This is a genomic window from Staphylococcus sp. Mo2-1, from assembly GCF_046721385.1.
In the GTDB taxonomy this organism is placed as follows: Bacteria; Bacillota; Bacilli; order Staphylococcales; family Staphylococcaceae; genus Staphylococcus; species Staphylococcus equorum_A.
Genome location: NZ_JBEUUK010000001.1, coordinates 1,614,802 through 1,730,144, shown reverse-complemented (window position 1 = coordinate 1,730,144; position 115,343 = coordinate 1,614,802). Strand labels below are relative to the sequence as shown.

Here is a 115,343-nt window from a genome sequence, read left to right as displayed (position 1 = left end):
AAGCCGCTAAAAACGCCACCGATACTGATTGTAGCATTGATGACAGATACTAAACCGTCAGAAACAAAACCAGCTAATGGCATAAAGATAAATATAGTTAATAAACCGATGATAAATAACGTAATAGTAGGTGTGACAATAATATCTACTGCATTAGGGACAATTTTATGTAATCGTTTTTCAACGATACTAAGAAGCCAAACTGCAAAAATAACGCCAATAATACCACCTTGACCAGGTTGTAGTGGTTCGCCTGTAAAGATATTAATAATCGCATTTTCATCAGTTAATCCTGTGAGTAATGTAGTACCACCAATAACACCACCTAATCCTGGTGTTGCGCCGAATTCTTTGGCCGCATTAATACCTGTAAAGATAGCTAGATAAGCTAACATACCATCTTTAATTACATTGAACACTGTGACAAGTTGTGTAACCCAGTCACCTGAAATTTGACCAGCAGCTAAAAGGTTACTTAATACTGCCGCAATACCACCAATTAATCCGGCACCAATAAAGGCTGGAATTAACGGAATAAAGATATTGGCAATTGTTTTTAATAATTTATTAAAGGCGCCGCGCTTTTGTTTACTTTGAATTGCTGTTTTATTTTCTTGTGCTTTTGCTTCAGCATCAGCTTTATAATTCGTTGAATTATGAGGGATTGTTTCCCCTAGACGTACACCGCTTAATTGAGATATATGATCCGCTACTTTATTAACAGTACCTGGACCAACTACTACTTGCACGCGTTCGTCTTTTACGACGCCCATAACACCTTGAGTTGCTTTTAATTTATCATAATCTACTTTGTTTTCATCAATCACTTTAATTCTTACACGTGTCATACAATTAATAACATTATCCATATTATCAAGACCACCAACAGCGTCTATAATATGTTCTGCGAGTTTTTGTTCTTTTGTCATCCTATATACCTCCTTATTGCATCATAGTTATATGGTTCATGTGGCAACGTGACATTGCTATTCAAATCAGTGTAAATTAATTTTTTATTGCTTGTTTAATAATATTGTCATTTTGACGTAATTTTGTTTCTGCTTCAGCTTTTGAAACATCACATAGATACATAACGACTGCTTGTTTAAGGTTTTGGTCTGCGTCATTATAAAGCTTTTGAGCTTGTTCATATGGAATATCACAAATATCTTGAATAATGCGCACTGAACGATCAACTAATTTATGGTTTGTGGCTTTTACATCTACCATGAGGTTGCCATAAACTTTTCCCACGCCAACCATCGTGATTGTGGAGATCATATTAAGAATGAGTTTCTGTGCTGTTCCTGATTTTAATCTCGTAGATCCAGTTAATACTTCGGGACCGACATTAGCTTCTACAGGGAATTCAGCTAGTTTGCTAATTTCTGTATCGACATTGCATGAAATGGCAACTGTATGGGCACCTAACTCTGTAGCGTATTTTAAACCGCCTTTGACGTAGGGCGTAGTTCCACTGGCCGCAATGCCAATAACTACATCGTTGTCTGTTAAGTCAATGTGTTTTAAATCATCATGTGCTAGTGATTCACTATCTTCAGCACCTTCGACTGCGACTGTCATAGCAGGTTGTCCACCGGCTATTAATCCGATGAATTCATCAGGTGTTGTATTAAATGTAGGCACACATTCTGCTGCATCGAGTACGCCGAGTCTTCCACTCGTGCCCGCACCCATATAGATAATACGGCCACCTTTTTTAAATTGCTTCGTTGTAACTTCAATGACTTTAGCTAAGTCAGGCAATATTTGTTTTATCTGTTGAGGTACTTTTTGATCTTCTTCATTCATAGTCTCTAAAGCTTGTTGAATAGTCATTTCGTCTAAGTGCATTGTAGCTTCATTTCTTGATTCAGTTATTAAATTACTCATCTTTACAGCTCCTTATTCTTGTACGTAAATTCAAATGTGTCATTAGGCCGCATACATTGAATTAATGGTAAATCGTTCTTTATCACTTCACCTACAACATTGATATGATCATGCGGTGGTAAATCATTTTTAATAATCTGTAATTCACCTTGATAACGTCCGTTCAGTTTATTATCCACGGTTATAGCACCGAAATTACGACCATTTGTTGAAAAGGGTTGAATCTCTGTATCACAATAAAGACGAGCTTCTTGTGATCTAATAACGTGAGTCGGATTATCAGCACGTACCGTATGAGGTTTAAATAATATTGATGATACTTGGTCATCTAAAAGCTCAATATTTAAGTTGAAATGTCTGTGGTGTAAAAAAGTAATGAGTTGTTGTGCAGTATGTGAATCAATGAGTGGATCTCCAATCATTACATGTTCGACTAAGTTATCTTTAAGTAACTGTGCACTTTGAATAGGATGCTGATATCTTGTGGATTCAATTGTTGGCAAACCTTTATATAGAGGGCCACGCAACGTTGAACCAGTGATGAAGCCAAATATATCTGCGTGTGCGTTATATTTTAAAATTAAATTATTTTGTGACGCTACGAATTGCGGCTCCAAACCGGTATCAGGTCTCGGATAATAATTATGGCAATAACAGAGATAAGTAAAATCTTTAAGTTCATGGTAAAGCTGTTGCAATAATTGCTCTGAGATGATGCTAGCATTGATACAACATTTGAATCCGTTACTGATAATATCGTTGACGACATTTAAAGAAGTACTATGATCGATACGGATCATAAATTCGGCTGTCTCATATTGATGTAAAAATTGGTAGAAATTGTGATCCGAGCAACAAAGGATTGATATCAATCATATATGTAAGCTGATCATTAGATAAATAATCTAAAAGTTCTCCCAAATAGCGATATTTAGTACTTTCGTTTTCTTCAGGAATTTGTACAGATGTAAAAATGGTGCTGTAACCTGAAGCAATCATCCGTTTGATATATGGTTTGTCGATGGGCTGTCCAAGATATATAGAAAATCCATGCATTACTATCACTCCTTATATTGCTGTAATCGTTTTCATTGTACAACACATGAAAAACTATTACAATTTTAATTTATAAAAATCTTTTAAGTGTAATATTGTTACAAAAGAGGAGTTAATAATTGGTGGATACGAAATAAACGTTGCTGAATATCACTTATATATTTCGTTGTATTACCTATAGTTAGTTCATCTATAGGTTGCTCAATTTGATCAGAAAGAAATTTAAAGTAATTGTAGTGAATAAGAGAAGTGTGATGCTTTGAGACGCTTTTTAAAGTCAGCGTATTCTTTATCGATATAATCATGAATATTTTGTTTGAAGTCGTTTTTCTTTTTATGATTGGTGACGATTGCGAATTTATATATTTCTAGTAAGTTTAATAATTTACTGATGTGTTGTTCTAAATGATGAAATTCTAAGTTATACATAAAGACTTCCTTTCATATGCTTATCGAAAAAATATAATTAATAAAAAATCCAACTGAGACAATTAGGACTCAGTTGGATTTAAAAATTGCTGATAATTATTTATTGTAATGTCTTGAGTCTTGATTGTCTTTTCAAATGAATATGAGATATCGTGTATATCAATAATAGGAATCTCATTTGTTTTACCCAAACCAATTTCAAAGACGACTGCTTTCCATAAACCTTTTTCACATAATAATCCGATAAAAATAACATTTTCAGTGCCTATATTTGTACCGTTATTGTATTCCATTGCCATAACATTTCTTTCAGTACAATAAATGAGGACTTCAGAAAATATAGGTGGTAAATTTGTATGTTGTCGGTGATCAAATTTAATATAACGATCTAGCTTTTTCAAAGCGCGTCGCATTTTTGTATAAGGTAAATTCAAACACTTTTTAATAATTGCATTAACTTCTTCTTTATAAGGTAACGTAGTGTAAGACTGACTTTCATTAAGCACTAAGAACAAAGCGGATAGTTGATTCTCAGTCAGCTCAATCTCATAACTATTTGGTGTTTCTTGAAGTTGGTAGCCACCTAGTTTACCGTGCTTTGCTAAAATTTTCACACCTTGATCTTCTAAATCTTGAATATCTCTTAAAATCGTTCGTTTTGATACTTCTAAATTTTTTGCTAACTCTGAAGCGGTAATTTGTCTATTCTCTTGAATAGCTAGAACAAGTTTATTTTGTCTCTCGCGTTTATTCATTAGAAAGTCACCTCCCAAATGATTACATATTACATTTATTATATCATAAAAGTGACAATGACGACATTTAGAAAAACTTTTTTTAAAAAATAAAGAAAACGCTTACATTCGTTAAAAACTTATGTTAATATGTAGTTAGTAACAAGGGGGTAGCGAGTAGATGACAAAGGGGTAGGCTATTACATATAGTTTTGTTAACATCTAATTCGTTCACGTTACTAATCAAACATCTTCAATATTTATTACTTACTTTCCTTTCTATTTAACCGACTAGCTACGCCGGTCGGTTTTATTTTTATGTCATAACGTCAATATGTGTGCCAAAATGTTTTGATGGTTATGATATATCATATATTTCATTAATATTTCTATGATAAAATATAATAAATTAAAGATAGTTGATCCTTAATAAGGAACATAATAATTTATAAATATAAAGAGGTGCCTATACATGGAAAAAGAACAATTAATTTATATCGATGATGCTGTGAGAGCTTGGCTTGAAACATTGGATGAGATCATCCCGAAGTTAATTGAAGATATGGTTACAAGTACGAAACAAAATAGATTTGATTTAGTGACAAATGTTGATAAATCAATACAAAACAACTTTGAACAATTTTTAAACCAAAACTTCCCGGAACATCAGTTGTTTGCTGAAGAAAAGTCAAATGAGGAAGTGCGTCCTAAAGAAGGGCATGTATGGGTTATGGACCCTATTGATGGAACGACGAATTTAGTTAAACAACAAGAAGATTACTGCATTATTCTAGGTTATTTTGTTGATGGTGAACCAGTGCTGTCATATATTTATGACTACCCACATGGTCAACTGTACAAAGCAGCTAAAGGATACGGTGCATATGTGAATGGTAAACCATTAGAAAAACCTGAAAGTATTGATTTACAAGACGCGATTATTTCATTTAATACATTAGTTATGAATGATGAAACGATTCATGGTTTAAATGATGCTTCATTTAGTCATCGTTTTATCGGATCTTGTGGTTTAGATTCAATCCGTGTAATCAAAGGACAATTTGGTGCCCATGTTAATACAAATCCCAAACCTTGGGATATCGCAACACAATTCTTGTTTGCAAGTGAACTTGGACTTAAAATGACAACTTTAGATAATACGCCACTAGACTTTTCTAAAGCAGGTCCATTTATTATTAGTAACAATGCTTGTCATGAAAAAGTATTAGGTATACTAAATTCAGGAGATGGATACAAAATACAATAAGCAATCACTGTATTAAATATTTATTATATAAATAATAGGTCTAAAGCACTATGCCAAACCCAACTTATTAATATATAATGTATTACTAAATGAGAGAAAATTGAATACAGAAACGGAGAATGATAAGAGTGAATCGTTCTAAAAAAATAAAAAAATGGGATTACCAACAAAATTAATATTGTGGTTCTTTGGTATATTAGTTTTATTAGCTTTATTAGCAGTTATTTATCTAGGATTTAAAATATTTTCTGTTGGTGGATCAATTCATAATCCTTTAGACAGAGATAAATCTTCATTAAGAGATAAAGACGTAAACTTAGATGATGGTGACCCATTTACGATTGCGCTGTTTGGTGTAGATTCTGACGCTAAAAGGGATGCAGATGGTGGTGGACAACGTAGTGATACAGTAATGGTATTATCAATTAATCCGCAGAAAAAAACGACAGAAATTGTCAGCATTCCACGAGATACACAAGCAGAAATTGTCGGTAAAGGTACTACTGAAAAAATCAATCATGCATATGCGTATGGCGGACCTGACATGGCAGTGAAATCAGTAGAGAATTTATTGAATGTACCTATTGACCACTACGCAACGATAGATATGGATGGTATGCAAGATATGATAGATACTGTCGGTGGTATCAATGTAACGAGTAACGCATCATTCTCATATGATGGGTATCAGTTTAGTGAGGGCGTTCAATCCCATATGGATGGAAAAGAAGCGATGGCATTTATTAGAAGTCGTAAAGAAGATGGTGCTTGGTGGAGACTTTGGTCGTCAAGAACGTCAACAACTTGTTATCCAAGGCTTAGCTAATAAACTTACAAGTATCAGTTCAGTTACACATTTTAATTCATTAATGAATCATGTTGAAGATAATGTGAAAACGGACCTTACAGTTGGAGAATTAAACAAAATAAGAAGTAATTATAATGACGCGAACGAACAAGTCAATAGACATCAATTAGATGGACAAGGTGGCATACAAGATGATGGCTTGTACTACTTTATACCAAGTGAGAGTTCACTTAGTGAAATAGAAACAAACATTAAAGATAATTTAGGAATGTAATTTGAATGAACTATAGATTTTGGCGAATGCTAAAATCTATAGTTTTTTTATTATGCCAATATATATGAAATAATATAAAACTTATTAATTAAGAAAAATTCTATGAATATTAAGTTTTGGACTATAAAGTACATCTAATATAATAAAATGTGAAATAAGGTGGAAATCCTTAACATTTATACGAAATAGATATACAATATAGATAACATTATCTTAAAAAAGTGTGGGCTTTTTAGATGGAATGTTATTCAGCACCTAATAGATATATATAACGCGGGCATCATAAATAATAATAGGGGTGAAGAGAATGCAAGAACATTTGATTGTCTCATTGGATGGCAAAGATTATCTTGTAGAACCTGGGACGAATTTACTTGAGTTCATCAAATCTCAAGATACATTTATTCCATCAATATGCTATAACGAATCGCTAGGTCCAATACAAACTTGTGACACGTGTACTGTTGAAATAGACGGTAAAATGGCACGCGCGTGTGGCACAACAATTGATAGACCGATGATTGTTAATACGCAAAATGATAACGTACAAACAAGCCAAAAAGAAGCTTTAGACAGAATCTTAGAAAATCATATGTTGTATTGCACAGTTTGTGATTATAACAATGGCGACTGTGAAATACATAATACAATGGACCAATGGGGTTTAGAGCATCAAACTTATGAATATAAAGAAAAGCCATACGAAAAAGATTACGGTCCTTTCTATCGTTATGATCCAAATCAATGTATCTTATGTGGACGTTGTGTAGAAGTATGTCAAGATGTTCAAGTAAACGAAACACTTACAATTGATTGGGAACGTCAACAACCACGAGTGATTTGGGATAACGATACATCAATCAACGAATCATCGTGTGTAGGTTGTGGTCAATGTGCAACAGTTTGTCCATGTAATGCAATGATGGAAGTCAACATGGAAGGCAGTGCCGGATATATGACTGATTTAGAGCCAGGTTCATTAGTCGCTATGATTGATTTAACGAAAAAAGCAGAACCGGGTTATGGTCCATTGTTCGCAGTTTCTGACTCAGAAGCGAGCAATGCGTGAAGAACGCATCGAAAAAACTAAGACAGTATGTACATATTGTGGTGTTGGTTGTTCTTTCGATGTATGGACAAAAGACAGAGAAGTTATAAAAGTTCAACCTCAACAAGAATCACCAGCTAATAAAATTGCAACGTGTGTTAAAGGTAAATTCGGTTGGGATTATATTGATTCAGAAGAACGTCTTACAAAACCATTAGTACGTAAAGATGGTCAATTTGAAGAAGTTGAATGGGATGAAGCACTGAAAGTTGTCTCTGACAACTTTAATAAAGTTAAAGCAACTCATGGTTCAGATGGTTTAGCATTTATATCATCTTCAAAAGCAACAAATGAAGAGTCTTACCTTATGCAAAAGCTTGCAAGACAAGTCATTGGCACAAACAACGTAGATAATTGCTCACGTTATTGCCAAGCACCAACAACAAAAGGACTATTTAGAACGGTAGGTCATGGTGGTGACTCTGGTTCAATAGACGATCTTGAAATTGCAGATATGGTCGTGTTAATTGGTACGAACACAGCAGAAGCTCATCCAGTTATTGCTTCACGTATTAAACGTGGTCATAAGCTATATAACAATACTTTAAATGTGTTTGATATACGTAAGCATGAAATGGCTGAACGCGCAGATAATTTCTATCAGCCTAAACCAGGCACTGATTTAGTTTGGTTGTCAGCAGTTACTAAATACATTATCGATAACGATCTTCATGATAAAGCGTTTATCGACAAATGGGTGAACAGTTTTGAAGCATATCATAAATCATTAGCGCCATTTACAATGGAGTTTGCTGAAGAAACAACGGGTATCTCTAAAGAGGCCTTAATAGACTTTGCACATCAAGTTGTTGATGCAGAATCAGTATCAATCGCATGGGCAATGGGCGTAACACAACAAGACATTGGTAGTGACACTTCGACAGCGATATCTAATTTATTATTAGCAACAGGTAACTATAGAAGACCAGGCACAGGCGCTTATCCATTACGTGGTCATAATAACGTACAAGGTTGTAGTGATATGGGAAGTATGCCTGATAAATTCCCAGGATACCAAAGTGTTACTGATGAGGAAATAAGAGCGAAATTCGAAAGAGAATATGGTGAAACATTACCAAACGAAGTAGGCAAAGATAACCATCAAATGATGGAAGGTATTCATGAAGGTGAAATTGATGCTCTTTATTTATACGGTGAAGATACAGGTATTGTCGACTCAAACATCAACTATGTACAAGCCGCATTAGAGAAAGTTGGTTTCTTAGTCGTACAAGATGAATTCTTTACATTTACAGCTTCATACGCAGATGTAGTGTTACCAGCTAGTCCATCATTAGAAAAAACAGGTACATTTACAAATACAGAGCGTCGTATTCAACGTCTATATCAAGCTTTAGAACCAAAAGGCGATTCTAAGCCAGACTGGGAAATTATTCAAGCTGTAGCGAAAACGTTAGGTTATGATTGGAACTATACGCATCCAAGTCATATTATGGACGAGATTGCAAGACTCACTCCGTTATATTCAGGTGTGAACTATGATCGTTTAGAAGGATATAATAGTTTACAATGGCCAGTAGCAGAAGATGGTACAGATCAACCGACACTTTTCTTAGAAGGCTTTAACTTTGATGATGGAAAAGCGAATTTCTATCCATTAACATTTGATAATTTCTTTAAAGTAAATGAAAAATATGATTTACACGTAAATAATGGTCGTGTATTAGAGCATTTCCATGAAGGTAATATGACTTATAAAGTGCCAGGGCTTCAATACAAAATGCCAAATCCATTTGTCGAAGTGTCTCCTGAATTAGCAGAAGATAGAGGCATTCACGAAGGTGCAGAAATTAAATTGATTTCTGATACTGGTGAAGTAGAACTTGTGGCCCATGTCACAGATAGAGTTAAAGGTAAAGAAATCTATATTCCATTAAATAACAATGCTATGGAATATGGTGATCAAGGTGCCATTAACTTATTGACAAATAGTGATGTAGATAAAGACACAGACACACCATCTTATAAACGTACAAGTTGTCGTATGGAAGTGAAGACACGAAGAGGTAAATCACCACTCAATCCTACAAACTTCCGTGTAAACAAACAACGTCAACCACAATATAGCGTTCGAGTTGAAGACAAATGGAATCGTAAAGATTATACTTTCCCAGGAAGTCAGGTGGATAAATAATGGCTGAAAGAATAACAAATATTAAACGCATGCAAAAAACTGAAGCAGAGGTTAAAGAAGAAAATTTAGCTGAAGTGACCGATGCGATTGTAGCAAATAAAGACAGCATTTTAAAAGCGATTAATATCATTAGTACTTTAGATGATGCTAAATTGCTAGATGCTATGTCAGGTGCAGTTAAGAGTAGAGGTGTTATAGCCAATAAATTCTCTGTTGAATTAAATAAAGAACAATATTCAGGGTTAATTTCAAATATGGCTTCACTTGTATTTTTATTAGGCGATTTAGATGTAGATGATTTATCTGGGATGTTAAATAAAGTAAATAAAGGCTTACGCGTCGCAAATCAAGCCAATCCAAATCAAAAAACATCTATCACTGGTTTGATGGGTATGTTGAAAGATGATGAAATGAATCGTAGTTTAACATATATGATGAATATGCTTAGAGGAATGTCAAGATAAGCACTTTTAAATAAATATATAGTTAGAGGCTGGGACATAGCACATGTCTCAGTCTCATTTTTTATATTAGCAGTGGTTGACTGAATTGAAAATGCGTTTATATCAAGCTTGTATTCAACTTTACAGTCAGCTGTGCCGGGGTGGACGACGAAAATTTATTAGAAAAATTATATTTCTGTCCACTTCCTAACTGTTTATTGTTTTAAAAATGACATATTGAAACAATGGGAACTATGATACAATTTCTATTATTAGAATTAAATTTTATATATTTTTAAGGGCGAGGAGTGGAGGACTTATTAACGCGAAAATGATTAAAATCATGGCGATTATCTCAAATGTATTTCTAGTTTTGGGAATTATATTTTTAATAATGATGAATATGGTTATGGCAATTACAATGTTTGCTGTTTCATTAGTAATCAGTTTAATGATATTCAATATGTTGTTTAGAGATAAGAAAGCTATGAGGATAGCGCTTAACATTTCTTTTGTAGTTGTCTTAATTGCTATTATTATTGCTTATGTTACATTAACTAAATAAGTGTAAGCTAGGGAGTTATTATATAATGAATGGAATTTTAAAGAAAAGATTAACATTATTTATTATGCTCATTATCATCGTCATATTTGCGATTTTATTAATTATAAATGAAACACATCTATTTGATAATCAAAAGACACATTCTTTTAATGAAGCGGTAGATAAGCAACTTGGTGAAGGCACTTTAAATATGACAGAAAAAAATGGTCGATTTGTCGAGGCTTCAAAAACTGATGTTAAAAAGGCTATGGATGTAAATAATGACAAAGATAACTTAAATCATATGGATATATCTGAAAAAGTATCAATGTCAGAAAAAGAAGTAAATGATATTTTAAAAGATAAAGGTATATTGAAAAATAAAGGTGAAGCATTTTTAGAAGCACAAGATAAATATGAAGTTAATGTGTTATACCTTGTGAGTCATGCGCTTGTTGAAACTGGCAATGGTAAATCTGAATTGGCCAACGGTATAGAAGATGATGGTAAGCATTACTATAATTTTTATGGTATAGGTGCATTTGATGAAAATGCAGTACACACAGGTAGTAGTTTTGCTAAAAAGCAATCATGGACTTCACCAGAACGCGCAATTATGGGCGGAGCTAAATTTATAAGAGGCAATTACTTTGAAAATGAGCAATTATCGTTATATCAAATGCGCTTGGAATCCAAAATCACCTGGAGAACACCAATATGCTAGTGATGTAGAATGGGATGAAAACATCGCCACATTTATGAAGGTTTATTATGATAAACTGGGTATAAAGAAAGATCATATTAATAAAGACTATTATTTATAAAAGTTGAGTTATCATATATTTATAGGAAAGATAACAGGTGTTTTCATGATACGTTTGTTATCTTTTTTGTGTGATGACTTATTGCCAATACTTAAGTTAATATCAAAGGACTTATTAATATATAGTTTTGCAAAAGTGTTAATATTGAATAGACTAGGAAAATTTGGAGTGAATTGAAAATGAAAATAGCTATAGTTGGCGCGGGCATTGGTGGATTAACAACTGCGAGCATTATTAATTGAACAAGGACATGATGTCAAAGTATTTGAAAAAAATAAGGAAGTAGCTGAAATAGGCGCAGGCATCGGCATCGGTGGTAACGTTATTGAAAAATTAGGAAAGCATGATTTAGCAAAAGGCATTAAAAATGTCGGGCAAATTACTGATACGATGGAAGTGCGAGATGATAAAAATAACTTGCTATCCAAAGTGAAGTTAAAAAAGAATACGGTGAACTTAACAATGTCTCGTCAAGATTTAATAGATGTTATTCAATCTTATGTACCAGACACAGCAATCTATACAAATCATTTTGTGACTCATATTGATAATGGCGATTTAAAAGTGACTATACATTTTGATACACAACAAGAAGAAGCATTTGACTTATGTATTGGTGCAGATGGTGTACATTCTAAGATAAGAAATACGGTTGAACCTAATAGTAAGCCTGAATATCAAGGCTATACGGTATTTAGAGGATTAGTAGAAGATGTGGATATTAAAGATGCTCAAATTGCTAAAGAGTATTGGTCGCCAAAGGGTAGAGTAGGTATAGTTCCCTTATTAAACAACCAAGCCTATTGGTTTATTTCTATTAATGCGAAAGAAAAAGATAGTAAAATGAAAACCTATGGTAAACCTCATTTACAAGCCAGATTTAACCGTTTTCCAAATGAAGTAAGAGCCGTATTAGATAAACAAAGCGAAACAGATATTTTACTAAATGATATTTATGATCTAAAACCACTGAAAACCTTTGTTTATCAACGTGCTATTTTACTTGGTGATGCGACGCATGCAACGACACCAAACATGGGACAAGGGGCAGGACAAGCAATGGAAGACGCCATTGTCTTAGCAAATTGTCTTGAGTCATATTCGTTTGATGAGGCGTTACAACGCTATGATAAATTACGTGTAAAACATACTAAAAAAGTAATTAAACGTTCTAGAAAAATAGGTAAGCTCGCACAACGTAGTAATAAACTGGTTGTAACTGTAAGAAATGGCGTTGCAAAAGCTTTGCCTAATAAGTTAGTTACGAACCAAACTAAATTTTTATATAAATCCAAAAGTAAATAAACTTGGTATATTTCAATAGAAAGCACCCATCCATATTTTTAATGGATGGGTGCTTTAATTTGTACTAAGTATTTAGAACTAAACTTTTAGTAACTCATTTGTTAATTTACTAAAAACTTAGGTTTTTTATCATTTAGCTTACTAATTGTGTCATTCGCAACAATTTTAGACATCATATCACGAGATTCAAATGTCGCATTACCAATATGTGGTGTGAGTACTACATTGTCTAGTGATTTCAACTCGTCATTTATTTCTGGTTCAAATTCGAAAACATCTAAAGTCTGCGCCCTCAATTTCTTTATCTTTTAAAGCTTGTACTAAAGCTTGTTCATGGACGATAGGGCCTCTCGAAGCATTAATTAAATAACTCGTTGGCTTCATCATTTTAAATTGTTCAGTGTCAATTTGATGATGTAAATCTGGATTATATGCGGCGTTAATTGTTACAAAATCTGCATTTTTTAATAAAGTTTCTAAGTCTACATACTTGGCGCCGATTTCACGTTCTTTATCGACTTTTTGGTTAGGGCCAGTATAAAGCACATTCATATCAAATGCTTTGGCACGTCTTGCTACAGCAACACCAATTTCACCTAAGCCAATAATACCAATCGTTTTACCAGAAACTTCTCTGCCACGGAAGAACAGTGGCGCCCAGCCATCGAAGCCAGTTGTACGGCATAATTTATCACCTTCAGCGATACGTCTTGCAACTGCAAGTACGAGCGCAAAAGTTAATTCAGCTGTAGAATTTGTTGAAGCTTTTGGTGTGTTTGTAACGTCAATGTCTTTTTGACGAGCATAGGCTACATCTACGTTATTAAAACCTGCACCATAGTTTGCGACGATTTTTAAATTGCTACCGGCATCAATTACTTCTTTATCTACGTTGGTAGACAAAAGACTAATTAATGCATCAGCATCTTTAACCCCTTGCTTTAAAGTATCTTTATCAATGATACCTTCGCCTTCATACATTTCAACCTCATAACCTTGATCTTTTAACAAGTCAAAACCTACTTCGGGTACTGGACCTGCGATATAAACTTTTACCATGTATAATCCCTCCATTGTATATTTAGTATAGTAAATTTCAAAGCACTAAACAAATTATTATATTTATTAAAGAAATAGTTGGGTGAACTTTTTATATAATGCCTAAAAAGCAATAGAAAGCGATTTCTATGTTACTTATTTATATATTTTAATGTATATAAGTCAAACATAGCCATTCTCAAAAAAAGCAATAATCCATTGTTAAACAGTGGATTATTGCTTTTATTTTAATATCATGATTTAGAAAGTATCTTTTTATTATTTGTTTTTCTAACTTATAAGCTTTAAGCCTACAATTGAAAGAATAATCAAGCCAATAAAGAATATACGTTTTGCATTTTTAGATTCATTGTATATCAACATACCTACAAGTGTGCCACCGCCAGTACCGATGCCACTCCAAATTGCATAAGCAGTTCCCATAGGAATGTCATTCATTGCTACTTTGAGCGTGCTAAAACTACAGATAAAAGCAATTGCTAATAAGACTACTAAAGATTTCTTTTTAGTGCGTGTAATTTCATTTAATATGACTACACCGACTACTTCTAATAGCCCCGCAATAAGTAAAATAAACCAAGCCATTAGTTTTCAGCCTCCTCTGTAGTTAATTTTAGACCGATAATACCTATTACCAATAGTATAATTAAGATGATTTTCATAAAGTTAAAAGGATCACCGAAAAATAACATATCCACTAAAACAGTACCAACTGCGCCAATACCTACGAATACGGCGTAAACCGTGCCAACGGGTAATGATTTACACGCAGAAATAACAAGAAAGAAACTTATAATAATAATGATAATCGTACCAATCCAACTAAGTAATGAATCAGCAGTATTTAAGCCAGTGACCCATAATATTTCTATAAGCCCAGCAAGTATAACTTTAAACCATTGCATCGTTGTGCCTCCTTTTTCACCAAACGCTCTTATTTTCTCAAATATTCTATTATACTGCAATATTAAAAATAATCTAAAAATATTGAGCACTTAATACTGAATTTTTAGATTCGTTTTAATTATAGCGCGTGTTGTCTTGCTTAATTACTTTGATGTGGTGAACATTTATAAATGTTCAATCAATCGATATGTCTGAATAATTGAGTATATTGTTTTAAAAAGGCAGTGGTTTGCTTGGACGCTTGACTAGTTAATAAAGCACGAATTGAAGACTATAGGTTGAGGTAGCGTCCGCGAAAAGTGTGCATAAAAAAAGTGTCAACAAAGTTTTAGACTTTGTTGACACTCTATAATGTTCTAAATCCTGTTATTCTAATTTATATTGTAGTAGCGAATATTAGTTAACGTGGATGTAGTTATATGAACTTGCTTCACCAACAGAGATAGTACGTTCACTTACAGAGTAAGGTCCGCCGCTATAATTCATTTCTGAAACATTTACTGAACCGTCACTGTTTACATTTTCAACGTATGCAACGTGGCCCATTGGTCCTTCAGATGATTGTAAGATTGATCCAGCTTCTGGAGAGTTGTTAACTGTGTAGCCTGCAGATGAAGCTGCTGACGCCCAGTTATTTGCATTGCCCCAAGTAGAACCGATACCTCCGCCTACTTTATCAAATACATACCAAGTACATTGACCTGAAGTGTATAAGTTAGCACTTGAGCTTGCAGTTTCTTGTGTAGTAGTTTGGTTTGTTTGTTGAGTTTGTTCTGCCGCACTTGCTTCATTTCCTTGATCTAATCCTACGATTGCTGCGCCAATACCTGCTGTGATAGTTGTTGCTGTTACTAATTTATTCATAATTAAAAAATCCTCCCAAATTTGTTCGTTCTTTATATTTATTATTTATGTTATTCGTTCGATAGTCTTTAAAGTTAATGTTTTTATTTTTCGCTTTGCTTTCAACGACAAGTAATACTCTAACAGATGAATTTAGGTTTGTGTGGTTTGTTACGCTTTTGTAAAACAATTAAAAAAACCTCACATATCGTTGTAATAAACGACATGTGAGGTTACAGAAAGGTATCGGCTCGTAATAGTTTGTAAAGAGCTGTGGTATAAGGTTTTACAATAAATTAACATTCAAAATAACTAATTTGTATTACAAGAGTTGTAATAAGTCACAAAATTTAGATTCGTTTTATTTGAAAAATCTAATTGAAAGTGGTGGTAAATAGTCTTCTCCATTATATGCTTTTACAGCGACTACGATAGTAAATATGAAATTCAAAATAGCTATAATAGGGAATAAGATAAAGCCTATTATGATAAACATCGCTATTGAGCAACGATTAACCAAATCATATAAGAAAGTAAAAAGTTGAAGTAATTTTTACCAGCCTTGTCAATGAATGGTGAATCTTCACGTTTAATAAGCCAAATAATAAGTGGTGCTATTAACGAAGTGAAAAAACTTAGCACATAGATTAAAGTTCCCATTAATCTATCGTCGCTACTTGGTTCTTGATTTATTACTGTAGAAGATTGGTTTGTATTATATTGTTCATCCATATGAATCACGCCTCCCTTATTAGCATAACTATAACAAATATTATTGTTGATTGGTATTTAATTTTAAAGGCTACAATTTAATTTTACAATTAAAAAATTGGAAAAGTGAGCATTTTAAAACGTCGTACATTTAATTGGATGAAACAAATGAATATAATGCAATTAGTAAAGGTTGAATACCAGTGTTTATAAGAAATCTAAATTGGATATACATTATAGTAATGTTTAAAACACTCATACATACAAATCATTAGAGAAAGAAGGGTATTTATGAAGATAGCAATCGTAGGATCAGGGAATGGTGCTGTTACAGCGGCATTAGATATGAAGCATAAAGGACATGAGGTGAAGTTATATTGTCGAAATCAATCTATTGATAAGTTTGACAAGGCAATAGCACAAGGCGGATTTACGTTTAATAATGAAGGGGAAGAAACGTTTATCGAATTTACTGATATCAGTGATGATATGGAATATGTTGTTAGTGATGCAGAAGTCATTCAAGTCATTATACCGTCTACATTTATTGAACACTATGCGCGTACGATGGCGCCATTTATTAATGATAAGCAATTAATATTCTTTAATATGGCGGCGGCAATGGCTTCGATTCGATTTATGAACGTCTTAGAAGATATGCGTATAGAAGTTATGCCGATATTTGCTGAAGTGAACACATTAACTTATGGGACGAGAGTGAATTTTGATGAAGCTCACGTGGACTTATCATTAAATGTAAGAAAAGTACATTTTTCAACTTATGATAAAGAACATTTAAGTGACAGCTTTGACAAGATTGAATCGCTATACCCATATGTTGTCAAAGAGGAAAGTCTTTGGAAAACAAATCTTGAGAACGGGAATCCAGAAGTGCATCCAGGTCCAACATTACTCAATGTTGGACGTATCGATTATGCCGATGACTTTGCATTATATGAAGAAGGCATAACGAAACACACCGTTCGTTTACTGCACGCCGTAGAGTTGGAACGATTAACTTTAGGACGTAAGTTAGGCTTTGAATTATCTCCGGCTAAAGAAGCGCGTATTGAACGTGGTTATTTAGAAAGAAAAGACGAAGATGAACCTCTGAATAGATTGTTTAACACGAGTCCAGTATTTTCACAAATCAAAGGACCAAATCATGTGAAAAACCGTTATTTAACAGAAGATATTGCATACGGACTCGTATTATGGTCTAGTCTTGGTCGTGAAATTGAGGTTGAAACGCCAAATATTGATGCCATTATCGTGTTAGCATCTACTATTTTAGAACGTGACTTTTTTGAAGAAGGACTCACGATTAATGAATTAGGCAAAGAAAAGCTGGGGCTTAATTAATTTGAACTAACAATAGGGGGACTGTGTATGACAAGACAACCAACATTTTTAGAATCAATTTCTACTATAATAGTAATGATTATAATTGTAATCACAGGATTTGTTGTTTTTGAAATTCCAATACAAGCTTTATTAATTTTAGCGTCAGCATATGCTCGCATTTATAGCAAGACGTGTTGGGTTGAAATGGCAAGATTTGGAAGAAGGTATCACACATCGGTTAGCAACAGCAATGCCGCCTATCTTTATCATTTTAGCAGTCGGAATTATCGTAGGTACATGGATGTACTCTGGGACTGTTCCGGCTTTGATCTATTATGGCTTAGAATTTTTAAATCCTAATTTATTTTTAGTATCTGCATTTATTATATGTGCAATTACTTCAGTTGCCACAGGGACAGCATGGGGCTCTGCGTCTACTGCGGGCATAGCGTTAATGGCTATAGCGACACAATTACATATTACGCCAGGTATGGCGGCAGGTGCCATAATTGCGGGTGCGGTGTTTGGTGATAAAATGTCACCACTTTCAGATACGACAAATTTAGCAGCTTTAGTAACAAAAGTGAATATCTTTGCGCATATAAGAGCAATGATATGGACGACTGTACCAGCATCAATCATCGGCCTAATCGTTTGGTATTTTGCAGGTAGGCAATTTGGTGGAAATACTAATACATCACAAGTGAATCAAATGCTTAGCGAATTATCTCAAATTTATAATATAAATATTTTTGTATGGATTCCCTTATTAATTATTATTACGTGTTTATTATTAAAAATATCGACTGTACCTGCAATGCTTATTTCAAGTTTGAGTGCAATCATTGTTGGCGCATTTAATCATGGATTTAATATTGTAGATGGATTTAAGTCCACTTTCGATGGTTTTAATAAAGGCATGGTACCCGCAAGTGGTGGAGAATTATCGGATAGAGCCATTAATTTGGTCGAGCAAGGCGGCATGATGAGCATGACAGAAATCATTGTTACTATTTTTTGTGGGTATGCTTTCGCAGGTATTGTTGAAAAAGTCTGGTTGCTTAGATGTTATTTTGAAAACAATATCTAAAAATATTAATTCCGTTGGACAATTGATACTAGCGACTGTAATCGGTAGTCTAATAATGGTACTCGCAGTCGGTGTGGCATCTATAGTCATTATCATGGTCGGCGTGTTAATGATGGAAATGTATAATGATATGGATTTAGATCGTTCTAATTTATCAAGAACGCTAGAAGATTCAGGTACAATGATTATTCCACTTATTCCATGGGGAACATCAGGCATTTATTATACACAACAGTTAGGTGTTTCGGTGGATCAATTCTTTATTTGGGCAGTTCCTTGTTATCTATGTATCATATTCGCAATTTTTTATGGATTTTCAGGTATTGGCATTAAAAAAGCAAAAAGCTAATAAACTAAATGATTTAAAGGTATACAATTAACAGAGAAAAAACAATAAATCTTAATATAAAATATGAATTATAAGTTTAAAAATATATAATTCGGTTATATATAACTATGGATGAGGTGATTCTATGTTATACCTAGTGATAATTGTAGCGATATTACTATTGGCATCAGGAATTCATCAATATTTCAATGTAGATAAAAAATTAAAAACTCCTTCTATAATCTATTTTGCAATCGGTTTTGTATTGTATATTGTAGCGATATTACTTTATAAGACCGAATTGTTAGATAGTTCAACGATAATACATGAAATTTTACTAACTACGATATTTGGACTTATTATATTTTGGATTAATTCTCATCGAAATAAGAGTAGCGATACAATTTACTATACGGTTATTATTGTTATATTAACAATCGTATTAGCGATTTTACCGTTGGCACCGACGTCAATAATTTCATTGCAAACGATGTTTATTGTAAGACTTATTTTCTCAGTTGTTTTACTCATAGTAGGTGGATTTGTATTATATAAACGGATAAAGGCAAAGCTTCAGAAAGTTTCCCGTTACTTTATTTGATGGCCTTTATATATTGGATAGCGATAGCGTATTGGTTTTAAAAAATATAAGACTTTAGAAGTCTGAAACCTAAATAGGGACTGGCCCTATATAGTAGGAGTGGGATAGAAATCAAATTTTGATTTCTGTCTCACTCCTTTTCTTATTCCATAACATAGTGGAATAATCACTAAAATGCATGATTTTATATTATAAGTAGAATGTCATAAGAAAAAATGGCAAAAAAAAGACAACCCATAAGGATTGTCTTTTTTATTTAAATCATTTATTAGTGAATATAGTTGTAAGATGAAGCTTGGCTAGCTGAGATTGTACGTGAAGTAACAACGCCGAGCACCTTGGCCGTAGTTCATTTCAGAAACGTTAACTGAACCGTCGCTGTTTACATTTTCAACATAAGCAACGTGACCCATTGCGCCAGTTGATGATTGTAAGATTGAACCTTGAGAAGGTGAGTTGTTTACAGTGTAACCTGATGCAGCTGCAGCGCTTGCCCAGTTGTTTGCGTTACCCCAAGTAGAACCAATTTTACCGCCAACTTTATCAAATACATAATATGTACATTGACCTGAAGTGTAAAGGTTGCTTGATGAACCTGAAGTGTTAGCCATTGAGTTTGATGAACTTGATGGTGCGCTAGTAGTTGTTACTTGAACATTACTACTTGAAGTAGAAGTTGAAACAGCTCCGCCTCCACCAGTACCTTGGTTATTTGTTGTATATGATTGGTTTGAGTTATTGTTAGTAGCTGTAGAACCGTTTTGATTGTAGCTATAACCACTGTTATTGCTTTGAGCAACAGTGTTATTGCTTTGAGCATTGTTGTTGTGACCTTGGTCAGAATTGCTTGGGTTCCAGTTACCTTGCCAAGTGTAATCATAGTTACCTTGTTGGTCTATTGTATATGAATAGCTGTATGATGTTGGATCATTTGGGTTATACCCACCATTGTTATTTCCTGAAGCGTCTGCATCATTTTGTGCAAAAGCAAAAGTAGCGATTCCTGCAGTAGCGATAGTAGCTGTAGCGATTTTTTTCATTGTTAAATTTCCTCCTAATAATTGTAAATCATTTATCCCAGTCTCTTAAAGACATTATTTATAATTTTTTTCGCTGTTTTAACGACAAGAATTACTTTATCAGAAAAATGTCTGTTTGTGGGGTTTGTTATCGTTTTGTAATTTAGTTCTAATAATAAAGTGCTTAATGTAACAAAAGGAAGATGGGTGTTTAAGGCTTAAAAGCCCGTTAATATAATATTTACAAAATTTACAGTGTATAATTGCACTTCAGTTTATTACAAAGCTGTAAAATAACAGAAAATTACAAACAATAAAATATGAGAGAATTTAGTTATTTAAATATATGAAAAAACACTTTATATAAAGACTATATAAAAAGTATTGAATTAAGGTTAATGTGAATTAAAAGCCGTCTTAATAGGAAAGGAAAGAATTAGAGCATTGAAATTGACATGTTCTAAGGAAGTATTTAATATAGAGGTATAAAAATTATACTTAGTTTGTGAGGTGATTATTTGAAAATAGAACTTGGTTTGACATCATTTGCAGATAATATTGATATTCATATGGAAAGTGGACGACAAGCGGCTATAAGTAATGGACAAAGAATTAGAAATATAATAGAAGAAATAGAGACAGCTGACCAATATGGTTTAGATGTATATGGTTTGGGAGAACATCACCGAGCAGATTATGCAGTATCTGATCCCGTTACAGTGTTAGCGGCAGCGGCTCGTAATACAACGCATATAAAGTTGAGTAGTGCAGTAACAGTATTATCTTCAGATGATCCTGTTCGAGTTTACGAACGTTTCTCTACATTAAATGCAGTTTCCAATGGACGTGCAGAAATAATGGTGGGCAGAGGTTCATTTATTGAATCATTTCCATTATTTGGTTATGAGTTAAAAGACTATGAACAACTCTTTAATGAGAAAATAGATTTATTAATGACCATTAATAAACATGAAATTGTAAATTGGGAAGGGGAGTTACGACCTTCTATTGAAAACTTAAGTGTTTATCCTAAGGCGGAGCATGGGCCTTTACCAATTACGATTGCAACTGGAGGAACACCAGAATCTTCATTAAAAGCAGGAGCATTAGGATTACCTATAACTTATGCTATAATTGGCGGTGACCCAAAAAGGTTTAGAAGAAACATAGATATGTACAAATCTATTGCTAGATCTTACGGACATAATATAAATGAATTGCCTATTGCTACGCATTCATGGGGCTATATTGCTGAAACAGATGAATTGGCTAAACGTGAGTTTTTCCCATCGGTAAAAGCGAGTCATGATATATTAGCCAAAGAACGGGGTTGGTCACCATATGATGAAAACAGCTTCGATCGTGAAGCAGGTCCACATGGCGCTTTGTATGTTGGAAGTCCGGAAACCGTTGCACAAAAGATAATTGAAACAATTGAAACACTAGGTCTTACTCGTTTTATGCTTCATACACCTGTAGGTTCTATGCCACATGATAAAACAATCAATACAATTAAATTATTAGCAGAGCGAGTAAAGCCTATTGTAGATAAATATTTTGAAAACAAATAAAAGGAGCGTTTATAATGATATTACGTTATTTAACAAATTTAAAATTAGCTAAGGAATTATATGGTGCATCAAAACCTAAACTTAAAGGTGACCAGTCAATGAAAGAATCTTTTGTTGAAGTGTTTAATTTGCCATCAAATGCAGTGCCATTGGCAGGAGCACTTGAAGCATTAAGTGCTGTATTTTTCGTTTTAAGCTTTGCAAGTAAAAGATTATCACGTATTGCATCACTTTTAACAATTTCAGTTTTAGGTGTAGCGACAATTAAACACTTTGAAGCAGGACATGGTAAAGCAGGTGCTAAACATGCATTAGATTTATCAGGTTTAGCGGCATTAAGCTTCTTAGATACAATTGATATTAAGAAAAAATAATAATGGTTGAACTCAATCATTTAAAATAGCAATCGTTTAAATGCACAGCAAATGTTGGATAATAGTCTAACACGTGCTGTGCATTTTTGTATGAATTTTTATGACATATTTAAGATATCAAAATGCATTATTTTAAATAGAGATATTTGATAATTGAAATTTTTATACCTATGTCTTTTTTTAGTAATAAAAAGGGTGAATGAACCACTAAAATTTAAAAATAAAAATAAAAGATTAAAAAAAGAGTAGGAATTGTTCATATTTTTCATAGTTAAGCATATTGAATTAAAGGCGTTAAATAGGATAAAATTAAGTTATTAACATCAAGATATAACAAAAGGAGTGGTTTTGTGAATGAACAAAATTTCAAGTCACTAAATGAACTTATTGCAACTTATCAACAAGGTAGGAAATTTTTTAAAACAACGAAAAAGAACTATAAACTAAATTATGAAGAAGTACTGATATTAAATTATCTATATAATTGTAAAGAAAATGACGTCATTGCAAAAGAAATTGCTCAATACTCAGAATTGAAACCCTACTATTTAACGAAGGCTTTGCAAAAGCTTATCAAAATGGATTTTTTAAATAAAAAAAGAAGCAATATAGATGAAAGAACTGTGGTAGTATATATAAATCAAGCACAACGTGATAAAATTAATGAACTTATAGAGAACTTACAGGAACAGTTTTAAAGTGTGAAAGCTTGATGATAATAAGGTTGTGCGTAAGTCTAAAAGATTTGAATATTCTGAATAATGTAATTTTATAATTATAGTTATATATTGTACGAAAATATGATTTGAGAACCAAATTAAATGTGCTATACTAATATTTGTCGAATGAAAGCGCATACAAAATGGTTTGGAAAGGTGTTTTTATGAATTTATTAATCGGGATCATATTTTTAGGGATTGTTTTAGCATTGTTTACATTGTTCACGAGTAAAGCACCAAATGGAGGCAAGGCCATGGGGGCCCTTGCTAACGCGGCTATTGCTTCATTTCTAGTAGAGGCTTTTCACAAATATGTAGGCGGTGACTTGTTTGGTATTCCATTCTTAGGTGAGTTGGGTGATGCAGCTGGAGGACTTGGCGGTGTTGCAGCTGCAGGACTTGTAGCTTTAGCTATGGGGGTATCTCCAGTTTATGCATTTGTAATTGCTGTCTCATGTGGAAGTATGGATCTTTTACCTGGCTTTGTTGCGGCTTATATTGCGAGTTTCGGTATGAAATGGATGGAACAAAAATTACCAGATGGGCTTGATTTAATTGCTGCGATTATTGTCATCGCGCCTATTACACGTTTAATTGCTATTGGTACAACACCTTTAGTAGATGCGACGTTATTACAAATTGGAAATATCATTAAAGAATCTACGACTTCAAGTCCTATTCTTATGGGCATTGTACTTGGTGGTATTATTACTGTTGTTGCTACTGCACCTTTAAGTTCAATGGCATTAACAGCATTATTAGGATTAACTGGTACGCCAATGGCTATCGGTGCTTTAGCAGTATTTGGTTCATCGTTTATGAACTTTGTATTATTTAAGCGTATGAAATTTGGAGATCGTAAAACAACGATTTCAGTTGCAATAGAGCCTTTATCTCAAGCAGACATTGTGACAGCAAATCCAGTACCAGTATATTTAACCAATTTTGTAGGTGGTGCGCTCTCAGGTGTAATTATCTCTATGTTTGGTTTAGTAAATGAGGCGACGGGTACAGCTACACCAATTGCAGGGCTTATGGTTATGTTTGGATTTAATAATGCATTAACTGTAATAATTGTGGCACTCATGTGTGCATCAGGTAGTGCACTTTGTGGTTATATAGGCTCAGTTGTTTTTAAAAACTATCCTATAGTTACTAAAGATGAATTACAACATGGCGCAATGCCGAAAAAGGTAAAACAATATTATAAACTTAAAGCGCAATGTATGGAAAGTTTAGCTTAAATATAATAAAGTATAAAAAACTGTTTCTGAAATAACATTTCAGAAACAGTTTTTTTGTTTGATATCGTTACCTAAGAAGCATTTGCGCTTAAGTAACGCGTCGTATTACGTTCCATTTTTGCAAAGATGAACTCTAATATTATTGCTAACAACCAATAAAATATAGCCGCTACTGTATATACAGGAATAAAACGATAACCTTCATTTGCAATAACACGACTGACTGCCATAATTTCAGTTACTTGAACAGCGAATGCTAGGGAAGTACCTTTGATTAACATAATGAATTGATTTTCTATGTTAGGCAATGCATAAGCAAAAGCTTGTGGTAATACAATTTCTTTATAAATGTTGAATTTTGATAGTCCGACTGTTTGCGCAGCTTCAATTTGATTTTGGTCTACGGATTGAAGACCGCCTTTAATTGATTCAGAAAGATACGCTACGGCATGAAAAGAAAAGACGATAAAGGCAATCGTTAAAGGTGAGAATATGTCAGGATTGATTGTCCAAGAGAACTGATCATTTAAAAAAAGTATAAATGAAGGTATTCCATAATATAGTATGAACAATTGAACGATTAATGGTGTACTTCTAAAAAATGAATTATACACGATTATAAGTTGAGATAAGACAGGCACACGTTTGATACGAATAATCGCAAATAACGTTCCGATAATAAGACCTACGAACATTGCTACAATGGAAATAATAATTGTATTCGGTACGCCTTTAAGTACTTCACTTATAGTATATAAAATGAATGACAAAATGATTTTCCTCCTTAAACGCTATATGGTTTTTGTGTTCGTTTATCAATTAAAGTAAAGGTACCTTGAATAATTAGAGCAATAATCCAATATATGATGGAAATTACGATGTAAACCTCTAGCATGCCGAGTCCGTAATTATTTCCAATGATGAGTTTGACTTGTCCCATCATATCGATGATACCAATGGTGAAAGCTAACGAAGTATCTTTTACAAGTTCTATGATTTGAGTCATTAAATTCGGTATGCTATTTCGTAAAGCTTGAGGTATAATAATATCTTTTAAAATTCTAGGATAAGATAAACCAATTGTTAATCCAGCTTCAATTTGACTATAATCTACGGATTGATAACCTGCTCTGATAATTTCAGAAAGGTATGCACCTGTATGTAAAGTAAAGGCTAAGATAACAAAAAACAATCTACTGAAATGGTTAATATCTATATGAATAAGTAACAATAATTGTGGTAATGCAAAATATACTAAAAAGAGTTGTAATAATAACGGTGTACTCCGTATAAATGAAAGATAAACTCTTACAATAGGAGCAAGTACTTTTGTCTTTTTAATACGAATCATTGCTAAAATAAAACCAAGTATGATTGCGAAAAAGAGTGAAACAATTATCATCAATAAAGTTAAAGGTAATTGTTGCAACACTTGTCCAAATAAATCTAACCAATTGACTGACCCCATTAGTTTGTCACCTCCAATTTATCTTTCTGATCATTGATTTCACTTAAGTCATCAAAAACATTAATATCAAAATATTTTTTTGAAAGTGATTGTAATTTGCCTTCATCTTTAAGTTCTTGGGTTGCGCGATCCACGTCATCGTGAAGTTTTTGGTGTTTTTTATTATAAACGATATGTAATGGTTCTTTCTTCACAATACCTCCTATTTTAACGTCGGCATTTATCTGTTCTTGAATTGCTTTATATGTGTTCCAATTTAAAAACATGGCATCACGACGTCCTTGGCTGACCATTTTTAAATTGTCACCATTTGAAGGTTCTTGTATTGTATTGATGTCGATTTTGGAACTATGGTCTTTATTAAACTGTGTGAGTATAGAATATAAACCGCCACTTGGCGCCATAGGAGTAATTTTTTTACCAGGTAAATCTTGTAAACTATGTATGTCACTGTTGTCTTTGTTTACAACTAATAAAGGTAGCGCATAACTGTAAGGCTCATCTTGATAGAGAAACTGTTTTTCACGTTCTGGTGTTTTGAAAAACCAATTTATTCCCATATCAAACTTGCCTGAACCAATCCCAACTAAATTCGATTCCTCTTCACCGACTTCATATTTAAAATCATATTGAGGTAATTTCTTTTCAATTAATTTCATATAATCCATATCTAAGCCGACAAACTCATTATCTTTATTTGTATATAAATAAGGTGGATTAACTTCAGCAGAAAGTGCTACTTTAACTTCTTTTTTCTGAGATTTACTATCGGAAGCATCATTATTACCACATGCTGTTAGTACGGAAACCATCATTAACATTAATAAAAATGTGAAACTTCTTTTTAATGTCATTAAATGTCACGCTCCGTTTCAACTCTGTTTAAAAAGCGATGGATTCTTTCAGATTTTGAATCTTCCAATACTTCTTGTGGCGTTCCACGATGGATGATTTGCCCATCATCAATAAATATAACTTGATCAGCAATTGCTTTTGCAAATTGTATTTCATGTGTAACGAGTACCATCGTCATACCTTCTTGAGCAATCGATCTAATCAGAGATAAGACGCTTTGAATTGATTCAGGGTCTAAAGCAGAAGTAGGTTCATCTAGTAAAAGAACTTTTGGATTGAGCGCAAGTGCACGAATAATACCTACACGTTGGCTTTGACCTCCAGATAGCTGAATAGGGTATTTATCTTTTTGATTTAATAAATTCACGCGCTCTAAATAAGATGTGGCAATATCATTAGCTTGTTTGGTATTGTAATTTTGACCATGTATTAAACCTAAAGTGATATTTTCAAGTATTGTTTTGTTTTTAAATAAATTGTAATTTTGAAACACCATAGCTGATTTTTTACGTAATTTAGCAATATCTTTATTTGTATGATGTGCGAGCATCAAAAATTTCATCCCCGATTTCAATGGTGCCAGATTTAGGAAGTGCGAGTGCATTTAACGTTCTAAGTAAGGTTGTTTTCCCAGAACCACTTGGTCCTATAATTGCAGTAACGGTGCCTTGTTCTTGGGCAAAGCCGACATCATTAAGTATCGTGTTTTCGTTGTATTTATGTATAAGATTTTTAACTGTAATCATTCAATTTCCCCCAGTGTGTCAATAAATACAAAGTATCATATTAATTCTTATCGGTAAAGTAGGATTTATTGCTGAAAAGCTTTCTTTCAATAATGGCGAGTGTTAAACTAAGTTTAAATAGGAGTAAAGTTAATGATGAGGTGATGAAAGTGAATTATTCCGCATTAATACATACGGATATTCAAGAAAAATGGATTGCAAAACTAGATACAGTTAAAACGCAATTTAAAGAGAAAGCGGAATATAATGATATCCATTCGCGTTTTCCTTATGAAAATATTGAATGGTTAGTAAAAGAAGGGTACACACTGCTTACTTTACCTAAAGCGTACGGTGGTGAAGGAGCAACTGTTGAAGATATGGTTATAATACAAAGCTATTTAGGATCTATTGATGGAGCGACTGCACTTTCTATAGGATGGCATTTAAGTGTAGTAGGCCAGTTATATGAACAACAAATGTGGGAACCCAATATGCTAGATCGCTTTGCTAAAGCAGTGAAAAATGGGGCATTAGTAAATCGAGCAGTTAGTGAAGCTGATACTGGCAGCCCAACACGTGGGGGAAGACCTGCGACAAACGCTGTTAAAGTAGATGATGGATTTGTGGTTAATGGAGTAAAAACGTTTACTTCAATGAGTAAAGGACTGACCCATTTTGTTGTGAGTGCTTATTATGAAGACATCGATCAAGTTGGCTTTTTCTTAATCGAAAAAGATACACCTGGTGTAGAAATTGCAGATAATTGGAACATGATAGGTATGCGTGCAACTGAAAGTCATGATTTATTATTAAATGATGTACACATCCCACAAGAAAACTTTGTTGAAATAAGAGGCGCCGGTGGTAAAAAACCGAATGGCTGGATTTTACATATACCAAGTGTGTATCTTGGTATTGCTCAAGCGACAAGAGATTATGCTGTTGATTTTGCGAAAAATTATAGCCCAAATAGTATTGAAGGCACAATCGGTGATATACCAACTGTGCAACAAAATATTGGAAAGATGGAAGCGCAATTATTATCTGCGCGCCATTTCTTGTGGAGCACAGCGGCTTTATATAATCATGAGATTTCAGGTAGCCAAATATGGAATGAAACCTCAGCAAGTAAAGTGTTAGTAATGAATCAAGGCTTAGAAGTTATAGATATTGCTATGCGTATTGTTGGTGCTAAAAGCCTTCAAATGGAAAGACCATTACAACGCTATTATAGAGATATGCGCGCAGGTTTACACAATCCGCCGATGGAAGATATGGCATATACGAACATTGCACATAGTGTATTAGATCATTTTTAAAAATATATAAACAAACAGTTAAAATACATTTAGACAAATTGTCTAAATGTATTTTTTTGTTATTTAAAAAATGTGAAGATACTTATGATTACTATTGTAAATTTACTTTAGTCATTATATAATCAATTGGTAGTGATAATCATTTTCAATGGAGGAAAATTTATGAAAAAATTATTGTTTCCGTTAATTGCTTTAGTGCTTATTTTAGCAGCATGTGGCAATAATTCGGACAGTGACTCAAAAGCTGAAACAAAGTCTTATAAATTAGATAGTGGGAAAAAGATAGATATACCAAAAGATCCAAAACGTATAGCAGTAGTTGCTCCTACATATGCTTGGTGGAATTAAATATCTTGGTGGAAATATTGTTGCAGTAAATGAACAAGTCGATAGTAGTAGCCTCCTTAAAGATAAATTTAAAGATGTTGAAAAAGTTGGCGAGAATGATGTTGAGAAAGTAGCAAAAACGAAACCAGATCTAATCGTTGTATATTCTACTGACAAAAATATTAAAAAATATAAAAAAATTGCGCCGACAGTCGTATTTGATTATGGCAAACATAAATATTTAGACCAACAAAGAGAATTAGGTAAGTTACTTGGTAAAGAAGATGAAGTAAAAGAATGGGAAGACAAATGGAAAGCGCAAACTAAAAAAGACGGTAAAGAAATTAAAGATAAAATTGGTGAAGACGCAACAGTTTCAATTTTTGATGAATTCGAGAAAAAACTATATAGTTATGGTCCAAACTGGGGTCGTGGCGGAGAAGTATTGTATCAAGCATTTGGACTTAAAATGCCTGAAAAATTAAATGATTTAGTTGAAAAAGAAGGCTGGGCTGAAGTGAAACAAGAAAAAATAGCAGATTATGCTGGCGATTATATTGTTTCGACAAGTAAAGGGAAATCAACACCAGCCTATGCCAAAACCAACCTATGGAATAACTTACCGAGCAGTTCAAAATGACAATGTGCTTGAAGTGCAAGCTGAAACTTATTGGTATAATGACCCATATACTTTAGAATTTATGAGAAAAGATTTGAAAGATAAATTTTTAAATAACTAATATACATGAGTTAAATTAATAAGCATTATGATCAGCTTTAAAAAAGCGCAATTCAACGGATTAATACAGTTGAGTTGTGCTTTTTTTATTGTACATAAGATATTGTAAACTTTTTGTTTTTAATAGTTAACATTTATGGTATAATTTTTTTCATTAGGAGGATTGACTATGACGACAAAATATTTAGTATACACTGCTTTAATGACAGCAATTATTGGTGTATTAGGATTTGTGCCGACGATTCCATTACCAATTATGCCAGTACCAATCGTTTTACAAAATATAGGGATTTTCTTAGCGGGAATTTTACTTGGACGTAAATACGGTGCGCTGAGTGTAATCGTATTATTATTACTTGTAGCAACTGGATTACCATTATTATCTGGCGGACGTGGCGGTATAGGTGTATTTGCAGGCCCCTCTACTGGCTTTTTAATCATGTATCCAGTAATTGCATATCTAATTGGTTTAGTAAGAGATTTGTATTTCAAAAAAATAAACTTTACTGTATTATTAGGTACAACAATTATCTTTGGTGTTATTTTATTAGATATTGTAGGTACAATTGTTATGGGGCTTATGACTAATTTACCGATTTCAAAATCAGTGACTTTATCCCTTGTCTTCATGCCTGCGGATTTAGTCAAAGCAGTTATTGCAAGTTTGATTGGTAATATTATGCTGAATCATAGTCGGTTTAAACAATTAATAAAATAAATATATAAGGGTAGGTGATTGAATCGTGGTGATTTCGATGAATGATATATTTCAACAAGGTGATGTTTATGTCGATGATACACTAAAGACAATCTATCTAACACCTGAAGAACCCTTAGTATATGACGTGAATAAATGGGATTATAAACAAATGCCTTCTATTATATCTTGGGAACAAGATATGAAAACTCAATTAGATATGCATAAAAAACAAGCATCTCATCATTTAGCATTTACGTTTCCTGAGAATACACTTTTAGATCAACAATGGTTAGATAAAATTCAAACATATGATTTTGAACTAGGACTAATGGAACTTTATGCAATTGAGTCACAGAATATAAAAAAACATGAAAATGATCAAATTAAAGTCATGTTTGTCACTGAACAAACATTAGAAGATTATATTACAATTTATCGTCAATTTGCTGAACCCTTTGGCAAGGCGTACGCAGACGAAAGTATTGAAGTAATTCGCAATCAATTCAATAAAGATAGTAAATCTCGTGTAATCGCATATAAAGCAGATGTGCCTGTAGGGATTTTGGATTTAATCATTTCACAATGTACTGTGGAAATTGATGGCTTCGGTGTAGATGAAAGTTATCAGAAACAAGGTATTGGCAGTATGATGCAAACTTTTGTTGCGGAAATAGCTGATACGAAACCGATTATATTAATAGCTGACGGTGAAGACAGTGCTAAGGAAATGTATATTCGACAAGGTTACATATATATAAGTTACTGCTATCAGATTTTAAAAGAAAATGCTAAATACAGTTAATTAATATAATTATAGAAACTGAGACATAAATACTCAGGCTCAAAATAAAAGGACTCATCCGTATCAAATGGATGAGTCCTTTTTATATTTAAAAATTTGTTTTTGCAAAGGTCTAGATTATAAATTAATTCTCGTATGATTCAACAGGTGTTATACGTTCCGGATGACTGTAAATGTTGAAATTACCATCTCTAATAAATCCTATGGCAGTAATATTTAAATCTTGAGCAAGTGTCACTGCCAATGTCGTCGGTGCAGATTTCGATAAGATGACACCAACACCGATTTTCGCAGCTTTGATTAATATTTCTGATGAAATACGACCGCTAAATATCAACACTTTATTACGTACAGGTATATGTCTTTGTATACAATAACCATACAATTTGTCTAATGCATTATGACGACCAATATCTTGACGATGCTCAAAGAAGGTATCTCCATCACTAATTGCGGCATTGTGAAGACCACCAGTTTGTTTAAAAATTTTACTGGCGCTTTGCAAACGGGTCATCATATTGAGTACTTGAGTTGGATTTAACACAATTTTAGACATCGAAGTCTTTGCGACTGCCGCGTCATTTTGAAAATAAAACTCTCGACTTTTACCACAACAAGACGCAATCATGCGTTTCGTTGAATATTCGAAACGTTCACCGAGAGATTTGGTCAATTCAACATGAGCAAACCCTTTACTATCATCTATTTGGATAGATTTTAGGTCACCATTTTTAAAAATAGCCCCTTCAGATGCTAGGAAACCTAAGACAAGCTCTTCTAAGTGGTTCGGGCTACAAATTATAGTCGCAAATTCTTCACCATTTACCATAATTGTTAATGGAAACTCAGTAACGTAATGATCTTTTGTTTCTAATAACTTACCGTTCTCAAACCGTACAATGGGTTGATTGGTCAATATATCTTCATGCATGAGTACACCCCGTTTCATATTCACTTCTCCATTCTAGCGCATTTTTCAATGTAAAAAAAGATTCAGTTTATGAATAAAGCAAAGGATTTTTAATTTGCCCATTGTAATATTTATAACAATTTTTAAAATGGTCCAGATTGATTAAATGGATATATACAAGTAAACTTATGGTAAACAATTAAAGAGGTGAATTTCGATATGGCTAGTATAAGAGATATTGCACGCGAAGCAAAGGTAAGTCCTGGCACTGTTTCACGCGTATTAAATAATGATCCAACATTGTCAGTTTCAAAAGATACGAGAGAAAGGATTCATCGTGTTGCAAATGAACTACAATATCAAAAATCGGCTAGAAAAAACAAAAGCATTCAAATCATTACCTATGCATCTCGAGCTAAAGAAATGTCAGACCCTTATTATAGAGAAATACGCTTAGCAATAGAGGCTGAAGTTAAACGTTTGAATTTGTCTTTGAAGCGTACAATTAGAATCGATGGTAACGATAAAAATCTAGATTTATATAATGTTGACAAGGCAGGGGCAATTATCGTAGTAGGTAATTTTTCTACGGAAGCATTGAATACACTACGTGATTATAATAAAAATATAGTTGTCATTAACAATCCTAATACACCAAAATCAATAGATGCTGTCTACTCAGATTTACACTATTCTATGACCAACTTATTGAACGAAATCAAGGCATTAGGCATGACGCAAATTGCGTATATCGGTGGTAGTCATATGATTAGAGATTTAGCCGGTACGCCGTTTTCAAATCATACAGATGTTAGATATGAAGCGTATAGAGAATGGTGCTCTGAACATCAAATTAGCGAAATAACTATGATTGACGGTTGGAAAAAAGAAAATGGTGAAGAAGCTGTAAAAACATTGTTAAATGCGCATCAGTTACCTGAAGTTTTTATAGCAGGAAACGACATGATTGCTATAGGTATATTACAACAAATTCAATATGAAAAAATAGCAATTCCAAAAGATGTTAAATTGATAAGTTTTAATGATTTAGAAGTCATACAATATGCTGTGCCTTCTATAAGTAGTGTGCACATACCAGTAGATGAATTTGGTAGAACTGCAGTGCGAATGGCAGAAGAGCGCATTAATAAAACGAGACATGTTGCCATCCATGTCGTGGTAGAAGCACAGCTTAAAGAGCGGAATACTTTTAAAACAAAAAGACAATCTTAATTGACAAAACATTTAGTAAACAAGTAAACTTTAATTATGTTTACTAAAGAGAATATCATTATAGATAAAGTGATTTATATAGAAGGAGTGGGTTATTATGTTACAAGCCATGCATGATAAGTTTGAAACTTTGTTTGGCGTTAAGGCTGAAGTCAGTGCTTTTGCTCCGGGACGCATTAATTTAATAGGAGAACATACGGATTACAACGGTGGGTATGTTTTTCCAGCTGCGATTGAGTTGGGTACATATGGACTAGCTACAAAGCGAGATGATAAACTTATTCAACTTTATTCAAATAATTTTGAAGATGTTGGTATGATTACATTTACATTAGATGAATTAGAATTCGAAGCGGCACATGATTGGGCAAATTATCCTAAAGGTGTAGTTAAATATTTAAGCGAACAATTCTCTGACATAGACCATGGTTTCAACATTTTAGTTGAAGGAAATATTCCAAATGGGGCAAGTTTATCATCGTCAGCGTCTATTGAATTATTAACTGGTTGGCTCATTAAGCAGTTGTTTACTTTAGATTTAGAACGATTAGCACTTATAAAAATAGGACAGCGTGTTGAAAATAAATTTATTGGTGTCAATTCAGGCATTATGGATCAATTTATTATTGGTATGGGTAAAGCTGAACAAGCAATATTACTAGATACTGCAACTTTAGAATTTGATTATGTACCTGCTAAATTTGGAGATTATGTCATATCAATTATGAATACAAACAAGCGACGTTCCCTTACAGAAAGTAAATATAATGAACGTAGAGCACAATGTGAGTCGGCATTAGCTTCGTTGCAACAAGCACTTGATATTGCATCACTAGGGGAGCTGTCAGTAGAACAATTTGAACAGCATCAAGATCTTATTGAGGATGAAGTGAAGCGTCGTCGTGCAAGACACGCAGTTTCGGAGAACGAACGCACGAAAAAAGCACATAGAGCTTTAGCAGAAAATAACTTTAATCAATTTGGAAAGTTATTAAATGAATCTCACGCATCATTAAAAGAAGATTATGAAGTTACAGGGATAGAATTAGATACTTTAGCAGAAACAGCTCAGCAAGTTGATGGCGTATTGGGAGCTAGAATGACAGGTGCTTGGTTTCGCGAGGTTGCGCAATTGCTTTAGTGCATAAAAATAGTGTAAAACAATTGGAAAATGAAGTTTCTAAGCAATATATAGAGCACATAGGTTACGCTCCATCATTTTATCATGTGGGTATAAGTGATGGCGTTAAATCATTATAAGTTATTAATCAATGAATAGAGAAAGGATTTTGTATATGTCTGTTTTAGTTTTAGGTGGCGCTGGTTATATAGGAAGTCATGCGGTAGATCAATTAATTACAAGAGGATACAACGTTATTGTAGTAGATAATCTAGGTACAGGACATAGAGCGACTGTGCATAGCGAAGCTACATTTTATGAAGGAGATATTCGAGACAAAGTCTTTTTAGATGATGTCTTTAATAATGAAAGCATCGAAGGTGTCTTCCATTTTTGCGCCTATTCTTTAGTTGGTGAATCTGTAGAAAAACCGTTAGCCTATTTCAATAATAATGTGCACGGATTACAAGTGTTATTAGAAGTTATGTATGACCATCAAGTAGAACATATTATTTTTTCTTCGACAGCTGCAGTTTATGGTGAACCAGATTCAGTACCTATTACTGAGGAAGATTCTAAAACACCTACAAGTCCATATGGTGAAAGTAAGTTGATGATGGAGAAAATGATGCACTGGAGTCATGAAGCATATGGCGTTAATTATGCGGCGCTACGTTATTTTAATGTTGCAGGTGCTAAAGAAAATGGTGCCATTGGTGAAGACCACCGTCCTGAGACACACCTTATACCAATTGTATTAGAAGTCGCACTTGGACAAAGAGAGCACTTAACAATATTCGGTGATAATTATGATACAGAAGATGGGTCATGTATTCGCGATTATCTTCATGTCGTTGATTTAATAGATGCGCATATTTTGGCGTATCAACATTTACAAAACGGCGGAGCATCTGGTGCATTTAATTTAGGAAGTAGTCAAGGTTATTCGGTATTTGAAATTCTAGAAGCCGCAAGAACAGTAACAAATGAACCTATTAAAGCAGTGGTAGGTGAAAGAAGAGCAGGCGACCCAAGTAAATTAATCGCATCAAGTGATAAGGCGCAACAAGTGCTTGGCTGGAAACCGCAACACGATAACATTAACGATATTATTAATTCAGCGTGGCAATGGCATCATCAACATCCAAATGGATATCAAGAAAATGTGGAGGGTTAATGCATGTTATTAAATCAACAATTAGTACAACAATTTGTATCACAAGCAATTTCGTATGGTGATTATGAAGAAGAAGATAGCATTTATATTCAAAACCAACTATTGCGTAATTTAAATGCAAAAGGTATTGATGATTCAGCAGTCTCTGAATTAAATAAAGATGCAACGGCAAATGAAATTACACAATATTGGATTCGCCAAGCTATTAGTGAAAATTGTATTGAAGATGCATTATATAGTAAAGAAATTGTTGAAGCTCAAATTTTAGACTTAATTACACCACGCCCATCGGTAATTAACCGCAAGTTTAACGAGGCATATAAACAGTCACCAGAAGCGGCTACAGATTATTTTTATGACATAACTAAACGTAATCACTATGTTAAAGAAGATGCAATTGCGAATAATATTAATTATGATGTTGCTACTGAATACGGAGATATTGAAGTCACGATCAATCTATCAAAACCTGAAAAAGATGCACAGCAAATTGCAAAAGCTAAAGAAGCACCGGCTACCGCTTATCCGAAATGTGCATTATGCATAGAAAATGAAGGCTTTAAAGGATCAGTGCTACAAGCCGCAAGAACAAATCACCGTGTGATTCGCTTGAATTTAAATGGTGAACAGTGGGGCTTTCAATTTTCGCCATATGCCTATTTTGCTGAACATAGTATTGTTTTATCTGAACAACATGTCCCTATGGAAATCAATAAAAATACTTTCATTAACTTGTTAGATTTTATAGATCAATTTCCTCATTATTTCATTGGGTCTAACGCAGATATACCACTTGTGGGGGGATCAATTTTATCGCATAATCATTATCAAACTGGAAGACATGTATTTCCGATGGATAATGTTGCTGAAATAAATCAATTTACTATTGCTAATTATCCATCAGTTCAAGCTAGCACTTTAAATTGGCCAATGAGTGTGATTCGTTTGAAAGGTGACGATAGAGCGCAACTGATTGAAGCGGCTACTTATGTCATGACACAATGGAATCAATATTCGGATGATAGTGTAGATATTAAAGCATTTAGTAGTGATGGTGAACGTCATCATACGATTACGCCAATCGCAAGATATAGACAACAACAATATGAATTAGACATTGTCTTACGAGACAATCAAACTTCAGAACAATTCCCTGACGGCATCTTCCATCCACATAAAGACGTGCAACATATCAAGAAAGAAAATATAGGCCTAATTGAAGTGATGGGGACTGCTATATTACCAGGACGACTAAAACAAGAATTACAACAAGTTAAAGATTATTTACTAGATAAAACTCAAATAGATTTAGGAATACATCAACAATGGGCTGAAGAAATGAAACAATCATATGATATTAATGTAAATAATGTCGATGAAGTTGTAGATAAAGAAGTAGGATTTAAATTTAAACGTGTATTAGAAGATGCTTGGCGTATTTAAAAATACAGAACAAGGTCATCACGCGTTTAAACGCTTTATTGAACAACTATAAAATAGCACATCAAAATCATCAAAACATACGCTTACAAAAGGCCAAAATACTATCATTTAGGTCTTTTGTTTTTTTATGAATAAGAATATAATTATAAGTGATAGGAGTTGTTTTAGATGAAAATAAAATATTTAATCGTAATGTTTATGACGCTATGTCTAGTATTAACAGGATGTTCAAATGGAAATAGTGAGCGCAAAAATGATAGCAATTCTGAGGAGAATGATAAAAAACAAGAATTACATATCTCAGCAGCAACGAGTCTGACTGATACAACTAAAGAATTGAAGCGAGCGTTTGAAGCAAATCATAAAGATGCCAATGTTACATTTAACTATGGTGGGTCTGGTTCATTAAGACAACAGATTGAAAAAGGCGCACCTGTAGATGTGTTTATGTCAGCAAACAAGAAAGACGTTGATGCATTACAAGATAAAGATAAAGCACAAAATACATATGAATATGCTAAAAATAAACTCGTACTTATTGGTGCTAAGGACAGTAATTATAAATCAGTGGGAACGCTACAAGAAGGCGATAAATTAGCCATTGGTGAGGTGAACTCGGTGCCGGCGGGTAAATATGCTCAGCAATATTTAAAAGATAATAATTTATATGAACAAGTAAAACCTAATTTAGTATTTGCTAAAGACGTGCGACAAGTACTAAACTATGTTGAAAAAGGTAATGCACAATTAGGGTATGTGTATAAAACTGACTTATATCAAAGTCAGCAAAATGGCGAGAGTCATGTTAAAGAAATCAATACAGTTGATTTGAAGCAACCCATTGTTTATAAAGCGACGACAACATCTGATAAGCAATTAGCTAAAGCATGGATCGACTTTCTTAAGACAGACGAAGCTAAAGAAATATTAGAAAAATATCAATTTGAAGCATAGGAGGTTTTAGCAATGATAGATGTTACACCATTTTGGATATCACTCAAAGTAGCTGTTATTAGTACAATCATCGTTACTTTTATTGGTATCGTTATTTCGAGATGGTTGTATAAACGACATGGTTTTATTGCTAGAATCTTAGAAAGTATAATTATTTTACCTATTGTGTTACCACCAACAGTTATGGGATTTATTTTATTAATTGTGTTTTCACCTAGAAGTTTTATTGGTGCATTTTTTACGGATGTATTGCATTTACCAGTAGTTTTTACACTGACTGGAGCAGTTATTGCATCTGTGATTGTGAGTTTTCCATTGATGTATCAGCATACTGTCCAAGGCTTTCGTAGTATAGATAATAAAATGCTCAATACTGCCCGAACGATGGGTGCAAGTGAAAACAAGATATTTTTTAAATTAATTTTACCGTTGTCAAAGCGTCCAATATTATCAGGCATTATGATGAGCTTTGCCCGAGCGATAGGAGAATTTGGTGCGACACTGATGGTTGCTGGTTACATACCTAATAAAACCAATACGTTACCTTTAGAAATATACTTTTTGGTAGAACAAGGTAAAGAAAATCAAGCATGGTTGTGGGTGATCGTCCTTGTTGCATTTGCTATTACAGTAATTGGCACAATCAATGTGTTGAATAAAGACCGTTATCGGGAGGTAGATTAGTTGTTGGCATTACATTTAGAGCATGCGCTCAAAAACACACAATTACATATGAGTCTCCAAGATACTAAACCTAAAATTTATGCAGTTAAAGGCCCATCAGGCATTGGTAAAACAACAATTTTAAATATTATAGCAGGATTGAAAAGTGCAGATAAGGCACATATAGAAGTAAATGAACATATTTTAACTGATACGCATAACAATATAGATGTGAAAATTCAACAGCGTAATATTGGCTACTTATTCCAAGATTATCAATTGTTTCCTAATATGGATGTGTATCAGAATATAACTTTTATGGCGCAACCTTCCGAACATATAGAGACTTTAATGCATCAATTAAACATTACGCATTTAAAATCACAGTTTCCAATGAGACTATCTGGAGGAGAATCCCAACGTGTGGCATTAGCAAGAACGTTAAGCACTAGACCAGACCTCATATTATTAGATGAACCATTTTCAAGCTTGGATGATACAACTAAAGATGAAAGTATTCAATTAGTAAAGCGCATATTTGAAGAGTGGCAAATACCAATTATTTTTGTAACACATTCTAATTACGAAGCAGAGGCACTGGCTCATGAAGTGATTAATATTGATTGAGATCGCACACAAAAATAAATATAAATGACAAATTGAATAAGTGGCTGTTATTTTCTATATCGGAATCTAACGGTCATTTTTTAAATAAGGGGGTAAGATAATGAATATCGAGTTTTTAGGAACAGCAGGGGGTATTCCTACGCTTTATAATTCAGTATCTCAACATAAAGAATCGAGTTTGCGAACCGGCCCTGGAATATATATTCATGATATCCAATTACTAATAGATACTTCTGAGGATATATTCACTCAACTACGACGTGCTCAAATTTCTGAAATAAAACATGCTTTATACTCACATTGGCATCCTGATCATACGATGGGATTGAGGATTTGGGAGACATTAAATTATGATTTTAAAAATAAAAAACCAAATTCTAGAAAGACAAAGATATATATAACTCAGCAAGAAGTAGCAGATTTCAAAACTTATTTAGGTCATTGGAATCATTTGAATTATTTAACTCAAATTGGCGTGATAGAGTTAGAAGTGGTAGAGAATGATGCTCTATTAACAATAGATGATATTAAAATAGAATGGATTCAACTTCCTGAAAGTATTGCTTTTGGTTTTTATATCAATGCCATAGAACAGAGCATATTGATTATACCTGATGAAATGAAAGGTTTCGTACCTTCACAAAAATTCCAAAACATAGATGTTGCTATATTACCTTTTGGAAGTAATGAAGTTAATCCAATTACTGGTGAGCGTTTACTAGAAAACGGGGTACTAAAGGAATCAAATGAATTAAGTTTTGATGAAAGTGTTAAAATTGCTAGAGAAATAAATGCGACACACACTTATTTTACACATATAGAATCCACGGAAGGCCTCACTATGGATGATACTAAAGTGCTAGAACAACGACTATTACATAGTGGATTATCATGCACCATTGCTTACGACGGATTAAAAATCCAAACATAAAAAATTCAGCTTGAAACATTTAGGATTATCATGCATTCTATAGATACAAAAACGCCTCCTATCATGAAATAGGGAGGCGTTTTGTGTTGCTATCGATTATGATTTATTTTCCGGAATTGGAAAATAATCAAATATTTCTCCTGAATTGAGCGCATCAGTTAGAGTAGATAACCAAGCATAATAGAGTTTAGAATGTTCTATTTGCTCAAAAATTTCTTGTGCTTCTTCAATGATTTCAGGTGTAGCAGTTTCTGAATGAATAATGGGATTCAATAAAGATTCAGCTTTATATATTGCTTCTGAATTCAATTTGATTTCACGTTTCCATTTTTGTGAAAAGAAGTTTCCAAAAAACGTAAAAAAGTCTTTTTCAGCAGTAAAGTGTTGTTTTCTACTTCCTCGAACAAACTCTTGTTTTACGCCATCAAATTCTTGCAGTCTTTTAACACCCGCACTCATACTGGGCTTACTCATTTGTAATTCATAACGCATTTCATCTAGTGTCATACTACTTTGTTCAAAAACCATCGTGCCATATAGATTACCTACACTACGATTGACTCCATAAAGATCCATCGTTTCTCCAATTGAATTGATGACGATATCTTTTGCTTGCTCCAATAGTTGTTCATAGTCTTTTGAACGTGCCATTGATTCACCTCCATGTAATAGTTAACTTATTGTAACACGAACATATATTTAAAGGATATGCTTTATAAGTAACGTGCGCCATGATTTAGAGCGTATTAAGTGTATTAATAAAATCTTTAACCATTTCTAGTTATATCGAGCATTGTGAGTGCTCAAAATCAAAAAACTACATAGGGAATTCACTACTTTTTGTAATATTGATGGCAAACCGTTGTTACTATCGCATGCAAGATTTATAATGGATACAATGATGTATAGAGAGGGTTATTGTAGTGACAAAAGACCGCTATTCAAGACAAACGTTATTTAAACATATAGGTCCTGAAGGACAAGATAAAATCATGAATTCACACGTGCTCATTGTAGGCATGGGGGCACTTGGCACACACCTTGCTGAAAGTTTAGTTAGAGCAGGGGTTGGTACACTAACTATTGTAGACAGAGATTATATTGAATATAGTAATCTTCAAAGACAAACGTTGTTTAATGAAGCCGATGCGCTAGAAGGATTGCCCAAAGTTGTTGTCGCTAAAGAAAAATTATTAGATATTCGACAAGATTTGAAGATTCATAGTTATATTGCACATGTAAATCGTCAGTTTTTAGAGGATAATGCTGGTTCAGCTCAACTGATATTAGATGCAACAGATAACTTTGAAACGAGACAGTTGATTAATGATTTTGCTTTTCAAAAAGGCATACCGTGGATTTATGGCGGTGTAGTCCAAAGTACTTATGTAGAAACTGCTTTTATTCCAGGACACACACCATGTTTTAATTGCTTAGTGCCACAGTTACCAGCTATAAATATGACATGTGATACGGTAGGTGTAATTCAACCCGCAGTGACGATGACAACAAGTTTACAGATGAGGGATGCGCTGAAAATTTTAACAGAACAACACGTGCCGACTAAAGTAACGTATGGAGACTTATGGGAAGGGACGCACTTTACATTTGGGTTTAGTAAACTACAACGGAGCGATTGCAAAACTTGTGGCCGCAACCCTACATATCCACATTTAAATGAAACGAAACGACAGTTTGCTAGTTTGTGTGGTAGGGACACAGTGCAATACGAAAACCCTAATATTTCCCAGGAAATGCTAGAATCATTTTTAACTCAGCAAAATATTGCATACCGACGTAATCCTTATATGATTCACTTTGAATATAATGGTTATCGCATTGTTAGCTTTAAAGGCGGGAGATTACTGATTCATGGTATGACAAACCCTCAACAAGCGATTACTTTAATAAACCGATTATTCGGCTAAAGGGGTGTAAAAATGCATACAAATGTTAAGTTAGATCAAGATATAAGATGTGCAGTATTGACAGTTTCTGATACAAGAGATTATAAGACTGACAAGGGCGGTAAATTAGTAATAGAACTGTTATCGGAATTGAATGTTTCAATTGATAAGGCGCATTATAAAATAGTGAAAGATGAACAAGAAGCGATTCAAATGCAAGTTGAGCAATGGTTAAGTGAAGACATCGATGTGATTGTTACTACAGGAGGCACTGGTATTGCACAAAGAGATGTAACTATAGAAGCAGTATCCTCATTTTTCACTAAAGAAATTGAAGGATTTGGAGAGTTGTTTAGATATCTCAGTTATGCTGAGGATGTAGGTACGAGAGCATTATTGTCTCGAGCAATCGCGGGGACAGTAGGTGACAAGTTAATTTTTAGTATCCCAGGATCTACTGGAGCTGTTAAATTAGCATTGGAGAAGTTAATAAAACCAGAATTAAATCATTTAGTTAAAGAAATAACTAAATAAAAGAGGGTGACAAGAATCAAAATATGAAATTTGAAGTCTGTCCCCCTCACAAGGTTTACTAGAAAAAGGAATACAAGAGCTTGAAACAAGTACATTTAAATGTCAGACAGCTACTACAAATATAATAGTTGATGCTGAGATATGTAGTTATGCCCTAGAGACTTTATTCGAGTTGAACGCAAATATTAAATTATGCTTTACGTTGAAAATCACCAGATTTACCACCAGATTTAGAGAGTAAATAAGTTTCGCCAATGACCATACCTTTGTCTAAAGCTTTTGTCATGTCATATACAGTAAGTGCTACAGCAGTTGCGGCAGTTAATGCTTCCATTTCGACACCTGTTTTTCCAGTAGTAGACACGGTTGCTTGGATATTCAAAGTGAAAGATTGCGCATGCTTCTGCCACTGAAATTCAACATCAATACCTGTTAATGGTAAAGGATGACACATTGGAATAATATCAGCAGTGTTTTTAGCAGCCATAATACCTGCAATTTGTGCAGTGTTAAGCACATTTCCTTTTTTATTTGTATGATCAACAATTTGTTGATAGATTTCTGGGTTTACGGTAATGCTTGAATGTGCAATTGCAGTACGTTTCGTAATGTTTTTTTCAGAAACATCTACCATTTTAGCATTGCCCTGTTCATTAATATGTGTAAATTCAGACAAACATATCCCTCCTAATCGTTTTCTAGTATATCACGAAATTAATTAATATAAGGAGTAGATTTAGATGCCAGTTGAGAAAAGAAATCCAATTCCAGTCGGTGAAGCCATTGAACGTGTTGTGAGTCAAAATATTTATATGGATGAGACTACAGTGCCTCTAGATGCCGGCTTAAACCATATATTGGCTGAAGATATTGTTGCTACATACGAAATTCCACGTTTCAACAAATCACCTTATGATGGTTTTGCCATTAGAAGTAAAGATACAACGAATGCAAGTGGTGCGCACCGTCTCACTTTCAATGTGATTGACCATATTGGCGCCGGTACTGTTTCAGATAAAAAAGTTGGTGCGTTTGAAGCAGTTCGAATTATGACAGGTGCGGCGATGCCTGAAGGTGCAGACGCAGTTGTCATGTTAGAACAAACAGTAGAACAAGGACAAAGTTTCACATTACGTAAAGCATTTAAACCTAATGAGAACGTCTCTTTAAAAGGTGAAGAAACTCAAATAGGTGATGTTATTTTACAAAAAGGACAACAAATTAATCCTGGTGCCATTGCAGTATTAGCTACATATGGCTATGCACAAGTTCCTGTTTTTAAAAAACCAAGCGTAGCCGTAATTGCTACCGGCAGTGAGCTATTAGATGTAAGTGATGATTTAGAACCTGGAAAAATTAGGAATTCTAATGGACCAATGATTACTGCATTGGCTAATAAATTAGACTTACAAGTAGAGCGTTATCAAATACAACAAGATGATTTAAAAAGTAGTATCCAAGTGGTTACTGAAGCAATGCAACAACATGATATCGTCATTACTACAGGTGGTGTATCAGTGGGGGATTTTGACTATTTACCACAAATATACGAAGCATTAAATGCTGAAGTCCTTTTTAATAAAATTGCTATGCGTCCAGGAAGTGTGACGACAGTGGCAGTAGCAGAAGGTAAGTATCTATTTGGTTTATCTGGAAATCCATCAGCATGCTTTACCGGCTTTGAATTATACGTTAAGCCAGCAGTTCAACATATGATGCATGCAAATGCACTCTATCCTCAAGTCGTGCAAGCTACATTGATGGAAGATTTTACAAAAGCAAACCCATTTACGAGATTTATTCGCGCTACGGCCACTTTTAACGGGAAAGAAATGACAGCAGTTCCTTCAGGATTTAACAAATCAGGTGCAGTTGTTGCAATTGCACATAGTAATGCAATGATTATGTTACCAGGTGGAACAAGAGGATATAAAAAAGGTTATACGGTAAATGTAATATTAACTGAATCACAAGCTTATGAAACGGAATGCTTTATATGATTTTACAAATTGTTGGATTGAAAAACTCTGGGAAAACGACATTAATGGCACATACAATTCAGGTGTTAAAAGAACATCATCTCACAGTAGCAACGGTGAAACATCATGGACATCATAACTCTGAAGATTATCATGATATCACATTGCAAAATAATCATGTTGACCATATGAAACACTTTTATGCAGGTGCAGATCAAAGTATTGTTCAGGGTAATGCTTACCAACAAAGTGTCACCAGAACACAAAACAAAACGCTTGATGAAATCATAGATGAATCTGTTACAATAGACAGTAACGTAATATTAGTAGAGGGTTTTAAAGAAGCAAGTTACGATAAAGTGTTAGTCTACCGTGATGAAAATGACCGTAATGCACTAAATCATTTAACACATATTAAGTATGCCATTAATATATCAAAACCAGAGGCTTTACGTCAGTATGACCAATGGTTATTATCTTTTTTAATATCAAAGGAATGAATTAAATGAAGCAATTTGAAGTGACAAGCGAGCCAATACAGACAGAGCAATATAGATCTTATGTACTGAACGAACATCAAGGTGCAGTTGTTGTTTTTACAGGTCATGTAAGGGAATGGACAAAAGGAATTAAAACAGAGCATTTAGAGTATGAAGCCTATATACCTATGGCAGAAAAAAAGTTAGCTCAAATTGGCGATGAAATTTCACAGCAATGGCCAGGTACACAAACAGCAATCGTGCATAGAATAGGCCCGTTAGCTATTTCAGATATTGCAGTACTCATCAGTGTTTCTTCACCACATCGAAAAGATGCTTATAGAGCAAATGAATATGCAATTGAGCGTATCAAAGAAATCGTACCTATTTGGAAAAAGGAAATATGGGAAGATGGTGCACAATGGCAAGGACATCAACATGGAAGTTATGAGGATGCGATTGAAGGAGGACAATCATGAGAGTGCTTTATTTTGCAGAGATAAAAGAAATATTAGCAAAACAATCAGAAGACATCGATTTAAGTTATGATATTACTGTAGATGAATTTATTACAGATTTATTTAAACGTTATCCTAGTATTAGCGATAAAAAATTTCAAATAGCGGTAAATGAAGAATTTGTGAAAAATGATGACATTGTCCAACCTAATGACACTGTCGCATTGATTCCACCAGTTAGCGGAGGGTAAAGAAGAGATGAAAGCAATTATACTTGCCGGAGGACAGTCAGAGAGATTCGGTAAACCTAAGGCTTTTGCACAAATTGAATCGCAAGCATTTTATGAGCGAATTATAGATGTGTTAGAAGCAACGAACATGTTTAATCAAATTATTATAAGTACCAATGAAAATCTTGCGACACAATTTGATTACCCTAATATAATTATAGATGAACACCAGAATAAAGATAAAGGGCCTTTGGCAGGTATTAGATCAGTCATGAGCCAATACCTAGAGGAAGAACTATTCTTTGTTATTTCCGTTGACACACCTATGATTACTCAAAAAGCGATAAGTAAATTATACCAATTTATGGTGGAACACCTTATTGAAGACCAGTTAGATATTGCAGGTTTTCAAGAAGCGGGTAGACCGATACCTACACTTGCTTTTTACAGTCCACATACTTTAACTTACATTGATAAGGCACTGGATTCAGATGATTATAGTTTAAAGAATGTTTATACTAAAGTTGCGAGCGACTGGTTAGATGTTAACACAATTGAATCACCTGAATATTGGTATAAAAATATTAATTTCCGAGCATGATTTGGACGCTTTACAACATGAAATTATAAATAGATAAAGGGGGGCTAACGATATGGTAGAACAAATCACTGATAAACTCGGGCGTCCGATACGTGACTTAAGATTGTCAGTTACAGATCGATGCAACTTTCGTTGTGATTATTGCATGCCTAAAGAAATATTTGGCGATGATTTTGTTTTCTTACCTAAAGACGAGCTTCTTACATTTGATGAAATGGTACGTATTTCGAAAGTATACACACAATTAGGCGTGAAAAAAATACGTATTACAGGCGGTGAACCGTTACTCAGACGTGATTTATATAAATTAATTTATGAATTAAATCAGATTGATGGTGTAGAAGATATTGGTCTAACGACAAATGGCTTATTATTAAAAAAACACGGTCAAAAATTATACGATGCAGGTTTAAGACGTATTAATGTGAGTTTAGATGCAATCGAAGACAAAGTGTTTCAAGCGATTAATAATAGAAATATAAAAGCTTCTACAATATTGCAACAGATTGATTATGCAATTTCCATAGGATTCCACGTGAAAGTAAATGTGGTTATACAAAAAGGTGTAAATGACAATCAAATTTTACCTATGATTCAATATTTCAAAGAGAAAGATATTGAGATTAGATTTATAGAATTTATGGATGTTGGAAACGATAATGGATGGGATTTTAGTAAAGTGGTAACAAAAGATGAAATGCTAAATATGATAGAAAATGAATTTGATATTGAATCTGTTGAGCCAAAATATTTTGGTGAAGTTGCTAAATATTATCGACATAAAGATAATGGCGCACAGTTTGGCCTTATCACTAGTGTATCTCAATCTTTCTGCTCTACATGTACACGTGGGAGATTGTCATCAGACGGTAAGTTTTATAGTTGTTTATTTAGTACAGTAGATGGTTTTAATGTGAAATCATTTATGCGTGCTCGGAGCAACGGATGAGGAGCTATTTGAACAGTTCAAAGTACTGTGGAATGTTAGAGATGATAGATATTCAGATGAACGTACAGAACAAACCGTAGCAAATAGAAAACGCAAAAAAATTAATATGAACTATATTGGTGGTTAGTATCATTAAGTAATTGTAAATCTTACAATTAGGTTCGATATAGTTTTGACACTGATATAACATTTAATACCACGAAACGCTGAGGCAGACTTAATTAAATATGCTTTCAGCGTTTTTTGTATTAAATCACAAGGTAAATAAAAATCACTCTATTTATTTAACAAAAAAGCAGTTAATATTAACAATTTTGAATTTTAAAATAAAGCATTTTTTAAGATAATCTATTAATAAAAAATGTTTATATTTACTTTAGGGATTTAAGTAAAACAAAAAAATGCTTGGTATGTATAAGAAACGATATAAATGAAAGACAATAGTAAAAAAAATTTATCTATTACTTTTAAAATAATAGATTTAATGAAGAAAATGTTATATAATATTTTCGAAGCTTATTCATTATAAAGCCATTAAAACAACAAGAAAAGACGATGAGGAGGCCATTATTATGGAAACTAAAGTATCTTATTTTATAACTTCTGAAAGAGCATTGAGTCAATTAAAGCATTGGTTGAAAACAGTTCATCATTTATCAATTGAAGAATTTGTTGTGTTGTATAAGGTTTATGAATCTAAAAAAATCAGCGGAAAGGAATTGAGAGATACACTTCATTTCGAAATGTTATGGGATACGAGCAAGATTGATGTGATTATACGAAAAATTTATAAAAAAGAACTTATGTCTAAAGTTCGTTCTGAAACAGACGAAAGACAAGTTTATTATTATTTCAATGATGTTCAAACTAAAATTTTTGATGACATTATTCAAGAAATAGAAAATATTAAAGTAGCACAATAATAAAACATACATAAAAAAGAGAGCGGGACTACGAAATCAACATTTGATTCCTTCCCGTTCTCTTTTTATTGTAATGAGTTAAGTTGTTTTAACTTTTCTGCCATGTAAAAAGAAATAAATTATAGTCGCTATGAGTACGATGACGGCCATAATAGCATATAATTGTGCATAAGATACGGAGGATGTCATGAATCCTAAAACATATGGTCCAAATCCAACGCCTAAGTCTAGTCCGATAAAATAGGTTGAAGTTGCTATACCATATTTAGCAGGTGGTGATACTTTAATGGCAATAGCTTGCATACAGGATGAAATATTTCCATAACCTGCACCTAAGAACAAGCCGGCAAGAATGAGTAACCAACCATTATTTGTAATACTTAAAGTAACGAATGTAAGGATTAAGAATACAAAGGCAGGATATGCAATGACATTCTCATTTTTTTGATCCATAAGTCGACCCGCAATTGGTCGAGTAATCAGTGATGCAATGGCATAGAATATAAAGAAGTAACTAGAAATCGTTACTAAATTTATCTCTTGAGCAAAGAATTGCAAGAATGTAAGTATTGAAGAATAAGTTAAACCTGAAATCAACATAATTATTGCAACCGGAATAGCTTCTTTTGCAATGTAATTATTGATGTTGAATTTTTTACTCGTTGTTTTTTGAGTAGTTGTATCAGTCGTATCGAGTTTAAATTGTAAGTTTACAAAGAAAGAAATTAATAAGCTTACTACACCACAAATGAGACAAATTAAGAATAATATCTTAATTGGAAAAGCATTAATTAAAAGTAATCCAAGGAAAGGACCAATAGCCGCACCCATGACAAGACTTAAAGAAAATAAACTAATGCCTTCACTTTTTCTATCATTAGGTGTGACATAAGCGGCGATGGTACCTGTTGCCGTTGTAGTAATTCCTGTAGCGATACCGTTGATTAATCTAGTAAACATGAGTAATGCTAAAGAACCTTCTATAAAATATAATAATTGGGTAATGAGTAAAAATACTAATCCAATTAATAATATACGTTTAGGACCAACTTTATTTACATATTTACCAGTTACAAAACGTCCGATTAAAGAACCTATGATAAAGAGCCCTGTTACTAAGCCGGCGGTGCTATCTGAAACATTATATTCAGATTTAGTATAGGCGGCGATAATTACTATAAGTAAGTACATACATAAGTATATTAAAAAATTGGTTATAAAGTTTATATTAAAACTTTTTGTCCATATGGGTGATTTTGTTGTTATAGCTTGGTTCATATTACGCTTCCTCCATTTTTGTTATAGCTTCATGTATTGATTGAATGGTCTTAATTGCCTGTTTAAGATCGTCTTCAGATAATCCTGTTTCATTAATAAGCTGATCTTGCACCTTATCAACTCGAGCACTCATATTGTCATATAATAGCTGCCCTTCTTTTGAGAGCGTTAATAACTTCTCCCTTTTATCAATACCAGGTTCAATTGAAAGCAATGATTTTTCAGAAAGTACTTTTAAAATCTTACGTGTTGTCGGTTTCTCAATGGCACGGCGCTTTGATATTTGTACCAAAGTAGTAGGCGCATTGTAAGCTATATCTTTAAATACCAACCATTGAGCAGGATATAGATCAAACGCTTCAAATATAGGTTGAAACAATTTGGTGTATGGTCTATAAATGCCAATAAGGTTATTAAAAACAAGATTGTTTTCCATAATGACCTCCTAATATAGTTAGCTTTGCTAACTTAATTTATAGCATACTTATTCTATTCTTTTTTAATAAAAAAATCAATAGTAGGCGATGTAAAAACATTAAAAATTAAAGAAAAAGTTTATGGAGATAAGAAATTTATTCCGTAGCGTTAGTTAAGACAAGTAAAGTGGTATACAATTTGTTAAGATATAGTCAAAGCTAAAATAAGGGAGATACCTAATGCAGTATTTAAAATTAGACCATATGATTCATTATATTCATCAATTAGATAACTTTAAATATCCGGGACATTTGTTTAAATTACATCAAGGTGGCAATCATGAAAGATTGGGAACTTATAACAGATTAGCCTATTTAAATAATGCATATATAGAGTTATTAGATGTGTATAAACCTGACGTATTATTAAAAATGATAAAAACAGATGAAGGACGTGTATCGTTTCCTTCAAAAATAGTGCAAGATAATTATAGTCAAGGTATAAAGACGCTGGCATTTCGTACGCAAGATATTCATCAATTGAAAAAAGATTTGGAAACGAGAAATATAGAGGTCATCGGCCCTATAGATATGCATAGGGAAAATGTGAAAGGTGATAAAACATCTTGGAAATTGCTTTATATTGCAGATCCAGATTATAGAGTAAAACCACCATTTTTTATCCAGTGGAATGAAGCTGAAGAAGTGAGAAATGCAAAATTAGAACCGTTGCAACAAAAAGAATTTACGATTAAAACAATTAATTTACACAGCACAGAACGAGAGCATACTGTAAAAAAATGGGAATATTGGTTTGATATGGAAAAAATAAGTGAAACTAAAACGTATACTGCATTAAAATTAAAAAATGATGATGTCGTTTACCACATTTATGATGGTGAACACTCAGGGTATAAATCAGTCACATTACGAGACGATAAAACTTCATCATCTTATACTTTAATTATTCGAGGAACAAGTTACCAATTTGAGGCAGATTAATAAATATAAATATACGCGCTATGTGCAATAATGAAAATGTGTATCAATGAAATAATAAGTGTTAAAATAGTTAAATACGTGGCGACTTTATGTGTGCGCAATAATAATAAGTATACGCATATAACAAAAGACAACGCCGCTAAAATAACTCTTAAGCTTAAGTATGATATTGACAGTGGTTCGATAAAAGCTTGAACTACAAAGATTAAATTAATAATCAGTAATAATCCAATAATAAAAATACGCATGAAAACACCTCGCTTTTTCTTTTAATATAGTATAGCAAATGAACTGTTTATATGTGAAATTATGAGCGAAGCAATGTATAATATCAAAGTATTGAATTGGTAAAGGAGACATTAGTTGTATGGAAAAGATGAATATCACAAATCAAGCACATGATGCGTTTGTTAAATCGCACCCACAAGGTGATTTATTACAATTAACAAAATGGGCAGAAACAAAAACACTAACTGGATGGTATTCAAAACGTATCGCAGTTGGAGAAGAGGGCGAAGTAAAAGGCGTTGCTCAACTGTTATTCAAAAAGGTACCTAAGTTACCATATACGTTATGCTATATCTCTAGAGGTTTTGTTACAGATTACAGTAATAAACTCGCATTAGAAACGCTTTTAGAGTACGCAATGCAAATTGCAAAAGAAGAAAAAGCCTATGCTATTAAAATTGATCCAGATGTTGAAGTAGATAAAGGTGCTTGACGCATTAACAAACCTAAGATCACTAGGATTTAAGCACAAAGGATTTAAAGAAGGTTTATCTAAAGATTATATACAACCAAGAATGACAATGATTACACCAATTGAAAAGTCAGATGAAGAACTTATACAAAGTTTTGAAAGACGTAATCGTTCAAAAGTCAGATTAGCTTTAAAACGTGGTACGACTGTTGAGCGTTCTAATAGAGAAGGTTTAAAAACATTTGCCAACTTAATGCAAATTACAGGTGAACGTGATGGCTTTTTAACGCGTGATATTAGTTATTTCCAAAATATCTACGATGCTATGAATCCAGATGGCGATGCAGAATTATTCTTAGTTAAATTAGAGCCTAAGCCAGTACTCAAAGATTTAAGAGAAGACTTATTACAACTTGAGCAAGAAAAAGTTAAATTAGCTGAAAAAAAACAAGATAAAAAAACACTAAATAAAATCAACGATGTAAATAATAAAATCGTTAAAACCCAAGAATTAATTGAAGATATGGAAAAATTAGAACTATCTCACCCTGAAGGTATGTATCTGTCAGGCGCGTTGTTAATGTTCGCAGGTAACAAATCATACTACCTATATGGTGCTTCTTCAAATGAATATCGTGATTTTCTACCAAACCACCATATGCAGTTTGCTATGATGCAATATGCTAGGGAACATGGTGCGACAACTTATGATTTTGGTGGTACTGATAATGATCCTGATAAAGACTCTGATCACTATGGCTTGTGGACATTCAAAAAAGTTTGGGGCACATATTTAAGTGAAAAAATAGGTGAGTTTGACTATGTATTAAACAAACCACTTTATCAAATAATTGAAAATGTAAAACCAAAGCTTACTAAAGCGAAAATTAAAATATCTCGTAAATTAAAACGTAAGTAAAAGCTAGTAAATTAATTAAACGTAAAAATACACAATATAAAGTTTTGAATTAAAATTTATAAAACTTTATGCTGTGTATTTTTTTATTGTTGAATAGATTTAAAAATTCAAAATATTTTATAAAATTATTAGCATGTATGATATTGTAAATTAGAGACTTATGGTAAATTGGATATAGCGAAATGAAAGTACGAGAGGAGATTAAGTGCATGATAAAAAAATTACTACAGTTTTCATTAGGAAATAAATTTGCAATATTCTTAATGGTCTTGTTAGTTATATTAGGCGGCATATACTCGAGTTCCAAAATGAAACTCGAACTATTACCCGATGTTGAACCACCAATGATTACAATACAAACAGCATTACCGGGTGCGACTCCAGAAACAGTAAAGGAAGACATTAGTGATAAAATAGATAGTCAAGTTAGGTCTATGTCTGATGTTAAGAGCGTGAGCGCTCAATCTATACAAAATGCTTCAATGGTAACTGTAGAATATGAAGAAACTGCAGATATGGATAAAGCAGAAAATGATTTACAGAAAGAAATCGATAAGATTAAATTTGATGAAGAGGTTGAGGAACCAGAACTAACAAGAAGTTCAATGGATGCATTTCCTATCGTAGCTTATTCATTTAGTAATAAGGAAGATAACCTCAAAGATACGACAAGTAAAATTAACAACGAACTGATTCCACGTTTAGAAACAATTGAAGGTATACAAACTGCACAACTTAACGGTCAAACGTCACGAGAAGTATCTGTGAAATTTGATCAAGAAAAATTACAGGAAAGTGGTTTGAGTGCAGAAAGTGTTCAACAATTTCTAAAGAGTGCTACAAGTGAAACACCTCTCGGGTTATTCCAATTTGATAAGACAGAAAAGTCTGTTGTCATTGATGGTCAATTTACATCCGTAGATGCATTGAAAGATTTAGAAATCCCACTAACTGCGGGTGCTGGATCTAGCGCTCAAGGACAAAGTGCAAGTGATTCAGGTCAACAAGGTGCGAGCACAAAGTCAAGGTGGTGCGGGAGCTTCTTCACAAGGTTCTGCAATGCAAGGTGCCGGAGCAAGTAGTGGCTCAGGTGGTGAAAGCGTACCATCAGTGAAGCTAGATGATATTGCTGACGTCTCTGTAGGGGATGTACGTGAATCTATTTCAAAAACAAATGGTAAAGACGCGGTGAATGTACAGGTTACTAAATCACAAGACGCCAATACTGTAAAAGTAGCTGAAGATACCAAAAATGAAATCGATAAATTTGTTAAAGAAAATCCTGATGTCAATTCAACTAAAGTCATGGATACAGCGAAACCTATTCAAGACTCTCTTTACACTATGATTGAAAAAGCAACCTTAGGTACAATGGTTGCGATTATCGTTATCTTACTATTCTTAAGAAATATTAGAACGACTGCAATTTCAATCGTATCCATACCAATGTCTATCTTAATAGCGATGGTGGCATTAAAATTATCAGATGTTTCATTAAACATTCTTACTTTAGGCGCATTAACTGTTGCCATAGGGCGTGTAATTGATGATTCAATTGTAGTAGTAGAAAATATATACAGACGTTTGTCAGATAAAGATGAGAAATTAAGCGGAGATAAATTAGTTATAAGTGCTACAAGTGAAGTATTTAAACCAATTTTATCATCTACTATAGTGACAATTATTGTATTCTTGCCACTTGTCTTTGTAACAGGTTCCGTAGGTCAAATGTTTAGACCATTTGCCCTAGCAATTGCTTTTAGTTTATTAGCATCACTTCTTGTTTCTGTAACGATTGTTCCGAGCATTAAGTGCAACATTCTTTAAAAAGGGAATTAAACAACGTAGAGAAAAGAAATTAGGTTTGATAGGTAGTAATTACAAAAAAGTATTAAACTGGTCATTAAATCATAAATGGATTGTAATTATAATTAGTACACTCATTTTGATAGCAAGTATTGGACTGGGTCTTGCTAAACTTGGAACAAGCTTTATTTCCACAGGGGAAGATAAGTATATGGCACTTACATATACGCCGGAACCCGGTGAAACTGAAGAAGGCGTTCTAAATCACGCAGAAGAAGTACAGAAATATTTAAATAAAAAAGATAAAGTGAATACAGTTCAATATTCAGTGGGTGGTGCAACGCCGACAGATCCTACTGGAAGTTCAAATAGTATGGCAATAATGGTGGAATATGATTCCAACACACCAAATTTTGATGAAGAACCTGATAAAGTGCTTAGTCATATTGAAGAATATAAACACCCTGGTACTTGGGGTAACCAAGATATGGGCACCGGCACAGACAACAAAGCATTAGAAATTGCAGTAACTGGTCCATCATTAGATTCAATTGAAGGAACTGTAAAAAAAGTTGAAGACGAAATGAAAGATGTTAAAGGACTAGCTAATGTTAAGTCAGACTTATCACAAACTTATGAGCAATATAATATCAAAGTCGATCAAAATAAAGCTTCAAGCTATGGCTTGTCAGCTTCGCAATTAGCAATGACATTAAATCAAAATACACCTGAACAAACGGTTACGACTGTTAAAGAAAAAGGTAAATCCATAGATGTAAAAGTTAAAGAAGATAAAGATAAAAACTGGACAGAAGAAAAATTAGAAAGCACAGAAGTACAAACACCAACAGGTCAATCTATTGAGTTAAGTGAGATTGCCGATTTAGAAAAATCATCTACACCTAATAAAATTGAAACAGAAGCCGGTGATTACACTGCAACAGTTTCTACAAAAGTAACAAACGATGATGTCGGTGGCATGGCTCAAAAAGTAATATCTAAAGTAAACGATATAGATAAGCCTAATAACGTAGAAACAAAAGTAGGCGGGGCTAATGAAGATATAAGCAAAGCTATATCACAATTAGTATTAGCAATGATAGCGACAATAATAATTGTTTATTTAGTGCTTGTTCTGACGTTCAAAGGCGCACTCGCACCATTTACAATTCTATTCTCTCTTCCATATACTGTTATAGGTGTAGTAATCGCTCTTGTCTTAACGGGTGAAACGATATCCGTACCAAGTATGATTGGTATGCTCATGCTGATTGGTATCGTAGTAACAAATGCGATTGTGTTGGTAGATAGAGTTATTAATAAAGAAAAACAAGGTCTGGAAATGAAAGAAGCGTTATTAGAAGCTGGTGGTACGCGTATTAGACCGATTCTTATGACAGCTATAGCTACAATTGGCGCATTATTACCAATGTTGTTTGGTGAAGATAGCTCAATTATTATTTCAAAAGGTATGGCGGCTGACAGTTATAGGTGGATTAATTTCATCTACGCTATTAACGTTAATTGTAGTACCTGTTATATACGAAATACTATTTAGCTTGAAAGATAAAATTATTAATAAACGTAATAAGAAAAACAAATCATAGATAAATCATATTAGGATGTATGAATGAATTCCTACAGAAAAACTGCTTACACAGTCTTATAACATGTGTAAGCAGTTTTATTTGTTTTTATATAAAAGGGACGGTATAAATCATTTTTCTTAGTACTTATCTTGTTAGTTAACTGAAAATAATGCACTATGCAAAAAGAGTATTGAAATAGATAACTACTTCAATACTCAATATTTAAATAATTAATATAATACTAATGCTAAAATAGCGTATACCACAAATAGTATAACGGTAATAATATTTAAGATCTGAACGCCTTTAGAATCTTTTTTACCGTTTTTGAAAGCTGTGATTTCTACATTGCCAACGATAAGTAATAGTACGATGAATACCCACCAGTTTATTGCGGGGAAAGATAATGTTGTAATTGCTACAACAAATAATAAGAGCAAGGCCATAATAATACGTAAAATGCGTGTAATGATTGTCGGCATTTTAAATATACTGATGTAGCTTACTATAAGATATAATATTGGTAAAAAGATAAGGTACAGTTGCATTGAATTACATCCTTTCTATGTATGCACTTAATCTTAGCATGTAAAAAATTGATTTACTAGGATGTTATTTACGTTCTTTTTGACTAATTTCTGAACGTACAGATGCAATTTCTTTTTCTATGTCTTCAAGTTGTCGTAATAATGGGTCAACTTGTTGATTAACGGATTCTCTTTTTTCAAGGTCACCTTGTAGTCTCACGTAATCATATTTTAGTTCAGCTAATTTTTCTTTTAAATCCATTTTTACACACTCCTTTTGTATGCGGCATTGGCCACACTGTTTTAGTTTAAATTATAACATGAAATTGAAAGCTTCTAAAATAACCGAGTTATATGTTAAAGTATGAAAATGGAATGAAAACGAAACGATGTAATGAAAGAAGGTTTATTGTGACTCAACAATTTATCATAATTATTTTACTTATTGCATTAGGTTATGCACTTAAAAGAATTAATTACTTTAAGGCAAACGACAGCCAAGTTTTTGCAACATTAGTTCTAAATGTCACATTACCTTCACTCGTGATAGTTAATTTAAACGAAGCAGATTTAGATATATCACTTTCTATCTTACCTATAATGATGATTTTGTATGGTGCTATAACAAAAATAATCATGGTATGGTTCTTCATGAAATATGACAACCAAATACGAGGGACAACGGGTATGATGATGGCTTCTCTAAATATAGGCTTATTTGCATATCCATTGGTAGAAGCAATATGGCCCAATACTGGTATGATTTATTTTGGTATGGTAGATATTGGTGGCGCGATTATTATGTTTGGAGTTACTTACTTTGTTGGAAGCTATTTTAGTAGTTCAGGTGATAGCTTTGATTTTAAATATCTAGCGAAAAATCTTCTTAAATCAGTGCCGTTAATGACATATATCATCATGTTTATTTTAAATATGCTCAATATTCATTTTCCGGATCCAGTAATTGATTTCTTCTCTGTATTATCAGGCGCTAATATGCCATTATCAATGATTTTGATAGGGTTAATGTTGAATTTTAGTATAGATAAACGATTTTTACCAATCGCAATGAAGTACATTTTATTACATTACGGTTTAGGTATTATCGTCGGGTTACTCGTATATTTCTTTTTACCAGTTGATGATCAAATGGTAAAAACAACACTACAAGTTGCATGGTTATTACCAGTAGGTGTAGCAATAATACCTTATGCGATTCAATTTAAATATAAGACATTACCACTGGTTGGCATGGTCACTAATTTAACAATTGTTATTAGTATAATTATATTATATATTTACCAAGCTTTATTTGTATAAATAAAAGCACTCCTGTTATTTTACAGGAGTGCTTTTTGCTGTCTCTAATGACTGATAACCAGATTAAATGTTAGCTTAACCTTTACCACCCATAAATGCAGGATAATTAGTCATGCCACCATCGACATATATTGTTGTGCCATGAATATAATCCGCTAAGTCAGAAGCTAAAAATCTTGCAACGTTAGCAACTTGACTAGCTTCTCCAATAATCTTAGATGGGATCATTTCTAATGTTTCTTCACGTGTTGTTGGATCAGAGAATTTTTCTTTCGTGTGTTCAGTAACGATAGCTCCCGGTGAAATATTATTAATACGAATACCATATTGTGCATATTCCATCGACATTGTTTCCATCATTAATTTTAATCCGCCTTTACTTGTCGCGTAGTTTACATAGTTTGGCCATGGAATTTTATCATGAACACTAGATGTGTTGATAATTACACCTTTTTTATCTTCTTTTAAAAATTGGTTTATAGCTGTTTTTGAACCTATAAATGCACCAGTCAAATTGACGTCAATTACTTTTTGCCATTCTTCTAAAGGCATTTCGTGTGTAGGGATAGGTTTTTCAAATCCAGCGTTATTAATTAAGATATCGAGTGTACCAAATTGATCTACAGCAGATTGAATTAAACGTTCTACATCATCTTCTTTTGATATATCAGCTTGTACCTTGATTGCCTTGCCGCCCAGCATCTTCAATTAATTGGATAGTTTGAGACACTACTTCTAAATGGCGTTCCGAGCGATAATTTATAACGACATTAGCTTTTTCATCACCAAACTGTTCTGCCATAGCTTTTCCAATACCGCTACCAAGCACCTGTAATCACTACAACTTTACCTTCTAAGTCCTTAAACATAATGTATGACGCCTCCTTGATAGTAATAGTATAAAACAAAAAGTTTAAGACAAATATTAAATGATTAGAGATGAAAGTCACTAATCATTCAATATGCAATGAAAAATTGTCGTTGCCTTAAACTTAATGTTGTTTATCTATTTGTAAAATGATGTTTGATTGTTAATGTTAACCTTTAATATTTCCGAGTACAAAGGCAACAATGACAATGAGAACAATACCAGCCCATATGCCAGTCATTTGACGTTTGTCTTTACGCTCACCTAATAGGAAAATACCGCCAAGTGTAGATACGATGACTAATAATTGGGATAATGAAAAACTCGTTGCTACACCGACTTTGGGTTGTGAATAGAACATAAATAAATTACCTATCCCCCAAATTACACCAGGAATTAAATTCCATGCAGTACTTTTTATTGATGTTTCGTGTTTAGCTGATAGTATTAAGCCACCAATCGCCATACCTATAGATTGGAAGAAAAGGGCATTCATTCCATCTACACCGAAGATTTGAGCTACAACTACATACACGACGTAACCAACAGTAGAAATTAGTAATATAGGCATTGCTTTACCAAAGTTTTTCGTGTTTTCTGATGCTTCATTTTTGCCTTTAATAGACGTCATAGCAATACCAATAACGAGTAATACCATAGCGAGTAGGCCTAATGTAACTTGAGTACCAGTACTCCATTCACCTAAAAATACAGCACTAAATAATGTTGTACCTACTAATTGTAAACCAGTAGAGATAGGCATAGTTTTAGACACACCAATTAAACTAATTGATTTCAATTGGTAGCCCTGACCAAGTGCCCAAAAAGCACCTGAAATTAAACCGACAATAATAATAGTGGGGTCACCAAATTCAGCATTGCCAGTTAATAATAAAATAATACCAATGATTAATGCACCAAATGTAGTACCTCTAATTTGGTTATAGGGGCCACCACCAACAAGCACATTAATTAAAACAACACTCCCCCAAAATAACGCGGGTAAAAGGGCAATTAATATATCCATACTTTATATTCACTCTCTCTCTATTTAAATAATACTTTCCTTTCAAAACAACTACTTAGATTGCCCTTGTATGGTATTTTAAAGCAAAATATTAATATAGTAAAAAATATTAGATTATATGCAAAATTATTTTGTATCATTGTGAAATATAACCATTATCGGTTTTTGGCATTAAAAAAAGAATAATTAAAATAAGCTTAAAATTTGGAGATATTCCAAACTTTAAGCTTATAAAGGTATAGCGAATTAAATATGAGCAACGACGTATTTAAATTTTTTATATTCATAATTGATATTAAAGCCTAGCTCATTAAAACGTTCAACGAGTGTCGTGTTTTTACTACGTATTTTGAAAAAAACTTTTTCTATATCGTGATTAGTAAACGCGATGTGTATGGCGTGTGATAGTAAATCAAATGCTATGCCTTTAAGTCTATAATCAGAGTGCGAAGAAAAATATTTGATTTCTGCTTTATGACTATTTTCAAATATTTGAAGGTAGAGATAACCTTTCAGTAGTCCCTCAGACATAAACATAAATAGGCGATGATGCTCATCTAGTGATTCAACAATTTCATCAGCAGTCATTACATCATGTTTAAATGTGTGTTCATGCAATTTACTAAATAAACGATAGTAAGTCGGCTGATATTCTGTGATGTTTTGTGCGTGCTCAATTTCACCAATATCTTGTGATGCTACTAAATAATAATCTGTAAAGCTATAAGAAGATTGGATAGCTTTCATAAAATCTAAATAATTTTGTTCTGTTTCTTCAAAAGAAAAGTTGAAACTCGTAGATTCAGATTTGCTCTGTGCTAATGTTTCAAATAAGTTTTGAAAGGCTGAAACTGATGGTGTAACTGATTTATTTACGAAAGGGCCAAGAACTTTATATTTATTTTGCTCATATTGAAACGCTGATATTAACATGATGATTTGATCTTGATCATCCATCTGTGCATAGACGCCTGGGTCTTCGATGAGTTGCTTTATATTAGTTGTAATATCTTTATGTGCTTGGTGGTAATTTGTATAAATAAGAAGCTGAACGATAATCTGCGTTAATTATAAACTGTTCTATCTGGTCATAGTCGTTTAATTTGATAGTTTTCATAAAATACCTCCGTCTGTAAACTATTAAGTTAATTATAGGAACTTTTTGATATAAATGGAAGTTTCGATGTGCTATATACATGTTACAATAAATATTATATTGAAATTGAAAGGGCGAAATTATGAAATCACTAATTATAGCTGAAAAACCTTCAGTAGGTAGAGACATTGCAAATACTTTGAACGTTAATGAAAAGCGCAATGGCTATTTTGAAAATAATAAATATATAGTTACTTGGGCGTTGGGTCATTTGGTAACGAATGCAACGCCAGAACAGTATGATAATAATTATAAAGAATGGAAACTTGATGTTTTACCCATTATACCAAATAAAATGAAAACTGTTGTTATAAGTAAGACAAGAAAGCAATTTTCAACAGTGCAATCTTTAATTAAGAACAATAATGTTAAAGACATCATCATTGCAACTGATGCTTGGTAGAGAGGGCGAACTTGTAGCGCGATTAATATTAGATAAAGCACATAATCAAAAACCAATTAAACGTTTATGGATTAGTTCTGTAACAAATAAAGCAATTAAAGATGGTTTTAATAAACTGCAAGATGGACGTAAATATGACAATTTATATCACGTCGCATTAGCACGCAGTGAAGCAGATTGGATTGTTGGTATCAATGCAACAAGAGCATTGACAACCAAATATGACGCGCAATTGTCACTGGGTCGTGTGCAAACACCAACAATACAATTAGTACAAATGAGACAAAATGAGATTAATCAATTCAAACCACAGACTTATTTCACAATGAAATTGAATGCAGGTGGCCTTAACTTCCAATGTACTAAACCTCAATCACATCCTGATAAAACTGTTTTTGAAGGTATCAAGAAGGAAATTGAAGGACAAGTAGCAACGATTGAAACAATAACTAAAAGTCATAAAAAATCATATCCACAGCAATTGTTTAGTTTAACTGATTTGCAACAAGAAGCTTATAAACGCTATCACTTAGGGCCTAAAGAGACTTTAAATACATTACAGGCGTTGTATGAAAGACATAAACTTGTGACGTATCCACGTACAGATTCAAATTATTTAACTGATGATATGGTAGATACGCTCAAAGATCGTTTGCAAGCAATTATGGCTACAACTTTAAAAGACATAGCAAAAGGGCAAATGTCACAATCGTTTTCTGCTAAACAAAGATTTGTAAATAACAGTAAGGTATCAGATCATCACGCTATCATACCAACAGAAGTACGTCCTGATATGAATCAATTAAGCCAACGAGAATCAAAAATATACATGATGATTGCGCAAAGATACTTAGAAAATCTAATGCCACCTCATGAATACGAAGCAGTTTCTATAGAATTAAATGTGGGTGGATATAACTTTACTTTTAAAGATAAAATCACTACAAAATTAGGTTTTAAAGCAGTCTATGATACTCAAGAAAAAGCAAATGAACAAATTGCTCAAATGCAAAAAGGTGCAACACTTAAAATCACTCGTGTGAACATAGAGCAACATGAGACAACACCTCCGAGCGTATTTTAATGAAGGAACTTTACTCAAAGCGATGGAAAGCCCTCAGAAATTCTTTGCATTAGATGATAAAAAACATAATGATACATTAAAAGAAACAGGCGGTATTGGTACTGTAGCAACCAGAGCGGATATCATAGAAAAATTATTTAATATGAATGCGATTGAAGTACGTGATGGCAAAATAAAAGTAACTTCTAAAGGAAAACAAATTTTAGAATTAGCACCAAAAAAACTTACTTCTCCGTTACTGACAGCAGAATGGGAAGAAAAACTTTCACTCATTGAACAAGGTAAATATGATGTGAAACAGTTTATATCAGAGATGAAGCAATTTACGAACGACGTTGTATCTGAAATTAAGGAAAGTGAACAAAGCTATAAACATGACAATTTAACTACAACTGAATGTCCAACTTGCGGTAAATTTATGATTAAAGTTAAAACGAAAAATGGACAAATGCTAGTTTGTCAGGATCCTACGTGCAAAACGAAAAAGAATGTTCAAAGAAAAACTAACGCACGTTGTCCTAATTGTCATAAAAAAATGACGTTATTCGGAAGAGGGAAGGACGCTGTTTATCGCTGTGTTTGTGGTCATACTGAAAGTCAGACTCAAATGGATAAACGACATAAAAATAAAAAGTCAGATAAAATAAATAAAAAAGATATGAAAAAATATATGAATAAAGATGAAGGTATAGAGAACAACCCATTCCAAGATGCACTAAAAGGCCTTAAATTCTAAAATAATCGAACAAACGAAATATATATTTTAACAAAGTTCGTGTTTGCTATTGTAAAATAGTTAAATTGATATTAAAATATGTAGGTATTTTAAAAAAAGGAGAACTAACTGTGAAAAAGTATTTCAAGTTTGATAAACATGGAACAAGCTATAAGAAAGAGATACTTGGTGGGCTAACGACTTTCTTATCTATGGCATACATTTTAGCTGTTAACCCTCAAGTACTTAGTTTAGCAGGCGTTGAAGGCGTGTCTGACGATATGAAAATGGATCAAGGTGCTATTTTCGTTGCCACAGCACTTGCGGCTTTTGTTGGCTCACTATTTATGGGGCTAATTGCACGATATCCGATTGCTTTAGCACCTGGTATGGGCTTAAATGCATTCTTTGCATTTACTGTTGTATTAACTATGGGCATTCCTTGGGAAGTCGGTTTAACTGGAGTACTATTTTCTGGTTTAGTATTTGCAGTCCTCACAATGACGGGGCTACGGGAAATAATCATAAACGCAATTCCTTTTCAGATGAAAATGGCAGTGTCTGCAGGAATCGGGTTATTTATCACATTTGTAGGGTTACAAAGTTCAGGTATTATTGTTGCCAATGATTCTACGTTAGTTACATTGGGGCAAATTACTGACGGACCTGTACTCTTAACTATATTTGGTATCATTATCACTGTTATACTCTATGCAGTTAGAGTGCCAGGAGCAATATTTATTGGTATGATGCTTACATCTATTCTTGGTATGATTACTGGTCTTATACATACGCCAAGTGGCATTGTAGGTCAAGTGCCAAGTATTGAACCAACTTTCGGTGCGGCTTTTGAAGCCTTTAAAGATCCATCGCAATTATTTACTGTTCAATTTCTAATTGTTATCCTAACATTCTTATTCATAGATTTCTTTGATACAGCAGGAACTTTAGTAGCAGTAGCTAGTCAAGCTGGTATGATGAAAGATAACAAACTTCCAAGAGCTGGACGTGCACTTTTTTCAGACTCATTAGCGACAATTGTAGGTTCGATTTTTGGTACCACAACAACGACTACATATATTGAATCAACATCAGGTGTTGCTGTCGGAGCACGGACAGGATTTGCAAGTGTAGTAACAGGTTTTTGTTTCTTATTAGCGATATTCTTTAGTCCGCTTATGGAAGTAGTGACGAGTGCAGTTACCACACCTGCATTAGTTGTAGTTGGTGTCTTAATGGCTTCAAACTTTGCAGAAATAGATTGGAAGAAATTTGAAGTTGCAGTACCAGCTTTTGTCACAATAATCATGATGCCTTTATCATATTCAATTGCGACAGGTATTGCTTGCGGATTTATATTCTATCCAATTACAATGTTAATCTCTAAAAGACATAAAGAAGTACATCCTATCATGTATGGTTTAATGGTATTATTTATTCTCTATTTCGTGTTTGTTCACGGATAAATCAAAAGCACATTGTTGAACGTCAAAGCGACGCAACAATGTGCTTTTATATTTTACAAATAATTAACTTGGAACTGTTTAGAAATCGTATAAGGTATTATACATCAAATACATATTATACAAGAAGTAAAAACAAGTTTCTTCATTATAATAGCAATTTATGAAAAGGTAATAAAAGTTATGCTGTTAATAAAGAATCGATTTACCCAATTGGTATGATTTAACCAAACAAAGACTCATATAATATACGCTCGATGAAAAATAGTTAATCCTAACTAACAGAACTTATAAAAAAATTTAAAAAGAAAGACTAATTATTTTTGAGTTTCTCTATATTCTGTATATACTACTTTTGCATTTTTGTTAGCTACATACAGAGGAGTTGAAAAGAGTACGAATATAAAGAAAAGCATTAAAAAGAATAAAATCCAATGCACAACCATACCGATGAAAGGTAAAAATGCAATGAATGAACCAATAACACCTAATAATGGAATAACCATCATTGGTTTAATTGAGTTTTGTTTATCTACTATGAGTATTATCATAGTTACAAGGTATAATAGGGCGTTAATGAGTAATGGTTGCCAACCAAAACTAAGAATAATGCTACCACCAAGAAATGGAATACCATAAACAAACTCTCCTATTAGGAGTATAAAGCTCAAAATTATAAGCGTAGTACGAATACCCCTTTTCATATCATATCACCACCTAATATCTACTATTATAAAACAAACCAATGGATTTCAATAACAATAAGTAATAATGAATTCTAGAGATTCAAAAAGATTTTTAAAAAGATTTCAAAAAAGGTTGAAGTGATTAGCGTATTCAAGTACAATAACAAAGTATGTGTTAGACAAAAAGTATAAAAACTTTTGCAGAAAAGCTTGATTAATCACTGCTTTTCATGTAACATATCTAATGTTGGACTTTAAGAACACGCGATGAAGCGAAAGGTTACTGACACACCCGGCCGCTTTGCCATGGCGCTGTGTGAGATAGTTTTCGTGGAGAAGTCTATCACTTAAATGTAGACGAATAAGGAGGGAAAATTATGGCAAAACAAAAAATCAGAATCAGATTAAAAGCTTATGATCACCGCGTAATCGATCAATCAGCAGAAAAAATTGTTGAAACAGCAAAACGTTCTGGTGCAGATGTATCTGGACCAATTCCGTTACCGACTGAAAGATCAGTTTATACTGTAATTCGTGCCGTGCATAAGTACAAAGATTCACGTGAACAGTTCGAACAACGTACACATAAACGTTTGATCGATATTGTTAACCCTACACCAAAAACAGTTGATGCTCTTATGGGCTTAAACTTACCATCTGGCGTAGACATCGAAATCAAATTATAATAGAAAAATTTAGGAGGTGGACTTTCGATGACCAAAGGAATCTTAGGAAGAAAAATCGGGATGACACAAGTTTTCGGAGAAAACGGTGATTTAATCCCAGTAACAGTAGTAGAAGCAAGCCAAAACGTTGTATTACAAAAGAAATCTGAAGAGATTGATGGTTACAACGCAATACAAGTAGGCTACGAAGATAAACGAGCTTATAAAAAAGGTAGTAAAACAAGCAAATATGCTAACAAACCAGCTGAAGGCCATGCTAAAAAAGCAGGCACAGCACCTAAGCGCTTCATTCGTGAATTCAAAAACGTTAATGTTGATGAATACGAAGTAGGTCAAGAAGTCTCAGTTAATACATTTGAAGCTGGAGACGTAATTGATGTAACAGGCGTATCTAAAGGTAAAGGTTTCCAAGGTGCCATTAAACGTCATAATCAAGCACGTGGTCCAATGTCACATGGTTCTCATTTCCATAGATCACCTGGTTCAATAGGTATGGCATCAGATGCTTCAAAAGTCTTTAAAGGACAAAAAATGCCTGGACGTATGGGTGGAGACACAGTAACAGTTCAAAACTTAGAAGTAGTTCAAGTTGACACTGAAAACAATGTAATTTTAGTTAAAGGTAATGTACCTGGACCTAAAAAAGGTTTCTTAGAAATCACTTCATCAATTAAAGGTAATAAATAATATAGAATGAAAGGAGGATATGCATAATGGCAAATTATGATGTATTAAAAGTAGATGGAACTAAATCAGGTTCAGTTGAATTAAACGATGCAGTATTTGCAATCGAACCAAACAATAGTGTTCTTTTTGAAGCAATTAATTTACAACGTGCTTCATTACGCCAAGGTACACACGCTGTCAAGAACCGTTCAGCAGTACGAGGCGGCGGAGCTAAACCATGGAGACAAAAAGGTACAGGACGTGCGCGTCAAGGTACAATCCGTGCTCCACAATGGCGTGGTGGTGGTATCGTATTCGGACCAACACCAAGAAGCTACTCATACAAAATGCCTAAGAAAATGCGTCGTTTAGCATTACGCTCAGCATTATCTTATAAAGTACAAGAAAAAGGTTTAACTGTTGTTGATACATTAAACTTAGAAGCTCCAAAAACTAAAGAGTTCAAAACTGTACTTTCAAATTTAGAACAACCTAAAAAAGTATTAGTAGTTACTGAATCAGAAGATGTAAACGTAGCATTATCTGCTCGTAACATTCCTGGTGTACAAGTTACTACAGCTCAAGGTTTAAATGTTCTAGATATCACAAGCGCTGACAGTGTAGTAATTACAGAATCAGCTGCTAAAAAAGTTGAGGAGGTGCTAGGATAATGGAAGCAAGAGACGTTCTTAAGCGCCCCGTAATCACTGAAAAATCATCTGTCGCTATGGCAGAAGACAAATACACATTCGACGTTGATACTCGTGCTAATAAAACACAAGTTAAAATCGCTGTTGAAGAAATCTTTGACGTAAAAGTTGCTAATGTAAACATCATCAACTACAAACCAAAGAAAAAACGTATGGGCCGTTACCAAGGCTATACAAATAAAAGACGCGTAGCAATTGTAAAATTAAAAGAAGGATCAATCGATCTATTCAACTAAAACATTACCAATAAGGAGGTAAACGACAATGGCTCTAAAAAAATACAAGCCAATTACTAATGGTCGTCGTAATATGACTGGTTATGATTTCTCAGAAATCACTGAAACAACTCCAGAAAAATCATTATTACAACCGCTACCGAAAAGAGCGGGACGAAATAACCAAGGTAAATTGACAGTTCGCCATCGCGGTGGAGGACATAAACGTCAATACCGTGTTATTGATTTCAAACGTAATAAAGACGGCATCAACGCTAAAGTTGATTCAATACAATATGATCCAAACCGTTCAGCAAACATTGCATTATTAGTTTATGCTTGATGGAGAAAAACGCTATATCATCGCTCCAAAAAACCTTAAAGTAGGTCAAGTATTGGAAAACGGTGAAAATGCAGATATCAAATTAGGTAATGCATTACCATTAATTAACATCCCAGTAGGTACAGTAGTACACAATATCGAGTTGAAACCTGGTAAAGGTGGACAAATCGCTCGTTCAGCTGGTGCTAGTGCACAAGTACTTGGTAAAGAAGGTAAATATGTTTTAATCAGATTAAGATCTGGTGAAGTACGTATGATTCTTTCAACTTGCCGTGCTACTATTGGTCAAGTTGGTAACATCCAACATGAACTTGTTAACGTTGGTAAAGCAGGACGTTCTAGATGGAAAGGTAAACGCCCAACAGTTCGTGGTTCTGTAATGAACCCTAACGATCACCCACACGGTGGTGGTGAAGGACGTGCACCTATCGGTATGCCATCTCCAATGTCACCTTGGGGTAAACCTACGCTTGGTAAGAAAACTCGTCGTGGTAAAAAATCTTCAGACAAACTTATCGTTCGTGGACGTAAGAAGAAAAAATAAAAATGACTTATTTGCGTGTGCGGCATGATTGTCGCACGCTCACAATAAGAAGGGAGGCGCCACTATGGCTCGTAGTATTAAAAAAGGACCTTTTGCTGACGATCATCTAAAGAAAAAAGTTGAGGCTCAAAGCGGAAGCGAGAAAAAACAAGTAATCAAAACTTGGTCACGTCGTTCAACTATTTTCCCTGATTTTATCGGACATACATTCGCAGTATATGATGGACGTAAACACGTACCTGTATTCGTAACTGAAGATATGGTTGGTCATAAATTAGGAGAATTCGCACCAACACGTACTTTTAAAGGTCATGCGAGCAGATGACAAAAAAACTAGAAGATAACTTCTAACAAGTAGAGGAGGAAATTCGAATGGAAGCAAAAGCGGTTGCTAAAACAATAAGAATCGCACCTCGTAAAGTTAGATTAGTATTAGATCTAATTAGAGGCAAGAGCGCTGGTGAAGCTATAGCGATTTTAAAATTAAAAAACAAAGCTTCATCACCAGTAGTTGAAAAATTATTAATGTCCGCTTTAGCAAATGCTGAACATAACTATGACATGAACACTGATGAATTAATAGTTAAAGAAGCTTATGCTAATGAAGGACCAACATTAAAACGTTTCCGTCCACGTGCACAAGGCCGTGCAAGTGCGATCAACAAACGTACAAGCCACATTACAATCGTCGTAAGTGACGGTAAAGAAGAAGCTAAAGAAGCTTAATAATCTTTTAAGGAGGGAACACTGTGGGTCAAAAAATTAATCCAATCGGACTTCGTGTTGGTATCATCCGTGATTGGGAAGCTAAATGGTATGCAGAAAAAGACTTCGCATCATTATTACACGAAGATTTAAAAATCCGTAAGTTTATTGATAACGCATTAAAAGAAGCATCAGTTTCTCAAGTTGAAATTGAGCGTCTTGCTAACCGTATCAACATCGCTATTCATACTGGTAAACCAGGTATGGTAATCGGTAAAGGCGGTTCAGAAATTGAAAAATTACGTAATAAATTGAACTCATTAACAAGCAAAAAAGTACACATCAACGTTATTGAAATCAAGAAAATTGATTTAGATGCTAAACTTGTTGCTGAAAATATTGCAGTACAATTAGAAAACCGTGCATCGTTCCGTCGTGTACAAAAACAAGCTATTACTAGAGCTATGAAAAATGGCGCTAAAGGTATCAAAACACAAGTTTCAGGTCGTTTAGGCGGAGCTGACATCGCTCGTATTGAGCAATATTCAGAAGGAACTGTTCCACTTCATACACTACGTGCCGACATTAGTTATGCACATGCAGAAGCTGACACTACTTACGGTAAATTAGGTGTCAAAGTATGGATTTATCGTGGAGAAGTTCTTCCTACTACTAAGAACACTAGTGAAGGAGGAAAATAATAATGTTACTACCAAAACGTGTAAAATATCGTCGCCAACATCGTCCTAAAACAACTGGTCGTTCTAAAGGCGGTAACTATGTAACATTTGGTGAGTATGGTTTACAAGCAACTACAACTTCTTGGATCACATCTCGTCAAATCGAATCAGCTCGTATTGCAATGACACGTTTCATGAAGCGTGGCGGGAAAGTTTGGATTAAAATCTTCCCACATACACCTTACACTAAAAAACCTTTAGAAGTACGTATGGGTGCTTGGTAAAGGTGCGGTTGAAGGCTGGATTGCAGTAGCAAAACCAGGTAGAATTTTATTTGAAATCGCAGGCGTTGACGAAGAAGTTGCGCGCGAAGCATTACGTTTAGCTAGTCACAAACTTCCAGTGAAAACTAAGTTTGTAAAACGTGAAGAATTGGGTGGTGAAACAAATGAAAGCTAAGGAAATTAGAGACTTAACCACTTCAGAAATCGAAGAACAAATTAAATCTTCAAAAGAAGAGCTTTTTAACCTACGCTTTCAGTTAGCAACAGGTCAATTAGAAGAAACTGCACGTATTCGCACGGTAAGAAAAACGATTGCACGTCTAAAAACTGTTGTTCGTGAAAGAGAAATTGAACAAGGTAAAGCTAATCAATAATTTAATTTAAAGAGGAGGTTACTATAGTGAGCGAAAGAAATGATCGTAAAGTTTATGTAGGTAGAGTCGTTTCCGATAAAATGGATAAAACTGTAACTGTACTTGTTGAAACATACAAAATGCACAAATTATATGGTAAACGAGTAAAATACTCTAAAAAATACAAAACTCATGATGAAAACAACTCAGCTAAATTAGGGGACACAGTAAAAATACAAGAAACACGTCCTTTATCGGCAACTAAACGTTTCCGTTTGGTAGAAATTGTTGAAGAATCAGTTATTATTTAATAAATAGTGAAGATAAAGGAGGTTTAACTCATGATCCAACAAGAAACACGATTAAAAGTAGCAGATAACTCTGGTGCACGTGAAGTTCTTACAATTAAAGTATTAGGTGGATCTGGTCGTAAAACAGCGAATATTGGTGACGTTATCGTAGTAAGTGTTAAAAATGCTACACCAGGTGGCGTTGTCAAAAAAGGTGAAGTAGTTAAAGCTGTTATCGTACGTACTAAATCAGGCGTACGTCGTAACGATGGTTCATACATCAAATTTGATGAAAATGCATGTGTCATTATTCGCGACGATAAAGGCCCACGCGGTACTCGTATCTTTGGACCTGTTGCACGTGAATTACGTGAAGGCAACTTCATGAAAATTGTATCATTAGCTCCAGAAGTACTTTAATAATACATTTATAAATATATAAATTTAAGGAGGTGCCACACATGCATATCAAAAAAGGTGACAACGTAAAAGTTATCGCAGGTAAAGACAAAGGTAAAGAAGGTAAAGTTGTTGCAACTGAACCTAAAAAAGACCGTGTCGTTGTGGAAGGTGTCAATACAATCAAAAAGCACCAAAAACCAACTCAATTTAATCCTGAAGGTGGAATCTTAGAAACAGAGGCAACAATCCATGTTTCTAACGTACAATTATTAGATCCTAAAACGAATGAACCAACACGCGTAGGTTATAAATTCGAAGATGGCAAAAAAGTTCGTATCGCTAAAAAATCAGGCGAAGAAATCAAAACTAATAATTAATAACTAATTGAAAGGAGGATCCACTGTGAACCGTTTAAAAGAAAAATTCAACTCTGAAGTTACTCAAAACTTAGTGAAACATTTCAACTATAGTTCAGTAATGGAAGTGCCGCAAATTGATAAAATCGTAGTAAATATGGGTGTCGGTGACGCTGTACAAAATACTAAAGTATTAGATGATGCTGTAGAGGAATTACAAGCTATCACTGGTCAAAAACCATTAATCACAAAAGCTAAAAAATCTGTTGCAACATTCCGTTTACGTGAAGGTATGCCAATTGGTGCTAAAACAACTTTACGTGGTGAAAGAATGTATGACTTTTTAGATAAATTAATTTCTGTATCACTACCTCGTGTACGTGACTTCCGTGGTGTATCTAAATCTGCATTTGATGGCAGAGGTAACTACACTTTAGGTGTTAAAGAACAATTAATTTTCCCTGAAATCGACTATGACCGAGTAAGTAAAATACGAGGAATGGATATCGTTATCGTAACAACTGCTAACACTGACGAGGAAGCTCGTGAATTGTTAACACAATTCGGTATGCCATTTCAAAAATAATCTCTAAAGGAGGCTAATTAAGTGGCTAAAACTTCAATGGTTGCTAAGCAACAAAAAAAACAAAAGTTCCAAGTACGTGAATATACTCGTTGTGAACGCTGTGGTCGTCCACATTCCGTATATCGTAAATTCAAATTATGCCGTATTTGTTTCCGTGAATTAGCTTATAAAGGCCAAATCCCTGGCGTTCGTAAAGCTAGTCGGTAATATAAAAAGTCTGAAAGGAGGCAACAATCAATGACAATCAACGATCCAATTGCAGATATGCTAACTCGTGTAAGAAACGCCAACATGGTGCGTCACGATAAATTAGAATTACCTGCTTCAAACATTAAAAAAGAAATTGCTGAAATTTTAAAAAGTGAAGGTTTCATTAAAAACGTAGAATTTGTTGAAGACGATAAACAAGGGGTTATCCGTTTATTCCTTAAATATGGTCAAAACAATGAACGTGTTATCACTGGATTAAAACGTATTTCTAAACCAGGTTTACGTGTTTATGCTAAAGCTAACGAAGTACCTAAAGTACTTAACGGTCTTGGCATTGCATTAGTTTCTACTTCAGAAGGTGTTATCACTGATAAAGAAGCAAGAAAACGTAATATCGGCGGAGAAATCCTAGGTTACGTTTGGTAATAATAAATAACAAGGAGGTGCGATAACATGAGTCGTGTTGGTAAAAAAATTATTGACATCCCTAGTGACGTAACAGTAACTATTGAAGGCAATACAGTAACTGTTAAAGGTCCTAAAGGTGAATTGTTTAAAACTATGGATGAAAGAATGACATATAAACAAGATGAAAGTACTTTAGAAGTTGTGAGACCATCTGATTCTAAAGATGATAAAACAGTACATGGTACAACTCGTACTTTAATTAATAATATGATCATCGGTGTTAAAGAAGGATACCAAAAAACATTAGAACTAGTAGGTGTAGGTTACCGTGCTCAAATGCAAGGTGAAAACTTAATCCTTAATGTTGGCTATTCACACCCAGTTGAAATTAAAGCTGATAATGGTGTTAGTTTCGCTGTTGAAAAAAATACTAAAGTTACAGTAACTGGTATTTCTAAAGAAGCAGTTGGCGCTATCGCTTCAAACATTCGTGCAACAAGACCACCAGAACCGTATAAAGGTAAAGGAATTCGCTATCAAGGAGAATTCGTTCGCCGTAAAGAAGGTAAAACTGGTAAATAATAAATAACTTTCAAAAGAAAGGAGTAATAAAATGATCAGCAAAATTGATAAAAACCAAGTGCGTTTGAAAAGACATGCTCGTGTCCGTAATAAATTGTCAGGCACAGCTGAAAAACCACGTTTAAACATCTATCGTTCAAACAAACATATTTACGCACAAGTTATCGATGATGTTAATGGCAAAACATTAGCACAAGCATCAACACAAGAAAAAGACTTAGCAAATGAAACAGGTTCAAAAGTTGAACTTTCAGCTAAAGTCGGCGAAACTGTAGCTAAAAGAGCTAGCGATAAAGGTATTAAAACAATTGTTTTTGACCGTGGAGGATATTTATACCATGGCCGTGTTAAAGCCTTAGCAGATGCGACTCGTGAAAATGGATTAGAATTTTAATTTGAAGGAGGGACATTTACATGGCTCGTAGAGAAGAAGTGAAAGAATTTGAAGAACGCGTTGTTACAATTAACCGTGTTGCTAAAGTTGTAAAAGGTGGTCGTCGTTTCCGTTTCACTGCTTTAGTAGTGGTTGGAGATAAAAACGGTCGCGTTGGATTCGGTACTGGTAAAGCACAAGAAGTGCCAGAAGCAATCAAAAAAGCAGTAGAAGCGACTAAGAAAGATTTAGTAGTTGTTCCACGTGTTGAAGGTACAACACCTCACATTATTAATGGTCGTTTCAGTTCAGGTAATGTTTTAATGAAACCAGCAGACACCAGGTACTGGTGTTATTGCAGGTGGCCCTGTTCGTGCGGTATTAGAATTAGTCGGTATCACTGATATCTTAAGTAAATCTTTAGGATCAAATACACCAATCAACATGGTTCGTGCAACAATTAATGGATTAAAAAACCTTAAAAATGCTGAAGAAGTTGCGAAATTACGCGGCAAATCAGTAGAAGAATTATACAATTAAGGAGGGAAAATAAGTTATGGCTAAAGTACAAATTACCCTCACTCGTAGTGTTATAGGTCGTCCAGAAACACAACGTAAAACTGTTGAAGCTCTAGGTTTGAAAAAAACGAACTCTTCAGTAGTTGTTGAAGATAACCCTGCTATTCGTGGGCAAATCAACAAAATAAGTCACTTAGTGACAGTAGAAGAAAAATAATTAAGGAGGTGCCGAAATGAAATTACATGAGCTAAAACCGTCAGAAGGTTCTCGTAAAGTACGTAACCGTGTTGGACGTGGTGCGACTACTGGTAACGGTAAAACTAGTGGTCGTGGACAAAAAGGTCAAAAATCACGTTCAGGTGGTAGTGTAAGACCAGGTTTCGAAGGTGGTCAATTACCATTATTCCGTCGTTTACCAAAACGAGGTTTTACTAACATTAACCGTAAGGAATATGCTATTGTTAACTTAGACCAACTTAATAAATTTGAGGATGGTACTGAAGTAACTCCTGCTTTATTAGTAGAATCTGGTGTAGTTAAGAACGAAAAATCTGGTATTAAAGTACTAGGTAAAGGTTCACTAGACAAAAAGTTAACTGTGAAAGCTAACAAATTCTCTGCGTCTGCAGTAGATGCTATTGATGCAAAAGGCGGAGCACACGAGGTGATCTAATGTTTCAAACGCTTGTGAGCTTCTTTAAAACTAAAGAAGTTCGTAACAAGATCTTTTTTACTCTCGCAATGTTAGTTATTTTTAAGATAGGTACTTATATTCCGAGCACCTGGTGTAAATCCAGCTGCTTTTGACAGTAGACAAGGATCTCAAGGTGTCACTGATTTGTTAAATACATTTGGTGGCGGAGCCTTGCAGAATTTCTCAATCTTTGCCATGGGTATAATGCCTTACATTACTGCATCAATTGTGATGCGGCTATTACAAATGGATATTGTTCCGAAGTTTTCTGAGTGGGCAAAACAAGGTGATGCGGGTAGAAAAAAACTTACTAACATCACACGTTATTTTGCTATTGTACTTGCCTTTATCCAATCAATTGGTATGGCGTTCCAATTTAATAATTATCTAAAGGGTCAATTGATTATTGATCAATCAATCCTTAGTTATTTATTAATCGCTGTTGTATTAACAGTCGGTACAGCATTCTTGATTTGGATGGGTGATCAAATCACTCAATTCGGTGTCGGTAATGGTATTTCAATTATCATCTTTGGTGGTATTTTGTCATCACTACCTTCATCATTAATTCAGTTCTATCAACAGTCATTCGTAGGTCAAGATGATACTACAATGGCATGGTTAAAAGTTCTAGGATTAGTTATTGGAATGGTATTATTAACAGTCGGTGCAATATTTGTATTACAAGCTATTCGTAAAATTCCAATTCAATATGCGAAAAAGCAATCAACACAACGATTAGGTTCACAAGCAACATATTTACCTTTGAAAGTTAACGCTGCTGGGGTTATCCCGGTTATCTTTGCAATGGCATTCTTCTTGTTACCTAGAACATTAACATTGTTCTTCCCTGACGCTAGTTGGGCGCAGAAGATTTCAGACGTGGCAAATCCATCGAGTAATATCGGTATGATTGTTTATGTGGTGCTTATTATTGCATTCACATACTTCTATGCATTTGTTCAAGTCAATCCTGGAAAGATGTCAGATAATCTCAAGAAACAAGGAAGTTATGTTCCAGGTATTAGACCTGGTGAACAAACAAAAAAATATATTACTGGAGTTCTCTATCGTTTAACATTTGTAGGGTCAATATTCTTAGCTGTAATTGCGATTCTGCCAATCATTGCTACTAAAGTAATGAGCTTACCTCAATCTATTCAGCTTGGTGGTACTAGCTTACTTATCGTAATTGGTGTAGCAATTGAAACAATGAAGAGTCTTGAAGCTCAAGTGACTCAGAAAGATTATAGAGGCTTTGGTGGTAGATAAATTGTAGGAGGGCACTTATGAATATCATTTTAATGGGTTTACCTGGTGCGGGTAAAGGAACTCAAGCGAGTGAAATTGTAAAGAAATTCCCAATTCCACACATATCTACTGGCGACATGTTCAGAAAAGCGATTAAAGATGGAACAGATTTAGGCAAAGAAGCTAAATCATTCATGGATCGTGGAGAATTAGTCCCTGATGAAGTAACTGTGGGCATCGTTAAAGATAGAATTTCTGAAGACGATGCAAAAAAAGGATTCTTACTTGATGGCTTTCCTCGTACTATTGAACAAGCTGAAGCATTAAATGAAATTATGCAAGAATTAGATAGAAAAATTGATGCTGTTATCAATATAGAGGTAGCTGAAGAAGAATTAATGAACCGCCTAACTGGTCGTAGAATTTGCGAAAAATGCGGAACAACTTATCATCTTGTATTCAATCCTCCTAAAGTTGAAGGTATTTGTGATCTTGATGGTGGTAAATTATACCAACGTGAAGATGACAACCCAGAAACAGTTGCAAATCGTTTAAATGTCAATGTTAAACAGTCTAAACCTATCTTAGAATTCTATGATAATAAAAAAGTATTAAAAAACATTGATGGTTCAAGAGATATTAAAGTCGTTACTGAAGACGTTATCGATATCTTAGAAAACTTAAAATAATATCAACTTGTACGGTCTATGGAATGTCGAAAGTATAATTGAATAAGAGTGACAATGCGATATAGTAATTCATTTTAATTTTGTTAAACTTATTAACAACACTTATAGACTCGTATGGTTAGAGTTGATTGTTGACGATAACCAACTATTGCAAAAAGGGGGAAGTTAATAAATGGCTAAACAAGATGTTATTGAATTAGAAGGTACTGTGTTAGATACTTTACCAAATGCAATGTTTAAAGTAGAATTAGAAAATGGTCATGAGATTTTAGCTCACGTAAGTGGTAAAATCAGAATGAATTATATTCGTATTCTGCCTGGCGACAAAGTAACTGTAGAAATGTCTCCGTACGATTTAACACGCGGAAGAATTACGTATCGTTATAAATAATCGTCACTCCATAATATAGGGAGGTATTAAAATGAAAGTAAGACCATCAGTAAAACCAATTTGCGAAAAATGTAAAGTCATTAAACGTAAAGGTAAAGTAATGGTAATTTGTAGCAACCCAAAACATAAACAAAGACAAGGCTAATAAAGAGAGGTGTAAATAATTATGGCACGTATTGCAGGAGTAGATATTCCACGTGAAAAACGTATTGTTATTTCATTAACTTATGTATATGGTATCGGTACTACTACAGCGAATAAAATTGCTGAAGAAGCTAACGTTTCACCAGATACACGCGTTAACGAATTAACTGATGATGAATTAGGTCGTATCCGTGAAGTAGTAGATAGCTATAAAGTAGAAGGTGACTTACGTCGTGAGCAAAACTTAAACATTAAACGTTTAATGGAAATCTCATCATACCGTGGTATCCGTCACCGTCGTGGCTTACCAGTACGCGGACAAAAGACTAAGAACAATGCTCGTACTCGTAAAGGCCCAGTTAAAACTGTAGCTAACAAGAAAAAATAATAGGTAAAGGAGGCAAAATTTAAATGGCACGTAAACAAGTATCTCGTAAACGTAGAGTGAAAAAGAATATTGAAAATGGTGTGGCTCACATCCGTTCAACATTCAATAATACAATCGTAACAATTACTGATGAATTTGGTAATGCGTTATCATGGTCATCAGCAGGTGCACTTGGATTCAAAGGATCAAAAAAATCAACTCCATTCGCGGCTCAAATGGCATCAGAAACTGCTGCTAAATCAGCTATGGAACATGGTTTGAAATCTGTTGAAGTCACTGTAAAAGGCCCAGGTCCTGGTCGTGAATCAGCTATCCGTGCGTTACAATCAGCTGGATTAGATGTAACTGCAATCCGTGACGTTACTCCAGTTCCACATAATGGTTGTCGTCCACCAAAACGTCGTCGCGTATAATTTTATTGTTATTGTCGCAGGTCACTGAGAAATTACAGTACAAATCAAGTCGACGTAATCAAGGAGGATATTTGTAAATGATTGAAATCGAAAAACCTAGAATTGAAACAATTGAAATTAGTGATGATGCTAAATTCGGTAAGTTCGTTGTTGAACCACTAGAACGTGGCTACGGTACTACACTAGGAAACTCCTTACGTCGTATCCTACTATCTTCATTACCAGGTGCGACCGTTAAATACATTGAAATTGAAGGCGTATTACATGAATTCTCAGCTATAGATAATGTTGTTGAAGATGTTTCTGCAATTATTATGAACATCAAAAAACTAGCATTAAAAATCTATTCTGAAGAAGAAAAAACTTTGGAAATCGATGTTAAAGATGAAGGCGAAGTAACTGCAAGTGACATTACTCATGATAGTGATGTAGAGATACTGAATCCTGAGATTAAAATTGCAACTGTTTCTAAAGGTGGACATTTAAAAATCCGTCTCGTTGCGAATAAAGGTAGAGGCTACGCATTAGCAGAACAAAATAACACTAGTGATTTACCAATTGGTGTAATTCCAGTTGATTCATTATATTCACCTGTAGAACGTGTTAACTATACTGTAGAAAACACGCGCGTAGGTCAAAGTAGTGATTTTGATAAATTAACGTTAGATGTTTGGACTAATGGTTCTATAACGCCACAAGAGTCTGTTTCATTAGCTGCAAAAATCTTAACTGAACATTTGAATATCTTTGTTGGATTAACTGATGAAGCACAAAATGCTGAAATCATGATTGAAAAAGAAGAAGATCAAAAAGAAAAAGTTCTTGAAATGTCAATTGAAGAATTAGATTTATCTGTACGTTCTTACAACTGTTTAAAACGCGCGGTATCAACTCTGTACAAGAGTTAGCTGATAAATCAGAAGCTGACATGATGAAAGTCCGTAATTTAGGTCGTAAATCTTTAGAAGAAGTTAAATATAAACTTGAAGATTTAGGTTTAGGCTTAAGAAAAGAAGATTAATATAAAGGAGGTTAACTCATGGGTTACAGAAAATTAGGTCGTACTTCTGATCAACGTAAAGCTATGTTACGCGATTTAGCTACTTCACTTATCGTTAGTGAACGTGTTGAAACTACAGAAGCACGTGCAAAAGAACTACGTAGTGTTGTTGAAAAATTAATCACTTTAGGTAAAAAAGGAGATTTAGCTTCTCGTCGTCAAGTCGCTAAAACTTTACGTAATGTTGAAATCTTAAATGATGATGAATCAATTCAAACTGCACTACAAAAATTATTCGGTGAAGTTGCTGAACGTTATACAGAACGTCAAGGCGGTTACACTCGTATTCTTAAAGTAGGCCCTCGTCGCGGTGACGGAGCTGAATCAGTAATTATCGAATTAGTTTAATTTAAATATACGTACTACTATGTATAAAGCAAATGAGTGCAACGATAATGTTTGCCACATACAAATATTGTCTAGCTCAGAGTACCCCATCAAACTTAATAAACTTTAAAGCGTGAACTCAAAAATATGATGGGGTGCGCGCTTTTTTATTTATAAGGCCCCCTCAATTCTGTATGAATTGAGGGGGCCTTATGCAATTGAAAATCAATTGTGAACCTCTGATATTAACACATTAGCAAAGGTTGAACACTTACACTAATGCGCAAATGTCAAAAGAGCTATATTATAAAAGTTTTAAAGTACTTCTTTATAGCAGTGTTTCTTTAGACTTTACTAGTGCTTCTTTAGAAAGTTTCATGTAAAATAGGATAAGTATACAACAAAGATGAATATAAATTTTGGGAGGCAATTGATATGGAAACGCGAGATAATATTATTACATTTAATCATGTTTCATTTAAATATAATAGTGATGAACGATTTGCGTTAAATGATGTATCTTTTGAGATTCCAAAAGGACAATGGACATCAATTGTAGGACATAATGGCTCAGGTAAATCTACTATCGCCAAACTTATGATAGGCATAGAATCACCATTTGATGGTGATATTTATTTGCGTAATAGATTAGTTCACGAAGATAATTTGAATTACCTAAGACAGCACATTGGCATTGTGTTCCAAAATCCTGAAAATCAATTTGTAGGGTCTACAGTGGAGTATGACGTTGCATTTGGTTTAGAAAATAATGGCGTAACATATGAAAGCATGCAGACTATTGTGCCTGAAGCATTAGCTGACGTAGAAATGTTAGAACGAGCTACATACGAACCCCAGTCTCTCTCAGGAGGCCAAAAGCAACGTGTTGCAATTGCAGGGGTTCTCGCTTTGGATACAGATATCATTATATTAGACGAAGCTACATCTATGTTAGACCCTGCTTGGTAGAAATGAGTTACTTTCATTGATTCATCGTTTAAAAGACGATAAAGATGTTACGATTATTTCTATTACACATGATTTGTCAGAAGCAGTAGAGGCCGACCATGTAGTGGTGTTAAATGAAGGTACTGTATATCAATCGGGCTTACCACAAGAAATTTTTAGTGATGGTAATGAACTCACAAAGATTGGTTTAGACCTTCCATTTTCAATGCGGATGAATCAGCAGTTATTAGGCGTTACTGATTACATAACTTATGAAGGGTTGGTAAGAAAATTATGACGGTTCATTTTAACCAAGTTAGTTATGTATATCAAAATGGCACACCGTTTGAGTATCTCGCGTTGGAAGACATTGTCACATCATTTGAACAAGGAAAATACTATGCTGTGATAGGACAAACTGGTTCTGGTAAATCAACATTGATTCAGCATTTCAATGGCCTTTTAAAGCCAACTAATGGTGCGTTAGAAGTAGATGATATAACAATCACCCATAAGACTAAAGATAAGTTTTTAAAGCAAGTACGTAAACGAGTAGGAGTTGTATTTCAATTCCCAGAGTCACAGCTATTCGAAGATTCGGTTGAAAGGGAGATTCTTTTTGGTCCTCAAAACTTTAATATGCCTCTTAACGAAGTAAAAGAACGTGCGTTTCGTTTACTATTAGAATTTGGTTTTAATAGGGATGTATTGCGACAGTCTCCTTTTCAAATGTCAGGTGGTCAAATGAGAAAGATTGCAATTACATCAATATTGGCAATGGATCCAGATATTGTTATTTTAGATGAACCTACTGCGGGCCTTGATCCAAAGAGTAGAAAACAAATCATGGAATTAATAAAAAAACTTCAAGTAGAACAACAAAAAACAATCATCCTTGTAACGCATGAAATGAATGATGTAGCCAAATATGTAGATGAAGTTAAAATTATGAGCAATGGCAAACTTATTGATTCATGTACACCACGTAAACTATTTAGTGATACGAATTACGTGAATCAAATGCATTTAGATGTACCAAACATTGTGAAACTGCAAAGAGATATTGAAGATAAACATCAATATTATTTTAATAAAATCGCATTAACTGAAGCAGAATTTATTGAAATGTATAAGGAGTGGCAACAAAATGAGAGATAAATTTATCATAGGTCGCTATCTTCCGTTAGATACAATAATCCATCGTTTGGACCCTCGTTCAAAATTGATATTTGTCTTCTTATTTATTGTATTAATCTTTTTTGCACATTCGTTTGCTACTTATTTTTGGTTGTTTCTATTAATATTAAGTTTTATGAAGTTAGCCCATATTAAATTATGGTTTTTAGTAAAAGGATTGACACCAATTTGGATATTTCTCATCTTTACCTTTCTAATGCATTTGTTTCTAACCAAAGGTGGTACAAGAATATTTGAGCTTTCATTTATCTCCATCGATACAAATGGTATTTTAGAGGGTATTTATATTGTCTTGAGACTTATGTTCATCATTATGATTTCAACGATATTAACGCTAACGACAAGTCCTATTGACTTAACAGACGCATTTGAAAGGCTATTATCACCATTGAAACTTGTTAAAATACCTGTACATCTGTTGAGCATGATGATGTCGATAGCATTGCGATTTATACCAACACTGATGAATGAGTTAGATAAAATTATTTTAGCTCAAAAATCTCGTGGCTCAGAAATAAGCGCTGGAGGATTGGTTAATCGAGTAAAAGCATTTATACCATTATTAATACCATTGTTTATTTCTGCGTTTCAAAGAGCAGAAGATTTAGCTATCGCCATGGAAGTAAGAGGCTACGATACTAAAAAACAACGTACGAGTTATCGTAAGTTGCAATGGCGATGGACAGATGTATTAGTACTCACATTACTAATACCAATAGCAGTGATATTGTTTGTTTTAAAATATATAGGAGTGTAATGCATGATGCGTGTTTTAGTAAATATTTCATACCAAGGAAGTCAGTTTCTTGGTTTTCAAATACAACAAAATGGTAGAACGGTACAACAACAGTTTGAGAAAATACTTAAAAGAATGCATAAACGTCATGTGCGAATTCACCCAAGTAGCAGAACAGATAAAGGTGTGCATGCACTAGAGCAATATTTTCATTTTGATACGGAATTAAACATCGCCGCACCGCAATGGAAGTACGTAATGAATCGCGCTTTGCCTGATGATGTATATGTGAATGATGTAACCTTCGTGGACGATGATTTTCATTGTAGATATGATTGTGTCGGTAAGTCTTATCGTTATAAAATTTATCAATCTGAGCATAAGGATCCTTTTCAATGTGGTTTAAAAACATATATTACTGATTCATTAGATATTGAAAAAATGAATAGGGCAGCCCAATTATTTGTGGGAACGCATGATTTTACGGGTTTTTGTTCACAAAAAACAGAAGTAGAGAGTAAAGTTCGCACATTGTATGAAAGTCGAATTAAAATTACAGAAAATGGTCTAGATTATATTGTCACAGGCTCAGGATTCCTATATAATATGGTACGTGTGCTTATGGCGTTTCTATTAGAAGTTGGCAAAGGAAAGCGTAATCCTGAAGAGGTACCTGAACTATTAATGATGAAAGATCGTAATCAGGTGCCGTATACTGCACCATCAGAAGGATTATATTTAGAGCGGATTTATTTGACACCTTCAGCGTTAATCAATGACTTTGGTAGTAATATAAAAATACATCAAAAAAATCATCACAAAATGATTAAATAAGATTGACAAAACGGCTTAAAAATTATACGATTACTAACGGTATTGTTTTATATCACCCACGATAAGCCCCGGAATCTTATTGTGTAACAAGATATAGAAGCACGTAGAACAAGAACAAAAAATTAACAAAATAAATGACATCTAAACTTAAAAGTAATAACTATTAAACAAGAAACATTTATTTATTCTAGGAGGACAATTATATGCGTCAAACATTTATGGCTAATGAATCAAACATTGAGCGCAAATGGTATGTTATTGATGCTGAAGATAAAACACTTGGTCGTTTATCTTCAGAGGTAGCAACTATTTTACGCGGTAAAAATAAAGCAACTTATACACCACACGTTGATACAGGTGATTATGTAATTATCATCAACGCTTCAAAAATACATTTTACAGGTAACAAAGAACAAGATAAAATGTATTATCGTCACTCAAACCACCCAGGCGGAATTAAATCAATTTCTGCTGGTGAGTTAAAAGCTAAGAACCCAGAACGTTTACTTGAAAATTCAATTAAAGGTATGCTACCAAGCACGCGTTTAGGTGAAAAACAAGGTAAAAAATTATTTGTATATGGTGGCGCTGAACATCCACACGCCGCACAACAACCAGAAAACTACGAGTTACGTGGTTAATTAAAAGGAGGAAATTACATTGGCACAAGTTGAATATAAAGGCACAGGCCGTCGTAAAAACTCAGTAGCACGTGTACGTTTAGTACCAGGTGAAGGTAACATTACTGTTAACGGCAGCGATGTACGTAGCTACTTACCATTTGAATCATTAATTTTAGATATAAACCAACCGTTTGATGTTACAGAAACTAAAGGTAACTATGATGTTTTAGTTAACGTTCACGGCGGTGGATTTACTGGACAAGCTCAAGCAATCCGTCACGGTATTGCTCGTGCATTATTAGAAGCAGATCCTGAATACAGAGGTTCTTTAAAACGCGTCGGATTACTTACTCGTGATCCTCGTATGAAAGAACGTAAAAAACCAGGTCTTAAAAAAGCTCGTCGTTCACCACAGTTCTCAAAACGTTAATATTACTACTGCAACTGTTGCGAACTTATTCGCTTCCAGATACAGTACGCAAATTAGTGTAGACAGTTTGTGTTCGATATTAAAAAGCACTTTCCAATTATATTGGAAAGTGCTTTTTTTGTATTACAAAATAAAAATTTATTTTAAAACGTTAAGTATGATAAGATGTTGGGTAATTAAAGAAAATAACTCTATAATATAAGGCGTGATTACATGGAAGATAAAAAGAACTCTCGTAATTTCTACACAGTACTACTTATCATTTTGCTCGTTGCCTTATTAAGTGTAGCTATTTTAGTAATTAAATATTATGGAAATAACGAATATCCTGTCAGAAGTGATTCCGAGGAAGCGATACCTACATTTTATCTTCATGGATATAAAGGCTCAGCTGATTCAGGAAATTTTCTAGTAAATTCAGCTATTAAGTCAGGTGCATCAAAAGAGGTTATTCAAGCATATGTTTCATCTGATGGAAAGGTGACATTCGATGGAAACTTAACAAGTAAATCTAAATATCCAATTATTAAAATTAAGTTAGAAGATAATAATAATGAAAATGTAGAAAAAAATGCAAAATGGATAAGAAATGTCATCATTGCTACGAACTATCAATATAACTTTGAAAAATTCAATTTTGTCGCACATTCTATGAGTAATAAATCATTTAGTTACTATATGTTAAATTATGGAGACGATGAACAACTACCTACTTTAAATAAAGTAGTAAATTTAGCTGGAAACTTTAATGGTGAGGTAGATGTAGATGGTAAAAAATTAAATGTTGAATTAGATAAAAATGGTAAGCCTAATAAAATGATGGATGATTATAAAGAATTACGAGCAATGAAACATAAATATACTGATAACGTAAATGTGCTAAATATATATGGAGACATAGAAGATGGCACAGATTCAGATGGTAGGGTGACTAATGTATCTTCAAGGTCATTAAAGTATTTATTAGGTGACAGCGTAAAATCATATGATGAATTTAAAGTGCATGGCCCTAATGCAGAGCATGGAAAACTAGCAAATAATAAAAAAGTGCAAGATAAAATAAATGAATTCTTATGGGATAAAGATCTTTAAATTAAAATATCATGCAAAAAAGCAACATATCAGCCGACAGTTAAATGTGTGCGATATGTTGCTTTTATTATTTTGTCATATTTTCCTTGGCAATTAACTCTAGCAGTGTTTTCCGCTGTGTTTCACCAAAAACGTGGGGTTGAATCATAATTTCATCAGCATTAAATCCTAGAACAACATCATTCAGTGCTTTCATAACATCATTAGGTAAACCTGAAATCACTCTATTTTGGTTAAAATTCTTTTTATCTTGTTCACGTGTTGAGAGCTGTCGATGCATTGCAAATTCAATTGAAGGATAAAACTCAGGCTGATCCAAATAGCCAATGCGCACTAACCATAAATGAAATGCATGCTCTAATTGCGTTATTTGTGATTGCTGTTCTGCAGTAATTACAAACGTAGAAATAATAACAGAAGATTTGCTTTCAGGATGAAATTGTTCAAATAAGCCACGATAATGGTTAATAACATTTTCAATATTGTGGTTAGCTTGACCCATAAGCGCAACTACGAAAGGTAATCCTTTTTCCGCAGACAATGGCGACACTTTGTTTACTCATACCTAATATATACATACTTGGCTTCGTATCGATTAATGGCGTCGCTTGTAAGCCTTTAAAACGATGATTATGAGTATTGTCATCATTAAAATAATGCATTAAATCATTAATTTGTGTTTTGTAACTTATATCCTTTGTTTTAGACTCATTTAAAGCCTGATTTACATTTTTGAAGCTAGGTGAGTGTCCTGTGCCTAAATCGACGCGTCCAGGGTGACGTGCTTCCATTAATTTAAATTGTTCTGCAATTTTATATGCACTATAATGAGGCAGCATAATACCGCCACTTCCAATATGAATAGAAGATGTTTGTTCTAAGAGTGACATCATAACCATTTCAGGCGCACTAGAGGCTACAGAGAACACTTGATGATGCTCTGCAACCCAATAGCGATAAAAGCCTAATGACTCAGCTAATTGAGCTAATTCAACGGTATGATTTAAAGCTTGTGTCGCGTTGCGGCCTTCAAAAATTGGAACATAATCTAAAATACTTAGTTTCACTTAAATATCTCCTTATTACTTTATATCGGTCAGTATATGAATTTAAAGTAAGCATAACATGACCGTATAGAGTTGAATAAGCGATTTGATTGATTGCACCGTTGTATCACTATAAAATGAAAGAAAATAGTGAATGGAGGCAATATAATGAATACAGAACAAATCGTATTAGCTAAGAGACCTGAAGGTATTCCTTCAGATGAGGTATTTAAATATGAAACTGTTGAAATAGATGTGCCGAAAAAAGATGAAATTCAAGTAGAAGCGTTATATATATCAGTGGATCCATATATGCGCGGACGTATGGATGATAGTGACTCTTATATCAAACCATTCCAAATTGATGAACCTTTATCAGGCCATGTTGTTGGGAAGGTCATTGAATCAGAAGCAGATGGTTTTGAAAAAGGTGACATTGTTACTGGACAATTCCCTTGGCAAAAACTAAGCAATGTCCCAGCAAAGCATGTTATTAAGGTATCTAACACAGATGTTCCACTACATTTATATTTAAGTGTGTTAGGCATGCCGGGTCAAACAGCATACCATGGGCTATTAAAAATTGGACAACCGAAAGAAGGCGAAACAGTTGTTGTATCTGCGAGCATCTGGCGCAGTTGGGTCTGTGGTAGGACAAATTGCTAAATTAAAAGGTGCTTATGTTGTAGGTATTGCGGGTGGCCCTGAAAAAACAACATACTTAACAGAAACATTAGGTTTTGATGTGAGTGTGGATTATAAATCAGATGATTTTTCAGAACAATTTGCTAAAGCAGTACCGAATGGTGTAGATGTCTATTACGAAAACGTAGGTGGATCAATCGCTGATGAAGTAATGAAACACTTAAATCAATTTGCTCGAATTCCTGTTTGTGGCGCAATTTCTGGATACAATGATGCAACGATTGAACATGGTCCACGTATTCAACCCATCCTGATAAAATCACAAGCGTTAATGAAAGGCTTTATTGTGGCAAATTATGCAGATGATTTTGCAAATGCGAGTAAACAACTTGCACAGTGGGTTCAAGAAGATAAGATAAAAACAAAAACGTCAGTCATGAACGGATTTGAAAATATACCAGAAGCATTTAGAAATTTATTTACAGGCGATAACTTTGGGAAACAAGTAGTACAAGTGTCAGACAATATCTAAACATTAAAGGAGATATGTAATATGAAAGCAATAGGTGCAGATACTCGTTTTGATCTAGATGAAGGAAATCAGTTCTATGAATTTGAAGTTGAACGACGGGAACCAACGCAATACGAGCTCTTAGTACGCGTACAAGCTATTAGCATTAATCCTGTAGACACGAAAATAAGACAGTCTCCTGTTGACCAACCACCAAGAATTCTAGGGTTTGATGCTGTCGGTGTGGTAGAAGCAGTAGGTGAAGAGATTAATCATTTTAAAGTTGGCGACGAAGTATTTTATTCGGGTTCTCCTGCATATCAAGGTTCTAATCAAGAATACCAACTTGTTGACGAGCGTCTTGTTGCTAAAAAACCTAAGAATATAACTGCGACTCAAGCTCGCTAGTTTACCTTTAACAGGACTAACTGCATCAGAGACATTATTTGATATATTTAAAATTTCGCATAATCCAGAAGATAATAAAGGTAAGTCTATTTTAATTATCAATGGTGCAGGTGGCGTAGGAAGTATTGCAACACAAATAGCCAAACACCATGGACTCCATGTCATCACAACTGCTTCACGAGAAGAAACGTATAATTGGTCTAAGGATATGGGTGCGGATATTGTGTTAAATCATAAAAATGATTTAATTAAAGAGTTTGAAAAATATGAAATAAGTGAAGTTGATTATATTTTCTGTACGTTTGATACAGACCAATACTATGAAAAAATGATCGAACTCGTAAAACCAAGAGGAATCATTGCAACCATTGTCGCTTTTAAAAATAAACAAGATTTAAATTTACTAAAAGACAAAAGTATTACATTTACACATGAATATATGTATTCAAGACCACTACATGAAACTGAAGATATGACTTTACATCGTGAATATTTAACGGATATTTCTGAAAAAATAGAAGGCGGCGTATATCAACCTACATTAAATAAAGTGATAGATGGTTTAACAGCAAATAGTCTGTTCGATGCACATAAGCAACTTGAAAATCAAAACATGATTGGTAAATTAGTAATTCAACTCAATCAAGAATCATAAGTTATAAATATTAAAATCTGTCATGTTACTGTGTTATGAAGTTAATACGCTAGATAAGCCTTCCAAACAATTACCTTATTGGTGAATAATTGTTTGGAAGGCTTTTAAATATGTTATTTTATTATAATTTAATTTTTAGTAAATCGAATTACAGTGTTTAAATAAGTTTTTATAATCCTTAAAAGTGGTTACAATTATGGATTATATTAAGTATGATAGGGTATGTATGTTACATAAAATAAAGGGAGTGTGTATTTTTGTTATGCATTTTAAAAAAATGACGGTAGTATTTTGGGTGGCATTAGCTATTTGTACGTTATTTGTGCTCTATGGCGCAATATTGCCGAAACAATTAGAATCAGTTACTCAAACTATTACAAATTTTATAGCAGTTAATTTTGGTTGGTATTATTTATTACTTGTATTAGTCATATTAATTGTATGTATTTATCTATTATTTTCTAGATATTCATCTATTACATTGGGTGAAGAAGGCGAAGACCCTGAATTTTCATTAAAATCATGGTTCGCAATGTTATTTAGTGCGGGCATGGGAATTGGTTTAGTCTTTTGGACGACTGCTGAACCTATCAGTCATGCATTTACTTTAACGCCATTACATAAAGCGGGAACACAAACTGCAATTAACGATGCGATGCAATTTTCATTCTTTCATTGGGGCGTGCACGCATGGGCTGTATACGGTATCGTGGGACTCGTTTTTGCGTACTTTAATTTCCACAAAGGTTATCCGGGATTAGTCAGCGCTACGTTAATACCTGTTTTAGGTAGTAAAATGATGAAAGGTCCTATCGGTGGGGCGATAGATGTCCTTGCAATTATCGCTACTGTAACTGGTGTTGCCGCAACACTTGGTTTTGGTGCGTTACAAATCAATGAAGGATTGAACTTCTTATTTGAAATTCCTTCTAATTTTGGGACTCAAGTGATTATCATTATCGTAGCAACCTTATTATTTACTTGGTCAGCTTGGTCAGGTATTGATAAAGGTATTAAGAACTTAAGTAATATTAATATGGCATTAGCATTCATTGTATTACTCTTATTGTTCTGTGTAGGACCTACACTAACGATATTAAATACATTTACCAATTCATTAGGTGATTATATTGCTAATTTCTTTAATATGAGTTTACGTATACCGCAATCAGGTGGCGAAAAATTCCAGTGGCTACAACAATGGACGATCTTCTATTGGGCTTGGTGGATTTCATGGGCGCCATTTGTTGGGATCTTTATCGCTCGTGTGTCTCGTGGTAGAACAATTAAAGAATTTATATTAGGGGTGCTATTTGTACCGGCACTTGTATGTTTCCTATTTTTCGCAGTGTTTGGTGCATCAGCAATTTATTTACAACAAAATGGTATTGCGAATATCGCGAAAGAGGCAACTGAAACGGCGACCTTTGCCACGTTGGAACATTTCCCATTAGGATTTGTATTAAGTATTGTTACGCTAATAGTTATTATGATTTTCTTTGTAACATCAGCTGACTCAGCAACATATGTATTAGGTATGTTGAGTTCTAAAGGTAGTATTAATCCTTCTGGTTTAGTCAAAGTCAGTTGGGGCATTATATTAGCACTATTTGCAATGATCATGATTTACACAGGTGGAACACAATCGATTCAAAACCTGTTAATTATTGCGACCTTACCATTCTCCATCGTCATTATAATAATGATATGGTCACTCTTTAAATCCTTAGCCATAGAAAAGCCGAGACCTAGTAATAAATTACTTGTCACGGATAATCAGCTTTTACAATATCGTAAAGCAAATCAAGAGGATTCAGAAAATCAAGAAAATAAAGCAAAACAAGACGATAAAGAAATAGAAACAACTGAAGATCATAAGAGAAATAGCTAGAGCAAACTTATTTTGCCATAGAAATTATTTAAAATATACAATAAAAATGTTTCTAAGATTTTTTAAAAGGGTATTAGTCTTATATGACAAGTACATAATCTAGAAACATAGGAGGTGTCATACGAGGTGAAGCGACTTAAAAATTTCATATTAGGACTTTTAATTGTAGTAATCGTTGGTGTTTTACTGTTTATGTATATCAAAGATTCTAGAATTACTCAGTATCAAGATTACTTAACTCAATTTAATTGGTTTCAACCGACCTTAATAACTTTAGCGGCTGTTACTTATTTTAATTGGTCTGATACTACTATTCAGCTTGTTTAAACCTACGTATAGAAAACCCGGACTTTACAAAGATTTCAATGATGGTCATATTTATGTATCGAGAAAAGCAGTTGAAAAATCAGCATACGATACACTTGTACAATATGAACAAATTCGTCAACCGAATGTGATTGCAAAATTGTATAACAAGAAGAAGAAATCACATATTGCTTTGAAAGCAGATTTCTTTGTGCCAGGTGATGTTCAAGTTAAATCATTAACGGAAGAAATTAGAAATGACATTAAGCAGAACGTAGAACACTTTACTGAATTACCAGTATCAAAACTAGAGGTCAACGTTAGAGATCAAAAAACCTCAGGCAAACGTGTGTTGTAAGGGAGGGTTATCATGACTAATAATAATCACCAAAATGGACAAGATTCTACACAAGAAGTTGTTGATTTCTTAAAAGTATTTAAATGGAGAATCATTGGATTCTTAGCATTCTTGATTATCGCAATATTATTCTTAACTCTTGGTTTCTGGAGTACAATATTAATCTTAGTGTTATGTTTGATTGGAATTGCAATCGGGTATACTAAAGACCGTAAGCAAGACTTTTTAAATTTCTTAAATCGATGGAGTTAGTATTTTCAAATATTGAAAAGGCTTAAAATTAAATTTTTTAAAATTGAGAAGACAAAGGAGATTTTAATATGGCAGTAGATAATAACAAAGCAAAACAAGCATATAATAATCAAACTGGAGTTAATGAACAAGAAGTAGAAAAACAACAACAACAACAACAACAAGAACCGGAATTTTCAAATAAGTTATCATTTTCTGATGAAGTAATTGAAAAAATTGCAGGTATCGCGACGCGTGAAGTAAGTGGTATTTTAGAAATGAAAGGCGGATTCGTCGATAGTATTTCTAACTCATTCGGAAGCAACGAGAACGTTTCAAGAGGCGTAAGCGTTGAGGTTGGAGAAAAACAAGCGACTGTAGATTTGAAAGTAATATTAGAATATGGTGAATCAGCACCTAAAATCTTCCGTAAAGTAACAGACTTAGTTAAAGAACAAGTTAAATATATTACTGGTCTTGACGTAGTTGAAGTTAACATGCGCGTTGAAGATGTAATGACTAAAAAAGAATGGTCTCAAAAAAATGAAAAAAGCCAAAGCTCAAATAACGAGGAAAAAGGCTTACAATAATTAATTGAGTATCAAACTAAATAAAAACCGCTAAAGTAATTTGCTTTAGCGGTTTTAAAATGTCGAAAAACCAATTACTATAAAAGTAATTATTTTGTGTTTATAGATATTATTCTCTTGAGACTATCTTTGTTCATTCATTTCACTGTTTAAAGCTTATATGAAATGAATATTTTTTGCTAATTCAATTATACTCATTTCTATGTGTGTTGGCCTTTATAAGAATACAATCAATGAATCATAATATTATTTAAAAAATGGCAGTGATTTGGTCCGACTCCTACGGGAAAAATACTGGCCGAAGACTACAGGCTGAGACATATATTTTGTCTCAGCCTGTTTTAATTATTAATAAAGCCTTGATATACTGTTTTTAATGAGATGCATGACTCCGATGTAAGGGGTTATTCACTTGTATATAAGTATAAATATCTGCTTCATCTTCTAGCCTCATCGTTGTTACACATTTATAGTCAATTTTAGGCGCAAATAATAGTGCTCGAATTGCATCAATTCTTTTAGGATCATCCATAGTATCAGCAATGACATTTAACTTGTTAGCCAATAGATCACTGACAGTTGACCAGATACTTTGTTCTAAATCATTAATAGCACTTGATTTTGCTAAACTACAGATCAATTCTCCAAGATGGTTTTGAATACTAGAATAAAATACTTTATTAAAAACAGTTTGTGATTGATTCGTTAAAATTAAGGATTTCTCATGAAAATTTTGAGTGTTATATCCCTGGTGATTCAAATAAGCTTCATCAATACGTAAGCCTTCAAAATCACGAACATATAATTTGTTTAATGAGCCATCACTATTAAATGTAGCGATAGTATTTTGTAAATGTGCTTCGAGAGCGATGCCGTATTTAATGTATAAAGGTAGCGTAATATCAATTAGTGCTTGGCTATAATGTTCCATCCAAGCGATACATGCTTCTTTATAAGAATCACAAGTATGTGTTTGTGCATACTTTTTGATAAGTGTATTGATCGGTGTTTCATAGTTATAAGCATAGTTGGCGACTAAACTTGATGGAATCATAGGCGTTGTTTTATTATCAATAAGATCATAAATATTAGTTCTAAATAACGAACCTAATTGTTCACTTCTAATAGTTTGGATATCACGTGAATCGTCTGTTTTAAAAAAGTGGATGCCAGCAATTTCATCAATCGTATCGCCGGCAATATTATGAAATAAGGTATCGTTATGTTTAATATCATTTAAAATTTGTGTGACTTGAGGGCCATTAATTGTTGTTTGTTCTGATAAAGTTCTAATTTCACCTGTGATGTGCACATTAGTGGATAGTTTAATGTGGGGTGAAGTTATAGGTAGTTTTGGCATGAGTGTTCTAAACGATAGACCGACGTGATAATCAAGTTGGTAGCGTATTGGAATGATTCGTTTTTCTTTAAGCTCATTGGCATATTGATTGGTTAATATTTTATTATACTGCCATGGATGTACGACCATGATATAGTATGTATCAATAAACTCAGAACCAACCTCTTTTAAAACTTCAGAATATAAGTCTTCGAATAAACCATATAAAGTTTCATTGTAATTTTTGGATAATGATTCAACTTTTGCAATATCTTTATGCATTAAGATAAATTTTAAGCCTATAGCATTGTTGAACTCAGAAGAATAATTAATTGTAGTTTCGGGTGTCATGCCTTTACGCAATTTTGCACCAGGATGTAAGGGATGTCCTTCAACGACTGCTTGTTCGGATCTTAAATAACTATCTTCTGCTTCCATAATTACTTGACCAAGAGGTAAAGTTTCATCGGCTAAGGTAATCGTTTGAAAGCTAAGTGAAATAGCCATATTAGCTACGCTATTATTTATATCTTCTCTAAATTGATGACTCGCATCATTATCAAGTGTTGGTGCTTCGGTTAAAATACAAGTTAATATCTCTTCTGGATGTAAAATCCTTTCAAAATTATCCTTATTTTCAAAATAAAATGGTCCTTCAACATCAATTCTATCGAATGCATGTATTCCAGTAATAGGTGCATATAAAGTTTTTTGAGTGTGTGGGAAAGCTATTTTTAATGTTTGTACCTGATTAGTTGCTAAGTTTACTGGTGCATCTTTTGTTGCAATTATGTGACTATAATCGCGACTATTAATTAAGTTTTCTCGATGTAAAGAAGTGATGAGTCGGCGGGATATTTTATCTCTACTGACTAATAACGTTTTAACAAATGCATCACGCCATTCATCGTTGATAGATTCTAAATAGGTTAAGGCATATTGTTCATCATTAGTTAGTTTGTTAATTGAATTGTTAAAGTCTATGTTTGAATTCATAAGGCACCTCTTAAAATTATTTTACAAAAGCATAAGGTATTTATATAATCTATATTAGTTGCATTGATAATTGTTATCAATTATCAAATTAAGTGCGGATTTTAGCATAGTATTATTTAGCTAAATTGTATGAAATATGAAAGATAACAGTTTCATCATTTATATTTACCACTCTTCTATGTATTTTAACATCTCAAAGTGAATGAACACCGTATCATTTATTTTTCAGTACCGTGTTGATTTTGGAAAATAGAGGGAAAATAGGGAATATTAAAATGAAAAAGTAGAAGTACATTACTTTAAGTACAATAATCATGCGCTTTACAATAGAATTTTTAGATATGATTAGCATAATAGAATTGAATACATTTGTGAATACAATATGATTCAGTATTATAAATAGACCGAGAAAAAATGGGGGCAATCTTGTATGACGGATCAGACACGGCAAACTGCAGATAAAAACGTACAGTACCGTATTTATAACGCGATTATTAAGGAACATATTTTTCCTGATAAAATGATAGTTAATGAGTTTGAAGATTGTATTGAATTACAATATCACGGACAACTTTTACAAGTGGATAAAGTACGTAAAAGTGATATGGAAAGATATGTATTTAAAGGAAAGATACGTTATATCAAAGGTAACACTAGAATGACAATCGAAACTGTAGAACAATTACTCGACGTATTGGACAACCAATTTGATATACCAATTAGCAACAGATTGAGAGAAGAACTGATTTCTAGTAGAGATGGCTTTGTATGGACGTATGATCATTTTTCTCATAGACAAGCATTGATTCATGCAACATTGAAATTTTCGAGAATGCCTGAAACTATTAATTTCTTTACCTGGTTAAAACATTTTGAGGATTCAGAAGAAATTAATGATTTAACTTATTCGGAGAGTATAGTTGTAGAAGGACATCCGACGCATCCCTTGTCTAAAACGAAATTGCCTTTAACAAAGGAAGAAGTGAAATTATATGCGCCAGAGTTTGAAAAGATTATTGGATTAAAAGTAATGCTTATTCATAAAGCAGATTGTATTACAACGTCAATGGAAGATGATGAACAATATATTTTGAATCATATTATTCCTGAATATCGTTATAAACTTAAAGCATTTTTAGAACCATACCAGTTTGAGCTAGAGGATTATAGAGTAGTACTCGTACATCCATGGCAATATGACAATGTGATTGTGCATCAATTTGCGAAGTGTATTAAAGAAGGAAGATTATTACCCACACCATTTGAAATAGAATCCAAAGCAACTTTATCATTTAGAACAATGGCATTAATCAATAAACCATTCCATATTAAATTACCAGTAAATATTCAAGCTACAAGTGCCATTAGAACCGTTTCTGCTGTGACGACAGTAGATGGGCCTAAACTCAGTTATGAATTACAAGATATGTTAGATCTATACCCACAATTACAAGTCGCCTTGGAGCCTTATGGTATTCATGTAAATATAGATGACGAAGCCGCACGTCAATTGGCTTGCATAGTGAGACACAAACCTTATATTGCAGATAATGGGACGACATTGGTGACAGCTAGTTTAGTTAATAAAAATCCAGTTGATAACCAAGTCATTGTAGACAGTTACTTGGAGTGGATGGGAGTAGGACCTACATCAATCGCCATCAAACAATTTATGTGTAGTTATGCGAAAACTTTAATCAAACCATTAATTGCATATATACAAGATTATGGTATTGCCTTGGAAGCGCATATGCAAAATACTATTGTAAATCTTGGACCGAATAATCAAATGAAATTTATCATCAGAGATTTAGGTGGTTCAAGAATAGATTTAGAAACTTTAAAGTATAAATTACCTCATATTGATATAACGAATACAAGTCTCATTGCTGAAAATATTGAAGCGGTGATCGAAAAATTTCAACATTCAGTAATTCAAAATCAAATCGCAGAACTGATTCATCATTTTTCAAAATATGATGAAGTAGACGAGAGGGCGTTATTCGAAGTAGTAGGTGACATAGTATACGAAGCAATAGATCCACAAAAAGCACATGCTCAAGTGTTGAAAGCAGTTTTGTTTGGACCTAAGATTTCAGTCAAAGCATTGTTGCGTATGAGAATGGAAAATAAAGTGAAACAGTACGTAACGATAAAATTAAAGAATCCATTATATAAAGAGGTGTAAACATGGCACAATTACAGATTAATTTATCTAAAATTCAATATAACGCCCATGTATTAAATGCCTTGTGCAGTCAAAATAATATTTGTTTTACACCTGTAACCAAGTGTGTGGCTGGCGATAGCAAAATTATAGAAGTGTTAAAAGACATCGGTATTACACACTTTGCAGACGCCAGAATTGATAATATTACGAAGAGTAAAGATCCAAATATATCTTTTGCAATGATAGGCACTACAAATCAATATGGACTTGAAGATGTAGTACGTTATACGAATATAAGCATTCAAACTGAGATAGCGACGATTCGACAATTAAATGACCTTGCAGGTAAACAAGAAGTGAAGCACCAAATTTTACTCATGGTGGATTGGAAAGATGCAAGAGAAGGCATCTTAACTTATGATGTAATTGATTATATTAAAGAAATAATTCAGATGCATCATCTTAATCTTGCGGGGTTAGCATTCAACTTTATGTGTTTTCAGTCGAATGCACCTACTGAGGAAGATGTGAAAATGATTAATCAATTTGTAAACTCTATTGAAGAAGTGACCAATATAAGATTTAAAATCATATCAGGCGGGAATTCAAGTTTGTTAACGCAAATGGCTTATAGTGATTTAGGTAAAGTTAACGAACTGAGAATAGGCGAAACGCTCTTCAGAGGAATTGAGACCTCAACAAATCATCCAATTGCAATGTTATATCAAGATACAATTATTTTAGAAGCAGAAATAGTAGAGATTAAGCCACGTATAAACTATGATACAGGCAAACAATATTTACAAGCTATCATTGATATTGGTAGCTTAGATACGCATGTCGAAACAATTACGCCTGTGCATCATCAAGTGAAAATATTAGGCGCAACAAGTGATCATGTCATGATTGATTTATTAAATCAGGATTTTTATCAATTAGGAGACAAAATACAATTTAGTCTAGATTATAAAGCTTTAGCACAAAGTATGTATATGCCTAATATAGCAAAGGTATATATACATGATGAAGGTATTGAGCAAGCAATTACAAACATTAAAAATCAAGTGTTTAATTCATTGTAAAAAGCATTAAACATTAAAAAGATTTTATTATTTTCATCAGTTGCTTCAATTTCAGTCGTAGGAGGAATGCGTTTTTTTGGCTTATTGCATAGCATGGGGCACAAAAAATAGTCGAGCATAAGCACATCCATACCCTACTTATTTTAGGTTTGATTAGTGTACGCCTATTGACCATGAGTGATGTGTTAGCAAGAGATACGCACTAACTTATAGATATTACTGTCGATATAATTGTTGTTGCTGTCGGCACTCGATACGCTTTAATTTATTAAGAAAAATATAATTCAAAAATAAATTGCAAAAGTAAGCGTTTTCATATAAAGTGTAATTGACCCTAAATAAGATTAGGGTCAATTATTTTATTTATACATATACAAGAAGACAATAAAAACCTAAATTTATTGATTTACATATTTATACATAATAGGTTATAATTATTGCTGTTGCTTTTTTAAGTGTATATAAAAATATAAACACCTAAGGGGTGAATGAAATGAATAAATATAGTAAATCACAATTAGTGCGAGGTAGGTTAAAGTTCATAGTCATGTCATTGATTGGTATTATCTTGTTTTTGGTACCTATTACTGTGACTGAAGATGGTGTTAAACAAACCACATTACCCGTCGCGTTTTTAGCAGGACTATTGCAAGATGTACTCGGGGACGCCATGCCATTAATTATTGTTTTGATTATCACAATATCAGGCATATTATCAATTTTATGTTCCACAATATTGAAAAATAAATTAGAACCGGAAGGACTTTTATATAATGCATTTAATGTGAAAATCGTCTGGTTGTTATTAAGAATATTAGCAGTTGTTTTTGTATGGATGACTTATTTGAAAGTCGGTACTGAAGTAATTTATTCTGCAGATACTGGCGGGCTTGTATTTGAAAGTCTATTGCCAACATTAGTTGCTGTGTTCTTATTTGCAGCATTATTTTTACCATTACTTATGGAATATGGATTGTTAGAATTTTTAGGGCCAATCTTTAGACCTATTATGAGACCTTTATTCACATTACCAGGACGTTCTACAGTAGATAACTTAGCATCGTTTATCGGAGATGGCACAGTAGGGGTATTAATAACAAGTAAGCAATATGAAAGTGGTTTTTATTCTAGACGTGAAGCGACAGTTATTGCTACTACTTTCAGTGTAGTATCTATAACATTTGCAATCGTCATTGCAGAAACAGTACATATGCAAAACCATTTCTTCTATTTCTACTTCTCAGTTATTGTTTCGTGTATTGTTTGTGCATTGATTTTGCCAAGAATTTGGCCATTAAAATCTATCAAAGATGAATATTCAAAAGAAGTATCTGAAGAAATGAGAACTGAAAAATTACCAGAAAATAAAACTGCATTAGGTCACGGTTTTGACATGGCGACTGAAACAGGTATCAATGCGCCAGGATTCAAATCATTTTTCAAATCTGGACTTAAAACAGTTGTAGATATGTGGTTTGTTATTTTACCAGTTGTTATGAGTATTGGTACACTAGCGACAATCGTTGCGACATACACACCGATATTCGCAATTATTGGTAAACCGTTTGTACCATATTTAGAATTACTGCAAATTCCTGAAGCCGCACAAGCATCAGAAACAATATTAATAGGCTTTGCCGATATGTTTTTACCATCTATATTAATTGAAGGTGTAGGTAATGATATTACATTATTCGTTATCGGTGCATTAAGTATTAGTCAGTTAATCTACTTATCAGAAGTAGGTGGAGTGATACTAGGCTCAAAAATTCCAGTCAGTATCTTTAAACTGTTTGTTATTTTCTTAATCAGAACAATTATTGCATTACCAATTATAGCGTTGATGGCGCATCTGTATTTTAATTAGTTTAAAACAATATGAAATATGAATAAGCAACAATCGAATATGAATATAATAAAACACCCCAAAAGTTAGATGAAATCTAATTTTTGGGGTGTTTTGCAATATTGATTGTTTTCTTGATTTAAACTTACAAAATCATTTGATTAATTAAGTGTTGATAAAACATTAGCTTTAACAACTTTATTCCCTATGACTGGTGAATCTTCGCTTTTAGATTTTGACTTACCTGCGTGTGCTTCTTTAAAAGCATCACTCTCTAGCCATGCTTTGAAATTATCTTCAGAATCCCACCAAGTATTCACATACATCTGATCGTGGTCTGTTTCGTCTTCAATAAGCCAAACTTCAACTTTACGAAAGCCTTCTAATTCATTAATTTTGCCCTTTTTAGTAAAATTAGGCGCCATTTTCTCTGCAAACCCTTTTTTTACATCAATTCTATTCGTAACAACGTACATGATATGCACCCACTTTCTAAGATTTAGCTATAGTATATCATCATTGTGAATTAGAGGTTAATTGATATCCCTTATTCAAGTTAAATAGGTTTAAGACGTAATTAATATAAAAAAGACGAAATTCTAACGTGGGATTAGAATTTCGTCTTTTTGTTGTTAATTGTTTAATACTATTTTGTTACTTCATTATATACTTTTTGATCATTTTGCGTATAAATAATGTATTCATGGTCATTAGTGTCGATGATAACACGGTTCGTTTTTCCGAAAGTAGAACCAATTCTCGAAACTTTATTTCTATCTAATTTTGGAATTTCATGGATATTTTGATCTTGTGAAATGTTCTTAATATCACTTGTTGGAATCTTAATATCTGCAACTCTCCATTGAATTCTTACTTCATTGTTATCTTTTTTAACTGTCATTGCCATATCTAGAACACATCCTTTAATTAATTTATAGCTACATCATACAACAACATGCAATCGTTTTCAAGTAATTGTGTGATACTTTTTGTGAATATGTTATACTCAATGCTTTGTTACGAAAGTACGTTCGCATTGATATAAAAGATATGATAAAATATATTGCGATAAGGAGAAGTGAAAATGACAGGTAAAACCCACGCATCATGCGGTTTATTAGTAGGCGCATTAACTATAGAATATTTCCATACAGATTTGTTTACATCAATTACGGTTATAACGCTTGCGGTTATATCAAGTTTATTACCTGATATTTGTCATGCACAGAGTAAAATTGGTAGACGATTAAAAGTTTTGAGCTTTTTTATTAGAATATTATTTGGTCACAGGACATTTACACACTCACTATTATTTATTTCAATTATAATTTGTCTATTATATGCTATCCAAACACCAATTTATTATTTAATTACGATTATATTCGGATTGCTATCTCATGTTATACTAGATATGTTAACACCTAGGGGAGTTAAATTTTTATATCCTATCCCTATCAGTGTGAAATTCCCTTTGGTTTTTAAAACAGGTGGTCTCGTTGATTTATCACTTGCGAGTGCGTTAACTATAGGCGCAACTTATGTGTTTTTTCAACCGTTTATTAATCAACTGTTTTTTAAATGGTTATGATTAAGGTTGTGCATATAATCATAATAATATAAAGTACAAATAGTGAAATTATATATTCAAGTCAGTAATAAGATATTATTTTTATCTAATATTTGAATATTAAGGAGAGAGAACATGCTAGATAAGAAAGGTTTAGAAAAGTTTAATCAAGACCATTTAATTGAATTTGAAAAACTAATGAGTACAAATGAAAAAGAACAATTAGCTAATAAAGTAGACTCTTTAAACTTATCTGATATTCAAGATTTATATGAAGATTTATATGTAAATAAAAAAGTAATCGATGATGTTTCTTCTATTAATGAAGTGAAATATGAAGTTAAAAAAGAATTTACAGAAGAAGAAATCAAAAAATATGAAGAAGTTGGTTTAGACGCAATTCAAAAAGGCAAATTTGCAGTGTTATTAATGGCAGGTGGGCAAGGGACGCGTTTAGGTTATAAAGGACCTAAAGGTTCGTTTGAAATTGAAGGCGTTAGCTTATTTGAAATTCAAGCACAGCAATTAATAGCATTAAAAGAACAAACAGGTGTAGCTGTCGATTGGTATATCATGACTAGCAAAGTAAATGACAAAGAAACACAACTGTTTTTCGAAGCTAAAGATTATTTTGGATATGATAAATCACATGTGCACTTTTTCAAGCAAGAAAACATTGTTGCCTTATCTGAAGAAGGCAAGTTAGTTTTAGACGTAGATGGTAACATCCTAGAAACGCCTAACGGTAATGGTGGCGTGTTTAAATCACTCAAAAATTCAGGCTATTTAGATGAAATGACAGACAATGGTGTGGAATATATTTTCTTGAATAATATTGATAACGTTCTTGTGAAAGTATTGGACCCATTATTTGCAGGTTATACATTCCAAAAAAGTATGGATATCACTACAAAATCAATTCAACCTAAAGAGGGTGAAAGTGTAGGTAGATTAGTTACAGCTAATCAAAAAGATACTGTACTTGAATATTCAGAATTAGACCCTGAAGTTGCTAATGAATTTAATAACGCTAATATAGGAATACATACATTTAAACTTTTATTTATTAACAATGTGGTTGATCATGCATTGCCATATCATTTAGCGATTAAAAAATTAAAACAGCTAGATGATGATTTTGGCGTAATTGAGCAACCAACGCTTAAGTTTGAATTATTCTATTTTGATATTTTCCAGTATGCTAATAGCTTTATTACATTACAAGTACCGAGAGAAGAAGAATTTTCTCCTTTAAAAAATAAAGAAGGTAAAGATAGTGTTGAAACAGCTACAGCTGATTTGAAACGTATGAATTTGATTTAATAAAAGGGTGGTTACACTTATGTCTCATACAGTAGATGTAGATAATAGCAAAGTGGCTAAAACATTTAAAAATATTGTACCTTTAACGTTTGGTGAGGAAATTGGAAATGCAGTTTCACATGGGGTAGCCGCATTCATTGCTTTATGCGTATTGCCGTATGCGGCAATACAAAGTTTTATGGATCATGGCATATTAGGTTCGTTTAGCGTTTCACTATACGTGATCAGTATTTTTCTAATGTTTATATCTTCAACGGTTTACCATGCGATGCCTAATAATTCTTCACATAAATATATACTCAGAATTATCGATCACAGTATGATATATATCGCAATTGCCGGAACATATACACCAATATGTTTAGTGTTAATCGGTGGCTGGCTAGGATGGACTGCAATGGCAGTGCTTTGGGGTATTACACTCTGGGGCATTCTATACAAATCATTAGCTAAAAATGTTAGTCATAAATTAAGCTTAACAATGTATTTAGTTATGGGATGGATTGGCGTTTTATTTTTACCGACAATTATCTTCGATTCATCGGTAACATTTATGCTATTTATTCTATTCGGTGGGGTTGCTTATACGGTCGGAGCATGGTTCTATGCACAAAAAAATCGTCCATACTTTCATATGATTTGGCACTTCTTTATAGTGATTGCATCCGTATTTCATTTTATAGCTATTTTATATTTTATGTAATTTTTAAGAAAAATACATTGTGATTTAATAGTATCTAGAACATCAAGACAGGTTTTAGTCGCAGTTGTTATATTGGCGCTAGCTGTCTGATATCTAAATGAACTTATAACTAGTTTTTAAAGAACTACTGCTACATTTGTGAAGACGAGTAGTTCTTATGCAAGAACTTCAGTGCTTGTATTATTTTTTAGTAGGCTTTGTGGGGGCGGGAATATGAAATCAAATTTTAAATTTTGATTTCTATCCCGCTCTTTTTTTAAACAAATTATCATAAAGCATAGTTTTAATTTAACGAAGTAGATTTGAAACTGATTACAACATATTGATTTGATTATACTTGAAAGCATTTTAATTTGTTATGCAAGGAGGTAAATTATGAATGTTAAGTCTTTAGGTATCGTAGTTGCATTAATATTAATTATGTTTATGTCGGCCATAGAAACATCCATAGTTTCTTTGGCAATACCTACTATAAGAGATGACTTAAACGTTACTTCATCCATTTCACTGATTTTTGCAGTTTATTTTATTGCAATTGTCATAGCTAATCCGATTGTGGGAGAACTACTAGATAGAACGAAAATTATTTATATCACGCTTTTAGGATTATTGCTTTTTACTATAGGTAGTTTCTTATCCGGGATAAGTGGTACTTTCAGCATACTAATCATGTCCCGTTTCATACAAGGTTTAGGCGCCGGTGTAATGATGGCATTGAGTCAAATCGTACCTAAACTTGCCTTTGAAATTCCATTACGTTATAAAATTATGGGAATTGTTGGTAGTGTATGGGGGATTTCTAGCATTATTGGTCCAGTTTTGGGAGGAACTATTTTAGAATTTGCAACGTGGCACTGGTTATTCTTCGTGAATATTCCGATTGCAATCGCGACTATGGTATTGGTGATAATCACATTCCATTTTGAAAATGAAAATACAACTACAACGAACAAATTAGACGTGAAGGGCTTAATGTATTTCTATGTATTAATCTTCTTTTTAATGTTTACAGTTATGAATAAAGCGAATTTATATTTAAACATAATTTCACTTATCTTAGCTTGTGTAATGGCAGTAGTTCTTTACAAAAATGAAAAAAACGTAAAAACACCATTTGTACCAGTTGCAGAATTTAATAAGACGATTATTTTAATATTCTTCACCGATTTTGCTTATGCAATTATTCTGATGGGTTACAACTTATATATGCCTATTTATTTACAAGAGGAAATGGGTCTCTCACCATTACAAAGTGGCTTTGTAATATTTCCAATTTCATTCGCTTGGTTAGCGCTTAATTTTTCATTAGATAAATTAGAGGTTAGAATGAGTAGAAAAGGATTATATATTTTTGCATTCACATTATTAATGCTATGTGGCATTTTAGTATTTATAGGCACCGAGTCGCCATTATTTATAGCATTTAGTTTATTACTTGCGGGAGTTAGCTTTGGCACAGTTTATACAAAAGACAGTGTTATTACTCAAGAAGAGACTTCATTAAATAACATGAAGCGGATGATGTCGTTCTATACATTAACCAAGAGTTTAGGTAACTCAATAGGTTCTACTGTGATGGGTTACATTTATGCACTATCATTTACTTTTATCAGTCTACAAATACACAATGTTATCTTACTTAGTTTAGTTATATTGATTATACTAATGGTTTTATGGGCTGTAATTTATAGAGAACAGAAATAAAACTCGCATTAGTAAGCTATATCTATATAATTAAAACATGATGTACTTCATTAATAAACGTTATAATTTGAATAGTAGAGCTTTGTGTTAATTTGTATTTGGTAGTGAGTTGTTATAATGGTAATATAGTTTATGCGATTATAGTTTTAATAATAAAAAACCGGCGAGATTGTAATAAAAGTTAGGTGATTATTAAGCGGAATATCGAAATAGAGTGAAAAGGGAGGACAGTAAGCAATGAAATATATAAAATATTTATTTACAACGCTTATTGTACTTTCGGTATTTATTATTTCTGGGGCTATATTTTTAACATTTTTAGGATTTGGATTATATGGCTTGAGTAGAATCCTTATTTATTTCCACCTTGCGTATTTTGGATATAATAAAAACTTTTACGATAACTTAATTTATTATGGCAGTTATATTGTATTAGGTTATTTTAATTTGTTTATAATAGAGAATTTAATGGATTACTTTAGAAAAAAATACCAGATAACCCATATTTTAAAGGCATAACTTATCACTTAATTACTTTCACAGTAACAACTTTGTTATTTTACTTCATAGTGCATATCCATTATGCCTATATAAATATTGATTTTTGGGTGATTGTATTTATCATTGGACTCTTATTTATATGTAAGGAAATATTTTATCCAGATAGTGAAAACTTAAATGGAAAATAAGCAAGGTACTATAGAAAATCAATTCGGTTAATTGAAGTGTTTAAACTGTATTGATCATAAAGATTGAACATAGCATTAATATATATAGTAGAAACTGTAATATTGTAACCTTATCACTGATAATTAAAGTAACCATTTAAGAAGACAAGAATAATATCAATGAAATAGCAATTACTATAAGAAGTTAGTTTATTTATTCTTTAATAGAGAGTGAAGTGAGCTAACTTCTTTTTTAATAAGCTGATTATATTTATACTGAATATAAACTATTTAAAGCAAACTTAAGTTTTGTTTGTTAGAATATAAATAATGATTATTTTATAAAGAGGGGGACGCATTGTGTTAACGACTGAGCAAGTTAAAGAACTTGTTGGAGAATTAAAAGATCCAATAATAAATGTACCTTTAAAAGAAACCGATGGAATAGTAGAGGTTACTATTAAAGAAGAAATAGAGCATGTAAGTGTCAAAATAGCTATGGCTCAATTAGGGGGACAACCTCAATTAGATTTACAGATGGCCGTAGTTGAAGTGTTAAAAGAAAATGGGGCTAATACAGTTGGCATTAGATTTGAAGAATTACCATCTGATGTAGTAGAACAATATAGAGGTACGAGCGATGACGAGCAACAAACAATAGAAGGCTTATTATCTAAAGACAATCCTGTAGAGTTTATTGCCATCGCTTCTGGTAAAGGTGGCGTTGGAAAATCCACAGTAGCAGTCAATTTAGCAGTATCATTAGCTAGAGAAGGTAAAAAAGTTGGTCTAGTTGATGCTGATATTTATGGCTTTAGCGTTCCAGACATGATGGGAATTGATGAAAAACCAGGTGTACAAGGTAAAGAAATCATACCAGTTGAACGTCATGGTGTGAAAGTCATTTCGATGGCTTTCTTTGTTGAAGAGAACGCACCAGTTATATGGAGAGGCCCAATGTTAGGTAAAATGCTTACGAATTTCTTTGTTGAAGTGCGATGGGGAGATTTAGATTATTTGATTTTAGATTTACCACCAGGTACTGGGGACATTGCTTTAGATGTACATACGATGTTGCCATCAAGTAAAGAAATTATCGTAACAACGCCTCATCCTACTGCGGCATTTGTTGCGGCAAGAGCTGGAGCAATGGCAAAACACACTGAACACACGATTTTAGGTGTAATAGAAAACATGTCTTACTTCCAAAGTAAAGAAACTGGAAATAAAGAATATGTATTTGGAACAGGTGGCGGTGAAAAGCTTGCTGAAGAATTACAAACAGACTTATTAGGTCACCTACCATTAGAGCAACCATCATGGAATCCAAAAGATTTCGCTCCTTCTATTTATCAACCAGAGGATAGATTAGGAGAAATATACCAATCAATGGCACAACAAATCATTGAAAAGACTAGAAAATAGTAGCATTTAAGGAGTGGGTAGAAATTAATTTAATTTTTATCCACTTTTCTCTTGCAATTTTTTTGAATGGTGGTAGAATTATTTCTTGTGACCAACGAACGCATGATACAGCGTAAACGTAACAAATCACAATAAACAAAATAAAGTATTGACTTTCTCTTGTGAAATTGATATTATATAAAAGTCGTCAAAAACGACAAAAACATTATTTAATTCAATTTCGAAAAAGTGTAAAAAATATACTTGAAATTTTATAAGAAATACTTTAATATTATTAAAGTAATGTTAAATGATTGTTAAAGAATATTAATTTTTTATTGACACAACGTCAATTGAAATGGTATAGTAATAAAGCAATTATCCAAATGAACATTGAAAACTGAATTGCAATATGTCAACGTTAATTCCGAACGCAACATTAAATTGTTGGTTCAAACGTGTTAGAGATAACACACAAATTAGTATTTTATGAGCTAATCAAACATCATAATTCATTTATGGAGAGTTTGATCCTGGCTCAGGATGAACGCCGGCGGCGTGCCTAATACATGCAAGTCGAGCGAACGGATAAGGAGCTTGCTCCTTTGAAGTTAGCGGCGGACGGGTGAGTAACACGTGGGTAACCTACCTATAAGACTGGAATAACTTCGGGAAACCGGAGCTAATGCCGGATAACATTTGGAACCGCATGGTTCTAAAGTAAAAGATGGTTTTGCTATCACTTATAGATGGACCCGCGCCGTATTAGCTAGTTGGTAAGGTAACGGCTTACCAAGGCAACGATACGTAGCCGACCTGAGAGGGTGATCGGCCACACTGGAACTGAGACACGGTCCAGACTCCTACGGGAGGCAGCAGTAGGGAATCTTCCGCAATGGACGAAAGTCTGACGGAGCAACGCCGCGTGAGTGATGAAGGTTTTCGGATCGTAAAACTCTGTTATTAGGGAAGAACAAATGTGTAAGTAACTGTGCACATCTTGACGGTACCTAATCAGAAAGCCACGGCTAACTACGTGCCAGCAGCCGCGGTAATACGTAGGTGGCAAGCGTTATCCGGAATTATTGGGCGTAAAGCGCGCGTAGGCGGTTTCTTAAGTCTGATGTGAAAGCCCACGGCTCAACCGTGGAGGGTCATTGGAAACTGGGGAACTTGAGTACAGAAGAGGAAAGTGGAATTCCATGTGTAGCGGTGAAATGCGCAGAGATATGGAGGAACACCAGTGGCGAAGGCGACTTTCTGGTCTGTAACTGACGCTGATGTGCGAAAGCGTGGGGATCAAACAGGATTAGATACCCTGGTAGTCCACGCCGTAAACGATGAGTGCTAAGTGTTAGGGGGTTTCCGCCCCTTAGTGCTGCGGCTAACGCATTAAGCACTCCGCCTGGGGAGTACGACCGCAAGGTTGAAACTCAAAGGAATTGACGGGGACCCGCACAAGCGGTGGAGCATGTGGTTTAATTCGAAGCAACGCGAAGAACCTTACCAAATCTTGACATCCTTTGAAAACTCTAGAGATAGAGCCTTCCCCTTCGGGGGACAAAGTGACAGGTGGTGCATGGTTGTCGTCAGCTCGTGTCGTGAGATGTTGGGTTAAGTCCCGCAACGAGCGCAACCCTTAAACTTAGTTGCCGGCATTTAGTTGGGCACTCTAGGTTGACTGCCGGTGACAAACCGGAGGAAGGTGGGGATGACGTCAAATCATCATGCCCCTTATGATTTGGGCTACACACGTGCTACAATGGACAATACAAAGGGCAGCTAAACCGCGAGGTCATGCAAATCCCATAAAGTTGTTCTCAGTTCGGATTGTAGTCTGCAACTCGACTACATGAAGCTGGAATCGCTAGTAATCGTAGATCAGCATGCTACGGTGAATACGTTCCCGGGTCTTGTACACACCGCCCGTCACACCACGAGAGTTTGTAACACCCGAAGCCGGTGGAGTAACCATTTATGGAGCTAGCCGTCGAAGGTGGGACAAATGATTGGGGTGAAGTCGTAACAAGGTAGCCGTATCGGAAGGTGCGGTCGGATCACCTCCTTTCTAAGGATATATTCGGAACATCTTCCTTGAGAAGATGAAGAGGAATGACATTGACATATTGCATTCAGTTTTGAATGCTCATTACGAGTATTCATTGCGTTATTTTGTACATTGAAAACTAGATATGTAAGTAAAATTTATGATTTTACCAAGCAAAACCGAGTGAATTAGAGTTTTAAAAAGCTTGAATTCAAAAAAATAGAAATAATCGCTAGTGTTCGAAAGAACACTCACAGATTAATAACATTTTAGATTTTCAACCGATTTTTTTCGTGTTGAAGGTCGAAAAGATTAAGTTATTAAGGGCGCACGGTGGATGCCTTGGCACTAGAAGCCTACGAAGGACGTTACTAACGACGATATGCTTTGGGGAGCTGTAAGTAAGCTTTGATCCAGAGATTTCCGAATGGGGAAACCCAACACGAGTTATGTCGTGTTATCGATATGTGAATACATAGCATATCTGAAGGCAGACGCGGGGAACTGAAACATCTTAGTACCCGCAGGAAGAGAAAGAAAAATCGATTCCCTGAGTAGCGGCGAGCGAAACGGGAAGAGCCCAAACCAACGAGCTTGCTTGTTGGGGTTGTAGGACACTCTGTACGGAGTTACAAAAGAACAAATTAGACGAATCATCTGGAAAGATGAATCAAAGAAGGTAATAATCCTGTAGTCGAAAGTTTGTTCACTCTTGAGTGGATCCTGAGTACGACGGAACACGAGAAATTCCGTCGGAATCCGGGAGGACCATCTCCCAAGGCTAAATACTCTCTAGTGACCGATAGTGAACCAGTACCGTGAGGGAAAGGTGAAAAGTACCCCGGAAGGGGAGTGAAATAGAACTTGAAACCGTGTGCTTACAAGTAGTCAGAGCCCGTTAATGGGTGATGGCGTGCCTTTTGTAGAATGAACCGGCGAGTTACGATTTGATGCAAGGTTAAGCGGCTAATGTGGAGCCGTAGCGAAAGCGAGTCTGAATAGGGCGTTGAGTATTTGGTCGTAGACCCGAAACCAGGTGATCTACCCATGACCAGGCTGAAGTTCAGGTAACACTGAATGGAGGGCCGAACCGACTTACGTTGAAAAGTGAGCGGATGAGTTGTGGGTAGCGGAGAAATTCCAATCGAACCTGGAGATAGCTGGTTCTCTCCGAAATAGCTTTAGGGCTAGCCTTAAGTAATGATTATTGGAGGTAGAGCACTGTTTGGACGAGGGGCCCTTATCGGGTTACCGAATTCAGACAAACTCCGAATGCCAATCAATTTTATCTTAGGAGTTAGAACGCGGGTGATAAGGTCCGTGTTCGAAAGGGAAACAGCCCAGACCACCAGCTAAGGTCCCAAAATATATGTTAAGTGGAAAAGGATGTGGCGTTGCCCAGACAACTAGTATGTTGGCTTAGAAGCAGCCATCATTTAAAGAGTGCGTAATAGCTCACTAGTCGAGTGACACTGCGCCGAAAATGTACCGGGGCTAAACATATTACCGAAGCTGTGGATTGTCCGTAAGGACAGTGGTAGGAGAGCGTTCTAAGGGCGTTGAAGCATGATCGCAAGGACATGTGGAGCGCTTAGAAGTGAGAATGCCGGTGTGAGTAGCGAAAGACGGGTGAGAATCCCGTCCACCGATTGACTAAGGTTTCCAGAGGAAGGCTCGTCCGCTCTGGGTTAGTCGGGTCCTAAGCTGAGGCCGATAGGCGTAGGCGATGGATAACAGGTTGATATTCCTGTACCACCAAATTTCGTTTTAAGCGATGGGGGGACGCAGTAGGATAGGCGAAGCGTACTATTGGATTGTACGTCCAAGCAATGAGACTGAGTGTTAGGCAAATCCGGCACTCTTAAGGTCAAGTTGTGATGGGGAGAGGAAATTGTTTCCTCGAGTCGTTGATTTCACACTGCCAAGAAAAGCCTCTAGCTAGAATTTTGGTGCCCGTACCGCAAACCGACACAGGTAGTCAAGATGAGAATTCTAAGGTGAGCGAGCGAACTCTCGTTAAGGAACTCGGCAAAATGACCCCGTAACTTCGGGAGAAGGGGTGCTCTTTAGGGTTAACGCCCAGGAGAGCCGCAGTGAATAGGCCCAAGCGACTGTTTATCAAAAACACAGGTCTCTGCTAAACCGTAAGGTGATGTATAGGGGCTGACGCCTGCCCGGTCGCCGGAAGGTTAAGAGGAGTGGTTAGCTTCGGCGAAGCTACGAATCGAAGCCCCAGTAAACGGCGGCCGTAACTATAACGGTCCTAAGGTAGCGAAATTCCTTGTCGGGTAAGTTCCGACCCGCACGAAAGGCGTAACGATTTGGGCACTGTCTCAACGAGAGACTCGGTGAAATCATAGTACCTGTGAAGATGCGAGGTTACCCGCGACAGGACGGAAAGACCCCGTGGAGCTTTACTGTAGTCTGATATTGAAATTCGGTACAACTTGTACAGGATAGGTAGGAGCCTTTGAAACGTGAGCGCCGACTTACGTCGAGGCGTTGGTGGGATACTACCCTTGCTGTGTTGGATTTCTAACCCGCACCATTTATCATGGTGGGAGACAGTGTCAGATGGACAGTTTGACTGGGGCGGTCGCCTCCTAAAGAGTAACGGAGGCGCTCAAAGGTTTCCTCAGAATGGTTGGAAATCATTCATAGAGTGTAAAGGCATAAGGAAGCTTGACTGCGAGACTTACAAGTCGAGCAGGGTCGAAAGACGGACTTAGTGATCCGGTGGTTCCGCATGGAAGGGCCATCGCTCAACGGATAAAAGCTACCCCGGGGATAACAGGCTTATCTCCCCCAAGAGTTCACATCGACGGGGAGGTTTGGCACCTCGATGTCGGCTCATCGCATCCTGGGGCTGTAGTCGGTCCCAAGGGTTGGGCTGTTCGCCCATTAAAGCGGTACGCGAGCTGGGTTCAGAACGTCGTGAGACAGTTCGGTCCCTATCCGTCGTGGGCGCAGGAAATTTGAGAGGAGCTGTCCTTAGTACGAGAGGACCGGGATGGACATACCTCTGGTGTACCAGTTGTCGTGCCAACGGCATCGCTGGGTAGCTATGTATGGACGGGATAAGTGCTGAAAGCATCTAAGCATGAAGCCCCCTCAAGATGAGATTTCCCAACTTCGGTTATAAGATCCCTCAAAGATGATGAGGTTAATAGGTTCGAGGTGGAAGCATAGCGATATGTGGAGCTGACGAATACTAATCGATCGAAGACTTAATCAAATTTAAAAAGTGTTTTGTTTGGCATTATCAAATTTTACTTACTATCTAGTTTTGAATGTATAATTTTTATACAGTTCATTGTCTGGTGACAATGGCAAGGAGGTCACACCTGTTCCCATGCCGAACACAGTAGTTAAGCTCCTTAGCGCCGATGGTAGTCGGACTTACGTTCCGCAAGAGTAGGACGTTGCCAGGCAATTTAATTATTCCACAGTAGCTCAGTGGTAGAGCTATCGGCTGTTAACCGATCGGTCGTAGGTTCGAGTCCTACCTGTGGAGCCATATGGCCCCGTGGTCAAGCGGTTAAGACACCGCCCTTTCACGGCGGTAACACGGGTTCGAGTCCCGTCGGGGTCATACATATTGGAGGATTAGCTCAGGCGGGAGAGCATCTGCCTTACAAGCAGAGGGTCGGCGGTTCGAACCCGTCATCCTCCACCATTTTTAATTTAATAGCGGAGGGGTAGCGAAGTGGCTAAACGCGGCGGACTGTAAATCCGCTCCTTCGGGTTCGGCAGTTCGAATCTGCCCCCCTCCACCATTAATGGGCTATAGCCAAGCGGTAAGGCAACGGACTTTGACTCCGTCACTCGTTGGTTCGAATCCAGCTAGCCCGACCATTTAGAGCCATTAGCTCAGTTGGTAGAGCATCTGACTTTTAATCAGAGGGTCAGTGGTTCGAGCCCACTATGGCTCACTCTATAGCATTTCTCATAAGAGAAATGCTTTTTTTGTGCTGAAAATTAAAACTTCTGAAAATCTTTAAATGATAATATAATAAAAAAAGTGAAAAAAATCCTATACATTTTTATGATTAGAATAGTATGTAAAAGGCAATATAAGGCCTTTTTATGAATTATAAATCATTATACTGGTTTTATATGTAAAATGATGATTTTATAAAAAAATGATGATATTACATTAACTTGAAACATAAAGCGCTTTCGATTATTCTAGTAACAGATGAAAACAAAGGGGTTTTTAACATGAATAAAAAAATAGAAATAATTGGAGCACCATCAACATATGGACAAAGGAAATTAGGGGTTAACTTTGGTCCAGATGCTATACGATACGCAGGCATTGTTGATCGTATTAGAGCGATAGGCTTATCCGTTGTAGATTCTGGTAATATTGAAGTACCAGCAATTGATTTAGATAAGTTTAATTCAGAGCAAGAGGGCTTACGAAATTTAGACGAAATTATTACTGTTTCTAACAACTTAAGTGAAGCAGTTTCAAATAGTATTGAAAAAAATAATTTTCCATTAATTCTTGGAGGAGATCATTCAATTGCTATAGGTTCAATATCTGGCGTAAGTAAACACTATGATAACTTAGGCGTTATTTGGTACGACGCACATGGAGATTTAAATGTACCCGAAGAATCACCATCAGGTAATATACATGGTATGCCATTACGTGTACTTGCTGGAGATGGGGATGAGCGCTTAGTTAATATTTCAAATTATACACCTAAAGTGAAACCAGAAAACATCGTTCTTATAGGGATGAGAGATTTAGACGATGGCGAACGCCGTTACATAAAAGAAAATAATATTAAAACTTATACCATGGCGGAAGTTGATAGATATGGTATTAACCAAGTTATAGATGAAACGATAGAATATCTAGAACCTAAAACAGATGGTATACATTTATCATTAGATGTTGACGCGTTGGATCCTGTTGAAACGCCAGGAACAGGCACTAGAGTCTTAGGTGGTTTGACATATAGAGAAAGTCATTTTGCATTAGAGTTATTACATAACTCGAAGTGTGTGACTTCTATGGATATAGTTGAAGTTAACCCATTAATAGATCACACCAATGATACAGCTAAACAAGCGGTTGGTTTAGTAGGTAGTTTCTTTGGAGAAACGCTTCTATAATTAGTAATGAAACTGATATGGATATAATCCATATCAGTTTTTTTAATTTTTATTATAAAATTAAATACTAAATATGACAGTTGGCTTTATGATTGGTATAATATATAACATGGGAACAGATAACCGGAGGAGATGTTATGGATTTATCCAACTTTTTTGATGACTGGAGTACAGTAAAAATAATTGCAAGTGTACTCGATTTGCTCATAGTATGGTATGTACTTTATCTTCTCATTACAGTTTTTAAAGGTACCAAAGCCATTCAACTATTAAAAGGAATTGTCGTAATAGTTATTGGTCAACAAGTGAGTAAAATGTTAAATTTAACAGCCACAGCCAAATTGTTTGATTTAGTTATTCAATGGGGTGTGTTAGCTTTAATCGTAATATTCCAACCAGAAATTAGACGCGCATTAGAACAACTTGGTCGTGGAAGTCTATTTAAACGCTATTCAACTAATTTAAATAGTGATGAAGGAAAACTTATATCTTCTGTATCCAAAGCAGTGCAGTATATGGCAAAACGACGTATTGGTGCATTGATTGTTTTTGAAAATGAAACAGGATTACAAGATTATATCGAAACTGGTATTGCCATGAACTCGGAAATATCACAAGAACTTTTAACAAACGTATTCGTGCCTAATACACCTTTACATGATGGCGCGATGATTATACAAGAAAATAAAATTGCAAGTGTCGCGAGTTATTTACCATTATCAGATAGTGCCAAGATTGCTAAAAGCCTAGGTACAAGACATAGAGCGGCAGTTGGTATTTCTGAAGTATCCGATGCTTTTACAGTTATTGTGTCTGAAGAAACAGGATCAATTTCTGTTACATTTGATGGTAAATTAAGAAAAGATATTTCTAACGAAGCTTTTGAAGAATTATTGGCTGAACATTGGTTTGGCACACACTTTAACAAGAAA

General features: G+C 34.1%; 91 protein-coding genes, 6 tRNA genes, 3 rRNA genes and 33 pseudogenes (2 of these 133 only partly in view). 103 read left to right on the top strand and 30 right to left on the bottom strand.

Going from position 1 to position 115,343, the window contains the following annotated elements:
• From ABLV95_RS08900 to ABLV95_RS08880, 5 genes and pseudogenes are all read right to left on the bottom strand, one after another.
• Positions 1-929 (bottom strand): annotated as a pseudogene (locus ABLV95_RS08900) (PTS transporter subunit EIIC) (it extends 513 nt beyond the left edge of the window).
• Between the two features lie 76 nt (positions 930-1,005).
• Positions 1,006-1,893, bottom strand: coding sequence for an N-acetylmuramic acid 6-phosphate etherase (gene murQ / locus ABLV95_RS08895; protein WP_427706664.1), 888 nt, complete (start codon positions 1,891-1,893; stop codon positions 1,006-1,008).
• A gap of 2 nt (positions 1,894-1,895) precedes the next feature.
• Positions 1,896-2,949: pseudogene (locus ABLV95_RS08890) on the bottom strand (MupG family TIM beta-alpha barrel fold protein).
• A gap of 222 nt (positions 2,950-3,171) precedes the next feature.
• On the bottom strand, positions 3,172-3,378 hold the full coding sequence (locus ABLV95_RS08885) for a hypothetical protein (protein ID WP_460875386.1): 207 nt from the start codon (positions 3,376-3,378) through the stop codon (positions 3,172-3,174).
• Between the two features lie 62 nt (positions 3,379-3,440).
• A complete protein-coding gene (locus tag ABLV95_RS08880) occupies positions 3,441-4,133 on the bottom strand; it encodes a helix-turn-helix transcriptional regulator (protein ID WP_046465878.1) in 693 nt (230 codons plus the stop codon).
• A gap of 451 nt (positions 4,134-4,584) precedes the next feature.
• On the opposite strand from ABLV95_RS08880, the gene ABLV95_RS08875 reads away from it, so the two are divergent.
• From ABLV95_RS08875 to ABLV95_RS08845, 7 genes and pseudogenes are all read left to right on the top strand, one after another.
• Complete coding sequence (locus ABLV95_RS08875; RefSeq protein WP_460875383.1) at positions 4,585-5,379, top strand: inositol monophosphatase family protein; 795 nt, start codon at positions 4,585-4,587, stop codon at positions 5,377-5,379.
• A gap of 154 nt (positions 5,380-5,533) precedes the next feature.
• Positions 5,534-6,461: pseudogene (locus ABLV95_RS08870) on the top strand (LCP family protein).
• A 307-nt stretch (positions 6,462-6,768) separates the two neighbouring features.
• Positions 6,769-9,724: pseudogene (gene fdhF, locus ABLV95_RS08865) on the top strand (formate dehydrogenase subunit alpha).
• Positions 9,724-10,188, top strand: coding sequence for a helical membrane plugin domain-containing protein (locus ABLV95_RS08860; protein ID WP_046465874.1), 465 nt, complete (start codon positions 9,724-9,726; stop codon positions 10,186-10,188). The pseudogene fdhF and the gene ABLV95_RS08860 overlap by 1 nt, the downstream one beginning before the upstream one ends.
• 322 nt (positions 10,189-10,510) lie before the next feature.
• Positions 10,511-10,732 carry a hypothetical protein gene (locus ABLV95_RS08855; protein ID WP_046466039.1) on the top strand — a complete coding sequence of 74 codons (222 nt, stop codon included), beginning with the start codon at positions 10,511-10,513 and terminating at the stop codon, positions 10,730-10,732.
• Between the two features lie 25 nt (positions 10,733-10,757).
• A pseudogene (locus ABLV95_RS08850) lies at positions 10,758-11,535 on the top strand (N-acetylglucosaminidase).
• A gap of 179 nt (positions 11,536-11,714) precedes the next feature.
• A pseudogene (locus ABLV95_RS08845) lies at positions 11,715-12,840 on the top strand (FAD-dependent monooxygenase).
• A 101-nt stretch (positions 12,841-12,941) separates the two neighbouring features.
• On the opposite strand, the pseudogene ABLV95_RS08840 reads toward ABLV95_RS08845, so the two are convergent.
• From ABLV95_RS08840 to ABLV95_RS08820, 5 genes and pseudogenes are all read right to left on the bottom strand, one after another.
• Positions 12,942-13,899: pseudogene (locus ABLV95_RS08840) on the bottom strand (2-hydroxyacid dehydrogenase family protein).
• Positions 13,900-14,169: 270 nt separating this feature from the next.
• Positions 14,170-14,484: a DMT family transporter gene (locus ABLV95_RS08835; RefSeq protein WP_069817616.1), complete on the bottom strand. Its 315-nt coding sequence runs from the start codon at positions 14,482-14,484 to the stop codon at positions 14,170-14,172.
• The gene (locus tag ABLV95_RS08830; RefSeq protein ID WP_046465869.1) at positions 14,484-14,804 is read right to left on the bottom strand and encodes a DMT family transporter; all 321 of its coding nucleotides are present in this window, start codon (positions 14,802-14,804) and stop codon (positions 14,484-14,486) included. Before ABLV95_RS08830 ends, ABLV95_RS08835 begins: the two co-directional genes overlap by 1 nt.
• A gap of 397 nt (positions 14,805-15,201) precedes the next feature.
• On the bottom strand, positions 15,202-15,669 hold the full coding sequence (locus ABLV95_RS08825; RefSeq protein WP_460875379.1) for a CHAP domain-containing protein: 468 nt from the start codon (positions 15,667-15,669) through the stop codon (positions 15,202-15,204).
• 340 nt (positions 15,670-16,009) lie between these two features.
• Positions 16,010-16,266, bottom strand: a pseudogene (locus ABLV95_RS08820) (DUF4870 domain-containing protein).
• Positions 16,267-16,650: 384 nt separating this feature from the next.
• On the opposite strand from ABLV95_RS08820, the gene ABLV95_RS08815 reads away from it, so the two are divergent.
• The 3 genes and pseudogenes from ABLV95_RS08815 (at position 16,651) to ABLV95_RS08805 (ending at position 19,722) form a co-directional block, all read left to right on the top strand.
• Complete coding sequence (locus tag ABLV95_RS08815) at positions 16,651-17,721, top strand: NAD/NADP octopine/nopaline dehydrogenase family protein (RefSeq protein ID WP_427706677.1); 1,071 nt, start codon at positions 16,651-16,653, stop codon at positions 17,719-17,721.
• Between the two features lie 27 nt (positions 17,722-17,748).
• Positions 17,749-19,142, top strand: a pseudogene (gene nhaC / locus ABLV95_RS08810) (Na+/H+ antiporter NhaC).
• 124 nt (positions 19,143-19,266) lie between these two features.
• The gene (locus ABLV95_RS08805; protein WP_427706682.1) at positions 19,267-19,722 is read left to right on the top strand and encodes a hypothetical protein; all 456 of its coding nucleotides are present in this window, start codon (positions 19,267-19,269) and stop codon (positions 19,720-19,722) included.
• A gap of 268 nt (positions 19,723-19,990) precedes the next feature.
• On the opposite strand, the pseudogene ABLV95_RS08800 reads toward ABLV95_RS08805, so the two are convergent.
• Positions 19,991-20,762: pseudogene (locus ABLV95_RS08800) on the bottom strand (CHAP domain-containing protein).
• A gap of 497 nt (positions 20,763-21,259) precedes the next feature.
• Here ABLV95_RS08800 and ABLV95_RS08795 point away from each other — a divergent pair.
• The 4 genes from ABLV95_RS08795 to ABLV95_RS08780 all read left to right on the top strand — a co-directional run bounded on the left by ABLV95_RS08795 (position 21,260) and on the right by ABLV95_RS08780 (position 24,649).
• Entirely contained in the window at positions 21,260-22,312 is a 1,053-nt protein-coding gene (locus ABLV95_RS08795) for an LLM class flavin-dependent oxidoreductase (protein ID WP_069817621.1), read from the top strand.
• A 14-nt stretch (positions 22,313-22,326) separates the two neighbouring features.
• Positions 22,327-22,686 carry a hypothetical protein gene (locus ABLV95_RS08790; protein WP_460875375.1) on the top strand — a complete coding sequence of 120 codons (360 nt, stop codon included), beginning with the start codon at positions 22,327-22,329 and terminating at the stop codon, positions 22,684-22,686.
• A gap of 350 nt (positions 22,687-23,036) precedes the next feature.
• Positions 23,037-23,384, top strand: coding sequence for a transcriptional regulator, SarA/Rot family (locus tag ABLV95_RS08785; protein WP_427706686.1), 348 nt, complete (start codon positions 23,037-23,039; stop codon positions 23,382-23,384).
• Between the two features lie 185 nt (positions 23,385-23,569).
• Positions 23,570-24,649 carry a PTS sugar transporter subunit IIC gene (locus ABLV95_RS08780; protein ID WP_427706688.1) on the top strand — a complete coding sequence of 360 codons (1,080 nt, stop codon included), beginning with the start codon at positions 23,570-23,572 and terminating at the stop codon, positions 24,647-24,649.
• Positions 24,650-24,720: 71 nt separating this feature from the next.
• On the opposite strand, the gene ABLV95_RS08775 is transcribed toward ABLV95_RS08780, so the two are convergent.
• From ABLV95_RS08775 to ABLV95_RS08760, 4 genes and pseudogenes are all read right to left on the bottom strand, one after another.
• The gene (locus tag ABLV95_RS08775) at positions 24,721-25,419 is read right to left on the bottom strand and encodes an amino acid ABC transporter permease (protein ID WP_069817622.1); all 699 of its coding nucleotides are present in this window, start codon (positions 25,417-25,419) and stop codon (positions 24,721-24,723) included.
• 14 nt (positions 25,420-25,433) lie between these two features.
• On the bottom strand, positions 25,434-26,117 hold the full coding sequence (locus tag ABLV95_RS08770) for an amino acid ABC transporter permease (RefSeq protein WP_427706690.1): 684 nt from the start codon (positions 26,115-26,117) through the stop codon (positions 25,434-25,436).
• Complete coding sequence (locus ABLV95_RS08765) at positions 26,117-26,971, bottom strand: amino acid ABC transporter substrate-binding protein (RefSeq protein ID WP_427706692.1); 855 nt, start codon at positions 26,969-26,971, stop codon at positions 26,117-26,119. Before ABLV95_RS08765 ends, ABLV95_RS08770 begins: the two co-directional genes overlap by 1 nt.
• Positions 26,971-27,718 (bottom strand): annotated as a pseudogene (locus ABLV95_RS08760) (amino acid ABC transporter ATP-binding protein). The gene ABLV95_RS08765 and the pseudogene ABLV95_RS08760 overlap by 1 nt, the downstream one beginning before the upstream one ends.
• Positions 27,719-27,861: 143 nt before the next feature.
• On the opposite strand from ABLV95_RS08760, the gene ABLV95_RS08755 reads away from it, so the two are divergent.
• From ABLV95_RS08755 to ABLV95_RS08740, 4 genes and pseudogenes are all read left to right on the top strand, one after another.
• A complete protein-coding gene (locus ABLV95_RS08755; RefSeq protein WP_460872889.1) occupies positions 27,862-29,019 on the top strand; it encodes an acyl-CoA dehydrogenase family protein in 1,158 nt (385 codons plus the stop codon).
• Between the two features lie 162 nt (positions 29,020-29,181).
• Positions 29,182-30,086 (top strand): annotated as a pseudogene (locus ABLV95_RS08750) (ABC transporter substrate-binding protein).
• A 168-nt stretch (positions 30,087-30,254) separates the two neighbouring features.
• Complete coding sequence (locus ABLV95_RS08745; protein ID WP_460875370.1) at positions 30,255-30,803, top strand: biotin transporter BioY; 549 nt, start codon at positions 30,255-30,257, stop codon at positions 30,801-30,803.
• Between the two features lie 37 nt (positions 30,804-30,840).
• Entirely contained in the window at positions 30,841-31,587 is a 747-nt protein-coding gene (locus tag ABLV95_RS08740) for a GNAT family N-acetyltransferase (RefSeq protein WP_427706699.1), read from the top strand.
• Positions 31,588-31,711: 124 nt separating this feature from the next.
• On the opposite strand, the gene fdhD is transcribed toward ABLV95_RS08740, so the two are convergent.
• On the bottom strand, positions 31,712-32,518 hold the full coding sequence (fdhD, locus tag ABLV95_RS08735; protein WP_427707046.1) for a formate dehydrogenase accessory sulfurtransferase FdhD: 807 nt from the start codon (positions 32,516-32,518) through the stop codon (positions 31,712-31,714).
• Between the two features lie 198 nt (positions 32,519-32,716).
• Between fdhD and ABLV95_RS08730 the strand changes: the two genes are divergently transcribed.
• The 8 genes and pseudogenes from ABLV95_RS08730 to ABLV95_RS08695 all read left to right on the top strand — a co-directional run bounded on the left by ABLV95_RS08730 (position 32,717) and on the right by ABLV95_RS08695 (position 40,645).
• A complete protein-coding gene (locus ABLV95_RS08730) occupies positions 32,717-33,730 on the top strand; it encodes a LacI family DNA-binding transcriptional regulator (RefSeq protein ID WP_427706701.1) in 1,014 nt (337 codons plus the stop codon).
• A 97-nt stretch (positions 33,731-33,827) separates the two neighbouring features.
• Positions 33,828-34,990 (top strand): annotated as a pseudogene (locus ABLV95_RS08725) (galactokinase).
• A 35-nt stretch (positions 34,991-35,025) separates the two neighbouring features.
• Positions 35,026-36,027 carry a UDP-glucose 4-epimerase GalE gene (galE, locus tag ABLV95_RS08720; protein WP_460875367.1) on the top strand — a complete coding sequence of 334 codons (1,002 nt, stop codon included), beginning with the start codon at positions 35,026-35,028 and terminating at the stop codon, positions 36,025-36,027.
• 3 nt (positions 36,028-36,030) lie between these two features.
• Positions 36,031-37,522, top strand: a pseudogene (galT, locus tag ABLV95_RS08715) (UDP-glucose--hexose-1-phosphate uridylyltransferase).
• Positions 37,523-37,638: 116 nt separating this feature from the next.
• The gene (gene modA / locus ABLV95_RS08710) at positions 37,639-38,424 is read left to right on the top strand and encodes a molybdate ABC transporter substrate-binding protein (RefSeq protein ID WP_460875365.1); all 786 of its coding nucleotides are present in this window, start codon (positions 37,639-37,641) and stop codon (positions 38,422-38,424) included.
• Positions 38,425-38,436: 12 nt separating this feature from the next.
• Complete coding sequence (modB, locus tag ABLV95_RS08705; RefSeq protein ID WP_427706709.1) at positions 38,437-39,108, top strand: molybdate ABC transporter permease subunit; 672 nt, start codon at positions 38,437-38,439, stop codon at positions 39,106-39,108.
• Positions 39,109-39,714, top strand: coding sequence for an ATP-binding cassette domain-containing protein (locus ABLV95_RS08700; protein ID WP_427706711.1), 606 nt, complete (start codon positions 39,109-39,111; stop codon positions 39,712-39,714).
• 100 nt (positions 39,715-39,814) lie between these two features.
• On the top strand, positions 39,815-40,645 hold the full coding sequence (locus ABLV95_RS08695) for an MBL fold metallo-hydrolase (RefSeq protein WP_427706713.1): 831 nt from the start codon (positions 39,815-39,817) through the stop codon (positions 40,643-40,645).
• A gap of 96 nt (positions 40,646-40,741) precedes the next feature.
• Here ABLV95_RS08695 and cudC read toward each other — a convergent pair whose 3' ends face one another.
• On the bottom strand, positions 40,742-41,296 hold the full coding sequence (gene cudC, locus ABLV95_RS08690; RefSeq protein ID WP_046465843.1) for a choline uptake/conversion transcriptional regulator CudC: 555 nt from the start codon (positions 41,294-41,296) through the stop codon (positions 40,742-40,744).
• Positions 41,297-41,568: 272 nt separating this feature from the next.
• On the opposite strand from cudC, the gene ABLV95_RS08685 reads away from it, so the two are divergent.
• Together ABLV95_RS08685 and ABLV95_RS08680 are read left to right on the top strand one after the other, a co-directional pair.
• Positions 41,569-42,573 carry a ThiF family adenylyltransferase gene (locus tag ABLV95_RS08685; protein ID WP_460872838.1) on the top strand — a complete coding sequence of 335 codons (1,005 nt, stop codon included), beginning with the start codon at positions 41,569-41,571 and terminating at the stop codon, positions 42,571-42,573.
• Positions 42,574-42,585: 12 nt separating this feature from the next.
• Positions 42,586-43,086 (top strand): MogA/MoaB family molybdenum cofactor biosynthesis protein, encoded by a 501-nt coding sequence (locus ABLV95_RS08680; RefSeq protein WP_046465841.1) that lies wholly within the window; start codon positions 42,586-42,588, stop codon positions 43,084-43,086.
• 190 nt (positions 43,087-43,276) lie between these two features.
• On the opposite strand, the gene moaC is transcribed toward ABLV95_RS08680, so the two are convergent.
• A complete protein-coding gene (moaC, locus tag ABLV95_RS08675; protein WP_046465840.1) occupies positions 43,277-43,762 on the bottom strand; it encodes a cyclic pyranopterin monophosphate synthase MoaC in 486 nt (161 codons plus the stop codon).
• A gap of 64 nt (positions 43,763-43,826) precedes the next feature.
• Here moaC and glp point away from each other — a divergent pair, with 64 nt between their 5' ends.
• From glp to ABLV95_RS08640, 7 genes and pseudogenes are all read left to right on the top strand, one after another.
• A complete protein-coding gene (gene glp / locus ABLV95_RS08670) occupies positions 43,827-45,086 on the top strand; it encodes a gephyrin-like molybdotransferase Glp (protein WP_460875361.1) in 1,260 nt (419 codons plus the stop codon).
• A complete protein-coding gene (gene mobB, locus ABLV95_RS08665) occupies positions 45,083-45,565 on the top strand; it encodes a molybdopterin-guanine dinucleotide biosynthesis protein B (RefSeq protein ID WP_427706717.1) in 483 nt (160 codons plus the stop codon). The genes glp and mobB overlap by 4 nt, the downstream gene beginning before the upstream one ends.
• A 5-nt stretch (positions 45,566-45,570) precedes the next feature.
• Positions 45,571-46,023: a molybdenum cofactor biosynthesis protein MoaE gene (locus tag ABLV95_RS08660; RefSeq protein WP_427706719.1), complete on the top strand. Its 453-nt coding sequence runs from the start codon at positions 45,571-45,573 to the stop codon at positions 46,021-46,023.
• Positions 46,020-46,253 carry a molybdopterin converting factor subunit 1 gene (gene moaD / locus ABLV95_RS08655; protein ID WP_046465836.1) on the top strand — a complete coding sequence of 78 codons (234 nt, stop codon included), beginning with the start codon at positions 46,020-46,022 and terminating at the stop codon, positions 46,251-46,253. The genes ABLV95_RS08660 and moaD overlap by 4 nt, the downstream gene beginning before the upstream one ends.
• Before the next feature lie 7 nt (positions 46,254-46,260).
• Positions 46,261-46,870: pseudogene (mobA, locus tag ABLV95_RS08650) on the top strand (molybdenum cofactor guanylyltransferase MobA).
• A gap of 15 nt (positions 46,871-46,885) precedes the next feature.
• Positions 46,886-47,909 (top strand): annotated as a pseudogene (moaA, locus tag ABLV95_RS08645) (GTP 3',8-cyclase MoaA).
• Positions 47,910-48,354: 445 nt separating this feature from the next.
• Positions 48,355-48,705 carry a SarA family transcriptional regulator gene (locus ABLV95_RS08640; RefSeq protein WP_427706723.1) on the top strand — a complete coding sequence of 117 codons (351 nt, stop codon included), beginning with the start codon at positions 48,355-48,357 and terminating at the stop codon, positions 48,703-48,705.
• Positions 48,706-48,783: 78 nt separating this feature from the next.
• On the opposite strand, the gene ABLV95_RS08635 is transcribed toward ABLV95_RS08640, so the two are convergent.
• Positions 48,784-49,983 carry an MFS transporter gene (locus tag ABLV95_RS08635; RefSeq protein WP_460875357.1) on the bottom strand — a complete coding sequence of 400 codons (1,200 nt, stop codon included), beginning with the start codon at positions 49,981-49,983 and terminating at the stop codon, positions 48,784-48,786.
• A gap of 1 nt (position 49,984) precedes the next feature.
• Positions 49,985-50,419, bottom strand: a complete 435-nt coding sequence (locus ABLV95_RS08630) for a MarR family winged helix-turn-helix transcriptional regulator (protein ID WP_427706727.1) — start codon at positions 50,417-50,419, stop codon at positions 49,985-49,987.
• 220 nt (positions 50,420-50,639) lie between these two features.
• On the opposite strand from ABLV95_RS08630, the gene ABLV95_RS08625 reads away from it, so the two are divergent.
• The 3 genes and pseudogenes from ABLV95_RS08625 to ABLV95_RS08615 all read left to right on the top strand — a co-directional run bounded on the left by ABLV95_RS08625 (position 50,640) and on the right by ABLV95_RS08615 (position 56,433).
• Positions 50,640-51,401 (top strand): VOC family protein, encoded by a 762-nt coding sequence (locus tag ABLV95_RS08625; RefSeq protein ID WP_046465830.1) that lies wholly within the window; start codon positions 50,640-50,642, stop codon positions 51,399-51,401.
• Positions 51,402-51,768: 367 nt separating this feature from the next.
• A pseudogene (locus ABLV95_RS08620) lies at positions 51,769-53,020 on the top strand (lipid II:glycine glycyltransferase FemX).
• A 209-nt stretch (positions 53,021-53,229) separates the two neighbouring features.
• Positions 53,230-56,433 (top strand): annotated as a pseudogene (locus tag ABLV95_RS08615) (efflux RND transporter permease subunit).
• A 212-nt stretch (positions 56,434-56,645) separates the two neighbouring features.
• Here the strand turns inward: ABLV95_RS08615 and mspA are convergent.
• Both mspA and ABLV95_RS08605 read right to left on the bottom strand, forming a co-directional pair.
• Entirely contained in the window at positions 56,646-56,963 is a 318-nt protein-coding gene (gene mspA, locus ABLV95_RS08610) for a membrane stabilizing protein MspA (protein ID WP_046465826.1), read from the bottom strand.
• A gap of 64 nt (positions 56,964-57,027) precedes the next feature.
• The gene (locus tag ABLV95_RS08605) at positions 57,028-57,204 is read right to left on the bottom strand and encodes an SE1832 family protein (RefSeq protein ID WP_002511448.1); all 177 of its coding nucleotides are present in this window, start codon (positions 57,202-57,204) and stop codon (positions 57,028-57,030) included.
• Positions 57,205-57,353: 149 nt separating this feature from the next.
• On the opposite strand from ABLV95_RS08605, the gene ABLV95_RS08600 reads away from it, so the two are divergent.
• Positions 57,354-58,262, top strand: coding sequence for an AEC family transporter (locus ABLV95_RS08600; RefSeq protein WP_460872834.1), 909 nt, complete (start codon positions 57,354-57,356; stop codon positions 58,260-58,262).
• 75 nt (positions 58,263-58,337) lie between these two features.
• Here the strand turns inward: ABLV95_RS08600 and ABLV95_RS08595 are convergent.
• From ABLV95_RS08595 to ABLV95_RS08585, 3 genes and pseudogenes are all read right to left on the bottom strand, one after another.
• Positions 58,338-59,131, bottom strand: a pseudogene (locus ABLV95_RS08595) (glucose 1-dehydrogenase).
• A gap of 168 nt (positions 59,132-59,299) precedes the next feature.
• On the bottom strand, positions 59,300-60,157 hold the full coding sequence (locus ABLV95_RS08590) for a RhaT/GlcU family sugar-proton symporter (protein WP_460872833.1): 858 nt from the start codon (positions 60,155-60,157) through the stop codon (positions 59,300-59,302).
• Between the two features lie 246 nt (positions 60,158-60,403).
• Positions 60,404-61,274 (bottom strand): annotated as a pseudogene (locus ABLV95_RS08585) (GNAT family N-acetyltransferase).
• A 121-nt stretch (positions 61,275-61,395) separates the two neighbouring features.
• Between ABLV95_RS08585 and ABLV95_RS08580 the strand changes: the two are divergent.
• Together ABLV95_RS08580 and ABLV95_RS08575 are read left to right on the top strand one after the other, a co-directional pair.
• Positions 61,396-63,536, top strand: a pseudogene (locus ABLV95_RS08580) (DNA topoisomerase III).
• A 110-nt stretch (positions 63,537-63,646) separates the two neighbouring features.
• On the top strand, positions 63,647-64,981 hold the full coding sequence (locus ABLV95_RS08575) for an NCS2 family permease (RefSeq protein ID WP_046465820.1): 1,335 nt from the start codon (positions 63,647-63,649) through the stop codon (positions 64,979-64,981).
• Between the two features lie 314 nt (positions 64,982-65,295).
• Here the strand turns inward: ABLV95_RS08575 and ABLV95_RS08570 are convergent, their stop codons facing one another.
• On the bottom strand, positions 65,296-65,682 hold the full coding sequence (locus ABLV95_RS08570; protein WP_427706742.1) for a hypothetical protein: 387 nt from the start codon (positions 65,680-65,682) through the stop codon (positions 65,296-65,298).
• A gap of 359 nt (positions 65,683-66,041) precedes the next feature.
• Here ABLV95_RS08570 and rpsJ point away from each other — a divergent pair, with 359 nt between their 5' ends.
• The 36 genes and pseudogenes from rpsJ (at position 66,042) to ABLV95_RS08390 (ending at position 85,794) form a co-directional block, all read left to right on the top strand.
• Positions 66,042-66,350: a 30S ribosomal protein S10 gene (gene rpsJ / locus ABLV95_RS08565; RefSeq protein WP_002482611.1), complete on the top strand. Its 309-nt coding sequence runs from the start codon at positions 66,042-66,044 to the stop codon at positions 66,348-66,350.
• 27 nt (positions 66,351-66,377) lie between these two features.
• A complete protein-coding gene (gene rplC, locus ABLV95_RS08560) occupies positions 66,378-67,037 on the top strand; it encodes a 50S ribosomal protein L3 (protein ID WP_021338403.1) in 660 nt (219 codons plus the stop codon).
• 26 nt (positions 67,038-67,063) lie between these two features.
• A complete protein-coding gene (gene rplD / locus ABLV95_RS08555) occupies positions 67,064-67,687 on the top strand; it encodes a 50S ribosomal protein L4 (RefSeq protein WP_002506965.1) in 624 nt (207 codons plus the stop codon).
• The gene (rplW, locus tag ABLV95_RS08550) at positions 67,687-67,962 is read left to right on the top strand and encodes a 50S ribosomal protein L23 (RefSeq protein WP_002506966.1); all 276 of its coding nucleotides are present in this window, start codon (positions 67,687-67,689) and stop codon (positions 67,960-67,962) included. Before rplD ends, rplW begins: the two co-directional genes overlap by 1 nt.
• 28 nt (positions 67,963-67,990) lie before the next feature.
• Positions 67,991-68,828 (top strand): annotated as a pseudogene (gene rplB, locus ABLV95_RS08545) (50S ribosomal protein L2).
• A gap of 64 nt (positions 68,829-68,892) precedes the next feature.
• Positions 68,893-69,172 (top strand): annotated as a pseudogene (gene rpsS, locus ABLV95_RS08540) (30S ribosomal protein S19).
• A gap of 28 nt (positions 69,173-69,200) precedes the next feature.
• Positions 69,201-69,554, top strand: a complete 354-nt coding sequence (gene rplV, locus ABLV95_RS08535; RefSeq protein WP_002482617.1) for a 50S ribosomal protein L22 — start codon at positions 69,201-69,203, stop codon at positions 69,552-69,554.
• 23 nt (positions 69,555-69,577) lie between these two features.
• On the top strand, positions 69,578-70,234 hold the full coding sequence (gene rpsC, locus ABLV95_RS08530) for a 30S ribosomal protein S3 (RefSeq protein ID WP_460875354.1): 657 nt from the start codon (positions 69,578-69,580) through the stop codon (positions 70,232-70,234).
• A gap of 2 nt (positions 70,235-70,236) precedes the next feature.
• Positions 70,237-70,672 (top strand): annotated as a pseudogene (gene rplP / locus ABLV95_RS08525) (50S ribosomal protein L16).
• Positions 70,662-70,871 carry a 50S ribosomal protein L29 gene (gene rpmC / locus ABLV95_RS08520; RefSeq protein ID WP_002506970.1) on the top strand — a complete coding sequence of 70 codons (210 nt, stop codon included), beginning with the start codon at positions 70,662-70,664 and terminating at the stop codon, positions 70,869-70,871. Before rplP ends, rpmC begins: the two are co-directional and overlap by 11 nt.
• 26 nt (positions 70,872-70,897) lie before the next feature.
• Positions 70,898-71,161 (top strand): 30S ribosomal protein S17, encoded by a 264-nt coding sequence (rpsQ, locus tag ABLV95_RS08515; protein ID WP_002506971.1) that lies wholly within the window; start codon positions 70,898-70,900, stop codon positions 71,159-71,161.
• Positions 71,162-71,191: 30 nt separating this feature from the next.
• Entirely contained in the window at positions 71,192-71,560 is a 369-nt protein-coding gene (gene rplN / locus ABLV95_RS08510) for a 50S ribosomal protein L14 (protein ID WP_002506972.1), read from the top strand.
• 41 nt (positions 71,561-71,601) lie between these two features.
• The gene (gene rplX / locus ABLV95_RS08505; protein WP_460872829.1) at positions 71,602-71,919 is read left to right on the top strand and encodes a 50S ribosomal protein L24; all 318 of its coding nucleotides are present in this window, start codon (positions 71,602-71,604) and stop codon (positions 71,917-71,919) included.
• Between the two features lie 25 nt (positions 71,920-71,944).
• Positions 71,945-72,484 (top strand): 50S ribosomal protein L5, encoded by a 540-nt coding sequence (gene rplE, locus ABLV95_RS08500; protein ID WP_046465816.1) that lies wholly within the window; start codon positions 71,945-71,947, stop codon positions 72,482-72,484.
• A 21-nt stretch (positions 72,485-72,505) separates the two neighbouring features.
• Complete coding sequence (locus ABLV95_RS08495) at positions 72,506-72,691, top strand: type Z 30S ribosomal protein S14 (protein WP_460872828.1); 186 nt, start codon at positions 72,506-72,508, stop codon at positions 72,689-72,691.
• 30 nt (positions 72,692-72,721) lie between these two features.
• Positions 72,722-73,120, top strand: coding sequence for a 30S ribosomal protein S8 (rpsH, locus tag ABLV95_RS08490; RefSeq protein ID WP_002506975.1), 399 nt, complete (start codon positions 72,722-72,724; stop codon positions 73,118-73,120).
• 27 nt (positions 73,121-73,147) lie between these two features.
• Entirely contained in the window at positions 73,148-73,684 is a 537-nt protein-coding gene (rplF, locus tag ABLV95_RS08485) for a 50S ribosomal protein L6 (RefSeq protein ID WP_046465815.1), read from the top strand.
• A gap of 31 nt (positions 73,685-73,715) precedes the next feature.
• Positions 73,716-74,078 carry a 50S ribosomal protein L18 gene (gene rplR, locus ABLV95_RS08480; RefSeq protein ID WP_460875351.1) on the top strand — a complete coding sequence of 121 codons (363 nt, stop codon included), beginning with the start codon at positions 73,716-73,718 and terminating at the stop codon, positions 74,076-74,078.
• Between the two features lie 20 nt (positions 74,079-74,098).
• Positions 74,099-74,597, top strand: a pseudogene (gene rpsE / locus ABLV95_RS08475) (30S ribosomal protein S5).
• Between the two features lie 16 nt (positions 74,598-74,613).
• A complete protein-coding gene (gene rpmD, locus ABLV95_RS08470) occupies positions 74,614-74,793 on the top strand; it encodes a 50S ribosomal protein L30 (protein WP_021338399.1) in 180 nt (59 codons plus the stop codon).
• A 16-nt stretch (positions 74,794-74,809) separates the two neighbouring features.
• On the top strand, positions 74,810-75,250 hold the full coding sequence (gene rplO / locus ABLV95_RS08465; protein ID WP_460875349.1) for a 50S ribosomal protein L15: 441 nt from the start codon (positions 74,810-74,812) through the stop codon (positions 75,248-75,250).
• A pseudogene (gene secY, locus ABLV95_RS08460) lies at positions 75,250-76,543 on the top strand (preprotein translocase subunit SecY). Before rplO ends, secY begins: the two are co-directional and overlap by 1 nt.
• Before the next feature lie 17 nt (positions 76,544-76,560).
• A complete protein-coding gene (locus ABLV95_RS08455) occupies positions 76,561-77,211 on the top strand; it encodes an adenylate kinase (protein WP_002506982.1) in 651 nt (216 codons plus the stop codon).
• Positions 77,212-77,383: 172 nt separating this feature from the next.
• Positions 77,384-77,602, top strand: coding sequence for a translation initiation factor IF-1 (gene infA / locus ABLV95_RS08450; RefSeq protein ID WP_001118443.1), 219 nt, complete (start codon positions 77,384-77,386; stop codon positions 77,600-77,602).
• 31 nt (positions 77,603-77,633) lie between these two features.
• Entirely contained in the window at positions 77,634-77,747 is a 114-nt protein-coding gene (rpmJ, locus tag ABLV95_RS08445) for a 50S ribosomal protein L36 (protein WP_002482634.1), read from the top strand.
• Positions 77,748-77,768: 21 nt separating this feature from the next.
• Positions 77,769-78,134 (top strand): 30S ribosomal protein S13, encoded by a 366-nt coding sequence (gene rpsM, locus ABLV95_RS08440; RefSeq protein WP_002506983.1) that lies wholly within the window; start codon positions 77,769-77,771, stop codon positions 78,132-78,134.
• A 23-nt stretch (positions 78,135-78,157) separates the two neighbouring features.
• Entirely contained in the window at positions 78,158-78,547 is a 390-nt protein-coding gene (gene rpsK, locus ABLV95_RS08435; RefSeq protein WP_002506984.1) for a 30S ribosomal protein S11, read from the top strand.
• A gap of 77 nt (positions 78,548-78,624) precedes the next feature.
• Positions 78,625-79,568, top strand: a pseudogene (locus tag ABLV95_RS08430) (DNA-directed RNA polymerase subunit alpha).
• A gap of 18 nt (positions 79,569-79,586) precedes the next feature.
• A complete protein-coding gene (gene rplQ / locus ABLV95_RS08425) occupies positions 79,587-79,955 on the top strand; it encodes a 50S ribosomal protein L17 (protein WP_460875345.1) in 369 nt (122 codons plus the stop codon).
• Between the two features lie 414 nt (positions 79,956-80,369).
• Positions 80,370-81,180: pseudogene (locus tag ABLV95_RS08420) on the top strand (energy-coupling factor transporter ATPase).
• Positions 81,177-82,040, top strand: coding sequence for an energy-coupling factor transporter ATPase (locus tag ABLV95_RS08415; protein ID WP_460875343.1), 864 nt, complete (start codon positions 81,177-81,179; stop codon positions 82,038-82,040). Before ABLV95_RS08420 ends, ABLV95_RS08415 begins: the two are co-directional and overlap by 4 nt.
• Entirely contained in the window at positions 82,030-82,836 is an 807-nt protein-coding gene (locus tag ABLV95_RS08410) for an energy-coupling factor transporter transmembrane component T family protein (RefSeq protein ID WP_069817644.1), read from the top strand. The genes ABLV95_RS08415 and ABLV95_RS08410 overlap by 11 nt, the downstream gene beginning before the upstream one ends.
• Positions 82,837-82,842: 6 nt before the next feature.
• Positions 82,843-83,649, top strand: coding sequence for a tRNA pseudouridine(38-40) synthase TruA (truA, locus tag ABLV95_RS08405; RefSeq protein WP_460876748.1), 807 nt, complete (start codon positions 82,843-82,845; stop codon positions 83,647-83,649).
• A gap of 203 nt (positions 83,650-83,852) precedes the next feature.
• Positions 83,853-84,290, top strand: coding sequence for a 50S ribosomal protein L13 (rplM, locus tag ABLV95_RS08400; RefSeq protein WP_002506991.1), 438 nt, complete (start codon positions 83,853-83,855; stop codon positions 84,288-84,290).
• A 19-nt stretch (positions 84,291-84,309) separates the two neighbouring features.
• Entirely contained in the window at positions 84,310-84,702 is a 393-nt protein-coding gene (gene rpsI / locus ABLV95_RS08395; protein WP_460875339.1) for a 30S ribosomal protein S9, read from the top strand.
• A 213-nt stretch (positions 84,703-84,915) separates the two neighbouring features.
• Positions 84,916-85,794, top strand: a complete 879-nt coding sequence (locus ABLV95_RS08390) for an alpha/beta hydrolase (RefSeq protein ID WP_427706748.1) — start codon at positions 84,916-84,918, stop codon at positions 85,792-85,794.
• A 67-nt stretch (positions 85,795-85,861) separates the two neighbouring features.
• On the opposite strand, the pseudogene ABLV95_RS08385 reads toward ABLV95_RS08390, so the two are convergent.
• A pseudogene (locus ABLV95_RS08385) lies at positions 85,862-86,861 on the bottom strand (LLM class flavin-dependent oxidoreductase).
• Positions 86,862-87,008: 147 nt separating this feature from the next.
• Here ABLV95_RS08385 and ABLV95_RS08380 point away from each other — a divergent pair.
• From ABLV95_RS08380 to ABLV95_RS08355, 6 genes and pseudogenes are all read left to right on the top strand, one after another.
• Positions 87,009-88,017 (top strand): annotated as a pseudogene (locus ABLV95_RS08380) (NADP-dependent oxidoreductase).
• A gap of 21 nt (positions 88,018-88,038) precedes the next feature.
• Positions 88,039-89,059, top strand: a pseudogene (locus tag ABLV95_RS08375) (zinc-binding alcohol dehydrogenase family protein).
• A gap of 262 nt (positions 89,060-89,321) precedes the next feature.
• A complete protein-coding gene (locus ABLV95_RS08370; RefSeq protein ID WP_460875337.1) occupies positions 89,322-90,950 on the top strand; it encodes a BCCT family transporter in 1,629 nt (542 codons plus the stop codon).
• Positions 90,951-91,076: 126 nt separating this feature from the next.
• A pseudogene (amaP, locus tag ABLV95_RS08365) lies at positions 91,077-91,614 on the top strand (alkaline shock response membrane anchor protein AmaP).
• A 12-nt stretch (positions 91,615-91,626) separates the two neighbouring features.
• A complete protein-coding gene (locus ABLV95_RS08360; protein ID WP_002506999.1) occupies positions 91,627-91,866 on the top strand; it encodes a DUF2273 domain-containing protein in 240 nt (79 codons plus the stop codon).
• Positions 91,867-91,934: 68 nt separating this feature from the next.
• Positions 91,935-92,435 carry an Asp23/Gls24 family envelope stress response protein gene (locus ABLV95_RS08355; RefSeq protein WP_460872821.1) on the top strand — a complete coding sequence of 167 codons (501 nt, stop codon included), beginning with the start codon at positions 91,935-91,937 and terminating at the stop codon, positions 92,433-92,435.
• A gap of 373 nt (positions 92,436-92,808) precedes the next feature.
• On the opposite strand, the gene ABLV95_RS08350 is transcribed toward ABLV95_RS08355, so the two are convergent.
• Positions 92,809-94,770 carry an IucA/IucC family protein gene (locus tag ABLV95_RS08350; RefSeq protein WP_460875335.1) on the bottom strand — a complete coding sequence of 654 codons (1,962 nt, stop codon included), beginning with the start codon at positions 94,768-94,770 and terminating at the stop codon, positions 92,809-92,811.
• Positions 94,771-95,200: 430 nt separating this feature from the next.
• Here ABLV95_RS08350 and ABLV95_RS08345 point away from each other — a divergent pair, with 430 nt between their 5' ends.
• The 3 genes from ABLV95_RS08345 to ABLV95_RS08335 all read left to right on the top strand — a co-directional run bounded on the left by ABLV95_RS08345 (position 95,201) and on the right by ABLV95_RS08335 (position 99,889).
• Positions 95,201-96,958 carry an IucA/IucC family protein gene (locus ABLV95_RS08345; protein WP_427706762.1) on the top strand — a complete coding sequence of 586 codons (1,758 nt, stop codon included), beginning with the start codon at positions 95,201-95,203 and terminating at the stop codon, positions 96,956-96,958.
• A 2-nt stretch (positions 96,959-96,960) separates the two neighbouring features.
• The gene (locus tag ABLV95_RS08340; RefSeq protein WP_427706764.1) at positions 96,961-98,022 is read left to right on the top strand and encodes an alanine/ornithine racemase family PLP-dependent enzyme; all 1,062 of its coding nucleotides are present in this window, start codon (positions 96,961-96,963) and stop codon (positions 98,020-98,022) included.
• Between the two features lie 493 nt (positions 98,023-98,515).
• The gene (locus tag ABLV95_RS08335; protein WP_285323800.1) at positions 98,516-99,889 is read left to right on the top strand and encodes a YjiH family protein; all 1,374 of its coding nucleotides are present in this window, start codon (positions 98,516-98,518) and stop codon (positions 99,887-99,889) included.
• Between the two features lie 140 nt (positions 99,890-100,029).
• On the opposite strand, the gene ABLV95_RS08330 is transcribed toward ABLV95_RS08335, so the two are convergent.
• Positions 100,030-100,344 (bottom strand): heme oxygenase, encoded by a 315-nt coding sequence (locus ABLV95_RS08330; RefSeq protein ID WP_046465798.1) that lies wholly within the window; start codon positions 100,342-100,344, stop codon positions 100,030-100,032.
• A gap of 170 nt (positions 100,345-100,514) precedes the next feature.
• Positions 100,515-100,775, bottom strand: a complete 261-nt coding sequence (locus ABLV95_RS08325) for a SunI/YnzG family protein (protein ID WP_002507009.1) — start codon at positions 100,773-100,775, stop codon at positions 100,515-100,517.
• Positions 100,776-100,952: 177 nt separating this feature from the next.
• Here ABLV95_RS08325 and ABLV95_RS08320 point away from each other — a divergent pair, with 177 nt between their 5' ends.
• From ABLV95_RS08320 to cdaA, 17 genes and pseudogenes are all read left to right on the top strand, one after another.
• Entirely contained in the window at positions 100,953-101,456 is a 504-nt protein-coding gene (locus ABLV95_RS08320) for a metal-dependent hydrolase (protein ID WP_285323802.1), read from the top strand.
• Positions 101,457-101,570: 114 nt separating this feature from the next.
• The gene (locus tag ABLV95_RS08315; RefSeq protein ID WP_427706766.1) at positions 101,571-102,758 is read left to right on the top strand and encodes a UTP--glucose-1-phosphate uridylyltransferase; all 1,188 of its coding nucleotides are present in this window, start codon (positions 101,571-101,573) and stop codon (positions 102,756-102,758) included.
• Positions 102,759-102,777: 19 nt separating this feature from the next.
• Entirely contained in the window at positions 102,778-103,461 is a 684-nt protein-coding gene (gene trhA, locus ABLV95_RS08310; RefSeq protein WP_427706768.1) for a PAQR family membrane homeostasis protein TrhA, read from the top strand.
• Positions 103,462-103,836: 375 nt separating this feature from the next.
• Positions 103,837-105,165, top strand: coding sequence for a multidrug efflux MFS transporter SdrM (gene sdrM / locus ABLV95_RS08305; protein WP_460875331.1), 1,329 nt, complete (start codon positions 103,837-103,839; stop codon positions 105,163-105,165).
• A 237-nt stretch (positions 105,166-105,402) separates the two neighbouring features.
• Positions 105,403-105,854: pseudogene (locus ABLV95_RS08300) on the top strand (SepA family multidrug efflux transporter).
• Positions 105,855-106,193: 339 nt separating this feature from the next.
• Positions 106,194-107,258, top strand: coding sequence for an Mrp/NBP35 family ATP-binding protein (locus tag ABLV95_RS08295; protein ID WP_277582589.1), 1,065 nt, complete (start codon positions 106,194-106,196; stop codon positions 107,256-107,258).
• 494 nt (positions 107,259-107,752) lie between these two features.
• Positions 107,753-109,305 (top strand): 16S ribosomal RNA (locus ABLV95_RS08290).
• A 289-nt stretch (positions 109,306-109,594) separates the two neighbouring features.
• A 23S ribosomal RNA gene (locus tag ABLV95_RS08285) occupies positions 109,595-112,519 on the top strand.
• A gap of 81 nt (positions 112,520-112,600) precedes the next feature.
• Positions 112,601-112,715: ribosomal RNA gene (rrf, locus tag ABLV95_RS08280) — 5S ribosomal RNA — on the top strand.
• Together the 16S, 23S and 5S rRNA genes with 6 tRNA genes alongside form the textbook arrangement of a ribosomal RNA operon.
• A gap of 11 nt (positions 112,716-112,726) precedes the next feature.
• Positions 112,727-112,801: transfer RNA gene (locus tag ABLV95_RS08275), tRNA-Asn, on the top strand.
• Between the two features lie 3 nt (positions 112,802-112,804).
• Positions 112,805-112,876, top strand: a tRNA-Glu gene (locus ABLV95_RS08270).
• Positions 112,877-112,884: 8 nt separating this feature from the next.
• Positions 112,885-112,960, top strand: a tRNA-Val gene (locus ABLV95_RS08265).
• Between the two features lie 16 nt (positions 112,961-112,976).
• A tRNA-Tyr gene (locus tag ABLV95_RS08260) sits at positions 112,977-113,060 on the top strand.
• Between the two features lie 4 nt (positions 113,061-113,064).
• A tRNA-Gln gene (locus ABLV95_RS08255) sits at positions 113,065-113,139 on the top strand.
• Between the two features lie 4 nt (positions 113,140-113,143).
• A tRNA-Lys gene (locus ABLV95_RS08250) sits at positions 113,144-113,216 on the top strand.
• A 289-nt stretch (positions 113,217-113,505) separates the two neighbouring features.
• Positions 113,506-114,411, top strand: coding sequence for an arginase (gene rocF / locus ABLV95_RS08245; protein WP_046466187.1), 906 nt, complete (start codon positions 113,506-113,508; stop codon positions 114,409-114,411).
• Positions 114,412-114,548: 137 nt separating this feature from the next.
• On the top strand, positions 114,549-115,343 hold the 5' portion of the coding sequence (cdaA, locus tag ABLV95_RS08240) for a diadenylate cyclase CdaA (RefSeq protein ID WP_460872819.1). 12 nt of this gene lie beyond the right edge of the window; only the first 795 of its 807 coding nucleotides appear in the window; it begins with the start codon at positions 114,549-114,551; its stop codon lies beyond the right edge, outside the window.

Excerpts from the sequence above, each read along its gene's own strand:
- murQ (WP_427706664.1), bottom strand. The coding sequence starts at position 1,893 with ATGAGTAATTTAATAACTGAATCAAGAAATGAAGCTACAATGCACTTA.
- ABLV95_RS08885 (WP_460875386.1), bottom strand. The coding sequence starts at position 3,378 with ATGTATAACTTAGAATTTCATCATTTAGAACAACACATCAGTAAATTA.
- ABLV95_RS08880 (WP_046465878.1), bottom strand. The coding sequence starts at position 4,133 with ATGAATAAACGCGAGAGACAAAATAAACTTGTTCTAGCTATTCAAGAG.
- ABLV95_RS08875 (WP_460875383.1), top strand. The coding sequence starts at position 4,585 with ATGGAAAAAGAACAATTAATTTATATCGATGATGCTGTGAGAGCTTGG.
- ABLV95_RS08860 (WP_046465874.1), top strand. The coding sequence starts at position 9,724 with ATGGCTGAAAGAATAACAAATATTAAACGCATGCAAAAAACTGAAGCA.
- ABLV95_RS08855 (WP_046466039.1), top strand. The coding sequence starts at position 10,511 with ATGGCGATTATCTCAAATGTATTTCTAGTTTTGGGAATTATATTTTTA.
- ABLV95_RS08835 (WP_069817616.1), bottom strand. The coding sequence starts at position 14,484 with ATGGCTTGGTTTATTTTACTTATTGCGGGGCTATTAGAAGTAGTCGGT.
- ABLV95_RS08830 (WP_046465869.1), bottom strand. The coding sequence starts at position 14,804 with ATGCAATGGTTTAAAGTTATACTTGCTGGGCTTATAGAAATATTATGG.
- ABLV95_RS08825 (WP_460875379.1), bottom strand. The coding sequence starts at position 15,669 with ATGAATAAATTAGTAACAGCAACAACTATCACAGCAGGTATTGGCGCA.
- ABLV95_RS08815 (WP_427706677.1), top strand. The coding sequence starts at position 16,651 with ATGAAGATAGCAATCGTAGGATCAGGGAATGGTGCTGTTACAGCGGCA.
- ABLV95_RS08805 (WP_427706682.1), top strand. The coding sequence starts at position 19,267 with ATGTTATACCTAGTGATAATTGTAGCGATATTACTATTGGCATCAGGA.
- ABLV95_RS08790 (WP_460875375.1), top strand. The coding sequence starts at position 22,327 with ATGATATTACGTTATTTAACAAATTTAAAATTAGCTAAGGAATTATAT.
- ABLV95_RS08780 (WP_427706688.1), top strand. The coding sequence starts at position 23,570 with ATGAATTTATTAATCGGGATCATATTTTTAGGGATTGTTTTAGCATTG.
- ABLV95_RS08770 (WP_427706690.1), bottom strand. The coding sequence starts at position 26,117 with ATGGGGTCAGTCAATTGGTTAGATTTATTTGGACAAGTGTTGCAACAA.
- ABLV95_RS08765 (WP_427706692.1), bottom strand. The coding sequence starts at position 26,971 with ATGACATTAAAAAGAAGTTTCACATTTTTATTAATGTTAATGATGGTT.
- ABLV95_RS08755 (WP_460872889.1), top strand. The coding sequence starts at position 27,862 with ATGAAAGTGAATTATTCCGCATTAATACATACGGATATTCAAGAAAAA.
- ABLV95_RS08745 (WP_460875370.1), top strand. The coding sequence starts at position 30,255 with ATGACGACAAAATATTTAGTATACACTGCTTTAATGACAGCAATTATT.
- ABLV95_RS08740 (WP_427706699.1), top strand. The coding sequence starts at position 30,841 with ATGAATGATATATTTCAACAAGGTGATGTTTATGTCGATGATACACTA.
- fdhD (WP_427707046.1), bottom strand. The coding sequence starts at position 32,518 with ATGCATGAAGATATATTGACCAATCAACCCATTGTACGGTTTGAGAAC.
- ABLV95_RS08730 (WP_427706701.1), top strand. The coding sequence starts at position 32,717 with ATGGCTAGTATAAGAGATATTGCACGCGAAGCAAAGGTAAGTCCTGGC.
- galE (WP_460875367.1), top strand. The coding sequence starts at position 35,026 with ATGTCTGTTTTAGTTTTAGGTGGCGCTGGTTATATAGGAAGTCATGCG.
- modA (WP_460875365.1), top strand. The coding sequence starts at position 37,639 with ATGAAAATAAAATATTTAATCGTAATGTTTATGACGCTATGTCTAGTA.
- modB (WP_427706709.1), top strand. The coding sequence starts at position 38,437 with ATGATAGATGTTACACCATTTTGGATATCACTCAAAGTAGCTGTTATT.
- ABLV95_RS08695 (WP_427706713.1), top strand. The coding sequence starts at position 39,815 with ATGAATATCGAGTTTTTAGGAACAGCAGGGGGTATTCCTACGCTTTAT.
- cudC (WP_046465843.1), bottom strand. The coding sequence starts at position 41,296 with ATGGCACGTTCAAAAGACTATGAACAACTATTGGAGCAAGCAAAAGAT.
- ABLV95_RS08680 (WP_046465841.1), top strand. The coding sequence starts at position 42,586 with ATGCATACAAATGTTAAGTTAGATCAAGATATAAGATGTGCAGTATTG.
- glp (WP_460875361.1), top strand. The coding sequence starts at position 43,827 with ATGCCAGTTGAGAAAAGAAATCCAATTCCAGTCGGTGAAGCCATTGAA.
- mobB (WP_427706717.1), top strand. The coding sequence starts at position 45,083 with ATGATTTTACAAATTGTTGGATTGAAAAACTCTGGGAAAACGACATTA.
- ABLV95_RS08660 (WP_427706719.1), top strand. The coding sequence starts at position 45,571 with ATGAAGCAATTTGAAGTGACAAGCGAGCCAATACAGACAGAGCAATAT.
- moaD (WP_046465836.1), top strand. The coding sequence starts at position 46,020 with ATGAGAGTGCTTTATTTTGCAGAGATAAAAGAAATATTAGCAAAACAA.
- ABLV95_RS08640 (WP_427706723.1), top strand. The coding sequence starts at position 48,355 with ATGGAAACTAAAGTATCTTATTTTATAACTTCTGAAAGAGCATTGAGT.
- ABLV95_RS08635 (WP_460875357.1), bottom strand. The coding sequence starts at position 49,983 with ATGAACCAAGCTATAACAACAAAATCACCCATATGGACAAAAAGTTTT.
- ABLV95_RS08630 (WP_427706727.1), bottom strand. The coding sequence starts at position 50,419 with ATGGAAAACAATCTTGTTTTTAATAACCTTATTGGCATTTATAGACCA.
- ABLV95_RS08625 (WP_046465830.1), top strand. The coding sequence starts at position 50,640 with ATGCAGTATTTAAAATTAGACCATATGATTCATTATATTCATCAATTA.
- mspA (WP_046465826.1), bottom strand. The coding sequence starts at position 56,963 with ATGCAACTGTACCTTATCTTTTTACCAATATTATATCTTATAGTAAGC.
- ABLV95_RS08605 (WP_002511448.1), bottom strand. The coding sequence starts at position 57,204 with ATGGATTTAAAAGAAAAATTAGCTGAACTAAAATATGATTACGTGAGA.
- ABLV95_RS08590 (WP_460872833.1), bottom strand. The coding sequence starts at position 60,157 with ATGGATATATTAATTGCCCTTTTACCCGCGTTATTTTGGGGGAGTGTT.
- ABLV95_RS08570 (WP_427706742.1), bottom strand. The coding sequence starts at position 65,682 with ATGAAAAGGGGTATTCGTACTACGCTTATAATTTTGAGCTTTATACTC.
- rpsJ (WP_002482611.1), top strand. The coding sequence starts at position 66,042 with ATGGCAAAACAAAAAATCAGAATCAGATTAAAAGCTTATGATCACCGC.
- rplC (WP_021338403.1), top strand. The coding sequence starts at position 66,378 with ATGACCAAAGGAATCTTAGGAAGAAAAATCGGGATGACACAAGTTTTC.
- rplD (WP_002506965.1), top strand. The coding sequence starts at position 67,064 with ATGGCAAATTATGATGTATTAAAAGTAGATGGAACTAAATCAGGTTCA.
- rplW (WP_002506966.1), top strand. The coding sequence starts at position 67,687 with ATGGAAGCAAGAGACGTTCTTAAGCGCCCCGTAATCACTGAAAAATCA.
- rplV (WP_002482617.1), top strand. The coding sequence starts at position 69,201 with ATGGAAGCAAAAGCGGTTGCTAAAACAATAAGAATCGCACCTCGTAAA.
- rpmC (WP_002506970.1), top strand. The coding sequence starts at position 70,662 with ATGAAAGCTAAGGAAATTAGAGACTTAACCACTTCAGAAATCGAAGAA.
- rplN (WP_002506972.1), top strand. The coding sequence starts at position 71,192 with ATGATCCAACAAGAAACACGATTAAAAGTAGCAGATAACTCTGGTGCA.
- rplX (WP_460872829.1), top strand. The coding sequence starts at position 71,602 with ATGCATATCAAAAAAGGTGACAACGTAAAAGTTATCGCAGGTAAAGAC.
- rpsH (WP_002506975.1), top strand. The coding sequence starts at position 72,722 with ATGACAATCAACGATCCAATTGCAGATATGCTAACTCGTGTAAGAAAC.
- rplF (WP_046465815.1), top strand. The coding sequence starts at position 73,148 with ATGAGTCGTGTTGGTAAAAAAATTATTGACATCCCTAGTGACGTAACA.
- rplR (WP_460875351.1), top strand. The coding sequence starts at position 73,716 with ATGATCAGCAAAATTGATAAAAACCAAGTGCGTTTGAAAAGACATGCT.
- rpmD (WP_021338399.1), top strand. The coding sequence starts at position 74,614 with ATGGCTAAAGTACAAATTACCCTCACTCGTAGTGTTATAGGTCGTCCA.
- rplO (WP_460875349.1), top strand. The coding sequence starts at position 74,810 with ATGAAATTACATGAGCTAAAACCGTCAGAAGGTTCTCGTAAAGTACGT.
- ABLV95_RS08455 (WP_002506982.1), top strand. The coding sequence starts at position 76,561 with ATGAATATCATTTTAATGGGTTTACCTGGTGCGGGTAAAGGAACTCAA.
- infA (WP_001118443.1), top strand. The coding sequence starts at position 77,384 with ATGGCTAAACAAGATGTTATTGAATTAGAAGGTACTGTGTTAGATACT.
- rpmJ (WP_002482634.1), top strand. The coding sequence starts at position 77,634 with ATGAAAGTAAGACCATCAGTAAAACCAATTTGCGAAAAATGTAAAGTC.
- rpsM (WP_002506983.1), top strand. The coding sequence starts at position 77,769 with ATGGCACGTATTGCAGGAGTAGATATTCCACGTGAAAAACGTATTGTT.
- rpsK (WP_002506984.1), top strand. The coding sequence starts at position 78,158 with ATGGCACGTAAACAAGTATCTCGTAAACGTAGAGTGAAAAAGAATATT.
- rplQ (WP_460875345.1), top strand. The coding sequence starts at position 79,587 with ATGGGTTACAGAAAATTAGGTCGTACTTCTGATCAACGTAAAGCTATG.
- ABLV95_RS08415 (WP_460875343.1), top strand. The coding sequence starts at position 81,177 with ATGACGGTTCATTTTAACCAAGTTAGTTATGTATATCAAAATGGCACA.
- ABLV95_RS08410 (WP_069817644.1), top strand. The coding sequence starts at position 82,030 with ATGAGAGATAAATTTATCATAGGTCGCTATCTTCCGTTAGATACAATA.
- truA (WP_460876748.1), top strand. The coding sequence starts at position 82,843 with ATGCGTGTTTTAGTAAATATTTCATACCAAGGAAGTCAGTTTCTTGGT.
- rplM (WP_002506991.1), top strand. The coding sequence starts at position 83,853 with ATGCGTCAAACATTTATGGCTAATGAATCAAACATTGAGCGCAAATGG.
- ABLV95_RS08390 (WP_427706748.1), top strand. The coding sequence starts at position 84,916 with ATGGAAGATAAAAAGAACTCTCGTAATTTCTACACAGTACTACTTATC.
- ABLV95_RS08370 (WP_460875337.1), top strand. The coding sequence starts at position 89,322 with ATGCATTTTAAAAAAATGACGGTAGTATTTTGGGTGGCATTAGCTATT.
- ABLV95_RS08360 (WP_002506999.1), top strand. The coding sequence starts at position 91,627 with ATGACTAATAATAATCACCAAAATGGACAAGATTCTACACAAGAAGTT.
- ABLV95_RS08355 (WP_460872821.1), top strand. The coding sequence starts at position 91,935 with ATGGCAGTAGATAATAACAAAGCAAAACAAGCATATAATAATCAAACT.
- ABLV95_RS08350 (WP_460875335.1), bottom strand. The coding sequence starts at position 94,770 with ATGAATTCAAACATAGACTTTAACAATTCAATTAACAAACTAACTAAT.
- ABLV95_RS08345 (WP_427706762.1), top strand. The coding sequence starts at position 95,201 with ATGACGGATCAGACACGGCAAACTGCAGATAAAAACGTACAGTACCGT.
- ABLV95_RS08340 (WP_427706764.1), top strand. The coding sequence starts at position 96,961 with ATGGCACAATTACAGATTAATTTATCTAAAATTCAATATAACGCCCAT.
- ABLV95_RS08335 (WP_285323800.1), top strand. The coding sequence starts at position 98,516 with ATGAATAAATATAGTAAATCACAATTAGTGCGAGGTAGGTTAAAGTTC.
- ABLV95_RS08330 (WP_046465798.1), bottom strand. The coding sequence starts at position 100,344 with ATGTACGTTGTTACGAATAGAATTGATGTAAAAAAAGGGTTTGCAGAG.
- ABLV95_RS08325 (WP_002507009.1), bottom strand. The coding sequence starts at position 100,775 with ATGGCAATGACAGTTAAAAAAGATAACAATGAAGTAAGAATTCAATGG.
- ABLV95_RS08320 (WP_285323802.1), top strand. The coding sequence starts at position 100,953 with ATGACAGGTAAAACCCACGCATCATGCGGTTTATTAGTAGGCGCATTA.
- ABLV95_RS08315 (WP_427706766.1), top strand. The coding sequence starts at position 101,571 with ATGCTAGATAAGAAAGGTTTAGAAAAGTTTAATCAAGACCATTTAATT.
- trhA (WP_427706768.1), top strand. The coding sequence starts at position 102,778 with ATGTCTCATACAGTAGATGTAGATAATAGCAAAGTGGCTAAAACATTT.
- sdrM (WP_460875331.1), top strand. The coding sequence starts at position 103,837 with ATGAATGTTAAGTCTTTAGGTATCGTAGTTGCATTAATATTAATTATG.
- rocF (WP_046466187.1), top strand. The coding sequence starts at position 113,506 with ATGAATAAAAAAATAGAAATAATTGGAGCACCATCAACATATGGACAA.